Consider the following 115343-nt stretch of genomic DNA (forward strand, 5'->3'; position numbering starts at 1 on the left):
AACTTGGAGCTTAAGCTCAGAGTTCTTTTTGCCCAAATTTTCTATTGGATATTTCAGCAGGAAGAAAATGTTATTTCGGTAAATTGACATGAAAATCGGGGTTTGGCTAGCAAGCCCTAAGTATCAGGACAGCTGCACAATGTACGGGGAAATGTCTTCTATGCACCTTATGAACCGTGTTATGAATGATATCGTATAATACGCAAAATCAAAAACAGCCTTACAGATTAATTTCTTCAGAGCCGACTTTACTTAAATTTATTAATGGCCTGTTGTAATTCATAAGCTAAAGTAGAAAGACCTTGGCTTGCATTCGCAATTTCGATCATTGATGCTGTTTGCTCTTCAGAGGCTGCCGAAACTTGCTCTGTGCTGGCGGCATTTTCTTCGGCAATGCGATCTAATTTCTTTACCATTTCAATAAGTTGATTCTCCTTCTTTTTCATACTTTGACCAGAAACATTTAAGTTTTCAATGATTTGTTTGGTCTTTTCTACGGCTTTGGCGATTCCTTCAAAGCGCTCACTCGTAATCTTAACACTGCTTTCTTGCTTCTCCGCAATGACTGAACTTTTCCCAATGATTTCTACGGCACTTTGCGAATTCGATTGTAACTCATCTATTACGGAATTAATTTCGCTGGTCAAATTGCTAGATTGTTCCGCTAACTTTCGAATTTCTTCTGCCACAACGGAAAACCCTCTTCCCGCTTCACCAGCCCGGGCTGCTTCTATAGCCGCGTTTAGAGCTAATAAATTAGTTTGATCTGCGACATTCTGAATCTGTTTGCTTGCAGAATAAATTTTCTCAGCACTTACATTCGTTTTATTGATCCCTTCCTCGATCCGATCGGTATACTGTTCTCTTTCTCTTGTACGCTCTATTAGTTCTGTTATAGCGATTATACCTTCGTTTTTCATTCTTTCAACGGTTTCAGCTGAATTGTTTAAGTCATTTAAATATTGTTGATCCAGCTCAATAATCTTGCCCAACTCCGCAATCTCATTAACGCCGTTATCTGTCTCTAAGGCCTGAGTGGTTGCACTTGATGCAATTTGTTCGATTGTTTTAGAAATCTCTTCAACAGCTTTGGCTGACTCTTGTGATATGACTGTTAATTCTTTAGAAGTTTCCGTAACCTGGTTCGTTGTTTGCAACAAGCGATTCAGGATCTGTTTTTGACTGACATTTGTCGCTTTGATTGCTTGTCCGAGAATAGCAAACTCATCGTTTCTATCGATTAAACGTTTGACGATTGTTTCGGTCAGTGTATTCTCGAACCTATTTTTATACAATACGACATCCGATTGTATTTCTTCAATCTCGTTCAAGACAATGTCAGTGGGGATAACTCCCAGGAACTTACCCTTAAAAATAATCGGCATAACAACACTCGCCATTAAAATCTTTTTGCCTTTAATATTTTCCTCATAAGGCTCAGTTATTGTGATTTTATGGGTTTTCTTTGGCACACTGTACCATGGCTGATTATAGATATCCCCGAGAGTAATAACCTTAATGTCTTCATCCTCATCACGGTAAACATAGGCCGTAAAAGTACCTTTATCATAGTAATCTACATTCCGGAAACTGCTGTCTTTCTGGTCAAAAGCATTAGGTTCCCAAAAAGAACTTAATGCGATAAATTCGTGATTTTCCTTTAACAATTTCTTTTGAATATTTATTAGCATTTCACGGTCCAATCTATTACTTTGAAGAATTGCCGATATTTCGTCATTTAACTGCTCAACCAATTTGACTCCTTTTTCTAAAACCATGTAATCCCCTAGTGATCCCCGTTTTAGATATTCTATAGAGTAATCTAATAACTCGAATGTTTTTTTTATAAGCAATAAGCAAATAGTCATGAAGCCGACGACACTAACTAAAAGCAATAGAAAAGCAACATTGCTATTTCTAAATATGAGACCTAATAAAAGCATAACCCCTGCGAACACTATAGGTACAATGTAACGTTTTAACCAATTACTCACAATAACTCCCCCTCTTAATCTTCCCTATTATTAAAAAAGGGCTCTTCATATACACCCGGTAACCGGGGTTGAATGAAGAGCCCTTTTGCTCACTATTCCTTTTTATATTTGTGTATTGAGACGATCAAAAGTAACCTTTTCAGCTACGCTACTCGTATACCCATGAATACTCTCCCTTACTTATATACCCATATACTTATATAAGTTCTTTCGACATGTTTTACGAAATCCCTTCAAAGTTGAAGGGATTTTAACGAAATAAGACCCGCCTGCACCCATCTATTCCTCAGAGATCACGTTGAAAAAGCCAAACTATTTCAGTTCTTAAATTGAACCGGTGCTACGGTCATAGCCTTAACCGAACATTATATGATGGATCCCGTAGCCAGCGTTTGCGGTCGGTTTTCGCTGCCAAAGAGGCCAACTATTTTGATGTTCACAGAATTGCCAAGGATCATAAATGTTTGTTTTATTAATATCGTCAAGGTAACTCTGATTCAAATATTACTTTATTGGAAGCATCATACCCTTTAAGTTTTCCGAAATAGTTGTTATCAGTATTATCAGTCCAAGGAATTAAAAACATATTATCGTAAAACTTTGTTTGTGTCAGAACCTGACCATTGCTTAGAGTAAGTTCAATTCTTTTAACTCGAGCATTATTGATAATGCCGTAAGCAACGAAATGCTCATACGACGCCGACCAGGAAAAAGCAACAGCTTTAGTCTTATCGTTTTCTGTGCCAATCGAACCGCCACCAGTTCTCCAAAAGAAACCGAGGGTTCTTTCTACACTATTGCAAGAATACCATTTGTCATAATTGGCAAGGATGTATTTCCCACCGTCAAAATCCTCAACATGAACTACCTCCGACGGACCATAATGTAAACTTCGTTCAGAATGCTCGTGAGCTGATAAAGGCGTCAAATAAAGCGCTGTTTGTGTAATAAACAAAAAGCATAATCCTAAAAAAACCACTAGGTTTTTAACAATTTTTTGGGATCTACTCATTTTTAATCCCTCCCTTTAACGGGATTTCGACACGGTATTTCCGATTGTATTGGTCATAATCTATAATTAAAGTGTCCGCTTCATCGGAAAAATTCTCAACCGTTCTTCTGACAATAGGTCTTATTCCTCCGCCCGATCCTGCAAAATACTCGTTCCCTAAGTTGTCGGAGATGATCCCGATACCTCCTAGACTCCACCCAGTCCCCCAAAACTGGGTTTCATAATAATCATAAATAATATTCAAATTCCCATTTCCTTCGTATATAACATTCCGAAAGTTAATAACCGTATCATCCAAGTGAACCGTTTTATTAACCGTGATGTTATACACTATATTAGCTTTTGAAATATCCTCGATGGGATTATCATCCAACAAGGACGTGACGATCGGTAATCCCACAAAAAAAAGATCGACTATGACCAATAGCACCACTGCTAATCGCGTCAGCATCCATATCCAACCAACCAGAGGATTGTGCTGCTTGTTAAGTTCAAGCCCGATTTCCTGAGCATCCCCCATATCGGTGATAGCTGACTCTTCAGCGTCTTCTGCCTGACCCGCTTCAGTGTAATCCTCTATTTTGTCTAAGAGGTGGCTTTCCAATTCAGTCTTTATTGCGAATCTATCAAAGGAAAATTTAACATAGGATAAGATATCTTCAATAAACTTATCCCCCTTAGGCGAAAGCATGGGCGTCACCGCCTATTACTTTATTAACTGCCATCGAATAGATTTGCCATTGTTTCTTTTCCTCGACAAGCTGTTTTTTTCCTTTACTCGTAATTTGATAATATTTGCGCTCTTTGCCAGCGTCCCCTTTGGCCATATATGATTTGACATAGCCGTTATTTTCAAGTTTATGTAAAACCGGGTAAAGTGTCCCTTCCTTAAATTGAAAGGTACTGTCAGAACGCAGCTCAAGCTCTTTGATTATCTCATACCCATACCTATCATTTTCTGCCAGCAAGGACAATAATAGCAAAAGTGTGCTTCCTCCGAGCAGACCTTTATCAATTTTCACATCAACCCCTCCTCAAAATTAACACCTTGATCATCTATGTATAATATATATAGATGATCAAGGTATTTCAATTACAATTTTATAAATAAAGTAGATCGTGGTTTTAACCCAATCCATAATGGGGTGAAATTTACCTCTGACTCTTTCACCGAAGAAGAAAACCGCACCATACAGCTGGTTAACTATATCATTTACTGGTTAACTATATCATTTATAAGTTCACAGGCACAAAAAGGTGCGTACTTGTAAATTTACTCCTTGCTATTATAATGAAAGTGTCTATGATTAAGACAAGTATTAATTAAATTATAGGAGACGATTGCTAATGGTCAAAGTACTTTCTATCAACGGCGGTCCGCGGAAAAATTGGAATACGGATACCTTATTGCAAAAAGCCCTTGAAGGATCAAAATCCGTGGGAGCTCAAACAGAAGCTGTTCATTTGTACGACTTGAATTTTAAAGGCTGCACCAGCTGCTTTGCTTGTAAGAGGAAGAATTCCAAGTATGTCGGACACTGTGCTATGAAGGATGACTTAAGTGAGGTTCTGGAAAAAGTTCTGAAATCCGATGTCCTCTTCTTGGGATCACCCATCTATTTTAGCAATGTGACCGGTTTAATGCGTTCTTTCCTGGAGCGCTTGCTCTTTTCCAACCTTTCCTATAATGAGGGGCATCGCTCCGTTTATCCAGGGAAGTTGTCCTCGGGTTTTATCTATACCATGAATGTTCCTGAAGAGTTTCTGCAGCAAGTTAATTATGAAGCTCTATTTGAACAGACTAAAAATACCCTACAATTACTCAATGGAACCTCTGAATATCTAATTTCCGCCGATACCTACCAATTTGATGACTACTCCAAGTATGATGCAGCCATGTTCAATGAAAAACACAAATTCCAAGTGAAAACAGAGCAATTCCCACTGGATTGTCAAAAAGCCTTTGATATGGGAGCCAGACTGGCCCGGGACTAACGTCTTTTACTATACAAACTGCGTTTCAAAGTAAACAGCGGCTTGCTTCTACCACCCACCCCAAGTTTAGGTTAAACCCCAAAAAAACGGCGGCCGCGTTGCCGCCACTTCTCCACCTAACTTATGGCAAGACAAACTAAGCGCCATCAGGAACAGCCTCCTCTATCGTAACTCCACGAACGCAAGCAGCCTCCTTCTTGTTTAAGATGAGGCTGCTTTTTCCGTTCATTCCCTAAATACTTATGCCACTCAGGGCTTATCAAGACTTCAATGGGTTTAAAATATTGTTCTTACCGTTGGATTGTGCTCAATGCGATGAGTGAGCTTGTTATTAAATCGTTGCTTGAGGGGGATAAGCTATTTGAAGAGTTACTATTGTCAGCACCTTGTTTTTGCAACATTTGGTATCTTACCTCACTAAAAAACCAGTTCTCCTGGTCTATAGCCGGCAGGCAATTCCTCTTCACTCAAAAATTCGAATTTATCATCGCGCAGTATGGGTAAAAACACTTCGTAGGGTATCCTTAAAAACGCACAAGTATAATTACTGGATCCGACCCACCTGCCCTCATTGCCACTAAAATTCAAACCTCTGGCAAATTTCGTATAGTTTGAGCAATCATGAACGGCTAAATCCCAGCATTCTTCAACGGCTATTTTCATTAATTTCAGCGTTAATTCCCTACTCCAAATCGGAGATATATAGCCATGTCTGGAAATATACATGTTTTCCCCGTAATAATTGTCTATGTTATTGGCATTTAGGTGCAATTCTGCACAATTGATAAAATCGAGATTTGTCTCTAAGATCGCTTGCTTCTTCCGGAAAAAAGTTTCAAAGAACTCAGGAGTCATTGGCGTTTCAATACCGACATGTTTAATGTATTTTTTCGCTATTGCCATAATTTCAATCACTTTGTCCGAACAATTTGAGGCACCCAGGTTGAAACGCAGCTCGTCAAGACCGGCTTCACCTAAAGCCTTCAGCGTCTCTTCCGTTGCTAACGTGCCATTTGTATAAAGATGTTGATGAATCCCTGCATCACTGAATTTCTTGATAACCGGATAGTATTTTTCAATTTCCATAAATGGCTCTAAATAAACGTAGGAAATGCCCGTGGGCTTCTGTTGGATGGAAAGCAGTAAATCAATGTCCTTCTCATAAAATTTTGTGTCACCGATTTCCCACATGCCTTCGCCGACCGGAGCAATAGCATCCAGTTCTCCATAATGATAGCAGAACTTACACTCTAAGTTACATTTGTTCGTTTTCCGGATTGCACTCAAACCGGTTCCCATCAGACAGGAACGACATCCTTGGGGGAATTTGATTTCATTTCCCACAAAAAAAGTTCTATTCTCCAAAGTTTTTAAGCTTCTGATTTCCAACATTAAGATATCGTTTCTATGATCGATCGCAGCCTCAATCTGGGCAAAGACAGCGTAAATGATTTCTTGTTGTTTTGTCATAACGTCCTCATCCTCTGGTAATATTGAAAAGAATTCAAACCAAAACAACGCATCTTTCTTTGAAATTTTCATAACATGTCCTCCGTTAATTAATTTCTGCTACTTCTGCATAAAACTAAAGCCTAAACTGTTCCATCCTCCTAAAGCAATGATAATGGTATTTTCTTGATTCCAGTCCAGATAGTCCTGGTATCTGAACAAAGTTGGACTTTTTACTAATTTTACACCATATTTTAGATGAAATGGAATAATTGTTGCAAAATTATAATAATATTATATTTATATATAAGTATTCCATTATGATAAAGGAGGGATAAGAAGACAGATTTCAACCTTTAACATTCTAAACTCTGATTCTATAAAAGGGAGGAAGAACATTGGATAGTAAAAAAGGCATTATTTTTACAGGAGCAGTTATTGGGATACTGGCAGTTATCCTGGTTCGTTTTGGCAATCCTGTGAACATGGGGATCTGCATCGCCTGCTTTATTCGAGACACTACGGGAGCTTTAGGCTTACATCGCGCAGAAGTTGTTCAGTACATACGTCCTGAAATTATTGGGATTGTCTTAGGAGCTTTTCTGATATCATTTGCTAAAAAGGAATTTGATGTTCGAGGAGGCTCATCCCCCTTCATTCGATTTATGCTTGGTTTTGTGGTTATGATTGGTGCCTTAATGTTTTTAGGCTGTCCGCTCCGCATGGTCTTAAGACTGGGAGGCGGCGACCTTAATGCTCTGTTTGGCCTGGCCGGATTTACTGCCGGAATTATTGTGGGCATTATTTTCTTAAAAAATGGCTTTAGTCTTAAGAGAACTTACAAACTGTCCAAACTTGAAGGTTACCTTTTCCCCCTGTTTAATGTCGGGCTTTTTATCCTTCTCTTAACAGCACCTGCCTTTATCTTCTTTAGTACCAAAGGTCCGGGAGCCGGGCATGCGCCGGTCTGGATTGCTCTTGCTGCAGGACTGATTGTCGGTGCCTTAGTGCAAAGAACCAGGTTGTGCATGGTCGGTGGTATTCGAGATGCTATTCTCTTTAAAGATACTTATTTAATTTTAGGATTTATCTCCATCATTGTTTTTGCCAGCTTAGGAAATTTATACTTTGGCTTTTATAAGCTCAGTTTTGCCGGTCAATCCGTTGCCCATGCTGATGGATTATGGAATTTTCTAGGCATGGCTCTGGCAGGTTGGGGTTCTGTGCTTCTGGGGGGGTGTCCTTTAAGACAACTTATTCTGGCCGCCGAAGGAAATGTTGATTCTGTCATTACAGTTTTAGGGATGTCTGCCGGAGCGGCCTTTGCCCATAACTTTTCCCTGGCCGCCAGTGCTCAAGGACCTTCCCCTAACGGAAAAATCGCCGTATTCATTGGTTTTGCTCTCTTACTTCTGATTGCTTATTTCAACCAGGAACGAGATGCCAAATCGACTGTCCCAGGAGGTGTTAAGATTGGCACAAATTGATACAAGAGGAATGTCCTGTCCCCATCCGATACTGATGACTAAACAGGCACTTGAAGTTAACTCGACTGAAATCGCCGTCCTGGTTGACAGTAAAACAGCAAAATCAAATGTAGAAAGATACTTGAACTTATCCGGTTACACTGTTAATACTATTGAACTGGACGGTGAAACAAATACCTTTGAAATATCAGCGAAGAAGAAGTAATCCTATGACTTATATTGTGCTCTTCTACACGAACTTTTCAGCGATTAAATTCGCCAAGTTTATTCAAAGATTTAACTATCCGGGAGAATTGATCCCTTTACCCCGCAAGTTGACTTCCAGTTGCGGTATGGGGGTAAAATTCTACTTTACCAAGAGTCTGACCGAGATTATTTCTGAGGAAATCGAGAAGATTTATGCTGTTGAAGGAAATCAGTACCAATTAGTTTATCGTGCTAAGGAGTGAACTTAATATAGTAAGGGCTTCGTTAAATGACGAAGCCCTTACTAAAAGGAATGGTGTCATGAACGGATTATACTTAGATAATGCAGCCACCTCATTCCCTAAGGCACCCGGGGTAGCTGATGCTGTCGCCGGATTTCTGAGCAATAGTGGGTGTAATATTAACCGGGGGCTTTACACCGCATCCTATGAAGCTGCTAATATTGTCTATGAAACACGGGAACTTCTATCTAACCTGTTTAATTTTCCTAAACCGGAAAACGTGATTTTCACTAAAAATATTACAGAAAGTCTTAATGTTATCCTTAAAGGGTTGTTGAAATCGGGAGATCACGTGCTTATTTCTTCGATGGAACATAACGCGGTTATGCGCCCCCTGGCTTCACTGGCTGAAAAAGGGGTTGAAGTATCAACGGTTCTCTGTAATAACAAAGGGGAGCTTTCCACCGGTGATTTAGTCCTGCAAATTAAGTCTAATACAAAAGCGGTTATTATGACTCATGCCTCTAATGTCAGTGGTACGATCATGCCTTTAGAAGAAGTCGGCCAACTATGCAAAGAGCATAACTTGCTTTTCATTGTTGATAGTGCTCAAACAGCCGGTTTCTTAAGCATAGATTTTGTGGCGCTTAAGGCGGATGCTTTTGCCTTTACAGGCCATAAAGGTCTCCTTGGCCCTCAAGGAATAGGCGGCTTTTACCTGAATGATAAATTAGCCGCTCTGGTCGGACCCTTGATCGAAGGGGGAACCGGAAGTGCATCAGACAGTGTTCTCCAGCCCAGCTATCTGCCCGATCGTTTTGAAGCGGGGACCTTAAACTTGCCGGGGATTTACGGGCTCAATGCCGCACTTAAATATTTAAGTGCGGATAGAATTCCTGCCATAAGAGAAAAAGAGTTGAGTCTTGCGCAGAGGTTTATGGAAAATGTGCAAACCTTGCCGGGTATTCAGCTCCTTGGCCCCGCCCCCAAACAAGACCGAACCGGGATTGCTTCTCTTAACTTTTTGAATCGTGATAATGCGGAAGTCAGTTATCAATTGTTTAAGGACTTTGGAATTATGACCCGCTGCGGCCTGCATTGCGCTCCGGCAGCCCACCGGACACTTGGTACTTTTCCCCAGGGAACCATACGTTTTAGTTTCAGCCATTTTAACTCCCATCAGGATGTGGACTATGTGATTGATTTGCTAAAGGGGCTATTTCCCCCCAAAAATTAAGGTACCTTATCCAAAAACCACGTTTATGAAAATGATAACATGATTAATTGGCATTCACAATCATGTTATTTTCTCTTTATAATTTAATTACTACCTTAGGAGACCTTGATCGGCAATCATCTAAGAGATCTTGGCGGATGACCATATAAAGGAGGCTCAATAAGAAAATAGCATAGCCCCAGGCAACAAGGTGGTGAAGATTACGAACCTGATACTCGCCTCGAAAATTAACAACAACCCAACCAAACAGGGTTTGTACGATTCTATTAGGGTTACTGCCTCCGCGCATAGCAAAACCCGTAAGTATCATAAAAAGAGTGAAATCCAGCGATTCATCCGCTACTATATACCTATATCACTTCAAGAGTATTCGGCCTTTGGTGGGACTTGAGAATGTTTTGATGCAGATTGCTTGCAGGCCCTCGCAGGCCTTCGCTCTTTCGAAGGGACATCATCCTTATATTGACATCAGATAATTTACTTGATATACTAGCAAAACAAAAGCAAATTGTAACGCGATGATAAGGAGAAGTACATACTCCCGATATTCAAGAGAGAAGATGGTTGGTGCGAATCTTCATGGAGGAAGTATGGAAGTAGCCTTTGAGCAGTGAACCGAACGAGAGCAATCTTTAGTAGACTTCAACGGAGTTTTCCACCGTTATCTGGAAAGCGGTATCGATTACTGTATTCGTGCTGATTTATTCAGTACCCTATATTAGTTTTCCGTACTGACAGAGTGCAGAGGTCTTTCCTCTGAATTTAGGTGGTACCACGGAAGTAGATTCGCCCTAAGCTAAAGAAAATTTAGTTTAGGGCTTTTTTGTTTGCTCATATAAATTTTTAAGGAGGAAACATGACTATGAAACAAGTGAGAGGAACCAGTTTATTAGTAAAAGCGTTACGGGAAGAAGGAGTCGATACAGTATTTGGGTATCCGGGAGGACTGGTAACGGATATTTTCGACGAACTCTATCTGCAGGATGCCATTAAGGTTATCTTGCCGCGACATGAGCAGGCACTGGTTCATGAGGCAGACGGTTATGCACGTTCGACAGGCAAAGTGGGAGTATGCTTGGTGACAGGTGGGCCGGGTGCGACAAACATGGTCACCGGAATAGCAACTGCTTACTATGACAGTGTGCCGCTGGTTTGCTTGTCAGGACAGGTTACCTCTAACTTAATTGGAGATGACGCCTTTCAAGAGGCTGACATCATTGGTATCACGAGAAGTATTTGTAAATATGGAGTCATTGTTAACGAAAGGAAGAATCTAGGCAAAATTCTCAAGGAAGCTTTCTATATTGCCAGAACCGGGAAACCTGGCCCGGTATTAGTTGATTTACCGAAGAATATTATGGTTGAGTTAGGCAGTGATGACTATCCAGAGACGGTGAATCTCAGAGGGTACAAGCCAAGTACAAAAGTACACATCGGACAGCTTAAAAAAGCGGTGGATTTATTAAAAGCTTCACAAAAGCCGATTTTCCTGATTGGTGGAGGGGTAAATATCGCCGGAGCCTCCGCTGAACTTACGAAGCTTGTGGATCTAACCAAGATTCCCGTCGTAACCACCATGATGGGAAAAGGAAGTATTGACACTAAACATGCCTATTATCTCGGCAATGTTGGTATGCATGGAAGTTATGCGGCCAATATGGCCATTACGGAATGTGATCTGCTGTTTTCCATCGGAACAAGATTTAGTGATCGAGTTACGAGTAAAATCAGTGAATTTGCCCGCAAAGCTAAAATCGTTCATATTGATATTGATACAGCCTCCATCTCCAAGAATATCAAAGTGGATATACCCATTGTCGCTGACGCCAAAGAAGCTATTGAAGCAATGCTTAAATATGTCAAAGAACATGATACAACAGAATGGCTGAAGCAGCTTGAAACCTGGAAAGCATCGCACCCTCTTACTATGCAAAATAACCAAGGGCTAACCGCCAAAAAGATACTTGACCATATCAATGAAACCTTCAACGACGCAATCATAGTCACGGACGTAGGACAACACCAAATGTGGACAACTCAGTTTTTAGAGTTAAATGAGAATATGAAGCTGTTAACCTCAGGGGGGATGGGAACAATGGGCTATGGTTTCCCTGCCGCCATAGGTGCAAAAATAGGAAACCAAGAAAAACAGATTATTTGCATTTCCGGTGACGGAGGAATGCAGATGAACATTCAAGAGCTGGCTACTGCTGTAGCAGAGGAGCTTCCTGTAATTATTTGCCTATTTAACAACAGCTCTTTAGGAATGGTACGACAAGTTCAAACACTCTTCTACGAAAAGCATTATTCCAGTGTATGCACAAGACGCAGGAAAGCATGTGATTTAAGATGTAGTGGTTCAAGTGATCAATGTCCTGTCTATTCACCGGATTTTGTCGCCTTGGCTAAGTCTTACGGAGCAGAAGGTATCCGTGTGACAAGTGATAAGGAAATTGGGACCGCCTTCGAAGAGGCCTTAAAGAACACAAAAAGTCCTACCATCATCGAATTTATCATGGACAAAGATGAACTTGTTCTGCCTATGGTCCAAGGTGGAAAACCATTGTATAACATGATTTTAGAATATTAAGGGAGGAATAAACCATGGAGAAACGCTGGATTTCACTGTTTGTTGAAAATGATATCGGTGTATTGGCGAAGATTTCAGGCTTGTTTGCAGGAAAAGCCTATAATTTAGAAAGTCTGACGGTGGGAATGACAGAGGATGAAACCGTTTCAAGAATGACCATTCGATTAAAGAGTGATGACGAGACTTTTGAACAGATCAAGAAGCAATTAAATCGTTGTGTAGAAGTTATCAAAGTCATCGATTTTACGAATAGTCCGATTCATATGAAGGAATTGCTCTTTGTGAAAATAAGAAAATGCTCTAAAGGTGATATGGAAGAATTGTACAGAATTGCTGAGGTCTTTGGTGTTTCAATCATCGATTACGATCCAGAAAGTGTCTTGATGGAATGCGTTCAAACAGAAAGCAAGAACAACGATCTGATTAATCTCCTGAGCAGTGATTTCAAAACCATTGAAGTGGTTAGAGGCGGAAGTGTTGCCATAGAGTCTATAAGTAAGACAGAGTGGTAATTACGTACAATAACACAATATGATCGAGACATATAAAGAACAAGGTGCTCCGCATCAACCCGGCGGAACACCTTGTTCTTTAGGGGGTGTCAGGGGACGGTTCTTTGTCACATTCTGATACGCTGGACCATACCTCTATTTATCATAAGGAGCGATGCAATTTCTCTGACCGATAGGTCCGATTTTTGTCTCAATTCTAATATTATTTGATTTCGTATATCTTCAAATCCCTTTAGTCTTAGACTGTCAAGCTTTATGCAGTTATGATTCAGAATCTCTTCAGTATACTGTTTAGCTGCAATTTTGCCTCTTATTATGCTCTTCTTTTTCGTTTCGGATTCCTCAATATCCATAAATTCAATAGCCTTTGCTTCCTTCGAAAATTCAACAAAACACTTTTGGGCTAGAATTGGATCATGCGAAAATAGTTTTAGAATTGCGGCTTTATCAATATTTAGAACAGTATTGTTCAGGTCCTTTATGTAATGAGGGTAACTACTCCATTTATAATCATTTGGTGCCCTAGCAATTCCAGCTTTAACTGGGTTATTGTGTATATATCTTATGGCTTCAAGCAAATAGGCATCTGTTTCAACAGCTTGGCTTTTAAACCTGTCATGAAACAGATGCCCTATTCTTTCATATTTCTTATTAAAATAATAGACATAACTTGTATTGATCCTTTTGACCAGTTTTCCTAATTTCTCATGTTCACCGGAAAGAAGAAAATGTACGTGATTATCCATGAGGCAATAGGCATAAACAGAAAAATCTTCACACTCTGACTTTTCTTTAAATGTGGATAAGAATTTGTTTCTGTCCTCGTCATCAATAAAAATATCTCTCAGTTCGTTACCGCGAAACATAATGTGATATATTCTGCTGTTGCTTCTTTGTCTTGCACTTCTAGGCATTTCCTCTCACCACTTAAATTATCTTTTGTCCATATATTACCCTATTTTTTACCTTGTGTCACTTCCCTGTCACTCCTATCATTCTGTGTCGAAGAACCGTCCCTTATCACCCCTCTGTGTCGAAGAACCGTCCCTTATCACCCCTTCACCCTTTAGACTGCGCCCATGCCGGGCGCACTGTAGGTCAAATTCGTCACTAGTGACGAATTTGGGTTCTTTCCATAGTAAACGATGCCAATGTGCTTCAGCCACTCTCCAAAATGTGAGCTATATGATCTATCCAATCTTTCGATCCAATACTTAAATATCTCGTCCCCAAGATAAATAATTTTCACCTATATAAGGGTTAGCGGGATTATCCATCCTTCATGCCTGCAACTGATGATAACGCTTTTATGATGACGCCGTTGTGCTTGATGCCTGCAATGAATATCGTGGAAAAACAAACACTCTTCCTTTTTCAGCATAGTATAGACAGAGGGGTAATTATTAAAATGATTGCTTTAAACGATATAACCGCTATCAATAAATCAGAGTCAAATCTGAGCTTAGTTAAAGACGAACGTATAGGGGATATTCTTTTTCTTATTGCTTCAATTATAGCCTTAATCTCAACTTACCAAGCTGAGAAGGAGATAATTTCCAAGAAATTCAATAAAGAATCCCTACCGGATGATTCTGCATATTACGTTGCCGCCGCAAGCTGGACATTCTTTATATCAAGCATCATTTTAGCTTATGTAGCGATCGCCAGGTACTGCCAGTTTGCAACTGCTGATCCTGATGTTTCTCCTTTAACATTAAAGAGCAGGAAATATTCCGCAATAGGAAATATCATTAGTGTTATTGGCTTTTGCTTGACTGCCATTGGTGACCAATTAAAGGCAAAGGGTTCTTCTTCCGGTGGGCCAACGATATCTCGATAATTTTGGAATATTGGAGGGCGTACCTTAGGTCATAAAGCCAGGGCACCTTTAATTTGCAGCAGCAAGGAATGAATATATGCCTATTCCTTGCTGCTCGGGATACAGACGATTTATGGATCATAAAACGGTTTGGCCCGTCACTTTTTCAAAGCTGTTTCTTTTAAACTGCAAGCGCTAAACGTGCTGTGTGATGCTTGTGTTCTCCAGAAATGAATCAATATAACGCGACTGTTTAGGAGGTGCTGCTTGCTGTGAAACCTCAAGGTAAACACTTATAAACTATAAAATCTGCCGGTGGTTTCACTTTTGGGAATTCTATTATTCCTGGTGTGTGACATACTGGGGGAATCAAATAGTTTGAAAATTGTTTGCATCTTGATATTGACTGAAAAATACATCCCGTATATAATATAGTTGTCAAGACAACTAAGGTGAGGATTTAGATGGACTTTAAACTAGAGGATTCATTGGGATTTATCCTAAGTAAGACAAATACAAGGCTAAAAAATAAGTTATTACAACGATTCAATGAATATAATGTAACACCGGAACAATGGTCTGTCCTAAACTGTTTATGGACACAAGAAGGTCTTACCCCTAAAGAGTTAGCTGATATGATCTTTAAAGACAAACCAAATACTAATCGCATTCTTGAAAAATTACAAACAAAAGAACTAATTGTTCGCAAGCCTCATCCAGTCGATAGAAGAGCTTATCAAATTTTTCTAACTAATCGTGGGTGGGCATTAAAAGATGAATTGGTTCCTAAGGCTATACAATTATTAGAGGAAGCTACAAAAGGAATCGAAAAACAAAAAATCGCAGAAATAATAAAACTGTTAAATCAAATGTACGATAATATCAGCTAATAATTTTTTAGCGTTATAGTTGTTATGACAACTATAACTAGAGTTGAATAGGGTGGATTGAGAGATAAAAGGAGGCAACTAGTATGAAAAACTGTTTATAACTTATGTCTGGATTAACCACCGATAATTGTTAGTTGATAATCAAAGAAGAAGACCCCAAGAAATAATGCTATTTGAGATCCGTAAGCGAAAAGAAGAATAAGAGGTGTTAGTATGAAAAGCAAGATTGCCGATTCCATAAAACTTAAAAGCCAACCCGTTGCAGTATTCCGTACAGATGTCAAACCTGAAGGGGCCTTACAGTTTAAGGAAGGAAAATGGGGCTGTGTGATTTCAATGTTAAATGCTGCCGCCAAAGGCCGTGCCGCTGTTTTTGACGAGAAATCGACTTCATGTACAGGGGGCAAAGTTGGCCTTGGTTTTAACCGATTTCAACTTGGCTTTATTGAATATTTTTTGTCAACCGGCGGTGTCGGTAATCGAGAAGGGGAATACTATAAGAAAAATCCTGAGCTTGCAGCAACATTTGCTACCGGTTTACCCGAAGTTACCGCAAAAACTTATATTGTCTTTAAACCTTTAATAGAATTAGCTGTGGACGAAGCACCGGAAATCGTTATCTTCCTAGTTAATGCAGACCAACTATCCGGCCTGGTACAGTTCGCTAATTATGATAAATCGACCCAAGACAATGTCAAAATAGACTTTGGTGCCGGCTGTCATCAGTCCGTACTCTATGCTCTAGAGCAAGTAGAGCATGATAATTCCAAGTGCATTGTAGGGCTAACTGATCCCTCGGCACGTAAATTCATCGACAAAGACATCCTTTCATTCAGTATCCCCTATCAACGGTTTTTAGAGTTAGAAAATCAAGTGGATGAGAGCTTTCTGACCAAAGAAACCTGGCTGCCAATTGCATCTCGGATTGAGTAGGGATACAGGGACTTCCTCTTTAACGTCTTGACCTCCGCAGATTATATCTTAGAGGGTAAATTTTACATCTCCATGCTGAAAGATTTTAACAACAGCAAAATAGAAGAAGCGAGTGAAGTCGTTCAGCAAAAGCGGTCTCTTCCACTTCGACTGTGGAAACAGACCGCTTTTTATATAGAAATAACCACTTTGAATTTTTGGGCCAAGTTTTCACACGGTCCCCTTTTTTTGCGCGTAAGCAAGGTACCAGGAATATCCAGGCCACCGCTTTCATATCCGGAATAGTTGCTTGACTTACCTTCAGCAAGGTGGCCAGTTCTCACTGAGGACACCGGGGAGTTAATTTTCCTTCAAATAAGGAACTCCCAATTTAGCTGGCACACTAAAGGATTTTCTGGAAATTGTTAAAACAATGGTCATAATATAGGGCAAAGCAATAAATAATTCATTGGGAAATAAGGCACTGTTCCCTATGGACTGCATATAAATAGCAATGGCTTCAGCAAATCCGAAAGCTAGGGTACCAATAACTGCTCCTTTGGGATTCCAATTGCCTAAGAAGCAAATGGCAAAAGCAATCCAGCCACGGCCGCCAATAATATTCGTCGTAAACATGCCCAGAAAACCAATGGAATAAAAAGCACCGGCTACTCCGCCCATAACCCCTGCTAAAAGCACCGCAAGAAAGCGAACTTTAAGAACATTGATGCCTGCCACATCCACCGCCTCAGGATTTTCCCCGGCAGACCGGATGGTTAAACCAATAGAAGTTCTGTAGAGCATGAAATAGGAGAACGGCGCCAACAAATAGATAATGTAGGTCAATATATTTTGATTAAACAGTATTTCCCCAAGTAGCGGAATTTTTGAAAGCAGGGGAATTGGAATCGTTGCTAATGGATTAACGGTTAGCGGAGTTATAGGAACCCCAAAAATGACCCGGTGCAAAAACGAACAAAGGCCTACTACCAAAAGATTGATGGCCACCCCTGTAACCACTTGATGCTGATTTAAATAGATGCAAATCCAGCCGTATAAACCGGCCACCAATAAACCGGCCAGCATGGCCGCTAAAAATCCCACGGTCAAACTGCCGCTTAAATACCCTCCCACAAAACCGGCCCAGGCTCCCATTAAAAAAATCCCTTCAATAGCCGTTACCATCATCCCTGTTCGTTCGGCAATGACCTCCGCCAAAGCTCCAAAAAGCAATGGCGTCCCCATCATGATTGTTACACTTAACAAATAGATCATTTTGCCACCGCCTTTCGTAACTTGCGTTTTTCCCGGTTATTTTCCAACCAGGTCCGAACAAAATACGAGAGAATGACAAATACCATCACAAAGCCTTGCATCAATTCAATGATACTTGAGGGGATTCCTGACATCTGCCCCATAATAGTACCGCCAACCTTCAGGGCACCAAATAAAACAGCGGCAAAAATTATGCCTATGGGGTTGCCATTGGCTAAAATGGCAATGCCAATCCCAGCTGCTCCAAGGTCCGGATTAAAGCCCTGAACCAGCATATGCTGTACCCCGTTGACTTCCGTAAATCCGGCCATTCCGGCTAAGGCTCCACTGATAAAAAACGCCAGGATATAAAGTTTCTTGGCATTGATACCGGACATTTCCGCGGCTCCAGCATTATACCCTACGGCACGGATGCGATAACCCAGGGTCGTCTTGTAAAGCAGAACCCAAACCCCTACACAGGCCAGCACTGCCAAAACAAAACCAATGTGCAGCCTGGTACCGGGGATGATGCGAGGCAACCAGACAGAGGCTGCAAGCGCGTCCGTTTGAGGGTATTCAGCTTTCGTTTCCATGAGAAAGGTTCGCAGCGAATAATTCATAATGGCCAAAGCCACATAGGTGGACATCATACTAACCAAAAATTCATTGGAATTGTACTTGGCCTTGACAAAGCCGATAAATGCCCCCCAAAGGCCTCCGCCAACAATGGTTAGGAGCAAGGTAATAATTAGTACCAGCCAACCGGGCAGGATGTTCTGAAGCAACAAGGATCCGGCGGCTGCAATTACCGCACCGATGTAAAACTGCCCTTGGGCACCAATATTGTATAAATTGGCTTTGTAGGTAAAAGCAAAAGCTAAAGCAGTGAACATTAAGGGGGTTGCTTTCACGAAGATGTCAGCAAAGGTATAGCCATCACGCACCACCGAGGTGATTAATACACTATAGGCGTTAACAGGATTTTTACCTAGAAAAAGCAGCATTAACCCACTGGCAACGAGTCCTAAGACAATGGCCAGAATATTGGTGATCAGAAGATCTCTTAGCTTAGCCTGCATGGTTGCTCACCTCTCCTTTGCGAAATCCGGCCATTAACAGACCAATCTTTTCGGTGGTAAGCTCGGCACTCTTAAATACCCCTTGTATTTCCCCCTTATACAAGATCGCAATCCTGTCAGAAAGGGCAAAAATCTCCGCAAGCTCAGTAGAAACCAGTAAAACACTTTTTCCTTTGGCACGTTCCTTAAGAATAACTTGGTGAATGTGGTTAACCGCGCCCAAATCTAACCCTCTGGTCGGTTGATCGAAGACGATGACCTTCTCTCCATTACCCACTTCCCTGGCCAAAACCACTTTTTGTTGGTTGCCCCCTGATAAACCCCGGGCAATGGTCTCCGGAGAAGGGGCCTTAATGGAATAGTCCCGGATCTCCTGTAAGGCGTATTGATTAAGTTTCTCCTTGTCAATAAACCCGCGCTTTTGCCATTTTTTATCGTAACTACTCTTCAGCAGCATATTTTCGGCAATGGACATATCCATAATCATGCCATCACTGCTTCTGTCCGCAGGAACATAGCCAATTCCCAAGTCAATCCTGGCTCTGATTTTCCGTTCAGTAATATCCTCCCCATCCAGCAAGACTCTCCCCTTTGTCGGCAAAATAGCACCACACACTATTTCGCAGAGTTCCTGCTGTCCATTGCCACTAACCCCGGCAATCCCCAGGATTTCTCCTTTGTGCAAGGTCAAAGAAATATCCTTCAAGGCCGGAACCCCGGTTTTCTCCTGCACAGTAACATGTTGGATTTCCAAGCGCACTTCCTGATCAAGAGATTCCTGCCGATCATCTTTAGTTACCCAATTCAAATCTCGGCCGATCATCAATTTGGATAATTCCAGTTCGTTGGTCTCAGCCCGTTTTATGTCTCCATAGACCCTTCCCGCCCTCATGACAATAATCCGATCTGCAACACTCATGACCTCTTTTAACTTGTGGGTGATAAAAATAACCGAATTACCTTGGGCAGTAAAATCTCTGACAAAGCCCATGAGGTTTTCAGCCTCTTGAGGGGTGAGAACTGCCGTTGGTTCATCCATAATTAACAGATTGGTTTTTTGATACAGGGCCTTTAAAATTTCGACTTTTTGTTGAACACCTACTGCCAGGTCACGGATATAGTCATTAGGATTAAGCTCAAAGCCATAAAGCTCAGCCAGCCTTTTGATTTCTTCCCGGAACAATTTATAATCAATGACTCCCTTAACATTGCCTAAGATAATATTTTCTGTCACTGTGTGAGCAGGCACCAGAGAAAAATGCTGTTGGATCATGGAAATTCCCAGTTCCATGGCTTCCTTGGGCGAATCTATTTTTATCTCCTTGCCATCTTTCAATAATTCCCCTTCGTCAGCCTTGTATAGTCCGTAGAGGATCTTCATAATCGTACTTTTACCTGCTCCGTTTTCTCCCAACAAAGCTAAAACTTCCCCTCTTTGAATGGAAAAAGAAACATCTTTATTAGCAATAACCTTGGCAAAGTATTTACTGATCCCCCTAAGTTCAAAAAAAGCTGTCCCCACAATTTCACCACCTATTCAAAAAAATAGAGGCACCTCTCGGAACCGCTATTTTCTTGATTTATTTATTGATTTATCCTTAAGTACCTTTATAAAATTCAAACGAACTTCTACCCTAAAAAAAGCCTCCTGGGTTAGACAGGGAGTCGGTTCTTCTGTCTGACTCTGGGGCGGAGCGCTTTTCCGCTATGTTAACCCGGGCGAAGACGGTGTCTTCGGTCTGCACGCGTCTGCGAGTTCCGCCGCTGGCTCGCTGGACGGTTCGCGAGCGCGTCCGAACCTCCGGGTATTTCTGCATGTGAACCTGCGGCGCGCTACGGGGACGCGAACCGTCTGCGCTCACCTTAGCGCGGCTCCACTGACGCATCCGCTTAGCAGACAAGCGCTCCTTCAGCCAGTTTGTTGGGAATGTAAGCAGAACTTTGGGAGGGCTGGTAAGGCTTCGTGGAATCTTTTTCATCTTCTGATGGTGCTGCGGCAACGGCATGGGGGTCTACTCTGAAAAACCCCAGTCAGACCCCAAAGGGCAGCTTCTTCCACAGGAGTGAACGAATTGCATGGAGAGGCGATAAGGCCCACAAAGCCTGCGCGGGGAAGCGCAGCCACGGTTCACTTCAGGTACTACCCAGAGGTTTGGCACGAAAATGTCCGGTGGACATTTTCGCTGAAGCGGCTATCTCCAAAGAATACTTACCCGCTGAAGATCGCTCCCATGCGGGCGCGTGGGCTAGCCTCGGAGTGCCTGAGTGACACGAAGACACTGTCTTCGCACGAATTAGCTTTCTCGCAGGATGTGGGAGAGGCTGCCCGACCCGAACGACCCCATTTTCATCCTCTAATGGTGCCGTCTTGGTGGCATGACGGTCTATTTATTGACAAACATCCCGTTAAAATCAACTTCACCATTTTTAGCTTTCTCCATGCCTGCAGCTACTTTGTCTTGAACATCTTTACTAATGTTGGCTGTATAGACCGGCTTAAAGATATTCTCCGCAATTCCTGCTTCATGGACTTTGTTACCATCTAAACTGCCATCCAGGTATTTTTGAATAGCCCAGACGTAAAAGGTTTCAAAATCAAACACTACAGAACCGACAACCGTATTAGGATCAATCGTTGTCTGATCTCCGGAGAAACCGATGAACTTAACCCCTTTTTCCTTGGTGGCCTGGATAGAGCCTAAGCCAACCTGATTGGCATAAACAAACATCACATCGGCGCCATTATCAATCATTGTAGCGGCCATTTGTTTACCTAAAGCTACATCATCCCAGCTATTGGCATAGGCACGAACTGCTTTGGCACCTGAAATTCCGCGCACTTTGGCGAGATCCACAGCAACCTTTTCATAGACATCCAGCAAATTCTCCATAGCCTTATTAGGGAAACCGCCGATGGTAGCAAATTGACCGTTTTTGCTGACTTCTCCCGCCATTAAAGCAGCTATATAACTTGCCTCATATTCTTTGGGGAAAATTGGGGCGACATTTGAACCCTTGCTAACCATGCCATTGACGACGCAAAACGTTGTTTCAGGATAACTCTCCGCAACCTTATTGGCCGCTTCATCAAATTGAGTACCCGCTGCCATAATCAGGTTATAACCACGCTCAGCATAATTTCTAAAGGTAGACTCATAATCAGCCGCCTGTACGTTTTCCACGTATTCCATTTTTGTACCAAGAGTTGCATTGGACTTAACCAGCCCGGCGTAGTTTGTGGCATTCCAGCTTTGATCATTAATAGGACCGGGTAATACCAGAACCATTTTATAATCGCCTGCACCTTTTTTGCCTGAATCTACAGTCGTGGTGGTGCTGCCACATGCTGTCAGCAAGAACAGCATTAATACAGCCAAGACCGCCGCTGTCAATTTGGATCTTTTCTTCAACATTTCTCTTACCCCCCAATAAAATCTAGTTGTCTTGCCCAAGGATTAGGTCAACCCTTCAAATCTTAGCCCTATTGTAACAAAAATAAGCCGCTCTGATAGTAACGGTCATGTCGAGTTTCTAGCACTATCTTGCTACAGTACTCCAGCCCTTGTCACTTTCTTAACATTTTGTACTATTTTGCTTTAGGACTGTTTTTTCTCCGCACATCCTCCGGAGTAATTCCCATATACTTCTTGTAAAGTCTGGAGAAATAGCTTGGATTCTGATAGCCTACCCTATAGGCTATATCCGTAATTTTAAAATCTGTATTGATCAATAATTTTCTCGCTTGGGTCAGTCGATAATTGATTAGGTAAATACTAAAGTTTTCGCCGGTTACCTCCTTAAACAAGCGGCTGAAATACTCAGGAGACCGATACACCTGGCCGGCAACATCCGCCAGAGAAATGGATTTATCGAAATGTTCATGAATATAAATCAAGGCCTTTTCGATAAATTGGTTGTTGATATCAATATGATCCCCGGAATACTCTGCCAGGTTTTTTGGGGCCGCACGTTCCAACTGATCCGCGATTCTTGGTCTGGCATATTGGGTATGGCGATCTTCTTCAATTTTAGCCAGTATTTCAATTAATTCCGAGCTTCTTAATTCAGACTTTAAGATGTATTCCTTAGCACCGCAGCTAATGGCTTGTTTGGCGTAGGAAAAATCAGCGTAATTTGTCAAGATTACAAATTCCGTCTGAGGCAGTACTTTCTTAATATTTTTCATTGCCGTAATTCCATCCATTTTCGGCATCCTGATATCCATGATCACCACATCAGGCTTCTCTTTCACCGCCAGCTCTTGGGCCTGCAAACCATCAGAGGCAATTCCCACAATCTCCAGCTTGGTATTTTTATCTTTCAGACAATAGTTCAGCCACTCCCGAATGGGCAGTTCATCATCTGCAATGACAATTCTTAACATAATTCCTCCTAAGCATATCGTAATTTGAGGATTACTTTAGTTCCTTCCGGCTCATTCTGTTCAATGGTCAGACCGTAGGCGCCTCCGTAAAGAATTCTAATCCGTTCATGCACATTTAAAATTCCTACTCTGCTCATTTGAACCTCTTTATTGAAGATCTCGGTAATTTTCTCCTGGCTCATTCCGATTCCGTTGTCGGAAATCGTGATATATAAATCATGATCTGCTAATTCAGCTTCCACCTTAATTACCAGCAATCTATTGACCTGCAAGCCGTAAAAAATTGCATTTTCGATAATTGGCTGCAGGATAAAGGCGGGGATCTGAACATTTAAGGCGTTTTCATCCAGTAGAAATTCTACGAGAAAGGCGTTGGAATATCTCATCTTTTGCAGGGCTACGTAGTCCTCTAAATGCTTAACCTCATCCCTGATCAGTACGAATTCACCCCCTCGGGACAGCACCCTGCGCAACAGCTTAGAAAAATGATAAAGCATCTCCTCTGCTTCTTTGTTTTTCCCCATTTCCACATAGAAGCGAATGGAGCTTAAGGTGTTATAGATAAAATGGGGATTGATTTGAGCTCGCAAAAAATCAAGCTCCAGCAAGCGTTTTTGGCGTTCATTGTTGACGTTTTCCTTAAGCAAAAAATTCACCCGCTGAATCAGTTCATTAAAGGAAATGGAGATTTCCGAAAACTCCTTATAGGTACTATCCTGAATTTGAATAGAAAGATTACCATCATTGAATTCAGTCATTTTGTTTCTGAGTAAATTTAAGGGTTCCGCAATCTTTCTTGCGACAACGCCTAGTACCACACCCGTCAGTAAAGTGCATAAAATCCCAAAAGCAATTAAAAACAGCTCAATTTTTTCGAGAGGCAGCATGGCACTTGCTAAAGAAACAGACTCCACAATATACCAACCGTAATCGCTGATCGGCTGAAAAATAAAGAGCTTATCATCTTGCAAATAATAGTTATTCTGTTTGTTTTTGCTATTGGCTTCCCCAAAGCTATTCAGTTTTTCATTGATTCTGTCTTTATCCTGGTGCGAAATGATCAGTCCATCCTCATCAACAATAAAGAAATCTTTTTCTTCATTGGTCAAACGAATATAATTATCACCCAGTAGTTTCTCATTGACATTTAACAAGAGCACCCCATAGTCTTGTTTGGAAATATAGTCTTCAACTTTTCTGGCTACCTGGAAATAATAATTATATCCCCCTGTGACAGTAACGTAAGACTTGATGGGAAAAATTCCCCAATCCTTGCCAGTTTCCAGAGCTTTGTCAAAGGCTGCTAAGTCAACCTCCTGATTGGATGACATGGAATAGGAGGTGGAATAGGTATTGCCACGCTTATCGATTAAATGGGCGTCGATGAGCATGGCAGTACTTCGGTAAGACCAGATGTAACCCGACATAATTCCTTCAATTTTCAGAAGTTGTTCCTTGTTAGCACTCTCTCCACCTGAGCTTTTTTTCAGGGATTCAATAATATTTGTATCATAGGCAATGCGGCTGGCCAGAACTTCAACATCCTTCAATTCCTGATTGATCCTGATGGCAATCTGCTGAAGCATATTAGTGTTCAGCTGAATCACCTCTTTGAGAATCACTGATTCCGCATATTTATAGGTCGAAAAAGCCAAAAACCCAATGAGGCCTTGGAGAATGATAAACAGCATAATGAATAACTGCAGAATTAAACTTCTTTTTTTCATGTACAATTTTCCTTCACCATGGAATTCTTTGCGCCGTACTACTTAAGAAACAAATTCGACAGGGCTTAGAATTACCCTGCACCCCTTGGGGAAAAGCAGAAATTATTTACGACTCTTCGTCAGTTTAGTGTTTTTGCCCTTTTCACCCTCCAGAAACTTTTGGAGATCGGATTTTCCTAAATGCTCAAAATTGGCGCAGAAAAATACGGCACTGTTACTATAGGTTGCCGCAGTGCCTTCAGATCGTGCTGTTATACTACTGATTATTTTTCTTCAGGTTTATCTGGGTATGAGCCAGGGCGTCGTCCATAACCCATTCCGGGCCGAGGACCAAAATGAATCCAACTTAAAAAATCGATAATAGAGTTCCTTAAAAATATGACGTCCCCAAAGTATTTTGGCGACGTCATATTTTTAAGGGAGGGAGAGTTAAGTTATCTGCCGTAACCGGTTTTTGGACTGCTGCCGATGTGATACCTTATCCAAAAACAGCCGGATAATAAGTGACCCAACCTCCGCACAAATTCCTGACATTAGCAAATCCATGTTGAGTTAAAATTCGATAAGCAACATAGCCTCGCAGCCCAATCTCGCAGTAAACGACGATTTCCTTATCTTTGGGAAGCTCCGATAATTTGCTGCGCAGGTCATTGACCGGGATATGCAGCGAACCGGGGATAAATTTAGCTCTCCGTTCTTCTTCATCCCGTACATCGATGATACATATATCTTTTGCTTTAAGTTTACTAAGTTCCTGCCAATGGATCATTTGAACATCACCATTAATGATGTTTTCCGCCACATAGCCGGCCATGTTCACAGGATCTTTAGCCGATGAAAAGGGCGGGGCGTAGGCCAGTTCTAGTTCCTGCAAATCATAGATAGTCCCTTGGTTACGGATTACCCCGGCGATGTCATCGATCCGTTTATCGACACCCTGAGCTCCGACAGCTTGGGCACCCAAGACTCGGCCATCATTTTTGTCAAAGACAAGTTTTATGGATAATCTTGTGGCTCCAGGATAATACCCGGCGTGGGAATTAGAGTGAGTAAACAACACTTCATGAGGAATTCCTAGTTTCTTAAGCATTTTTTCATTCGCCCCGGTGGAGGCCGCAGCCAAATCAAAAACCTTGGCAATAGCAGTGCCTTGAGTTCCTTCATATTTCTTGTCCCGCCCGGCGATAATGTCAGCTACAATCCGGCCTTGTTTATTAGCAGGCCCGGCAAGGGGCAGAAGCACAGCTTGTCCTGTTACTAAGTGTTTTACCTCAATGACATCGCCAACAGCGTAAATATTAGGGTCTGAGGTCCGGAGTCGTTCATTAACTTTGATGCCGCCTAACTCTCCGATGGTCAGCCCGGCTTCCTTCGCTAATTTAATTTCCGGTTTGACACCAATAGCCAGGATGGTTAAATCAGCTTGTACTTCCTGGCCGCTTTGGAGTGTAATAAAAGCTCCATTTTCTTTTTTAGCAAAGGATTTCACCCCATCTTCCAAAATGAGGTTGATTCCTTTATTGAAAATGTGCTCATGAAGAATTGCAGCCATTTCATAATCCAAAGGAGCCATGACCTGATTGCTCATTTCGATAATCGTTGTATCTACTCCTCTGGCATGGAGATTTTCGGCCATTTCCAGGCCGATAAAGCCCCCTCCGACGACTGCTGCTGTTTGAGGTTTTTGCTCATCGATAAATTTCTTAATCTGATCAATATCTGTAACATTACGCACTACAAGAGCATCGATGTCATTGATCCCGGGAATCGGCGGACGAAGCGGAGCTGCCCCGGGAGAAAGAATCAATTGATCATAGGATTCCCGATAGACCTTGCCACTCTGTTCCTGGACTTCGACGGCTTTTTCCTCAGGAAAAATACGGGTAACCTCACTAAAGATTCTTACATCAATACGAAATCGATTTCTCATAGCTTCAGGCTTTGAGACCAAAAGGGCTTCCCGCTCATTAATAACTCCACTAACATAATAGGGTAAGCCGCAGTTAGCGTATGAAATATGTTCTCCCCGCTCAAAGATAATGATTTCCGCCTCTTCATCCAAACGGCGCAAGCGTGCTGCAGCACTGGCTCCCCCAGCGACTCCCCCAACAATGAGTACCTTTTTGCTCATCACAACTTCTCCTTTAGCAAATAGAATTATCCTTTTGTTTACAAGTTTATGAAAATTGTAACATGATTAATTGGCATTCACAACAACTTTACGGACTCTGCTCCTCACAGCAACGCACTCCATTCAAATCCGCTGGTCATGGCTGCTCAGAGATGTTCGATGATCGGATATAAACGGTGCCTGAGGTATGAACTAACTCTCTACCCGGGTTGTTAGGATAAACTCACTTGAGATCCACTGGCACCAGTAGTCCATAGGGTGTATTGTTCCGTTAAGTGCTTACCTCTATTACGTATTTTGTCAACTTATCTATTGACTCTCAGGCAATTAACACCGTTAATCTATAGACAGTCCCCTTTGGCGGAAAAGCGAATTGGGGACAAAAAATCACCCCACACTTCCATAGTGTAGGGGATAGCTTTTTCTGATTCGGCAGGCATCGGTGCTCCTAGGAATCCTCCGGAGGGAAGGACGTCAGAGCGGCTGGACAATTTGGCAGAGCTCAACCAATCCCTTTATGAATACGAGACCACGGAGAGGAAAACGGAGAAATTAATAACCTTTACAGGCAGTTGAGCAAAATTTCTATGCGTCATGTATCTATCCAATATGGTGGCACTTGCAAAGTTGAATTCCAGATGAATGCCATTTTTTCGGTCCCCCACCAATTATGATCAAATTTGCCATGCCTTTCACTTCCCCTTCCTAAATCGCCAGAATTGTTCCCCACACAATTCCTACTCGAGGATGTCGGCAATCCTTTCTTCGACTTGGTCCTCCTCAACTTTACCGGCTTGTTTACCGTGGTACTCACCGTCCTTAAAGTAGAGTAATTGGGGAACCCCTTTTAAGGAGAACCTTTGAAATAAGGCCTTATCTTCTTCTACGTCAACATAATAGAACCCAAACTTGTTTTCGTATTGCGGTTGTAATTCTTCTAAGACCGGTACAACTTCTTTACAGACATGGCAGTCTTTTCTGGAAAATATGACGACACATGGTTCTCCCTTATCATAGATAACTTCCTCAAAACCTGCAGCACTTAATTGTTTTAATGACATAGTCTCCAACTCCTTCATAAGAAACATTGAAAGCAACTGAGAAGTAGGTGTCCTCTTTTGTTACTTCTCAGTCGCTAATTTAGTTTGTCATGTAGCTCACTTATACTAATTCTCAAACCGCACTCTTAACCACGGTTTTGAACTGAGGGCAGAGGACGATCCTAATTGTCGGAATCGTTTCCCATTGTAGGGGACAGACCCCCACATAACTCCTATAACTCCTACTACTCCCCTAACTCTACGCGGAGATCGTCACGCCGGTTTCGTAAAGTTTTCCTTCGGCAACCAACTTGACTTGATATTTTCCGGATAGCCCGGTTTTGTTGATGAAAACGTCGACATCGCGAGGATCAGCCTTCTGAAAGGTACCTACACACATAGCTTGGAAATTCTGGGCGACGGTATTGATGGGATAACGTTTTACCTCGCCGACCTCGTCTACCAAGAGCAATTGGGCCATTTCACCGGTTTCAAAAATACCGTTAAAGGTCATACGGTCCTCTTCCTCGATGATGGCTGCTTCGTAATGATCCGGTACCAATTGACCGGTTTCTTGAGCTTTGATCTTCATCTTCGTAGTTTGAGTCTCAATTAAATTGCCGAGGATTTGTCCGGCGCCTAATTCAGCCGTCTCATTGGCATAGTAAAGGGGCAGCTTTTCTGCACGATAACAATTAGCAGGCACCTGTAATTCATACATTAAGACATCATCTTTAAGTTCACAGGTAATAGAGTTGAAGGTAATGCTATCCTTAAATTCCGGCTGCATTACTTTCATCACAGCCATTCCCTCGCAGGGTTCACCATTCTCATAGCCAATTCCCCCGGAATGAACCATGTAATGCCCTTCGTTATAATACTCAACGTTGCAAATATAAGGGGAGAAGAATTCAGCGCCGCGCTCTTTACCGTATTGCCAAATTTGTTCAACGGTCATCTTCTCGGTATCAATGCGGTAGCGGACTCCGCGGGAAAAGTTTTTGCTGTTAGCCAGGTAGTTTTCTTTATTCTTTGATCTAAAATGACCATTGTCAAAGAGCATAACATCCCCATCTGGGGAAATAACACTGGCATGCTGTTCATACTGCCAGTCAAACTCTCCATCTCCAACGGGAGTAAAGAAATAGTTATCCACCATTTCCTGGGGCCACCCCTCAGGATCACCAAGAATCCAGTTCAACTTTCCGGTTTCGAAATCAAGGTTAATCACAGCGTCCTGATGACGGCCGGAGAAGGTCAGGCTGTTGGTTTTCTTATCATACCAAACGGCATTGTTGTGGAACCAATCGTGCTCGTCTTGACTACCCGAACCCGCTACATCCTGAGGCAGAACAGTTTTATAATCCCAAGACTTTAATATTTCACCCGTGTTAGGATCTAACAGCAAGCACGTGTCTTCCACTGTCCCGGAATAGAAATCAAAGGACAGCACCAGGATATTGCCATCTTCCATGACGAATTGGTCGTGGTGATAACCGCTGGGTGTGCGGTATTCTTTAAAGATCTTACCGCTAAAGACCATTTCATAAAGTCCTGTTGTAAAATAAGGCATTTTAACCAAGCGCTCAGTTCCAATTAAAATATGTCCATTAGGCATACGCTTCATATCAAACGCAAAATTCTCATTGCAATACCAGCGAACATCCCCGGCATAGTCATAGCCAACAGGCATAGATCGCATAGCTGCCGTCAGGAACATCATATTATGTCCCATATACTCAGGCGTGGTCTTGATCGAGGTTGCCAAGGGTACATCGGGGTGGATAGAAGCCGTTTGGATGCGAATCGTGTTTTTCTGACCATTGGCCATGACAATTTCAACAGTATTTTCATAATCAGCATAAAGACCGTAAACAGGCAGAATATGCTTCATGCCGGCCGGAAAGGTGTGTCGGATATCCCCAGGATGCTCTTTCCCTTTAACAATGATGGTTGCTTCTGTCATGACCGGAGTTTCGAATAAAACCATAGCCGCCAAAGGGCAAACCCCATAAGGATTTAATTTAACCAGAGGATTATCAATGGTATAGGTGCCAGTTTCGAATTCTCCTAGCATTGCTTGCTCTAAATCATGTTGCTTTGTGATAATATGGGCAATCTGTTCATGTTTAATTTGATTTGTCATCATGAGTTAACCCCTTTCAAACATAAGTTAATACGCGGTTATACTTCCGCTTGATGTGCGGGAGTATAACAATTAGATTACCAAAGTCTAGGAAGGTCACAAAGTTTAGGAGGATTACAAGTTCCATAAGGATTAACCTATAAAAAACAGTGTACTTCTATTAGCTATTGTAATAGTAGCCCAAAACCACTCTCAGTGCGTAATATAGGTTTTGTAATAATTGATATGTGCAAAATACTATCTCCTTACAAGAAGAAATGGGGAAATAGCGGGTGTTGAATGCTTTGCAAGATCCTTTTAATAGAAGAAACCCATGAAGAAGTAGTTCACCGCTACAGCGATAACCGTGACCACAAGCACTGTAATCCCACCATATTGATAAATATCCTTCGCCCGAATCCATTGAGTATTTGGGAATAAGAGGACGGAGGCTGCAGAGGCGGCTGGGGTTAAAATCGCAATGGTACTAACCACCATAATTAAATAAGAAATTTGTTCCGGATGGATGCCAATAGTCGCAGACATACTGATTGCTACCGGTAAGAAGATGGCAACGATCACCATATTAATCATGAAGTTGGTCAGCACAAGGGTGATTGCCGTGATTGCAATAACAAACATAACTGGGGATAAGCTGGTGAGCAGCGGTGCCATGTTTTGTTGAAGGAAGGCATTGATCCCGGTGGAAGGGCTCATTAAGCAACCACCGATGGCCAATATTACCAAAACCATCACCATCATATTCCAAGGTATCGCATTACGAGCGAAGGCGGCAAAGTCGAAGATGTTCTTGCCATCGACTTTGATTAACGAAAGAACGACAAAGACGAATACCATAACCCCAACAATACCCATGTTATTAAGCATATACCAAAGGGGAGTACCTTTTGGTAATAGGCTTGGTAAAAGCAAGAGGACGATAAAGCATCCTAAAGCGGCTAAAGCAATTTTTTTCACTTTAGTTAATTGGAGATCCTTAGGGTCAATCATTTCACCCGTTAATTCTTTGAGGGGTGTGATATCTAATTTGAAGACAAACTTACAGAGGACAAGATAAGCAATTATGGAAAGGATACCTACGGGGATGGTGTATATAATATAACGAATCATGTTACCTGGTTCACCCATCAAGTTAGCATAAATCCCTAAGTTGACAATAGCATTATTACCCCAAGGCATTGCCGAAAGGCTCAAGGCCCCCATCATGGCAACCCCGAAGATCATTAGGGTTGGAAATTTGTCAAAAGGTTTTTGCTTGATAGTTTTAGTAATGGTGTAAACGATTTCCCATACTAAGAAAATACCGATAAAGGTGTTGACTAAGCTGCAAATGACATATGCAGTCACTAAGATCATAAAAATCAAACGCCAAGGATGCCCCTGTATAAACTTACGGCTCATGAGCCAAGAAGCTAAGAATTGACTAACCCCCGCTTCCTCTAAGAACTTAATAAGAGCAAATATAAGGATCATGAAATAAAAGGCATCGCTGCCCCAGCCCATGGCGATGAATTGCTTCATATTGACAACACCCGACAGTGGAAACATTAAACAAGCCAAGAAGCTAGGCCAAACGTGCTTGGTTACCGTCCAGCCATAAACAGTTGCCAGAAAGACCAAAAACACTTTCATTCCGATGGGTGTAATAGGGGCCGGAGCCGGCAAAATCCAGCCTAAGCCAGCAATCACAAAAAATCCAAACACTTTCAATAATTCTTTATCCATGCCTGGTTGTGCATCGAAACTCTTCAGTTGATGATTTATCAGTTGCCGGTTGCGTGGTTGCTCTTCTGATTTAACTGTCATTGTCTAAACCCTCCTCCAATCATTTTTCCGCAAGGGATCTAAGTCCTCATCAACAACCCTTCATATAATGAGCCTAGGGATTAGCTGCGCCCCAATCAGTGATTGTGCAAGATTTCGCATGATTTGGTATAGTCTAATCCGAATAAAACGATTACCTTTTTCTATTGTAGATTAGAAAAATTGATCTGCATAATATAGATTTTCTCATAAGTATTATGTCGAAAAAAATATACTCACTGGTTTTTTACCCCAGTGAGTATATTAAAAATACTTTAGCTATTTTAGTTTAGTTAAGTCTTGAGCTCTTCCGAATTATCATAACTTATCCGTAATCAACTCATTTACAATCGTCAGCAATTCCCTTTCGATAAACGACAAGGACTCTTTGCTGGAATAAAGTATATAAACGTTCGAGGGCTCACTTAACTCCTTAATAGGAATAACCTTGATCATACCACTTTCTACATATATATCTTCATAAGCCAAGATTTCAGGAAAAATAGCATAGCCGAAATCGTTACTGATTAGTTTCTTCAAAAGTTCAATATCTTCAACAATGACAGGTTTATGGAAGGACCGTTCTAAGTCTTTAGAATACTTGGAATAGACTTCTTTATATGAAATCATCCTCATATTCCTTAGTTCGGACTTACTGACCCATTCCTTAGCAGCCAAGGGATTCTTACTGCTTATAAAAAGAGACAATCTTAAACGCTCTCCACCTGGGATAAGCTCCCAGGCAATATCTTTTTCTTTGAGCTGTCTGATAAAATTGTATTCAAGATCTGCCCTGTAACTTATGATACCAATGGAATATATGCCTTTGTCCATCAGATCTACAATTTCGTAAAACGACGCCTCATGAATATGAAGATTAACCTCCGGATAAAGGTCTCGGAATTGCCTAAGAAGCCCCGGCACAATAGCCTTGGCAAAGGAAGCCGGCAGAGCCATCTGGAGATTTCGAATCGAGACCTTTGTCCCCTCCATAATTCCGATCATCCTGTCACTTAAGATCAGTATATTTTCAGCCAGCCTTAAAATTTCCTTCCCTTGCTCCGTAACAATAACTCCTGTATTGCTACGCTCGAATAATTTAAGACCCAGTTCCTCTTCAAGATTATTGACGGATACACTTAAAGAAGGTTGGCTGATAAACAAGTCGCTGGCCGCTTTGGAAATTGATTGTTGCTCTTGAATTTTAATAATTTGTTTTAACTGTTCTAGGCGCATTATAGGTTAGGCTCCTATGTATATTTTCTCGATTTGTCTCGATAATCATTTTAATCAGCTGCTTAGTTAACGGCGATAAGGGTTCAGTCCTGGAATATATTAGGTACATCGTCACTTTCATCTGATCCGTAACGTTTTCTATCCCTCGTACGTTAAGTAATCCTCGATCATAATAAATATCATTAAATAAGAAAAACCGTGGAAAAATCGCAATACCTTCATTGGCAGCGATAACTGATTTTAAAACCTCACGATTATAAACGACAATGGATTGATTCTTTGGTTTTATCCCAAACATTCTTAAAAAGCCTTCCGTTAAGCCGTAATAATCTATAAAGGTCATTTCTTCAAGATCCGCCAAGGTGACGACTTCTTTTTTTGCTAAATCATGCTGATTTCCAACGATTAAGCCAAAATAGTCCTTAATCACTTCTTGATAGGCAATATTGCGAGCATCAAGAAGCATCTTCATAGTATCATCCTGCTCATCAGGCCAGCCCGTAACGCCCAATAAGCAAGTCTTGTTGGCTACTTTCTCAATCACTTCTTGAGCTAAATCTTCTGTAATCATTAAGTTAACATTCGGGTAGATCTTATAAAAACCTTCAATGAGTTGGGACGCAAAGGCATTAAAAACAGCAGGTCCAAGGGTCAAACTCAAATTCCCCGCCAGATCCGACTCTCTGCTTCCAATTGTTTTCATTTCTTCAATATTATTGATAATTTCACGAGCCATCGCCAGAACTTCTCTGCCCTGACAGGTCGGGACGAGACCCGCTTTATTACGCCTAAAAATCTTATACCCCAATTCAGCTTCTAGATTCTTGATAGAATGACTAAGCTGCGGCTGGCCCATAAAGAAGGTTTTAGCCGCTTCAGATATTGATTTCTTATTGTAAATTTCAATAATATGCTGGAGCTGTTCTATGCGCATGTCCCACCTCAATCATCACCTAAACACAATTTCCTGTAATCCATAATAGCATTTAAAACTGATGATTGAAAGTTGAAAGACCCCACCCCTCTAATTAAGAAAGGCGGAGTCTTATTATTTTACTCCAACAGCATGATCGATTTCATTCATCCAATCAGCGAATGCTGTACAAGGAGTCGGGGGAGCAAGCTTAGTTTTCCTAAAAAGGGCATTATAGATTGTTTCAATCAGCGAAAAGGAATGCATTTGTTGATAAGCGCAATCCAAAATAGCACTCATAGATGGATGATCCTCCTTGATCGCTGGTGGTTGATAATTCACGGAAATCTGTCCTGCGTCATTTGTTGTAACTCTGATCGAATCCTTGATACGTTGGATCTCCTCTTTTGAATACTCGTACATACTAACTCCTCCTTCATCCGTTGTATTCGCTGCTGTTTCTTTGTGTCTCTATCATAATGCCTGGAATACCAGAAGTGAAATTGGAACTTGATATAAGTTGTATTAGTTTTTCCTATTTGTAAAGAATTGTTTCCCATTGCCTAGGGGAAGTTCCGCTAATTTGCTGCGCAGGTCATTACCCCTAACCTTATTGTAAATGGCATCATTATAGTAGAAAGCCAAGAATCCAAACGTTTTAGAAGAGCAGTTTACCACTTATGGGTAAGCTGCTCTTCTTTTTTTTGTTTATGTTTATACATTAACGCTCTTTTCTCAGCACAAAAGCCAGAGTCCCCCAGGTACGCTTTTGCTTCATCACCGATCCGGCAGCTCTCAACCGCTTTCCGGATATAAAAAAATATGTACCTGCAACATCAAATTTGCAGGTACATATTTAAATTTTCCAGGTCAATGATAAACCCTGCATTGTACACTATTTTATCAGTTTGGAGAGTTCCTTGAACAGAGGTGTACCTGATTGCTTCAGCAAATCAAAAACGACTGTTTCTGTGTTGGTAACGACTGCTCCCATAGATGACATCAGGGATAACCCATTAAGGTAATTCCCCTTGGTTCTTGAACACACCGCATCACCCACTACGAAAACCTGGTAACCATTGGCAAGTAAATCCCTGGCCGTTTGAAAAACACAAACATGGGTTTCCGTTCCTGTAATCATGATTTTCTTTCGTCCCAACCCCTTCAGTGCCGAAGTTACCTCACTTGTACAACCTGAAAAGAACGTCTTTTCGTAGGCCAACGATCCCTCGAGTTGGCTGCTTAGCTCTGAAACAGTCTTCCCCAGGCCTTTGGGGTATTGTTCTGTGGCGAGGATAGGAATACCTAATTTCTTGGCAGCGGAAATTAATGTGTTGGTGTTTTGAATAACCTGTTCTCCGTATTTCATCACAGGAACTAATTTTTCTTGAATATCGATGACCAATAGGACGACTTCAGCCTCATTTAGAACATATTTGTTCAAGGTTAACACTCCTCTCCAATATTATTCGGACATGATTCCTAAAGTATCCTCGTTGCTAATCACTTGTGCCAGTAACGTCAACACCTCCAAACCACTCCTTTGTTTTTCCACTCGGAATCCGGGTATGCTCACTATATTCAACACAAGGGCGATTTCTCCTTCAAGGGTTTATTTTTCCTTGCGATTTGGTCTTCCGTAGGTCCGCCTTCTCCTGAAGAATGTCCCAGAAACGATATTCAGTTGCATAAACTACGAATGAATAGATCAAATCCGAGAGGCTTACTCTAGCCACCTTAGATGTGATCTGATATACTCAATTTGGGCAGTATCATCAGAACTGCACCTTTTCATAGGAATCATTTAAGTATACTGCCTGTATCCATCGCGGACCGGGACAGAGGGATAAAACAGTCTATGTTTGAAAGGTCCCTTCTGCTAAAGGGACTTTTTTTGATGCCAAGCTTGTTTTGTCACCTCTCCTGAAAAAAGGAGGAAAAACAATGAAATCAACCAAAGACTTCTGGGAACTGAAAAATCAGAGCAAGAAAATTGTAATGGTTACAGCCTACGATTACCCCTCAGCCAAGCAGGTTGAGCAAGCTCAGGCGGACGTGATTCTTGTTGGCGACTCTCTGGGCAATGTTGTGCTGGGTTATGACTCAACAATTTATGTAACAATGGAAGATATGCTTCATCACGCTAAAGCGGTCAGACGCGGGGCTCCCAATACTTTCATCGTAGTAGACATGCCATTTATGAGCTATCACCTTTCAGTCAGAGATACACTTTTAAACGGTGCAAGGCTTATTCAGGAAACAGGAGCTAATGCAGTGAAAGTAGAAGGGGCTGATGAAGTACTCCCCCATATAAAAGCACTTGTCAAAGCAGGTATACCTGTGGTATCCCATCTGGGACTTACACCGCAATCCGTTGCTGTTCTCGGCGGATTTAAAGTGCAGGGCAAAGATGCCGAAGCCGCTAAGAAAATGTTAGAAGATGTAAAACGCTGCCAGGAAGCAGGAGCCTTTGCAATTGTTCTTGAATGTATTCCTCAACAGCTTGCCCAGGAAATATCAACGTCCTTATCAATTCCTACGATTGGAATCGGGGCAGGTGTCCATACCGACGGACAAGTTCTTGTTTACCATGACATTCTCACTTATGGCGTGAATCGAGTTCCCAAATTTGTCAAATCCTACGCAAATTCGGATGAACTAATGACTGAGGGCTTACGGACATATGTAAGTGAAGTAAGAAACAAGCTTTTTCCCGGCGACCAGCACAGTTATACGCTGAAAGAAGAAGAATTAAAAACTCTTTACGGAGGCAGGCAATAACATTTACCTCTCCCTAAATTAATTCAATTACTCCTTCATTTCTTTATATCTGCGAATATCTAAATGCCCATTCTTTTGTTATCTTCCTCCAGTCTCACCTATATGTGAGCCCGTTGCATATTAACAATCTTTGGGTATAATATAAGAAAAGGACTGACGTGTTGCAAGCACGCCAGCCCGGCAGATTGTCTAACCAAACGGTTAGCCCAAATTACAGGGTTCAGGCCGCCTCTAAAAACGAGGCGGCCTGATTTGTTTCTAGCCAAAGGTTAAACTTCAAGGGCTCTGTTCCTCACAGCGATGCGTATAGTTAAACAGAAACATTTTTGCTACCAATCCACTTTACCTTCTTCGGCTGCTTTTAAAGATAGTTCTATAGATGAGATTAGCGAAATAAGTTCCATCGAGTAGGAAAATCAGACCGTAAGAACTTTCGTAGTTTCATCTTTCAGGAAATCAGTCAATACCTGACCTGTATACATTACGTTTATGCCCATATTCTCTAAAACTTCCGACACCCCGTAACTATCGGCGCAAGCCTTGCAGGCCAAAACCTCCACCCCGGCCTGTTTTATTTTCGCCACGTATTCCTGCAATGGCTGATCTTCCGTAAGAAGTTTGGCCGAAGGCCCCCAAACAATCAGGGATACCTCATCCCACCATTCTTTAAGCTTTGAATTGAGGGTATACATTAAGGCCATTCGGATAGCAACTTCCCTATCCCCACTAGTCCAGATTACGACCAACTTATTGGGCAGATTCATACCGGCAACGCCTCCTTAACTTATTATGAGATTCAGGGATATTTCCATAAAGAACAGCAGCGACAGGCAGTAACTGCCACGGAAGGCTTTTTTCGCGTGATTGCGGGTGGTGATATTAGTCACTATTTCGTTTTAGTGCCCGATACTGCTGCTTGCTGCTGCTTGGTTTGTCATGAACGGTCATCTCGTCAAGCCAAGTTCCAAAGCGGGGCGCAAATAATTGCTGCTGAACCTCGGACGGTGCTTAAACCCAGCTTATACGTTATTATACTGTTCAAGTCGTTAGCATAAAAGATTTTTTTATTTCAAAAAATCAGCTTGGCAAAACTCGCCGGAAGGAGTTCCCACCTCAAAGGAGCATCAATCCCCACGATGGCTCCTTCCCGGGCATGTTCTGCTACGATATCCGCAATCATTTCGTCGCTGAAAACTTTGGACTCACAATAGACGATTTCTCCATTGTCAGCGATCACACAAATTCCCGATTCATTGGCATAGGTCCATGCTAAGTCGATTCCGATATAATGCATTTATTTACCTCCAAAAACCTTGGCATCAATTCAATCCTCACGCGAATCTGGTCTTATGGACAACGTTTGACATACCTTTCTTTTTCGCCGAACTTCCCGCTTTTCCTTCCACCAATCACCAAATATTTTAAAAACTATGCCAAGGAGCGTCCATTTGCGAACAAGCATGACTGCTCGATAAATTAGACTATAAAAGGGTACCCTATAGGTACCCCAAAAGCCAAAAACTAATCCTTACTTATGGATTCCAGCAACTTCTGAAGATAGTCGATTTGTTCCGGTGAAAGCTTTTTCGCGGTACTCAGTAATCGTTGGATCTCCGGTCCCAAGACCTGTTCTTCTTCTGTGAAGAATTCCGCAAGACTAATGCCGAGAGCAACACATATGCTTTCGAGGGAACCAAGTGAGGGTTTAGAATCGTTGGCTTCAATCTTATAAATTGTTGTCGGATCCAGTCCAACTTTCTTCGCTAAAACATTGGCTGAAATTCCAACTGTATTACGAAAGAACTTTATTCGCTGTCCGTAATTCATTTCATCACATCCTGAATATAATTCATGTTTAATTATATCTGAATCGCACAAATGTAAGTATCATGAGTTTAATTCAGTTTTCTGTATTGACATCATGAATATAATTCTATAGCCTTATAACCAGGGGTGGTCTTATTGGATACTATAAACAAGCAACTTAAAAAGATAAGAACGACACTCAAAATGACTCAAAAACAGCTTGCTGATTTAGTTCATATGGACGAAAGCATGATTAATAAAATCGAAAATGGTCATTCAACAGGCTCAATCCGAACCTTGACTAAACTCGCTGCCGCTCTCGGTGTTAGTATTGCCGAACTGATCGGAGAACAATCCCCTGAACAGCCGGAGGAAGACGATGTCCAGACAAGAACTCAGTGATTTTGAGATTGGCTATGAATATGTCCGTAAGCGCTATTCGTTTTTGTCCAACCATAGCTCCCAAGATTTATGGAAACTGGGAACCGCTTATCTGCAGACAAGGGGGGCTAATGCCGAGCTTTCCCGAGGCATGGGCTTCTATTTCTTGGAGTTAGGAATTAAAACCCGCCTTACTGAGATTACATCAGATCATTAGAAAATTAAGCATGTCCCAGAAACGACAACGTTGTCATTTCTGGGACATGCTTTGCTTCGTCATTTTTCAATTTCTCCTTAGTTGAATTTCCTTCCGGTGACCTAGTGAATTTGTAGCTAGAGGCTATTCTACCAAAATTCAACTTTTCATCCCAAGAAGGATGAGCACCTGATAAGGTCAAATTCGTCACCAGTGTCGAATTTGGATTACCGTCACTATTAATCCGGCAAAATCCTGCCAGTCGGGCTGGTTCAAAAATAGTTGGGAATTGAATCTATTGAACAATTCAAAAGTTCATTCCAGCTAACATCATTACAATATACCATGCAGACGCTTTTTTCATATCTTTGAAATTTCGAAGGCAATATTTTAAAGTTAAATCTTTTATAGAACTCAGGATTTATATCTGAAAATAAAAAAATAAACGAGTCTTCTTTTTCTTTTTGGAGGCAGTTTTTCAACAATTCCGTCGCATAACCTTGGCCGGCGTGAATTTTTGGTGTTAATACAGACCCAATACCATATGCTTTTTTCCCAGCAATATCCTTAAGCTTTAACATTATCAGAGAGCTGACAATTTCGCTATCCACATCTAGGACATACCTTGTACCATACACATCTTCCTTGGCATTATCGCTACAATATTGATCAAAGGTCCTGTTTTTGCTCCACTCTTTGTAACCTTCACTGAAGATAAAATTTCTCTCTTGGGGCAGCGCCTGTCTGAAAATCATCTTAATAGTCTCCTTTTTAGCATAGTACCGCAATAGAAATCACCATCATCTTCCCGGCGACATCCTGACCTCGCAAAACGGGATTAACATAGGTGTAATCTATCTATATTCACGAATTATTGTATTAACCTCTTCAGCTGAGCAGCTAAGTATATGCCAAGATCGATACAGATCGCGCTCTGCAGCAGGAACTCTATGGAAGGATCGTAAAGGATAGTAGCATTGGCCTTGACTTCGTCATCTCCCTCCCAAACAATAACACATAAAGGTACTTCCGGAAATGCTCTGAAAACTACGGAAGTATCGCCAAAGGGACCCGCTTGACCGCCCAAGGAGCGTGCTGCTGTCATTAATCGACCAGCCTGATGTCCGAACGCCTCGATCACCACTGAGATAGCCGTTTTATGAAACGCTGCATAAAATATCATTCCGCCCGGTATTTCTTTAACGCTCACCCATCTCGGAGAGGATTCCGGCAACGGCTGCGCATAAGCCAAGTAATTAAGGATAACAATCGTCGCCACCACATCAGGGACATGTCCGTCTGCTTTGCGGCAAATTGTCTCTTTAACGCTATCCGCGATATACTCCTCGTCAAAGAAGATTACATTGAACTGATGAGTGTCGCTACTGTATGAAACAGCCCGTACTGCGGTGATTTCGGCAGGGTCGCGTTTCTTAATATCCTGCCAATATTTTTCATAAACAACCCGGTAACCGGATTCAGTTTCCGTTTCCTTGTCGCCCATTTTTCGTTCACCATCCTCGCCGTCTTTTACACCAATTTTCACTATTCAAAGCCAAGAATCGTCTTCGAACCCCGAAGCTTCTTCTAAGACAGGGCGAAAAAACTCTAGTCTAAGCATCTAAACCCGCTTCCTATAAGACTCCTCCACTCTCTCATCACACCACCCAACAATCCAGGCCTTCTCTTCCTGTGTCATCCTCTTCCAAACATGCCGATTAAACTCCACATACTCAATATCCCGACACCGGCTCCTAAATCGCATATGGGTCTTCAACCCTTGGCTGTCCAGAACTCCTGAAGCTCTTCCCCTAACTTGGCGTTTAATAAGTCCAGGTACTCTGGGCCCGAAACCTTTTCGATAATGGCTTTCTTGCCGCTGTCTTCGATGATCTGGGGTATCCGAACTGGTCGGAGAACAATCCCCTGAACAGCAAGTACGGCTCCCCCTAAAGAAAGAACTAGACATTTAGGAAACACCCCATTATAATAAATGCAAATGAAATGCATTTGCATCAGGGACAAGGGTAGGAAGGACTGTTATTTATTCAACGTATACTAGCATATACTATATGTATTTTACTTATTTTAGCAGGATATCTATACAGCAATAACCTTAACCCTATTCCTCCGGTTCCGCCTGAAATTATGTCAAAAGGTTTAGTCCTGGATATGACGGAAATGGAAGTTACACAAGGAATAACCAGCCAGCCCGGGGAAAAACAATGGCTTGTTAACGTCGAGATAAAAGACGGACCCTACACAGGGCGTACTTTAGATACGATTCATTACTACGGAGCCAGTCCTGCTTATGATATCATGGTTTATCCGGGAGATGAAGTTATTCTGAGTCTGGTCGTAGAAGATAATCTTTTACAAGAAGCCCACATTGCCGACTTTGCCAGAGACAAATACCTCAAATGGGTGTTTCTAATATTTATTGCCTCAATCTTACTGATTGGTGCTCGTCAGGGCATTAAAACCATCTTTTCCCTTGGGATTACAGGGTGGGCCGTTGTTAAGATACTGCTGCCAGCGATCTTGACCGGCAAAGACCCTATAACGATTACGATCATTGTATGCTCAGGAATAACCGTCATAACCCATATGCTTATCACTGGATTCACAAAAAAATCTCTTGCCGCTATTTCTGGCACTACAATAGGTATTGTCATCGGAGGCCTATTGGCTAAATATGTTATATCCCTTACCCGGATCACCGGCCTAGCTACTGAGGAAAGTCGACTCCTTTTTTTCAGCTTTCAAGAGGGGCAGATAAATATTACAGGAATTCTCTTTGCTGGAATCGTGCTCGGTTCTCTTGGAGCAGTAATGGATGTGGCCATGTCCATTGCATCCAGCATATATGAAATCTACCTGGCTAACCCCAAACTCTCCTTTAAACAACTTGTAGGAAGTGGTCTTAACGTAGGTAGGGATGTTATTGGCACTATGTCTAATACTCTGATTCTTGCCTACACCGGCAGCGCTCTGCCCTTAATGCTGCTTGTCTTAGCAAACAATATTCCATACCTGAAATATATTAACCTCGATATGATCGCGACAGAAATATTACGAGCCCTTTCCGGCAGCATCGGTCTATTTATTGCAGTTCCTTTCACTGCCCTGATCAGCGCCGCTTTGTACAAACATAGCTTCCGAGGAAACTCTGGGAAGCAACCCATGAAGGGTTAGTCCGGCGGTAGCCCAGAGATCAAGCATAAATGCCAGAATGATGTGAAAGCTGATGCCACGGAAGGGATTGTCAAATTCTGAAGGTTTCTGAAGAATCTGCCTAGGGGATTGAATCTTTAGACAGCCTCGTTTATACTTAACCCAGCAAACTTGCTGCCGGTGCAACAACTGAATAATTGGGATGAGTTATTCCTTTCGTGAGCGAAAGGAATTGAAAAGGGAAGTCAGTCAAAGCTGACGCGGTGCCCGCCACTGTGAGAGGGAGTTGACTACATAATGTCACTGGATTTTTCCGGGAAGACGTGAGTTAACGATGAACTTGAGCCAGGAGACCTGCTTATACCAAACTTGAAACGACCTACGGGATGTTAGGAGGTGGATACTATCTTGCTGTATTTATCCGATACAGGCTAGTATTTTTTAACCCTTCCGTTTGAGAAGGGTTTTTCTATTTGTATGGGTATTTGAGGTTAGAAGTTGAAAATGATCATTATTATAGAGCCTATTTGGGTAGAGGAGGAGATCAAAATTATGATGTTTGCAAATCCCTCATTAGCGAAACTCGCTCTTCACCGGCTGGCAGCCCTGCTGCTGCCGCTTCTTTTAGTATTATCCGGATGCAGTTCCCCGGCCCAAACTCCCAATACCTCAGCGGCTGATCCAGCCACCAAGAATGAGCTGGTTCTGGCCGTGGGCAAAACCGATACAGGTGTCTTTGACCCTAAAAAGGGCTGGGGCACCCACGCCCAGATTCGCCTGACCCACAGCTCTCTGCTGAAAATCGACTCAGATCTAAATTTCATCGGCGACCTGGCCAAATCCTATCAAATCAGCGACGACGCCTTAATCTGGACTTTCCCCCTGCGGGAGGATGTTAAGTTTTCTAACGGCAATCCCGTCACTGCGGAGGATGTGAAATACACCTATGAAATGCTGCAAGAGGATGGCATTAAATATGATTTATCCTTCGTCAAATCAATTGCGGCCACTGACCCCCATACCATCGTTATCATATGGCCCAGGAATTGGGGATCAAAATCAATGCTATAGGCGCAACCTGGGATGAAATTTACGTCAAAGGCAAGGAAAATGCGGTCATGTGGGGCGGCGGACGCCACCATGCCCATCAATTGTACACCATGTATTCCTCTAAAGTCTTTAATCAGGGCTATAACAATATGACCCATTACACAAACCCGGCGGTAGATGAGTATTTGGATAAGGCCATGCATGCCTCCACCCAGGAAGAGGCCAATAAGTACTGGAAGCTGGCCCAGTGGGATGGCCAAACAGGCTTCAGCCCCCTTGGGGATATTCCCATCATCTGGCTGGCGCGAGTGGATCACCTCTATTTGGCCAACGAAAAACCGGATGTGGGCAAACAGCCTATTCATTCTCACAGTCACGAATGGGCTCTCTTTGGCAATATCTCAGAATGGACCTGGGGCAAGTAACGGACAGATGAAATGCCCATTTTCTCTGTTGAAAGGAGGAATTATCGTGGTCAAGAAAATTCTGATCCGCCTGCTTCGGGTTGCTACCCTGCTGATCGGACTATCCATTCTGACCTTTTCACTGATCCACATCTCCCCCATGTATCCCATCAACACCTATGTCGGCGGAGACAGCTCCACCTCACCTGAACAAATCGAAAAGCTCAGGGAATACTGGGGTTTGAACAAAAGTCCCGTGGAACAGTATTTTTCCTGGGCAGGCGCTCTGCTGCAAGGCAATTTCGGAGTATCCAAACTTTACCGTACTCCGGTCATGGACATCATCAAGAGCCGGGCCATGATGTCCTTTGCCCTAATGGGCACAGCCTGGATACTGTCGGGATTCTTCGGCTATCTCTTAGGCGCCCTTTCCGCCCTGCACCGGGGCAAAACCCTAGATAAAATCATTAAGTGGTACAGCTTTACCCTGGTTTCCACCCCCATCTTTTGGTTGGGGCTGATTTTGCTGATTGTTTTTTCAGTGCAACTCCAATGGTTTCCCGTGGGATTGGCGGCACCGGCGGGAGTTTTGGACAGTGAAGTGCAGTTCAGCGACCGGCTGCATCATTTTGTCTTGCCGGCCCTAACCCTTAGTATTTTGGGGGTTGCCAGTATTGCTCTGCATACCCGAGAAAAAATGATTGATATTTTGAATAGCGAATATGTGATTTTCGCCAAAGCCCGGGGGGAAAACAAGTGGCAGATTTTCAAGAACCACGGCTTTCGTAATTCAATTCTGCCGGCTATCTCCCTGCAATTCGCCTACTTCGGCGAGCTCTTCGGCGGTTCCGTCCTGGCCGAGCAAGTGTTTTCTTATCCGGGACTTGGCAGTACTTTGACCACCGCCGGCTTAAAGGGCGACTTGCCCTTGCTGATGGGGATTATTCTGGTCAGCTCCTTATTTGTCTTCACAGGGAATTTTATCGCGGATATTTTAAATACCGTTGTGGATCCGCGCATCAAGGGGGAAGTCTGAAATGATAATGACAAGGACAGAGCATAATGTGAGAAAGAAAATGCTTCAACTCCTTGTCTTTTCTTCCCTTCTTTTATTACTCCTCCTCCTACTCAGCTTTATCTTGAGCGATGAAAACCTGCGCCTGAGCTCCGCCGGAAAAAACCTGCCGCCTAGTCTTGAACACCTCTTTGGTACAGATTGGCTGGGTCGGGATATGTTTACGCGAACCCTCAAGGGGCTGCGCTTATCCTTGGCAGTGGGAGCCTTTGCTTCAATAATGAGTGTGATTGTGGCAACTGTCATGGGAATCTGCGCCGCGACCTTCGGCAAAGTAGTGGATAATACAGTCTCCTGGGTCATCGACCTGTTCATTGGCATGCCCCACCTGGTTTTTATGATTTTGATCTCCTTCATCGCCGGCGGCGGAATTAAGGGGATCGTACTGGGAGTTTCCTTAACCCATTGGATGTCCCTGGCTCGGGTCGTGCGCTCAGAGGTCCTGCAGATCAAGCATTCCGAATATATTCAGATTTCCCAAAGCTATGGAAAATCCCCCTGGTTTATTGCCAGAAAACATATACTACCCTTTGTACTTCCCCAAATTATGATTGGCTTTCTGCTGATGTTCCCTCATGTCATTTTACATGAAGCAGCCCTGACCTTTTTGGGCTTCGGCCTTTCTCCCCAGACTCCTGCCATCGGTATTATTCTCTCCGAGGCCATGAGCCATATTTCCACCGGGAAATGGTGGCTGGTTTTCTTCCCCGGAGTGCTGCTGGTGGTTGTGATTAAGAGCTTTGATAACATCGGAGAGCAGCTGCGTATTTTAATGGAGCCTTCCAGCTCCAATAAATAGGAGGATTAAAAATGAGAGCTGGGCAAAAAAAGCCGCTCTTGCAGGTGGATATCCATGAGGGAGAGATTGTGGCTGTGGTCGGCGCCAGCGGTTCGGGAAAGAGCTTGCTGGCCCATGCCGTGCTGGGGATCCTGCCCGGCAACGCTATTTGTGAAGGACGGATCATCTATCGGGGGGAAGAACTGACGGAAGAACGCAAGCTGAGGCTGCGGGGGCGGGAAATCTCCTTCATCCCTCAATCCGTCAATTATCTGGATCCCCTCCTGCGAGTGGGCAAACAGGTCCAGATCGGTTTGGAGAAAAGCACAGCCCAGCTAAAACAGCGGGAACTGTTCCGGCAGTATGATTTGCAGGAAAGGGACGGCCAGCTCTTTCCCTATGAACTTTCCGGCGGTATGCTGCGCCGGGTGCTCTTTGCCACCAGTGTTCGGGAAGGTGTCCGGCTGGTCATTGCCGATGAACCCACCCCCGGCATTCACCCCCAAGCCCTGGCGGAAATTTTAAAGCAGCTCAAAACCTTTGCCGAGGAAGGTGCCAGGGTCATGCTGATTACCCACGACATCATGTCAGCCTTGGAAATTGCCCACCGGGTGGCTGTCATTAAGGACGGGTGCACCGTGGAGATTGCTGAGGCCTCGGCCTTTGAGGGGAGAGGCGAAGGTCTTAAAACCGAATACACCCAACGACTGTGGAGTGCCTTGCCGCAAAATGACTTTGATGGGGAGTTTATAGAGAAAGGGGCGGTGGGCCATGGCTTTAGTGGGAAATAACCTGGGCTTCTATTATCAGAAAGACCGCTGGATCTTTAAGAATATCAGCCTTGCCGTCGCCCCCGGCGAAGTGCTGGGCCTGTCCGGCTACAGCGGCTGCGGCAAAACCACCCTGGCCCGGGTTTTGGCCGGATATGTTTCGTCCCGGGAAGGACGGGTCTCCTTGGATGGGGGCACATGGGGAAAAGGGAAATTTCGGCCGGTGCAGCTTATTTATCAGCATCCGGAAAAGGCCATTGACCCCAAATGGCGGATGGGGGAGGTGCTGACGGAAGCCTATAAGCCCGAGCCGGATATTCTGGAGGCTTTTGAGATTCGGGAGGAATGGCTAAAGCGCTGGCCCATTGAACTTTCCGGCGGTGAATTGCAGCGTTTTTGCATTGTGCGGGCCCTGCATCCCCAGACAAAGTATATCATTGCCGATGAGATGACCACCATGCTGGATGCCATTACCCAGGCCAAAATATGGCACAGCCTGCTTAACATCTGTCAAAGCAGAAAGCTCGGCTTGATTGTCGTAAGCCATGAAAAAAGCCTGCTGGGACGAGTCTGTGACCGGATGTATGAGGTGGGCCATGGCTAATTCCTGCCCAGGTTAAATTATCCTAATTTGCCAAGTCCTGTGCTTTGCAAGTTCTCCGCTGCTTCAAGGATATAATTGGAGATGCCAATAATCAGCTCTGATTCTCTGCCCGGATTTCAATGGTGATGGACAGGGAAAGAATCTGATACTCCACTCCGGAAGGATAACCTTTTTCCCTGCCAATGAGATAGTTCCGCTTTGAAAATCCATCGGTTTCTCAAGTATGGCCAAGGCAGCCTCGGCATCGGGCGCTTCCCGTACAATAAATCCTTCTCTGCTCAATAGAATATGAATGTTCTCCCTGATCTCCGGATCGTCATCCACGATGAGAATCCTTGTCCCCTCTGTGAGAGGGTGTCCCTCCTTGTTTTGAAAAATGCTCCGTAACAGCTTTGACTGCTGCGATAACCTGCAGATGGAGACGAAGGAACCCTCCTTAAATTTCAAACTTCATTCCCATTGAGAAAGCCTGTCCTATGCCAAGCGCATTGTCACGCGCACAAAAAATCACCCCCAACGTCTTCGCGAACGACGGGCAACGTCCCATCGCGAAGGCCGATCTTCTTGTCGATAAACGGTTCCTTCGTTAATCGCATAAAGGATTTAAACTCCTTTCGCACTTCACGTGGCGCATTAGGCAACACGTGCCAATTGTCCCTTTCATCAACAAAGAATTTGTTGTCTATAAAATTCGATCTTCTAGTGATCATCAAATTTAACTTGCTTTTACACAACTTCACGATGCTACCATAATATTTATGCTTTTTAAAGATAGTTGTTTCTCCTTATCAATACTTTTTTTATTCATGATTCTTGTCACACTCATTAGCGCAGGTCTAGCATCATCAGGCATAAATGGTAATATCAACTTTGTTGCGAAAAATCAATTCAATCGTTTTCATAATTATTATGTAGTTACTTTTTTAGAAGCCTCTCTTGGGTCTCTTCTTCCAGAGCATCCTTGCATATCATAAATTTGTAGCCGTTAACCATTGAAGATATGGTACCGTCATCATCCAAGAGATCTTGGCGGATGACCATATAAAGGTGGCTCAATAAGAAAATCGCGTATCCCCAGGCGACCAGGTGGTGAAGATTACGAACCTGATACTCGCCTCGAAAATTAACAACAACCCAGCCAAACAGGGTTTGCAGAATTCCATTCGGGTTACTGCCTCCGCGCATAGCAAAGCCCGTGAAAATCATAAAAAGACTGGAAATCCAAATGAAGATGAGATACATAAGTTGAGCAAGAGCATTATGACCCACTTTGACTGTATGTTCCGGTGCCAGAAATGTATAGTACTTAAAGGTCGCCACAACATCCTGCCAGAAATCCTTTTTCCAAAATCGGAATTTTGAGTACTCATTTCCTGCCCAATACCAATACAGCCGAAATAACATATTCGTTGTGAACGCATAGGCGAATACGCCATGCCAGTAACGCACATTTCCCATAAAAAAGTTCTGAACTGCCTCACCTGGTGACACAAAAATAGGGTATCCGATATACATTCCGGTTAGAAATAAAACTGTAATAGCCACAGCGTTAACCCAATGAAATAGACGTATTGGAAATTGCCAGACATAGACCTGACGTCTAAGAATACCCATCTTCAAACTCCTCCTTTCTTAAAGTATCCTAACCTTCAGAATTTCCTCCCCTGTAGGTGTCAATAGATGGGTAGCACAGGCTAAACAGGGATCAAAGGAATGAATGGTGCGAAGCACTTCCAAAGGCTGGTCTTCGTTGACTATGGGGGTGTCCAGTAACGAGGATTCGTAAGGCCCTTTCTGACCGGAGTCATCTCGTGGGGATGCATTCCAAGTCGTTGGAACCACGGCTTGATAGTCACTGACTTTGCCATTGTTAATCTTCACCCAATGTCCTAAGGCTCCCCGGGGTGCCTCTGCAAAGCCAACCCCCTGGGCTTGAGCAGGCCATTTCTCCGGCTCCCATTTTTCTCCGTTAAAGGTCTGACTGTCCCCTGCTTTAATGTTAGCCACTAAATCCGAATAAAATCCCGCTAATTGATTTACTAAGTATTTTGATTCTAAGGCCCGTGCTAGAGTTCGACCCAAGGTGGAGAAGAGAGCTGTCACCGGGAGATCCAAACGCTGAAGGGCATCATCTACCAGCCCTTTAATCTCTTTGTTTCCTCTGGCATAGGCAATGACAAATCGTGCTAAAGGACCAACTTCCATGGCATGCCCCTGCCAACGTGGTGCCTTAATCCAACTGTACCCTTTTTTCTCATCTACGTTAGTATAAGGCGGCCTCGGTCCATCATATGAGGCTTCCGTCTTTCCCTGCCAGGGATGTAATCCCGCTTTAGGATCGTCGTAACGATACCAAGAATGAGAGACAAATTCTTGGATTTGCTTAGGATCTTTGAGATCGATATCGTACACCTTGCTGAGGTCTCGGTCTAATACAACTCCACTGGGAAACAAGAAGCTCTCCGGTTCACGGATATCACCGATTGGTATTCCTCCATAAGCCAGGTAATTTCCGCCTCCCCCACCATAAAGATCCTGCTTGTAAAAACTCGCAATGGCAAAAATATCCGGGATGAGCACCTGATCCACAAAGACTTGAGCCTCATCGATTTTGGTCTTCACCAAATTCAAGCGTTCCATATTAATCACACTATTGTCATCCATGTTTAGGGTACTGGCCATCCCCCCTACTAAATAGTTGGGATGAGGATTTTTCCCACCGAAGATAGTGTGAATCTTGGCCACTTCTTTCTGCCAGCTTAAGGCTTCTATATAGTGAGCAACCCCCATCAAATTAGCCTCCGGAGGTAAGCGATAGGCAGGATGTCCCCAATAGGCATTGGCAAAAATTCCAAGTTGACCGCTTTCGACTAAGGTTTTTACTTTCGTCTGCACATCCCGAAAATAGCCATCCGAGGAGTTAGGCCAGTTAGAGATGGATCGGGCCAGCGCACTTGTCTGAACCGGATCAGCCTTAAGGGCACTGACGACATCAATCCAGTCAAAACCATGCAGATGATAAAAATGAATCACGTGGTCTTGGACAAATTGGGTTGCGGTCATGATATTGCGAATATAATTAGCGTTTTTAGGGATTCGTATATCCAGCGCATCTTCAACCGCTCGAATCGAGGCTAAAGCATGAATATGGGTACATACGCCACAGATCCTTTGGACAAAGGCCCATACATCTCGAGGATCCCTGTTTTCAACTATTTTTTCAATTCCTCTAAAGACAGTACCTGCACTAACCGCATCAATGATGCGATTTCCCTCGACGACTGCCTCAATACGCAAATGTCCTTCGATTCGGGTAATAGGGTCAATTACGATTCTTGTCATGGTTTGATTCCTTTCTGTTCTTTTCATGGTTTTTTACAACGGCCGTCATTCCCGCGTGGGCTGCAACTGCGATTCCTGTTAGTCCCAGAATCCCTGCCCCTATGGTATCCGCATCTTTGCCGATGGCATTGTTAGGGATCGATGCTAAGCGTGTATAAAAGGGAGTATTATCGAAGTAATTGTTTTCTGAACAGCCGATACAAGGATGACCTGATTTAATAGGGTAACTCACCCCGTCATTCCATTCTGTAATAGCACAAGCATTATAGGTCGTTGGACCTTTACATCCAATCTTATACAGACACCATCCTTGCTTTGCTCCGGCGTCATCGAAGGTCTCCACAAACTGACCGGCATCAAAGAAGGCCCGTCGTACACAATTATCATGAACACGATGTTGATAGAATGCCTTCGGTCTCCCCAAGTTCGTCAGCTCCGGTATTTTCCCATAGGTAAGATAGTGGACGATGGTCCCTGTAATTACTTCGGCAATGGGAGGACACCCCGGCACATCAATAACCGGCTTGTTTTTGACAACCTTCCGAATTGGAACAGCTTGGGTAGGATTAGGATAAGCACCTTGTACACAGGCATTTGTAGCACACGAACCATAGGCAATGACCGCCGCGGCACCATCCGCGACTTCTTTCAGAAGCTCTGTCGATGACTTACCGCCAATAGTACAATAAACTCCCCCATCACCTAGGGTTGCGCTTCCCTCTACTATTAATAAGTACGCTCCTGGGTATTCCTTCATCGTCTTTAAGCGAACCTCTTCAGCTTGTTTTCCTGCGGCCGCTTGTAATGGCTCCATGTAGTCCAAAGAAATCATATTAAAGATCAGATCTGAAATAAGCGGATGGGCAGAGCGCAACAAGGATTCCGTACAACACGTGCATTCCTGTAAATTAAGGTAAATCACAGGTAAGCGCGGTTTGCTTTCAAGGGCCTGAACAATCTTAGGGAATTCGGTGGCATCCAGTCCCAGCATAGCACCCGTTAAGGCGCAGAATTTGAGAAAATCCCTCCTGGTAACTCCTCTGCGACGGGCCAACTGATAATAACTCTCGGATTCTGACAATCTTAACCCTCCCTCAATTCTTGGTTATTCCTAATCAAAGCAAATTCATAGTTATTCTTTGAAATTTGATGGTCAATTATTCCAAACAGCAAATTCAGTCCTTTCGGAATCATCCCCCTGGAATCTCAAAGGCCTTCAGGACAATAAAATGGAGGATGTCTCAATCTATATGAGACATCCTCTGATGGGCTTCGCTGGTGTATACACCAGCTCTCTTAGGACTGCAGGTCGCCAGATATTAAGAGCTGTCATCTTAACGAAAAGAATCAGATTCCATTGCTTTCCAGGAAATCCCGCAGCAAATTCATACAGACAGCCTTGCGATACTCTGCGGAAATTCTCCCCCTGATGGGAAGGATCGCCTGATCATAGGCTCTCAGATATTCTTCCTTAACAGCTTTTTTGGCTTCTTCAATAGTCTTACCACTAAGCATCGCGTCCAGATCCGGTCGTCTGATCACAACCTCGCTGACTGCCCCGAAGGCAGTCTGACAGTTGAAGATCATGCCACCCTCTGTCTCAAGAATGCCGGCAAAGGATACCGGATAATAACTCTTTACCATAGTCCTTTCCCCTCCTCTGCCGCAATGCTGATTGCCTGGACAATGGCATTATAACCGGTACATCGGCAAAGATTCCCGGAAATACCGGCCCGAATCTCAGCTTCCGTAGGGTTAGGTTTTTTCACCAGTATGCATTCAGAGGCCAAAATCATACCGGGAATGCAAAACCCACACTGGACAGCACTGACTGAGGCATAGGCCTTGTCCAGCGCAGCAAAACGCTCAGTTTCACGGTAGCCTTCAATGGTGGTAACTGTACTCCCTTTAATACTGCCCAGAGCTACCAGACAAGAGTTGACCAGCTGTCCATCCAGAATGACTGAGCAAGCCCCGCATTCACCTTCTTTACAACCACACTTAACTCCGGTAATCCGGAATTCCTGGCGCAGGACATCAAGCAAACGCGCGTTTGCTTGGGCCTGCGAGACGACCTCTTGGCCGTTAAGCATAAACTTGACCATTACTTTCCCCCCCTTGTAAAACTCTCATGGTATCTTCCGGCGTGAAGGGCGCTTTATTCAAGTTAACGCCCAGGGCGTTTTCCATAGCTTCTACATAAGCCGGAGCCGCACCAACGAGAGGAAGTTCACCGGCACCCTTGGCTCCATAGGGACCGTGGGTATAGGGATTATTCATGATTTTGGTCACAAGATTGGGCACATCCAGGGCTGTCGGAATGATGTAATCGCTCAAACTGTTGTTGCGGATCATGCCTTGTTCGTTGCAACTCATCTCCTCCATGGAAGCATAGCCAATCCCCTGGAGAAAACCTCCCTGCATCTGGCCCAAAATAATATTCATATCCACAGGAACGCCTACATCGAAAGTACCCCAGGCACCCAGAATTTTGGATGTGGCGGTAAGGGTGTCAACTTCCACTTCGATGGCATTAACTGACCAGGAATAGGTGGGATAAGCATCACCCTTGAATTCTGTAATGCTAAAGGGAATGACAAAATCAGGCTCGACGAAATGTTCTTCAATCACTTGTTCTTCCCCTGCTTTCCATTCGTCCTTCAGCCTCTCTGCCGCCCGCCTGAGCAATCCCCCGACGGTCATCAGGGAACGGCTGGCTACTGTGGGACCTGAGTCAGGAACCCGATCCGTGTCAGGATTATCTATTAAAACCCTATCCAATCCAAGGAAATTCCCAAAGTATCGGCCACAATTTTGCTGAAGGTCGTTTTCAGGCCTTGCCCGATATCCGAATTACTGGCCAGGATCTCTACCGTCTCATCCGGGTTTTTTCTGATCCTAACAACGGCCTTAATGATGTCCCGTTCTCCGCTGCCGGTGAAGCCGCAGCCATGGAAGAACATAGACATCCCAATGCCTTTGCGATAGCGGCCTGTCTGATTTCTGTACTGTCGGCGTTTTTCACGGTAATTAGTCAGCTCATCAATCTGCTCAATCATTTCCGGCAAAGGTACGTGGAAATGATACTTACCGCCGGTAGACGTAGCATCACCCTGCTTAACCATATACTTTTGTTTTAGTTCCAGGGAATCCAGGCCCATTTCCCTGGCGATATGATCCATCATCATTTCTACAGCGAAAAAGGTCTGAGGAGCACCAAAACCCCGGTAGGCACCGCAAGGTACAGTACAATCCGGGTAATGCGGGCCCTTGGCCTTGGCAGAGTGCAGCAGCCTCCCCAAAAGCATACCCTCCGGGACGTGATCATCTACGTATAGAGCACGACCGCTGATTTTAGCATCATGATCCTTTTTCTTCACGGGTTTACTTATGGCCTCCATAAAGTCCCTCCTCTTTCCATTAATTCTGATCATCCAGGTAGCTTACCAGTTTGTGATAATCTTCCTTTGTGTCTGTATCGATCAGGCAGCCAAGGTCGTCGACAGGAACTGTTGCAGCCTGGATGGCAAGCTTTTTCCAGACTTCACGCAGCCCCCCTTTTCCTTCAAAATTGAGAATCAGCTCCCGGCATTGCCAGGCAATCAAGGGCGGATGTTTGCGCTGTCCTTCAATGGTCGGAAAGGCCACCAGGGCCTGAGCTCTGAGCATAGCCTCCTTTACTGCCCTGAATGTCCCTGTCTGAATGGCCGGCATATCTCCCGGCAGAAGATAAAAAGCAGTACAGGGCTTAAGGGCAGAGACCCCAATTTTTATTGAGGTCAACATATCAGTTTCGGCATAGTTGCGATTATAGGCAAATAGCAACCGGGAACCGACGTATTTATCAGCCAGGTAAGCTTCAACTTCTTGAGCCCGATAACCTAAAACGAGAACAACTTGATTTACGCCGGCACTAAGCATGCTGTCAATACTGCATTCAATCATTGTTTTGTCCTTCAATTTCAAAAGCGGCTTAAAGGCTGGCATACGGCTGGATAACCCTGCAGCTAGTATGATGCCATTAACTTTCATTCAAATCTCTCGCTTTCTAATGTTCAGTCCATTGATTTTATATGCTTTCGCTTGCTTCTTGCCTTCTCTTTGCTTATTTCTTACATATTTATTACTTACTTTTTACCTACTGCTTAGTTGGTGACTTTTTATAAAACGTATCCTTCAAAGGCAGCTGAGCGCGGAATATGCCATCGAATCGGTAATAAGCATGGGAGCAAGCCGGAGCTGTGGGAATCAGGCATAATTCTCCAACCCCTTTTGCTCCATAGGTTTCAGGGATTTTCCCTTGGCCTTGCACCAGAATAACCTCCAGGTCCGGAACGTCCGTGGCCCTCATCAGGCCTAAGGTACCTAGTTTGGTCTTGGGATAACCGCCCTCAACTTTGAACTCTTCGGTCACAGCATAGCCTAAGCCCATCACGATTCCCCCTTCAATCTGTCCTTCAACGGACTGGATATTCACAGGGGTTCCCACATCAAAGGCTGCCACAACTTTCTCGATTTTTCCTGCTTCATTAAGAATGACAACTTGAGCTCCGTAACTATAACTCACATGACTGATGGGATTCTCTTTCACAGCTCCCATGGGATCCGTTTGGGCAGAATAATCTCCATAAAACTCTTTACCTTCTAAATCAGCCAGGGTTAAGCCTTGATCCAATTCTGCTTTCAATTTTTCCGAGACTCGTCTTACGGCTTCCCCTGTTACCACCGTCTGCCGAGATGCAGTACTGGTCCCTGAATTAGGCGTACGCAGAGTATCCGCTCTTTCGTGGAGGATCAGAGCCGGGTCTATTCCCGTAGTCTGACAGAGCACAGTGGCACACATTGTGCCAATTCCCTGTCCCATGCAGGCTGCCGAGGTGCGAATATGAACTTTTCCCTCCTCAATGGATAAAATACAGCGGCCGATATCCTTCTTGCCCACACCTGTTCCACTGTTTTTAAAGCCTATGGCGATCCCGGCATAGGGATTGGACTCATAGACATCCTTAACGGCTGCCAAACATTCTGCCATGGCTACGCTTTCATCCGCTATCTGGCCGTTAGGCAGGATTTGCCCGGGACGGATGGCATTGCGATAACGCATTTCCCAAGGGGAAATACCCACCATTTCTGCCAGTAGGTTAATATTGTTTTCCGTGGCAAAGCAGCTTTGGGTTACCCCAAAACCCCGAAAAGCCCCGCCCACAACATTATTGGTATAGACCGACATGCCAAAAATATTAATATTCTGATAATTATAGGGTCCCGCAGCATGAGTGCAGGCCCGATGCAACACAGGGCCGCCCAGGGAGGCATAAGCCCCGGTATCCGCAATGATAACCCCTTTCATACCTGTCAAATAACCATTTTCGTCACAAGCTGTGGTGAACTCCAATTCCATGGCATGTCGTTTCGTATGATAATCCAGGCTTTCCTGCCTGGAAAATTTAACTTTGACCGGTTTTTTGGTATGCCAGGCCATTAAGGCTGCATGATGTTGAACACTCATATCTTCTTTGCCGCCAAATCCGCCGCCCACCAGTTGAGTACGACAATGGACTTTTTCCGGAGGTATCTCCAGCATCATGGAGATTTCACGCTGCTCGTCATACACGGACTGAGAACCGGAATACAAGAAAATACCATCCTCTCCCTCGGGCAGGGCAATGGCACATTCCGGTTCCAGGAAGCCATGCTCCTGAAAGGGGGTCTTATATTTTCTGGTTACGACATATTTGGAATGCTTAATGGCTTCCTCCGCATTACCCCGCTGCAGACTGGCGCGGCTCATGACATTCCCAACCGCGTGGATTAAAGGGGCATCTGCCTTTAAGGCATCGGTGGGGCAAGTTACGGGCTCCAGTTCGGTATAGTCTACTTCGACTAATTGGCAGACTTCCTCCAGTTTGTCTTTATGATAGGTTGCTACTAAGGCCAGGGAATCTCCCATATATCTGGTGGTACCGCCTTGGGCAATCATGACGTCCCAGTCCTGCTTGGCATGTCCAATCAAATTATTGGGGACATCTTGGGCCAGCAAAATTTTCACACAGTCCGGATGAGCTTCAGCTTTGCTGATATCAATTTTTTCCACAATAGCTCTGGGATATTTGGAACGAACTGCCTTAGCATAAATCATGCCCGGCAAGACAAGATCATCGACAAAAACCCCCGTTCCATTGACCTTTTCCGTTACATCGATACGTTTAAATTTCCGGGCCACTTTCAGCTCCCTTGGTGTACTGGGGATTTCCAGCTTATCCCTAAAATAGTCCGCAGCCCTTAAAATAGCTTCTTCTATTTTCTTATAACCGGTACAGCGGCAAATGTTGCCTTTGATGGCTTTCTTGACATCCCCTGGCGTCGGATTTAAATTAACATCCAACAAGGCTTTGGCGCATATGATCATTCCCGGAATACAAAAACCGCACTGAACCGCACCTGCTTCTCCAAAACAGTGTTCATAAACTGCCTTTTCTCTCTCACTCAAGCCTTCAACCGTAAGAATCCGTCTTCCTACGAACTTGGATACTTTCTGCACACAAGCCTTCAGCGCTTTGCCATCCACTAAAACCGTACACGTCCCGCAGACCCCTTCACTGCAGCCATCCTTTACCGAAGTAATCCTCAAATCATCTCTTAAAAAGAGTAAGAGAGGTTTGTCACTCATTGCAACAACATTTTCGCCATTGATATTTAAGGTAAACATAAATAACCTCCAGTCTTATAAAGATTCAACAGCCGGTGTTATGAATCATTATAAGCAGGAGGTTATGTTTCATCAAATTCTTTCTCAAAAGCACTTGCTTCATAAAAAGCCCTCTTCTAAAATAATCTGTCAAATTCATCCTTGGCGTATTGGCGCACCTTCAGCTCAAACTGCTGGTATTTTTCCATGAATTCAACCCCTTCTTTTGTCAAATAAGTCTTGCCGCCCTTACTGCCGCCATGTTTCCTTTCGACCACTGCATACCCTAACTCTTGTTCCAGCCCGTTGAGCATATTCCAGGCTTTGCTGTAAGACAAGGCAATATGCCTGCAGGCACTTCTGACAGAGTTTGTTTCTTGAATCAAAAGCAACAGCAACTTTGTTCTGGAATCGAAAAACAAGCATTCTTTTTCAATACTTATTCTCACAAAGGGATGCAAAATATGCTGGTTATGTTTTTTTAAGAGGAGATCCAAGCGATCAATGTCGTCCATATCCCGGAGAACACCCTCGTCATCCATATCCATCCATTCTCTTTCAATCCCCAGGCTGCGAATGGCTCCCCGCATTCCTAAACTTCCATTGTACCCCAGTATCTTAGGGATCAACTCTGAAGCCAGCAAAAGAGGATGACCCCCTTTCCCCTGATAGGATGGTGAAATTACCTTTGCCCTACATTCCATCATCTTGCGAAGAGTCTCTGGGGTAAACATGGGAATATTAACGGGGTTGAAGAGTACCTGATCACATTTATTCTGTAAAAATCTCAGCCCAATTTTGGCGGAATCAAACATCTGAGAGTTCTCATATTGTTTATTTGGCAAAAAGATGACTCCATAATCCGCTAAATCATGTTCGATTTCTCCAGTTTCGCTTCCGGTAATGACGACAATCGGGGAAATTTCAACTTGTTGAAAGGATAAAACAATTCTTTTCACTGCAGTAATAGAGCCAATTTTCCAGAGTGGTTGCCGTTGGTCTCTATCTGAAGTTTTTCCGGCAGCCACAATAATTCCGCCTGTTGTTTTCTTTGCTTTTATTTCCATACTCTTACCCCGTCCGGTAGTGGCCTGTTTAAAAGTCGGCTTTACCGATTTATTATCAATAGTACATATTAATGATAAACAATTCAGCCAAAGATGTCCATGGCTTTAACCTGGTTCCCATTTTAAAAGGATCTACATACTTATATTGGGTAATAATCTTTCCCCGTTGAATCCACTCTTAGTTGCAGTAGTTACATAAATGCCTAAAGACTTATAAGGAGATTTTAGAAAATGGAATCAAGCGAAGAATATTTTGCCGTGTTTTTTACCACTTCCGGAGCAATAAGATTTCATAGGTTTTTACGCAACAATACCATTCCGGCTGAAGTTAAGCCGGTACCCAGAAATCTGAGCACAAGTTGTGCCATAGGCATTGAGTTTTTCTATACAGGTAATTTAAGTCTGTTAATCATCCAGGATATTAAACAAATCTACATTAAGCAAGACGATCAGTACATTTTAAAGTACGCCAAAGGCCACTAACTGCCTGGTTTGAACGAAATATTTAAAAATCCCGCAATCACTTGCGGGATAAAGTAGTCTCTGGTGCGCCACCCCAGATTCGAACTGGGGACCTGCCGATTAAGAGTCGGATGCTCTACCAGCTGAGCTAGTGGCGCATTTGGTAGCCCCAACGGGATTCGAACCCGTGTTTCCGCCTTGAGAGGGCAGCGTCTTGGGCCTCTTGACTATGGGGCCATGAATTTTGGCTCCGGGACTAGGATTCGAACCTAGGCTATGTGATTCAGAGTCACACGTGCTACCACTACACAATCCCGGAAGACTAACTGCCTTCCAAATCAGCAGTCATCACTAAAGCAATATGAATGATCATTTGGTTTAGATTATGTCACGTCCTCTATTATAGTTTATTTATAACTTATATGCTAGTCATTTTATAATTTTTTTTAGAACTCCTTCATAAAGCACTCTTCTCAATTGGAGAGCCCGATCTCTGTCTGCTATACCCCTTCCCCTCAAGGTTTCTGAATATAGTCGATAGCCTTTTCTAAACGTTCCAAGCATTTCTTTTTCCCTAATAAAGCCATAACGTCAAACAAACCCGGGCTAACGGTCTGACCCGTCAAGGCTAGTCTGGTCGGGTGAATAAGGGTACCGCCTTTAATCTCAAGTTCCGACATCAATTGGCGATAGGCACTTTCCACCCTTTCCGTATCAAACCCCTCCAGGATTGCCAAACACGCTCTGCCCTTGGCAAGCAAATCAGCCACGTTTTCTTGTTTAACAAAGTATTTCTCGCGGCCTTTTTCATCATAGGCAACAATATCCTGAAAAAAGTAACGACTTGCTTCCACCAGTTCTCTTAGAGTTCTTACTCTTTCCCTGACCGTGTTTACGACGTCACGAATGTAATGTTGCTTATCTTCTGCTTCCCTAGGAGTGATTAGACCCGCCTGAATGAAAAAGGGTATGGCTTGCAGAGTAAGGCTATCTAAATCACAAGTGGTCATATATTGGCCATTAAGCCAGATTAATTTTTGAACATCATAGACCGCAGCGGTTTTCGATACCTTTTCGAGGGCAAAAGCCGGGATTGTTTGGTCTGGGGAGATGAGTTCACTCTGCTCCCCTGTGGGTGCCCAGCCCAGAAGGGTCAAATAATTGAGTAAAGCTTCAGGGAGACAACCCATCTCTTGGAATTCTCCCACGGAAGTTGCGCCGTGTCGTTTGCTTAATTTACTGCGGTCCGGTGCTAAAATCATGGATAAGTGGGCAAAAGAAGGTATTTCGTATCCCAAGGCATCATAGATAAGACGTTGCTTAGGGGTATTGGACAAATGTTCTTCAGCCCTAATAACATGACTAATCTCCATAGCATGGTCATCCACGACACAGGCAAAATTGTAGGCTGCCGTGCCATTGGATTTCATTATGATAAAATCATCAAATTGCTCTAACTCAAAGCGGACTGTTCCTCTAATAATATCTTGGACGATAACTTGACCTCTTTCCGGCACTTTAAGCCGGATCACCGAAGGCTGGCCTTGATCCAGGCGCTCTTTAACCTCCTCCGCCGATAAATTTCGGCATTTTCCTGAATAGCGAAAGGGTTTACCCTCCTGCCGCTGCTTTTGACGTTCTTCTTCTATTTCTTCTCCCCTGCAAAAACAATGATAGGCTTTTTTCTCTTGTATTAAGATTTGAGCCGCACTTGTGTAAAAACCTTGCCTTTGAGATTGAAAATAGGGGCCAAAATCCCCACCTTTTTCCGGGCCCTCATCCCAGTTAATCTTTAACCACTTCAGGCTGTCCAGAATTTGCTGAACAGAATCGTCGATAAGGCGTTCGGCATCCGTATCCTCAATTCGAAGGATTAATGTACCCTTATGTTTTTTGGCAAACAGCCAGTTGAACAAGGCTGTTCTTGCTCCCCCGATATGCAAATAGCCTGTAGGGCTGGGGGCAAATCTTACTCTGACCTTTTCCATAGTTAACTCTCCCATGCTTAATTGTCTCTCCTCATACTGCTTAAGGTATTTTCGTTATTTTATAAATGTTTAACACAATCGATCATCATTTTTATATTATCATTAGTTATTATTATTTAATTATATATCTGTGCGTGTCCATATATCAAGCTGCGAGACACATGAAGGAAAATTTCCTTGTCAACCACCTTTCCCCGCAAACCGAACTTGTTCATCTCAATTTTTACAAAATAAAAATCCCAGGCTGTAGAGCCTGGGGCTGATTTGCTAATCTGTCGTTGTTTGTTTCTATCTGAATTACTACTGACTAGATTGCTCAGGCTTTACTTCTGCTTGATTAAGGGCGTCAGTCAGTAATAAAACTAACTGGCACCCTGGATTTCTCAAACATTTGGTTTTGATTAAAATCAATTGAGGCATAATTCAAGTCAAATCGACTATTTTGCTGCTGCTTGTTCAGCTGGGATCTGAACCAATCTGCCCAACTTATTAGCACCAGCATAAACCACATAGGTATCGCCTAGGATATCAGACAATCCCTGCTTCACTGCCAGAATGATTGCTTTTATTTCCGGATTTTTAAAGGCGTTTTCGACTTCCTGTAAGAACACCTGATAATCAAAGGTATTGGTACCGGCTGACAAGGCATTGCCCGAGTCTTCAATTGTCCCGTCTACCTTAAAAATAGCAATGGTTTGGCCTAGTCCTTTTTGATAAGTCTCAGTACTAAATGGTGATTTTGAAGATAACAGTTATTGAAACCCAGCGTTTTTTATTCATAACTTTCCTCCTAGTTAATTTATCATCTTGCAGCGAGAAGACTCAGAGTTTCCGGGATGACACAATGGATTTTAGATTCCCTTCCGAAGAATTGCGAATCAAATTGACAATGTAGGCAAAGAAATCGAAAACACTGCAAGGCAACTAAAAAGCACCTTCGAATTGCGCGAGTGCTTTTTCTATATTTATAGATTTGCAGTTTTTTTCTCTAAAGCCTTAATTCTGCTCTCATAGTCGTTAAAACTATTATCTTCAGCAATAACGAATGACTTAATTATTTGTAAATCTGATTTTACTTTCTTCATATCAGATTCTAATACTTTCTGTCCTTCTTCTACTTTTCCCAACCTATTTTCAATAATCCGCTGTCCCTAAGCCAGGGTTTTGAACATATCCCGAACTTCTTCAAGTATTACACCCACCTGATTTTCATTCATAAGTTCACCGCCTTATATATGTTCAAGCCTTTATTATACCATAAGTGGGTTTTAAGGGTAATATATTTCGCCTCGATCTTTTCATGCTTTGCCGCCTCAACGCTGCACAATTCGACTTACTCCCATGCCATTATCCTCAAAAACCATTAGTAAACAAATTTAGGCAATATATTCCTTATTATAGGAAATTTAGCGATTGCCACTATTTTCATCGAATGTTATATTTGGGGTAGCCAAAATATCCGAAAGGGTGAAAAAATTATGGACTATCTGAACGAAGGTAAGATTAATGACTACCGTGTTAATTTCCATAATAACGGAAAAATCATCAGCGTTGAAGTAACCTGCTGCGGTGGACATATCGGAGAGATGCGCTTCAAACACGGTGAACATAAACAATGCTTGGCTTGCGGGAAGCTGCATACATTAAAGCTCCAGCACAATCACTTTCATATCCGCCAATCCAAATGAAGACAAAATATCGTAATATGGCTATATCATCGCCCAAATAATCCCAGCGGCATTGCTATGAAGGGTCTAAGGCATACTACTACCTTAGACCCTTTCGCTAAAAACCATTAATTATATTTGGCAAGGATGTATTAAAACAGGTCTTAAGACTTTCTTCGGCTGTTTCCTTCAAGGCTTCCTTGGTCGTTCCAAAAACAATGATTGTCACGAAGAGAGTGGCACTACCTAAAGACCACTCACTCCACCCCTGGGATTGTTTACTGCTAATGCTTCTGCCGGTAGAAGATAACCATAAATTTTCCTGACCCTCAACAAAAACTTTAATATGTCCAACAAAATAAGCCTTAGCACTTGTCCAATCCCTGATCTCTTCAATCCATTGAGTAAGAGCTTGTTTAACCCTTTCGGACTTTACCTTTTCTAAAAGCACCAGGCTGTAGGTCTCAGAAAAAATTGCCGGGTCAGAATCTTTAGTCGAGGACTTAAGTAAATGCTGATCACTCACCCTTCGTCACCGCTTTACGCCAGATTTGAGGATTGACTTCAGTGTGGGCGGATATTGCATAGAAAAGGCCTGAAGAATTGATCCTTTTAATATCTTCTGCGACTTGGCTAACTTGCTCAGGTTCTAAACAGTCGATTTTGTTCAAGAGAATGACGTTTGCCCTTGCGATTTGTTCTTCTATTAAACCCGGCATGATCGTTGAAAGATCATCCCATCGTTCTGCATCAGCCACAACAATAGTCTTCAGACTATCTATGCCCTTTCCATACTTAGTGATGGTTTCCGCAATTGTATGGGGGAAGGCCATACCCGTTGTCTCAATGATCACCCATTCCGGTGATAACTCCTCCTGAATTTTATTAAGACAGACGGTAAGCTCTGCGTTCAGGGTACAACAGATACAGCCGGCAATAAGTTCCCGAACATTTAGCCCTTCTGCTTTGAGAATCTTATCATCAATGCCCGTTTCCCCTACTTCATTTTCAACAATTACCAAAGAAGGTTTGCCACTATCCAGCTGTTGTACCGAAAGTTCGGCTGTCAGATATCGAGCAACTTGCAAGATAATTGAAGTTTTGCCTGAACCCAGAAATCCGCCAAAAAGTAAAATATTCATTGCCTATAACTCCTTACGCTGACATTCCGCACTCTTAGTAAAAAATCCTTGATTGAGGGGATAATTATGCTTTCTATCCAATAGAAGAACAAAGTTCTATTTCACCTTAAATTGAGAGCACTCTATAAATAATCGTTCATAACCTTGGGTCACGCTCAATTCCAGATAGTTAAAGTCTCGGGCCAGCTTTATCATTTCTCGGCGGGTTTCCAGGGACATCAGGGCAAGATAAGCTCCGGTTTTGGAGGAATTACCGATGTAGGTGATTTTATCTCGGACAGCCTTCGGTAAAATATCCGTCCCCACCAAACTTTCGACGGATAGATGAGCGCCGAACTGACCAGCTACAATCACCTCATCCAGATCCGAAAATGTGAGATCCATAGCCTTTACCAGTGCCACAAATCCGGATAAAATCGCACTCTTGGCCAGTTGTACCTGGCGCACATCCCCCTGAGTAATGAGGACTTTATGGGGACCCTCTCCGATACGGATTCGTCGTTTCTTCCCATCGAGGTCAATATAGGGCAGTCTGGGGTCCCCCGCCTCTAGCTCTTCAGGCTTAACAATATTGCCACGGGCTGTGACAAACCCATGTTTTAACAATTCTCGTATGGCGGCCATTATCCCACTGCCACATAAACCCAGGGAAGCTTTATTGCCGATAACTTTCAGATCAAAACCCTGCTCCTTTTCGAAATAAACTTCCTCGATGGCCCCATGGGCAGCACGCATACCACAGCTGATATTCATCCCTTCCAGGGCCGGTCCCGCTGCACAAGAGCAAGAGACTAATCTTTCTCCGTCGGAGAGAACGATTTCTCCATTGGTACCGATATCGATAAAGAGTACTTTATCCTTCCTGTTGTGGAGCCCGGCCACATAAGCCCCTGCCACGATATCTGCTCCTATATAGGAAGAAACGGCGGGCAGACAATAGACCCGACCAAAGGAGGAAAGGGCAGTTAAACCCACATCCCTTGCTTTAACATCTTTAGCACCGACAAAGATAGGGGCATAAGGAGCTTTCCCAATGGAGAGGGGATCAACTCCCAAAATCATATGCATCATGGTGCAATTAGCCGCAATAGCAATTTCATAGATCAAAGAAGGAGAGATCTGCTGCCTTTCACATATGGTGTGGAGCATCTCATTTAAGGAATCGACAATGGCAGTCTGCAACTGATCCCGCCCCTCCTTACCATGTTCGAGAACATAGGTGATGCGGGTAAGCACATCCTGACCATAATTTTTCTGGGCATTGATGGCCGCTTCGCTATCAATTTCGTCTCCTGTCCTTAAGTCGATGAGGGCGGCTACAACAGTGGTCGTTCCGATATCAACGGCGACTCCGTAAAGTCTTTCCCTGGTATCCCCTTTTTCAATCCCAATAAGTTGATCTTTATTGAATATCCCAGTATAGGTTCCCTCCCCCATGGTAATTTGGCGGAGCACATCCCAGGGCAGCTGATCCATACCCAGGGCTTTTGCAAACAATAGTTCATAGGGGGTTTGGTCTTCCAGAGTAGGCTTGATAATCTCAAGGGTCTTTTTCCGGATTGCCGGATTGGGTTCATACTCTGGTACATAGCCCCCGGTCAGAACCCGGTGATTTTCCTCCTGATCAACGATGTCGATCTCCAAATCCCCTGTGGGGTAGATAAGGCAGGCTAAACGGATACCATCTGCGATCTCCTTTGGGGTAAGGCATTCTTTCTCGTCGTCAGATAGAGGCAGGAGATCTCCTCCTAAATGTTTAATCTTACACTTGCCACAGCTTCCTCGTCCTCCACAGGGACTTTCAATGAAAATCTGCTGGCCGACAAGAATATTTAAGAGATTCTTCCCTTCCCTTATATCATAGGAAAACTTTATATTTTGTCTTGGTAAGGCAATTGTATGCATGCTAAAACCTCGTTTTCCGGTACACAGCCCTCTAAATCCTATACTTCATAAGTTACATAAGCTTCATGTGCTTCCTATATCATGAGCTTCCTAACTATTTTCCTTGAACGGCATTTAACATGGCCTGAATATTTTCCAGGGATGACTTAGTTCCCAGACCACAAGCAGGCGCAATAATATCTGACCCCTCTGCCATCACCTTCTGAGTCATAAGGCGAATGCGGTCTGCATCAGCAAACTCCAAAGCAAAGGTACTTACATTACCCATCATAGTCTTACCTGGCAACATTTTTTTCGATTCTTTGATGCTGACAATCGAGTCAAAGCTGTGGGCATCAGCTCGAAGTTTATTCAGTGGTTCATAAACTTTATGCATCCGTCCGCAGATGTGCACAATCATCGGGATTTCTGGATTTCCCTCCCGGAGTCCATCGATTAATTGATTAATATAGGTCACTACGTATTCCTCAAATAAACGCGGGCCTAAGATTTCCCCTGTGCCACTGGGGTCAGAGATGGCAATCACATCGGCTCCAGCTTCGATCTGAGCCCGGCCAAAACTAATCAGACCTTCCGTGACAAACTTCATGAAAGCATGAGCCTCTTCTTTACGGCGTCTTAAAGCCTTATAGTAAACCACCGGTTCAATTAGGGAAGTGGCAACACTGACAGGTCCGGAAAGATTTCCAATAATAGGAATCTTATCAGCCTGTTCTTTCAGAATTTTAATGGCATCCAGCACTACGTTTGCCCGGTTGCTATAGGGATCTAGGTGAGGCAATTTGTTCCATTGAGAAAGATCCTCTAAGGCATACCCAGTGACATGGGGTTCATAAACGGTGGAACCCAAATCCACAACAGCACCCAGCTGTTCTGCTTCAATGGTCATACAGAAGGGTACGCCGTAATTTTCGAAACAGCCATAATCATACACTGCCTTGGCTAGTCCCGCCATTTTTATAGGATCAGTATGGGCTTCCGGCCAATGAATGTCGGCCTTTTCCATCAAGGCAGTGACTACCATATTCATCATCCCACCCGGGCAAATACAGGGTGAGCGATCCGTCTTTACACCCTTTAAAGCGTTGAGAAGTCTTTCTTTTGAATCCATAAGGACGTCCTTTCTGATCCTGTATCTATTCCGGTCCTATATCCTAAGCCATTCCCACTAATTGTTTGGCCACAGTTACCGCCCCGGTGGCGTTAACGGCATAACCATCAGCGTTAATTTGATTACAATAGGCCTGAGAAAGTGGTCCGCCGCCGATCATAACTTTTACTTTATCTCTGATTCCTTCTTTGACGAGGATATCCACCACCTCTTTCATACCGGGCATAGTGGTAGTCATCAGAGTGGAAAGACAAATTAGCTGGGCATCCACATCCTTTGCTTTTTCCACGAAACTCTGGAGGGGGACATCTCTCCCCAAATCATACATTTCAAATCCGGCGGTTTCGAGCATGATGCGCACCAGGTTTTTGCCAATATCATGGGTATCCCCTTCTACAACGCCGATAACACATTTGTAGTTGACAGCACCTTCGGCGGTCTCTTGAGGCAGATGCTCTCTTAAAACATCCAGACCATTATACATAGCATCGGAGCACACCAAAAGGTCGGTAACAAAATACTCTTCTTCTTCATACATTTGACCGGCTCGGTTCATGCCATCAACAAGCCCTTTAAGAACCCCGTCAAGGGCTTCGTAACCTGCCGCAATATAGTCTTTGGCTACATCGGCAGCATTTTCATCGTCCATTTCAAAGACGCAATCGGATAATTGTTGTAATAATTCTTCTTTTGACTTAACCATTATGTTCACCTTCACCTTCTAATTTGTTGATTAATGGTTCGTTGCGGGTTCATTTAATAACCCTTCATCAATAGGATAGCGTCCATATTTGCGAACTGCTTCCATCATATGGTCTATATTCTCAACAGGCACATTTTGCGTAATATCACAACCGGAAGCGATAATATAGCCCATAGGGCTGTCTTTTCCCTTGAGGATACAGGTCTTAACCGATTCAAAAATGTCTGATCTGGAGCCCAGCATCAGCACATCGACGGGCGGAACATTACCCAAGATGGGTAAGCGTTTGCCCACTTGTTCTTTCACATATTCCAGATCCACCAGGTTATCAATACTCAGCATATCCGGCCCTGTATCCACCATTTCCATGACAATACTCGTCGTATTGCCACAGATATGATAGCAACACATTCCCCCTAATTGATGAATATAGTTCATCAATTCCGTTGCATAGGGCTTGACGAAGTCTACATATTGGCTCTTTTTCAAGAGGGTGCCTGAGGCAATGGGATCACACATGAGAATAATAATGCCGCGCTCAATATATTCCTTATAAATATCCTTAAGTGCGTCGGTACACAGGCGAAGCAGACGATGGATGGAGGCCGGGTCTTTACGGGTAGCTCTTAAAAGATGTTCAGTGGGAAAGATACTGGAAACGGCTGTGAAAGGTCCCGTAATCAATACCCCTGTGGGGACCTCCTGACCCATCTTTTCCTGACAGATTTCACAAGCCTCTAAAGTTCTGGCAAACCAAGGATCATTTTCTTTTTTGGTTTTGTTGAAATCCAGTTGATCGATATCTTGAAGATTATGTAAAACATGATTGACGATTGCAGGCAGACTATCCTCAGGATCATTCATTTCTGACCCCAGGGCGGTTCCTATCCCGTGAAGACCATATTCAATGATCATCATATCGTTCCCATAACGTTGATAACAATCGATTTGAGACTGAGCCTGCTTGAGTGCCGAAGCACGTTTTTCTCGATGGGTCATCCCTGAAACTCTGTGGGAGATGGAAACTAAGATAGGCATGGCCAGAATGCGATCCATTTTTTCTCCTTTCATAAAAGCTTGAAGCCGTTCATTGGGTGTCATTTGGTCTTGTTCGTGCATAGCAGTTCCTCCTTTTTATTTCTGTTAATTAATTCCGAGACTTTCCTTTATGCTAAGTGGATGTTCCGATTTCCCTGCTGCAAGCGGTAGTCTCCTGTGACGTAACTCTCTGGTGGAGACTTGCGCCGAAGGCGCAGTGCTGCATATTGAATACTATCGCGTCGTAGGATGAGTATGCCGAGCCCTTTACCCGATAGAAATACTTAGCGGCGAAGGAGGTTGAATCCTCTACCGAAACCCCGATGTTCGGCTTTAGCTGAACGAGTTCACCGGAAATTACGCTGTCAAAAGCTTTAAGATCTTGATTTGGGCATCTTGGAGTATGTGATTACGATTATGGATACAGACATTGCCGACCAGGTTAACTTTACCGCGGAGTTCCAAACAGGCTTGGGCATAGGACATGGGTTCAGGTAAAGGGTAACTCTCCCACTCAGCCATTCCCAGGGCCGTTAACTGCAGAGCAGTCTTAGGACAGAGATGCATTACCGATTGTCCGCCAATTATCTTCAAGGCGTCTTCCACAAAAGGTTTAGAAAAATGTCGACCCTGCAATTCAAAGTATTTGGGCCCGAGGATATTCAGCCCCCCCACCGGATCTTCAAAGGCAATGAAGTCCACTCCAGCTGCGAGGGATTTTTCAATATACCGTAACAGCTGAAGGCGTATCTTCTCTACTACTTTTTCAATGACTTCAGGATTTTTTCTCCAGATCTTGAAGACTCTGCTAATATCACTTAAATTGTTTAAGATCGTCATTGGGCCGCAGATCTCAACCCCAACCGCTTCCTTTGCTGCTTTAAGAAGTTTCACAGCTTTTAGGGTCTCTTTTAAGCGACCTTTCTCAAAATCCAAATCGGGGAGCCCCAACAAAGCTTCTTCATCTTTGCACACCGGTTCCCGGCAGCGTGGCCCAATGGTTGCCGTTCCCAGCTTGATATTGCCGCCTAAATTCTCCGCTTCAACGGTATGACAAAAAGGCACCATACAAAGGGCGCCTCCTTCAACTTCTCGCAGGGTGCAAGCAATCCTAGCCATTCCTTCTCCATAAGTGTAAGCCTCGGGAAAAGGCAAACCTACCTTTTCCACCACACTCTCTGTGAAACCGCTGGTATCCGACCCTTCAGGGCATTTAAAATTTGTAAATTGGATCATAGAGTTCCTCCTGACTATATCTAGACGTTATTATCAAACTAAAGTTTCATAACTATTTAATGATGCTTTGATCTAACCAAAAAATTATATCATAACTCATAAAAATTTTAAATAATTGTATTGAATTATGCTTATATTTTAAAATAATTCAATTTTTTCCCTTCCACCAAGGATTAGCAGCTGGGTGTAGGTTAAATTCGTCAGTACTGACGAATTTAACCTAGCCGCCTCATTCGTTAATTTCACCTAATTGTTTCCTGAATAAGTTTCGGAAGTTAGGGAAATTTAAGATTAACCCCTAGTCAAAACCTTAGAACCAACTTAATTTGTTGCAAACTTATCTTAATCTCAAGGAGGTACCTCATTATGGCAAAATACAATTTACCTGTCGACAAAAATCAAGTTGCTGCTCAATCGGGTGTTACTCTTGGCCCTAACACTACATCTCGTCAGAACGGCAGTGTCGGTGGCGAAATGGTTAAACAAACCTTCGAAAGTTTCGGAAAGAAAAAATAATCTGCCCCTTAGGACATATTAGATGGTAATCCCCCTGTGTTGTTCTCTGTCATAATCACAAAAGAGGTTAAAGTTAGACAATAAAATAACGCCCCCAGTCGGGGCGTTATTTTGGTGTTAGTTCAGAATGTGAATGACTGGTGTGGGGCATAGCGGTTATTAGTATCATTAATCTTCTTATTCAACCTTCGACAATAACCTTACCATTAGCTAAAGGAAACACAAAATCCAAACCCCTTTCATCTTTGTACTTATCATAAGTTTTTCGCCATTCAATAGTGTTATCATGCTTATATTTGCTTACTACAAGCTCAGTATCATACCAAATAGAAGAGACATAGGCAGGTTGAGGTATACATTTTATTTCCCTGACAGCAGTAACTATGTAACCGCCGTCCGACGTGGTCCTGATCTTTCCTGCCGCATAGTTTATATCTTCCATTCTTTTCTCTTCCTGACCATTATAATCAACAACCAAGATACTGCCTTGATTTTGTTGTCCTGCCGCAATAATAATATTGTTATTTGGAAGCAAAGATAAGACACGCCCCCACAACCCCTTGTGAAGGTCTGATTTCAACCATACTCTGTTTCCATTTTCATCAAGCTTCATTAGAAATCCGCTGACAAGAGTACCTTCAACGGCGCTGCTCCCCTTGTCGCCGAGAACATAGACATAACCGTCAGCAAGGCCAAGTTGATTGTAGACAAAGTGTTCATTTTCGTTAGTCTTGACTACCCATTCCAAGGAAAGGTTTACAGCGATCCTAGCAACAAAATCAGCAAACTTTTGTCCTTCAGGCAGTCCGAAATCTCCATTTTGTGATGTCGTGTGGCCATTGATGATCATTCCCAGATCCTTGTCATATTTTGCACCGTCAAGATTTTCAAAGCCCCTGCCCCCAAACCCTTTTTGCTGTATGACCTGACCATCTTTAGCCAGTTTCGTAACGACAATATCGGATTCTCCGCCCCTCGTCTGTTTCCCGTTTTCACCCGACCACTTTCCTACCGCCAGGATTTCTTCCTTCTCTGTGATAAAAAGATACCGCAGCATATCCCCTAGATCATCGTCAAACTTCTGTTGCCAAAGTTCTTCTCCATTCTTATCACATTTTACAAGGATACTTTTTTCGCAAATCATACCCTGATCACTGTAACGGGGGGATGTCTGAACTGAAAAGATATAACTTCCATCAGGAAAAACCTGCAGATTATTGATCTCTCCCGAGATTGTCGGATACATGTAAACTTTGTCCCAGACAACGCTGCCTTCAAGATCCAGCTTCAATATTTTAGGCCAGCTTTTAGAATTATTTTCATTAACCAAACTTGTTGCAAGATTTACTTTATAACCGCAGAGTAGCCCGTCCTTTGTTTCTCTGACAATCAAATCGCCCAAAGAATCAATGTTTAAATCCATCTTTATCTCAGGAACCATGCTAGGGTTTATATCTTCCAACTTGACATAATTTGTTGATATTCCGCTGATGGTAAGCCAATTATTTTCGTTATTAAAATCATTATGCAAATGCAGCCCTGCCACCGGTAAGCCTTCATCAGTATTCTCCGGATCATTCTTACCTGTACTAAGTCCAGGCTTGCTGAACCCTAACGATGACCATAACAAGGCACAAAGCAAGCCAAGCATAAGAACTAATTGTATCTTCCTTTTCAAACTGTCATCTCCCTCACAATCCATATTAAGTTCGATGTTTTTCAAGAAAACAACCCCAGACTATTGCAATAGTTTTGGTTTATACTACTGCAATAGTCTCGAGTTGTCAAGGAAAATCTACATTGCTTAACTGTTCTCTTGGCAGGGGCGGTTATTTCTTCTTCGTGATCATAACAATAAGGAAATCACTATCGACAACACGCAAGGCAACCCAAATACAAATAAATCCAATCCAATAACTAGTAAGGCATAGATAATCTTGTCAGTTTCGTCCTGTACTCTTCGCAGAGCTGCATTAACCTATAGATTCCTTCAATATAGTGGATAAAACATTAATTGCATATAATGGCACATTCGTTAACCATTCTTCATGTCTGTAATCTGACATTGATGTGCGGATCGCATACTTCGGCTGATACTTTTGACAGAAAGTTTTTAGGCTTTTAGCCTGGAGGTTTTCTGCGGCTTTGACCTCAAGAGGCACAATATTCATTTCACTTTGGAATATGAAATCGATTTCTGCACTAGCCTTTTCTGCGGACCAGTAATATGGCGTTATTTCTCGACTGGCTATAAGCTGCTGTAGTACGTATTGCTCGGTTAAGGCACCTATAAACTCTTCAAATAGTTTGTCACCCTCAAGCAACGATTTAAGATCAAGTTCACTCATTGCACCAAGCAATCCAACGTCAAGAACAAATAATTTAAACGCATTGAAGTCTTGATAAGCCCTGAGGGGCATATCTGGCTTTGTGACTCTACTTATCTTATAGATTAATCCGCAGTCGATTAGCCAAGTCATGGCGAGCTCATACTCTCTGGCTCTTGCGCCTTGCCGTATAAGTCCGTATATAAATTTGCGGTTTTCCTTAGCAAGCTGAGCAGGCGTCGAACTCCATAACATTCGGATTCGAGGCACCGCTTCGTTGGGAGCATGCTTTGAAAAATCCTGTTCATAGGCCATTAGTATTTCCTTTTGCAGCTGACGTACTTTGCCATAATCAGAGGCTTCAATGAACGACGCAACAACTGCTGGCATGCCACCGATGTAATAATACTGTTTTAACAAATCTATGTACTTACCCTTAAAGCTTGTTATCAGATTAAAATCTTTGCTAAGGAGCAATTTTACTAATTCGTCGTTGCCCATAGCGCTTAGGAATTCCAAAAAATCCAAGGGATATAAGTCTAAAAATTCCACTTTCCCTACAGGAAACGATGTACCGGGATGGAGTGCCACGCCAAGCAATGACCCTGCAGCAATAATGTGATATTCAGGAGAATTTTCGCAAAAATATTTAAGTGAGGTCAATGCGCTCGGCACTTCTTGAACCTCATCGAAAATAATCAAGGTGTTTTGTGCCTCAATTTTAACACCAGTCTCAATTTGCAGAGCTGTGATAATTCGTTCTATGTCAAGATTGCCATTGAATAAGCTTTTCATGCGCTCATTGTTGTCAAAATTTACGTAGGCACATTTCTCATAATTAGTTTTGCCAAATTCCTGCATCAGCCATGTCTTACCAACTTGTCGAGCTCCCCTAATAATTAGTGGTTTTCTATCCTTTGAATTTTTCCAGGTGACCAAATTATCCATCGATCTCCTAAACATAAAATCACCTCTCACTCCTAACATATCCATATAATACCATGCATAAGCACAATTGTCGAACGACTATTGTGATATATTCACATTCTTTCAACTGACTTCTGAGTATCTTTGCAGCAGCATGCCTTCATCAGCATCAATTTTATTCATGCAATAACCTCCTACTGTCTCAAGAAATATATGCACTTCAAGTGGGAGTGGTACCCTTATTCGTAAACATTTCAAAGGTTTCTTCTACAGTAACACCTATGATTACCTTTTGATAATCCTCAGCATCTACTAAAGCATATACATCTTAATAAGCCCTGCGTTATCTTTTAAAGACATGAAATAGGTTAGCTTTCCGTTGATATTTAAAAGAAGAGGAGGTGCCTTTCGAACTGCACTCAGTTCTTTAGGCACCTCCTTCTTTGTTTTCATGTACCACCCTTGCGAACTTCGCGCTTAACGGCTGTTTGTTGCTGATAACTATTGTGGGTGATTGGGTGTTTTTCACAAGAGGATTATCTGTCATGTCAATGGATCCATCGGTATATATGATGAAACAAGATGGATCTGAGCTTCAAAAGATATCGCCACTTAAACTATTCAAGCCACCGTCCATGAACGGTGGCTTGTTGTCCTATGTAGCATTCTCTTACAAAATTTCATTAAGTTTGGGATAAACCGTAAGTACATTTCGATAAAATACAGCTTCGTGATACTCTTCCGGTATAACATGCTTGATAAATTCTACATAAGGTTTAATAGGTACAAGTGGCCAATCTGATCCAAACAAAACTTTATTATAGCAATTCGAAATGACTAAGGCTTGTTGAATATACTCGACGTAAAGCCTTTTATCTTTGATTTTCATCACGTGCTCTTTATTCCCTGCGATGAGTCCGGATAAGTCTGTGTAAACATTATGATTCTTGGCGGTGACCTCTGCTGCATCAATCATCCACGGGACGCCCATATGACAGATCACAAACGTAACGTCCTCTTGTTTTACAGCTAACTCATCAATCGTTAACGGATGGGAATATTTTAAAAGCCCTTTTGGGGATTGTGTATCCCCACAATGAATCGCCACGGGAACTTGGTATTTGCGAGCAAGCTCATAGATGGGATCATAAATCGAATCATACACGTAATATGGAAAATAACCGGGATAGAGTTTAATCCCTGTCACTAACCTTTTTTTAAGTTCTCCTTCAATATAATCAAGTTCTTTATGATCTTCCTTAAGCCTTTCAGGATTGACGCCTACACAAGAAAGTAAACCTTCTACAGTCCCATCTGCCAAAACAAATTCTTCCGGACTTCCCGAAGGTTGGTTGGGCTCCCGACTGGGCGTTGACATGATGATTCCAGCTACAACACCGGCTTCTTCAAACTCTTGTCTTAGCCCTTGAGCACTAAATTCCACTTGTGATATATTTTTCGCCATTTCATTAAATCCAGGGCGACAGGAAAAATGCAAATGCGCATCAATGATTTTCAAAATACCATCCCCCTTCATCGCAATGTTTCAATTGCCTGTTTCGCCCATTGAGAATCCTGTAGTACCGCGCGACCGACGCCGATGAGGCCTTGCACCACCGTCCGCTTCGGACTTGGCAGTGGCCATGGGAGGCATAATCAGACGATTATGCAGGGTCAACGAGCCCGCTTGCAATGTATCTAGTAAATGAGCCGTAAAAGGAACCCTCCTTAAATTTTAAACGTTATTCCCACTGAGAAAGCCTGTCCTATCTGACCTCGTATACGATAATAGGATTGATACATTTTTTAATATTCCCGACTGCAACGGGAATTAATGCAAATGAGTAGTGTTCATTAATTCAGTATGAACCGTTGTTAAAGCACCTAGTTCTTGAGTTTACCGGTCTGCTTTGCTTACCTTCCGAAGCCGGCCCTTAATCGGAGTGTTCTGCAGATTCTGCAGCACCAACTCACCTTTATTGTTTAAGATTTCAACAAAGGTTGATACATCCAGGATATTGATGATTCCGATATCTGCCGGGGTTATGCCCTCAATACCGCAAAGCGTGCCCACAATGTCTACGGGTCTCATCTTTGTTTTCTTCCCGGCATTCACGTGGATCTTCATGATTTCGGTACTCAACTGCACGCCTTTTGTTTCCTTGATTTCTGGCAAGGTATTGTTTTTCGCCATAAAATCTTGTTTCGACTCATGCACCCTTGCTTCTTCCGGTCTTTCCTTTAGAAGAATCTCTTTGCCGATGTAGTCGTGGATTTCCTTTAAAAACTTATCTTCGTTTTTAGTAACAAAGGTTATGGCTTTACCCAGTTTGTTGACTCGGCCTGTTCTTCCGATCCGATGAACATAGCTTTCTCGGTCGTAGGGGATGTCATAATTGATGACCAAGGTAATGTCCTCGATATCCAGACCTCTTGAGGCAACATCTGTCGCACATAGATATCTGAAATATCCTTGTTTAAAATCCTTCATGACATTCAATCGATCTCGTTGTTCCATTCCGCCATGAAGTTTATCACAAGAATAGTCCAGCTTCACGAGTTCAGTGTAAACTTCATCGACGGTTTGCTTAGTATTGCAAAAGATCATACAACTGTCCGGGTTTTCAACCATCGTTAGATCTCGAAGAAGCTTCATCTTGTCTGTCTGATCGACAAGATATCGTTCCTGAGCGATCCGATCCGCCGCCGGATTCTGTTCTTCGATTTCCACGCGGATGGGATTTCTCATAATCTTACTGCATAAAACATTGATGTCTTGGGGCATCGTCGCTGACAATAAAAGGGTCACCCGTTCGTGGGGCAAGTTGGCAATGATCCTTTCGATTTGCTCGATAAAGCCCATATTCAGCATTTCATCTGCTTCATCAATGACCAGGTATTTTATATTTGATAGATCTAAGGTCCCTCTTTCGATATGATCGATCAAGCGACCCGGAGTTCCAACCACAACATGGGTTTTTTGTTTAAGTTCCTTTTCTTGAACATGAAAAGGGTACTTACCAAAAATTGCTGCTACTTTTGTTCTTCTAAATCTGCCGATATGAAACAGATCTTCTTTGACCTGAACTGCGAGTTCTCTGGTGGGGGTAAGCACTAATGCCTGCGGTTTATTCTGTTCCCAATCCACTAGTTCACAAATAGGGATAGCAAAGGCCGCCGTCTTTCCGCTTCCGGTCTGGGACTTGACGATGATATCCTTTTGGGCCAAGACTGCCGGGATCACTTGCTCCTGGACTTTGCTGGGACTGATGAACTTTAGTAAGCTGATTGCTTTTAATAATTCACTACTTAATTGAAAGTCGTTAAAATTACCCTTGTTCATTTAGAGGTCTCTCTTTCATTATTACAATTCCTAATTCAGGCCGCCTCAAGTACGCCGAACCATAGTGCCTTTGAAAATCCTCAATAATCATTGGAACTGCAGGAGAATGAGGTAATTCCTCGACAACTTGTATTTTATCGAATATGCGCCCGAAAACTCCAAATTCAACAAAATCGTCAGCTAGAAGCACTGAAATTCCCTCTCTAGATCCACGAATCTCAGGTTGTAACAGCCTATCTTCTAAAAGGCCAAAACCTCCACCCCGGCCTGTTTTATTTTCGCCGCGTATTCCTGCAATGGCTGATCTTCGGTGAGAAGTTTGGCCGAAGGCCCCCAAATGATCAGGGATACCTTTACAGCCTTGTTTATCAATTGAACGATATCATTATACCATGAACAGGTAAATATTTTCGTAAGTAAGAAGACCCGAACTACACACGGCTGTCGGCATATTTTACCACAATGGCAGCTAACAGCAATACACACCCGTTGCATTGAAGAATCAACTCTTCTTAAGAGTCAGAAACCCATTAATATATTCCCTTAATTTTTCCAATTTAGGAGGATTCTTTATGATCCTGAGGAATATATTCATAATAAATAATATGGGGGGAAAATAAATGGCTAATATTTTAATTGTTTCCTGTTCTAAGATTCGTGATGTAAGTTGTATCGCTTGCCTGAAATGTTTTAAAGCCGCTCAGCTTAAAGAGGGTGAATTTGCTAAGTATGACTCCGTTCAGATTGTGGGTCTCAGTGGTTGTGGCGATTGCCCTGGCCTAGTTATGCCTAAAGTTGGCTTAGTTATGGAAATGGCTGATTATTTGATGCAGGATATAGATGCCATTCATATCGGCACCTGTGTAGTTAGGGCCAAAAATACTGCCGCTTGTCCGATCGACATTGACGGTATTAAAGCAAAACTGAAAGGAAAATTTGGTAAGCCAGTAGTTATAGGAACACATAATTATTAATAATTATCTGGGTAACTGTTATAATTTCTGCGGTATCGATGTGTGAATAATGGATTTAAGGGTGATGATCCCGATTCCGCAGTAAAGATCCCAACCATAATTACAAGCCACTGTTGCACTATGAACGGTGGCTTGCGTTTTCGTCCCTTATTAATTGGCTTTTGCCAATCATCGTTAAAATATCCGACAGCATTTTGTTATCTTCGATTTTTACTTTATATGTACCCAAAATACATTATATGAATGGGAGTTTAGCGAAGTTTATTATCAAAGCCATATGAGTGGAAATTAATAGAACCCACTTTGTGGTAGTCTGTGTCTAAAATGCGCAGTAAGACGCTGTTAGCCTGTTTTTATCATTGGACCCTCGCCCTAAACGGCATTTCTTTTACACCTAGTTCAATATATACATGAATGGTTAATGGAAAATCGAAATTTTTTTTGACCAAATTCGCCCTTTGGCTCAAGAAAAAGAGTTAATGACTCCCATCCATTGGGAAACATCCTTCGCACATCAGGTAGTAAATGAATATTTTTTCCCTCAGATGTTATGACTACTCTTGCTTTTGAATGATTGACAGATAAATCAGAAGGAGTTACTATCCCAATACTGAACTCACCTTTGTATATGTGTTTACTTGGATTGTGAACATCTACCTGAAGTTTGACCGTAAAATTAGGACTATGATTGGTTGAATAATCCCAGTTAAGGTTCACTTCAGGATTATCTTCTATTTTAGTCCCACTAACATAAAACTCTAAACTAAACTCCGAATTTCTTAATTGTTCTTTCGAGTGATCCATTCCCCATCTAATACGTTTCTCAAGTAGGTGTTTCAGTTTGTGTAATTTACCTTCGTAAACTATATGAGGATAATGCCTTAGATCAAATGGAATATCTTCAACCTTCTGGTAAGTAATATGACTCTTTTGCCGAGTGCATGAGAGTAACCAGTTTCATAAAAAACATTAGGATTTTTACCAGTCATATCTGCTACGACGAAGTCTGCTTTCGTTATTTGGTTATATATCCTATCAAGGATACTCCCATCAAAATACTGCTCATCAACTCTTTCACAATAAGCCCCAGCATCATAGCAGGCTGGCTTAATTGCTACTTTATATACATCATCAAAAACTGTCGTAAACGGCATTAAAACAAACACAAAAGGTTTTGGTTGACAGTTTTGCACGCTATCTCTCTCTTAATCTTTTAAACTACTTGCATGGCTAATTGCGTCTAACGCTAGGATAACTATGCTGTTAGTATTTCCCTCTAAGACTTAGTGATCTGTTACACGGTGTCTCTAATATTCTTCTATCACACAGTCATATAGACAACTTACTATCTATTTCAACAAAGTTACAGGCATTCCTTCATTAGGGTAAATATATGACCATAAATACTTATAGGCGTCTAAGTTATGGAACGAGGCACATAAATCTCTCGCAAAAGACTGCAAATCCATTAACACAAAAAGAAGAATAGAAACAACGAACCCGCAGGGTTGGCAGTATGCTGACTTTGCGAGGTTTTTGTGTATTTAATAAACGATATTTCATTGTATAATAATTTTAAATACAGAATTGAAAGATTGTCCGGAATAATTTTTTCATTGATATGCATCACGATTCCCCCCCAAATTTATGAGGAAGTGAGTAACATGTTAACAATCGATGAGTATATTGCCAAAATGAAAAAATCAGACAAAACTGGACGAATTTGATTATACAAAACAGTCGGAAAACATGAGCGCTGTCATGAAATATATTTTTTTTGTTAATTAGGCTACAAAGTGGATTTAATCAATGCTGTTCTATTGTTATAACATTTTTTATCTGGTCATTGGATCAGTACAACGACACCCTTAAACTTCTTTTTATAGTGGGGGTTAGTTCTCATTTCCAGCGCAAGTTGTAGGTGCGCCCCATAAAGTACAGGAAGCCTCAGAAAGCGAAGAGGGTCGATTAACTCTAGCGAAGGAATATGAACCCATAAAAACTGGGGCGAGCGAGGAATCGACCTTGCGGCGAGGAATTAGATAAAACTACATAATTCAAACCTGTCATCAGGGCGCATTTAAAGACAGGAAAAATAAGTAGAAAACATTTAATATATAAATAGAGGAGGGGCTTTATGGATTGGCTTGACGCAATGAACAGGCAGTAGAATATCTAGAGGCTAACATTACTGAAAAGTTGGATATTGAGAAGGTGGCGAAAATTGCCTTATCATCCACGTTTCACTTTCAGCGTATGTATCATATGATAACCGGTGTTACTATAGCCGAATATATGCGCAGAAGAAGGCTTACCCTCGCTGCGCAGGATATTTTATCCGGTAAAAAGATCATCGATGTAGCTTATAGGTATGGCTATGAAACGCCCGAAGCCTTCACAAAAGCTTTTGGAAAAATGCATGGAATAAGCCCTTCGGCTGCGCGCGAGCTGGGAGCAAATCTCAAGGCATATCCAAAACTCTCCTTTCACATTTCAATAAAAGGAGATAAAGATATGAATTATAAGATTGTTGATAAAGGAATCTTCACTGTAGTAGGTAAACAAAGAAGGATAACCATGGTGGACGGAGAAAACTTTATACAGGTACCAGCATTCTGGGACGATTGCATAAAGGATGGTTCATACGAGTGGATCAGCTCAAAGGCAGGCAAGCTTGGTCTCCTAGGTATAAGTAAGGATTTCGGTAAAGATGAATTTAATTATATAGTAGGAGTTGAGGAAATCAAAGACACCCTTCCGAAAGGATATGTTTCGGCAAATATACCGGCTGCAACCTGGGCTGTATTTGAATCAGTTGGAGCACTTCCTGAAACTCTCACGGATATAATTCGAAGGATATATTCAGAGTGGTTCCCAGCTACAGGATATCAGCATGATTTGTGCACACCAGTGCTTGAGGTTTATCCTGAAGGTGATAAATTCTCTCCAGATTACAGATGTGAGTATTGGGTTCCGCTTAAGAAGTAAAAGAGATGAGTATTCAACACGCTCTTGGAGATGGATGATTAAAAAGCAGAAAACCTTGCCGATTAAAAAGCCCCCTCACCAAGGGGGCTTTACGTGATCTTTATTATCAGACTTTATGAGTTCAATAAGAATAAAGTACGTTAAGGTTTAATTTTGAATCTAAATAGAAGGAGAGATTTTATGCGGAAATATCTTGTAGTCTTATTAATAATTTGCAGCGTCCTTTTTACGACTAATGTATTTGCTGCTCAAAGTACTAAAAGTGATCCTCAAATAACTAAGAGGTTATATTATTAATTGGTCCTTGATTACAAGTGAAGTCTTGTTAGAGGCGATGATTACTGCGGTTAATAAAAGTATTGAACCATTAATAAGTTGTATCTTTGAATCCATAGAAAACAAGTAACTGCACAAAGCAATAAAACGCACCTAGGGCCAGGTGCGTTTTAAATCGGCGTAACTTGTCGATCCGCCGAGTATTGATAAAATACAAATAAAATAGGCAGCCTGTTCCCAGACAACCTGCTTATCCGAATCTTGAGATATTTTCCTACAGCGTGTCAAGAAAATTCTCTTTCATATTATCAGGAATATCCATCTGATTTATAATAAAGTAATATTTGCCGTCTATATAACCTACATAATTTCTAACCCTCCTGGAATTATCATATATTATTGTTACCTCATATAATTTATCATTTATCTTATAAAACTCATCAATTTTATAAGCTTTCAGAGGCTCTCTACCCGGTATATTCTTGTAAAACTCATGTTCTTCTTTATAATAGCAGTATTCCAAAGCTTTGGGAAAATCGCCTTCTTTACATAAAGAAAGATATGTCTTAGTAACAGTCTTCACTTCTTTTGGTATAAAGATTTTGTTTTGATTGTCATAAAGATAATATGCTGCTATAACAAGTACCGATAATAGTAATACGCAGTATATTATCTTTTTTTTATCATTTACAAAAGTCATCTAATTTTCCCTTCCTTTCCGCTTTAGCCGAAAGATACTTTTTCGTGAGAAATATAACAACAATGCCTGGAGTACGTGGTGGAAAAGGCGGCACGGAAGAGCTTTTGAGGGCACATTTTTGTAGCTGTGCTGAGGGACGGCCGCTACACGTATGTGGAGGCATTCCCGGATGAGAAGGCAGAAAGCTGGAGGTGCCGTTTTTTTTCAGTCTAAATCAGCTGCTCTCACCAGCCTCGTATCGGAGCTTGTAAAAGACGAAGATATCGATGATGAAACGCTGGATAGGCTGGAAGCTATACTGCGCGAGAAGAGGCGCGGAGGTTAATAGGATATGATGATTACGGCCTATTCAGTTCTTATGGCTATCCTATGGTGCAACGTATTTATTTGCATTGTAGCGCTGATAAGGCGACGTGACAGTTTTATTATTCATTTCAGTATTTTTCCGTTGTTTTTTTTGGTATTCGCCAGTATTTTTCGGCTGCTGTGCTCTATAGAACTTCCGATCACAACTGTCATCCGATCTGAAGTGATCTTACCGGCTGTGATAGATTCTTTTACAAAACCACTGGTCATTATGGGTAGCAGCGATAGTGCAGTAAATATCGCTACTATGCTGATTGTTATTTGGGCAGGGGGATGTTTCTACCACATTCAAAAATACATAAGGTCATTAATACGGTTCAATAAAAGGATAGCCAATGTTCCAGGAACAAGTGAGCCGCAGATACTCACAGCAGTCAATGAAATAGTTACCGAAAGCGGGAAAAGCCACCTAGTAAAAATTATTAAGTCTACGGAAGTCATATCCCCAATGGTAACCGGTTTCTTTCAACCTGTGATTTTCCTTCCGGATATTGAACTTTCCGATAGTGAACTTAAGAACATCCTGCTGCACGAATGGACACATTTTTTACATAAAGACGCCTGGGTTAAACTGATGATGCATGTGATACTATCAGTATTCTGGTGGAATCCGTTGATTCATCTCCTGAACAAAGATTTGGATCATATACTCGAGATTCGATGTGATTTAAAACTTAGTGCTCAATGGGATATGGAAAAGCGGTTTTATTATCTGGAAAATATCACAAAAATCATTAAATGGGCACGTTGTAAGAAATCCCTCCTTGATACACCGTTCCACGCTACTGCCTTAATCAGCACAAAAAGATCTTCGAAGATTGAACAGAGGTTTAATTTAGTCTTAAATACAGAATTACCGAAACAATATCCTTTACCAAGCCTGTTGATCTGCGGTCTGACGCTGTTAGTTTTAGGGTTTTCGTATATATTTGTGCTCCAGCCAGCGGGGTTTCCTACGACTGAACCGGGATACGAGGATTTTTATATGGTCACGCCTGAAAACGCCTATTTGATAATCAATGAAGACAGCACCTATTCCTTATATGTGGATGGCCAATACAAATTAAAGTTAAAGACAATAGATAGTGAGCCGTATTTGACATTGCCAATAAAATAAACAAACTATACGGAAAGGGGACTCTATTACGATGAAGAGAGTTTTAACTGGTTTTTCTATTTTTGCCTTAACGGTGATCTTTCTAGGAGGTGGTTTTTCTTCTGTGGGTGAAGTCTATGCAGCTGAAATAAACAGCAAACTGAACATTTCAGGCTATGAAGAGACTTCGGTGGCTCGCGCCGAAGAAACTGTTTGGTATTACAGGATGCAAAATGGTTTAACGGAAAAACGCCTGTGGTCTATTACCAGAAGAGTATGGCTCACCGATTGGATGCCCGCGTAACCAAGTGATGTAATTATAGAAACTTAGAAATGATGTCACATTTGATTGCAGAGAAAACCAAGCAAAAGGTTGATCTCTGCTTTTTGTCGTGGCCTCTAGTATAAAAATGAAATTATGATAAGATTTAGAGATGCATGACCTGCTGACTATTCACAGGGTTCAGGCCGCCTCATAACACGAGGCGGTCTATTTGTTCAACACCTAGGCAATTTCTCCTTCAAAGATTAATTCTCCCTGCCCACACGGAAAAGGAGAGTTCCATGCCGCATCAAATCAAACGTTTTTTTAACAGGTACCTTTCAAATAACCCGAAGCAGTGTACCTCATCTAAAAATCACCTTCAAAGGCCCGACCACATATTCTATCTATATATGGATAAAGGATGGAAAACCGAGATGAATAATGTGGTCAACGAACGTACGCCCCTTGTGATTGCTTCTGAGATTAACATGCTTAAAGAACACACCCATAAAACCGTGCTTATCAACTCCGTTGAGATCGGCCGGCGTCTGACAGAAGCCAAGGCAATGCTTAAGCATGGGGAATGGGGCCAGTGGCTGAAAGAATCAGTCAGTTACTCCCAAAGCACCGCCACCAGACTCATGCAAATGTATAAGGAGTACGGCCCCAAACTCCTCGACGTTTCCGAAGGAAACAACAGCTCAAATTGTGCAGCGCTGCACAATTTGACTTACACCCAAGCCCTTATCCTCTTAGGTGTCCCGGAAGAAGAGCGGGAGAAATTCGTTGAAGACAATGCAATTGATAATATGTCCACCCGGGAGCTGCAGCAAACAGTCAACGAAAAGAACCAGGCGATTGAGGACAGAGATCAGGCCCAAGCAGAAAAAGCTCAGGCCATTGAGGAGAAAGAAAGCCTTAAAAAAGAGCTGGACGGCAAAGACAGGGAAATTGCCCGCTTAAGCAACCAGACCCAAGATCTGGCGAAACAGGTGGATGACTTTAAACTAAAGTATTAAAAGGAGCTTGCTAAAGTCGCTGAAAAGCAGCCGGAACTGAAGGAAGTTACAGAAGCGGCTCCCTCAGCCGAGAAAATCAGCGAGCTGGAAGAACAGCTCAAAACGGCACAGGCCAAAAACTCCAGCATACCCTACGACGCCCAATTTTCCATTCACCGCGAAAACATCCGCAAGACCTTTGAAGAGCTGCTAAGAAGTCTTACCGCCTTAGCCAAAATAGACCCGAAACAAAAAGAAATAAACCGGGCGGCTGCCCAGGAAATGTTGCAAAACATGGCTAATATGCTAAAAGAATGGCCTCCCGCTATCAAGACAAATTTACGGATTAATAATTAAGATCTTGCAATGTTCATGGTAAGACATTCAGAAATCATCAGAAATAAACCCTATGTGACCTGGTTGCATATTTTACAATCTATGGATATAATATTAAATAAGGACTGACATGTTGCTAGCACGCCAGCCCGGCAGATTGTCTAACCGAAGGGTTAGCCAGAATCAGAGGTTATAAGAAATAACCGCAGTCCTTGGAAGGGGCGGTTATTTCTTTTTCATGATCATAACAACGAGTGTAGCAAATGCAATCATTAGATACATCGCCTCAACCATTGAGATCATCCTACCACCCCCTTTCTGAAGGGTGTGGCTAACCGTCCCTCGACAACCTGTTACAGATATTATAGCATAATCTTCCAGACAAAATGATGAAACTTATCCCAGACTATTCTAGGGCTCAGGCCGCCTCATAACACGAGGCGGCTTATTGTTTCTTTATAAACAACAAATTTACATTCCACTTCCTAACCACAAATTCTGAATTCCTCAAAAGGCATCAGGATATACGGTAGAGAACTCATTTTCCTTATTACTACTTCTTTTTCATTATCGACGAGAATTCTTCAATATTACAATATTATACAATACTCGACTCGCTTGATAAAATGTTTATGTCGTCGTCGCTAAAACAAAAAAATAGGCCATCCTTTTAAAAAGGTCTCTAGCCTATTCTCAAACTTCTAGTTCGCCCTATGTTTATAGTCTTATACTGCACCTATAGATAATTTTATGCTTCCATGAACTCTAATAATCAGTCAGAACGGATCGTTTCCTTATTGGTATAGACAGTATTCACACCGCCTTGTTCTTCATTTTGAGTAACTGTGATTTCAAAATCATGGATTTTTCGCACCTTATTTTCTAAGAAACCGCCTTCTACTGAATCCTCAGTTTGAGTCCATAAATCCAAAGACAGCAACACTACATTTTTAGATAACTTCAAACCATCCTCACTACGGTAGGTAGCATTTAATCCTGCAGCCAATACCACCCGTCCAATACCGTTGTTGTCCACAATGAACAGAGTAGATGAAGTGTCATCTTTAAGGTTTTTTCCTACTCCAACTAGCATAATCGGAGCATTTTCACTACTGCCTTTCACATAGTCCAATAGTTCAAAATCCGGAAATTCCTGCGAGAAATTTGCCAGAAAAATATCCGCTCGGTTAGAATCAATGTTATTTTTTGATTTAGTTTGCTCTGAGATATTTTCTTGAACACTGTTTGCAGATGGCGGCGCACCCTTGGAAGCACAACCGCTTAACAGACACAATAATGAAATTAGTAGCAACAAATCCAACTTTATAAACCGTTTCATCTCTCTTCAAGTAGGGTCCTGTAACTTCCCTTTGGAGTATATACCTTTATTCCTGCCGGAAGCTCGCTTGCTTTATTTATTACAGAAGCTACTTTGTAATGAACACCACTTTTTATTGGTGCATAAGATCCCTTAAGTGTTTCATATTCATAGAAAAAATCGTTCGGATAGCCATCCATATAAACCTTGTATTTGAGTACTCCAGCAGTTTTTATAGCAGGAATATACACTTTTAACACCTCAAATCTTCCTGGGGGAACATCATATGATGAGCCAGCTGATCTTCCTTTATACCATTTACGTGTCCCAGTCACTTCAACACCAACTTCTGCTGCTACTTTGGCAAAGATAACTCCCTCTTCTGTTGATCCGTTAGCATGGCCGGAAATCGCAGCTGATATCTCTCCAGTGGTTTCGTATTCATATATAAGCCTTAGAGGACTATGACCATCTCTATTATCTCCCGATACTTGCCCTAAAGACTTGTTGGTCCAGTCGGTAGTTGTATAATTGGGTTCATAACCAACGCATTCTCTTAAGTATATTCCTGTGGGTACAAATTTATTATCCGTATTTTCAGCAGCAAAAGCTCCATTCGTCATTCCAAGCAAACACATTCCAACAGCCAAGCACGCAAAAAGTAATTTTTTCATTGTAATTCCTCCTTCTTCTTAATATTAATAGGGTTAAACGTCAATTCCGCTATAAATTTATATGAGGTTGGCGAAAGCACTTCCTGTGACAGAATTTTGTAGTCTGCAAGTTGTTCTGATTGCTTGTTAAGTATTTCAGTATAAAATTCAACAATAGAAGCGTCGGGACTTACCCGTGAATCATTGGATAGAGCAACCATTTGCTTAATATCACCTTTTTGAGTAGCCAGCAAATATGAAGATAATACACTATTGGCTTCTTTAGTGCCACTATTGACTTCGGCAGTACCATTAGCTAAGGCATTCATTGGCAATAAAGACATTAACAGCATAACGATTACCAATACGACACTTGCTTTTATTTCCATAAAAATTCCCTCCACTTTTCTTTTTTGTGTATCAGATTTTTGTTGTGCTATTCTCCTCCTTTCCACAGATTTTATAATTCCCTTACCTGACACGTAAATTATGTCTAGTAAGTGACTTATTAATTGTCACTCTCTGTAAATTATGCTATTTGTTCTTTAGAATTTTTTGACGATATGAAAGCTGACATCAATATTTGAGGACCCAAGCACATAATAAAAATAATTGCTAAGGCTTTAGGAACATTCTCAAACCCACCATAGCTGCCATTCACTCCGTGGTTGTACATGTAACAATTAATTTGGGTGCCTACCACGAATAGAAAAAGTCCAGCAAAACTCGTTATAGTAGACACTAGACCAGTTTTAACACTTCTACTGATTCGGTATACGACAAGGAAGCTAATGATATTGACAACAACCAAGAGCAGAGCAAACCTAATACGAGGGAATACCTCCATAAAGTAAATAGCTGTCAGGATAAAACCTTGACACCAAATTATGACTTTACTTATATTCCTTGGAGCAAAAATAGCTGCAAGTGAAGATATGATTACCAACACTCCAACTAAGTAAATTAGTTCTGCTAGAATTGGGATATTTACCCCAAGCACTATTTGGTCTCCCACCCCAATAATTCGTAATAGACTGTTGCCCATATCCGCTGTTCCCAAAATACCTAGAACTAAAAGTATTCCTATACCCATGCCAACAAGCCTAGGTCTATGAACACGGTCAAGCTGCTCCCCGACAACAATGGGATCGCCCATCTCAGCAATTGCCTTGTCTGTTGCCTCTTCTTCATTAAGTCCGTCATTAATGAAGGCGTTCTTTTGATCAATTATATGGTTTTCAATTTCCTCTAAAACAGAAGCCTGAGCCTTTTTCCAACGTATCTGTCGGCACACGACTTCCAAATAATCGGTAATTTTGCTAGGTTGTTGCAAAACCCGCACCTCCCAAAACAGCATTTACAGCAGCAGTAAATGTTTCCCATTCTTCTTTTTTCTCGTTCAAATGCTTGCGACCTTTTTTTGTGATACTGTAATACTTTCGTACCCTCGCATTATCAACGGTCTCTTCGTAAGAAGTGAGCATATCCTTTTGCTCTAAGGTGTGGAGCAATGGATATAATGTTCCTGCTTTTAACTCAAAAGTATTGTTTGACTTTTTTCTGAGTTCTTCAATCATCTGGTAGCCGTACATATTTTTTTCGTCAAGTAGCTTTAAGATAAGTATGGTGGTACTTCCAGTTAAAAGACTTTTATTGATTGCCATATTCGGGCCTCCATATGTAGATAATCTATATAACTATAATATATAGAACATCTACCTATGTCAATACAAAAAATACAGGAATGGGAAACACTTCCTCCACCGTAACCCCTTGTCGTCCAGAAGGACTGTTGTTAACCCAACGTATCTCTTTCCGTTTACTGTGTTTGTAGCACAGTAGATAATACCATTGAACTCTTTCGAAATATAAACCCACACACGCTTTCGTTCTGAAAGTCATGTAGGAATAGGAAGTCAGGCCGTTTCGTGACATAAAAAAAAGAGCATAGACTTCGCTAGTCCCGCTCCCTGTGTTAAATACGAATTACTCTTCAATTATCTGGATGTCGCCAAGAAATGATTGGTCAGAGTATCTCTCGATTGTACCTACTAAACCACTGAAAAATCCTGTCTTCTCACAACCTTTCTTACCCATTATGCTGCTATTGCTCATAGGATTAAATCCTCATCCGAGTTTTCCAGTTCATCCCACTTAGAGGTAGCAGTCTTAGCTTTCTCTGTAGCTGTAAATACTTCTAATGCTGGTGTTGCCATCCAACCACACATCGCAGGAATAGTCGGTGCTGGATACATTGGTTTTGACCAGCGTTTTTTGTACTGGGTTATTATAGTATGAATAATGTTCCTGACCTCTTCGTCTGAGTAAGTCTTCATCAGGTTCTTGATTTGTGTCGTATCTTTTGCCCACTGCACCTTTTAGGCATAGCCGAACTCTTTCTCATACTCTTCACAGAAAAGCATAATCATGTTCTTTGGAGTAGACCGCACTTCCAGCGTTTCCTCGTCAATAACAGGATTGTCGGTATCAATGGCAAAATTATACCGTAACTTCTTCCTTGCCCCCGTGCCTGTGACTTTCCGTGTCACCACTGGCAGACCGTCAATCCTAAGTTCAAGCAACCCCTTTACCGCAGTATTCACAGTGTTCTAGACTACCCCTGTGACCTCTGAGATATATCGCATGGAGGGGAAAGCTACTCCGTCATCATCAATATGGCTGGCAATCGCCAAGAGGACTTTCAATTGGGCAGGAGTTAGCTTGGCAAGGATACCCTTTTTCTGATCAACTCGGTATCTAGGGAAAGCATTACAATAACATCACCATTGGAGTCGAATTTTTTGTCTAAGGATAAAAACATTTTAATCATCAATCCCATCCTCACTTTGTTTTTGTTTTTGTTTTACAGTAATTATGTAGGTGAGGATTTTGTTCTGTGACTTTCCCTTGTATCAATTTTTGCAACAACTATCAAAAATCGACGGAACTTGTCGTTCCGTGCAGGTTCCTGCAGGTTCCTGGACCCGACGCGGAACGACAAAAAGTGACTGCCCGTAAGCATGTTCCGCCGAGTAATAACCCCCGTGTTTTTCAGGAGGGACTTTGATCCGGCATGCAGGGTGCATGCAATGTTTAGGTTTAGGTGCAGGAATTTCTGTACCTAAATGAATATATTCTTCAGGAGTCAAGTCAGTAAAATAAATGAGCTGCAAGACAATCACTCTCCTTGCAACTCATTGTGTCCAATTTATCTTTACTAAAATAATGTACAAATGTTTCTTATATTAAAATGGTATGAATATCAATCTCAGATTCTTTAATCTGAAAATAGGCAAGCTTATCTTACTACTTTAAATTGAAAACCTACACTATCCCGCTATTAAGTCCTTGCTGCCGCTTATTTCATCATTCTGTGCATGGTTTTGACCAGCTCATCGATGACTTGCTCGTTGCCCTCCTGAAGTTGCTCAAGCACACAGGATTTCATGTGTTTTTCCCGAAGAAGCTTGGAGACTCCGTTAAGAGCAGCTTGAGCCGAAGCAATCTGGTTTAATACATCGTCACAGTAGGCATGATTTTCAATCATTCCTTTGATACCCCGAATCTGGCCTTCGATGCGATTCATCCGGTTGGCCAATTCACGAATGGTCTTTTCATTATGATGGCTTAGTCTTTCACTTTTCTGAGAATTTGAGTCATGACAAGCTGGACAGTGTTCCATTTTTTTGTCCATAAGTGTCCACCTCCTGAAATTAGTATACCCCCCTATCTATTTGTCAAATATAATTTAATAAATAAAATGCTCCTCCAACCCAGTCCGGTTAGTAAAACCCACTGCAGTCAGAGGAGCACATCTCTATCAGTTAGCAAATTAAATCAAGCGAAGGGGCTTCCCAGGTGTTGCAGAGTCCTAGCTCCTGGAAATAAAAATAACGCCGGCAATAACCAACACCGTTCCCAGCACCCGGTAAAAGGAAATATTCTCTTTAAAGACCATAACCGAAAACGCCATGATAAAAATATAGCCCAGGCTAACAAAAGGGTACGCATAGCTTAATTCCGTCTTAGTCAACACTTTAATCCATAATATGAAGCTTACCCCGTAGAAAAACAGCCCCGACATCACCGGGAAGTTTTGCATAATTGCACCGAGGCTTCTCAGTAAATGCTCAGGAGCAAAATCCAGTTCAAGATTTTTTGCTCCGATTTTTACGAGGATCTGGCCAAATGCTCCCAGAATCACCGAGATGATAATTTGCCCTAACATCTTATTCCCCCATCTCATCTTGCCATTGATACACCCGCCAAAGGGCGAAATAGATTAACATCATCACCGTTGGGAAAGCGTAACGACTCTGCCCCTCTGTGATAAAATAGATGCCGGCAAACATCAAGAATGTTATCAAGAGGGTAAGTTTCTCTTTATTGATTCTTCTTGGCCCCTCTCCACCCCAGCGGAAAAAGCCTCTCAGAACCCGCCAGGAATAACTTAGTATGCCGATGCAGCCCAGCCAGAAGACGGGGGCCCGCACCAGCTCGGAGGTCAGGAATAAGAAAAACAATAGCCAATTACTCCCTGGAGCAGTAAGGAACACTTGAATACCTGGCACCGTGAGCGCCGTCCCTCGCAAGGCATAATTAATATCTCCGAAGAACAGAAAGGTGCGGGCAAGCCGCTTTATTCCCAAGCCGACAAATTCAACAGGATGGCCTGCGATCCACTCTTTGGCTGCCGCGCTAAGCATCTTATTCTTTTCAAGGGCATTGGCCTCCTGATAGGCCGATGTCTTAACCAGAGAATCAGCAACGTCCTCGGCAGGCATCCAGCCTCCCACTTTATTCTGAGAGTTGTTGTTGATGTAGAGAACAATTCCGCTGTTGTTGGAAATATAGCAAGACTCCCCAAATATCTTAGAATTTCGGTAGAGCCAGGGGGATAGCACGACAAGAGCAACGAGAAGCACGATTCCAGACCGCTTAAGGCTCTGCCAGAAATTCCTCTCGCTTAAAACTTCGACCAGGAAGACGGCCAGAACGAAGGCCAGAAAAAAGGGCTTCACCATGGCATTGAGTCCCGTCAACAGGCCAATCCCAACATACTTCCAACGAAGATTGGAAAAGTAGAGCAATAATACCGAGAGCAGCCCTGTGGTAAAAAGAATTTCCGAAGCCACTAAGCTATTGTAGTAAACATTCATCGGGAATAAAACAAAGAGCAAAAGGAAGGTATTCCGCAGCCTCCCCGGGATGGAGATCTTTTTAAGCAGAAAATAGACAAGGATATTATTTGCTGTGCTCAGGGCAATATTTAAACATTTGGCAACCCAGAGCGAACTCCCGAACAGCTTATAAAAGAATCCCAGGAAAATAGGGTAACCGACAGATGTATAGGTATCGCCCCATGGGCCGCCAGCGGCAATTTGGGTTGCTAAGTGGTGATAATATGAGAAATCCGAAAAAGGCACTGTGGGTACCAGCATGACCCACAGTACATCAGCCAGCAAACCAATGAGCAGAATCCAGAACATCACAACACCCCTAATACTAAATCATGAAGCTTAAGAGTCCACAAAACATAGAGAACCCAAAGCATAACGACCGCGATGAGATGCCTGTCTTTAGTGACAAGTTTGGATGGATCTCCCGCCTCACCTTTATGAATAAGATAAAGATAGCGGAAAATACCATAGATTACAAAGGGCACTGAATAAATGATATTGGTGGTATGATGAAGAGCCACCGTTGCCGAATCGAGAGTATATAGACTGTAGGTAAAGATAACCCCTCCAGCCGTAATCCCCAGCAATTGATTCAGCAACCCGGGGCTGTATCGTTCTAAAACAGGCCGATGCAATCCGGCATCCACGCTTAATTCGTTCAACTCAGAACACCGCTTTCCGAAGCCCATAAAAAGAGCTACCATAAAGCCACATAATAAGAGCCACTCTGAAGGGGGAATTCCCACTCCCCAGGTTCCCATGAGAATCCTCATCATAAAGCCCAGGGCAATAATAAATACATCGATGAGAACAATCCGCTTAAGCCCCTTTGTATAAGCCAAATTCTGGGCAACATACAAAACAAGAATTCCGGCAGCAATTTTTGACACATGCCAGCCCAAGAGAAGTCCCCCCAGCAGAAACAGTACGAAAATCAAGCCTGCCGCAGAAAGGGTCACCCGATTTGAAGCAAGGGGACGCTTACGTTTAATCGGATGATTCCGATCATAATCTCGATCGACAAAATCATTCATCACATAGACGGCGCTGGAAACAAGACAAAAGGCCACCGCAGCAATGATGACCTTTAGAATCAGGTGTTGGTTAAGGTTTTGAGTAAAAAGCAGACCGATGAAGACAAAGGAATTCTTAACCCATTGCCGTGGACGGACTAATTGAGCAATTGCCTGCATAGTATTCTTCTTTTGCGGGTCGAAATCAGGTTTTTTATCCTTTAAAGTTTCCAACCGGGCAATCAATGACATACACACCCTATCTATTAATCTCAAACAATAATTGTAGATAGTCGTTGCTATTCAGATTAGATATTCGACCAATCCTTCTCACTTCCTCTATTTCTTAATAATGTTCCAGAAATTGTTTTTTGCGTTTTACAACCCCAAGCTTGTCTTATATGATTATCTGGAGAGCAAATTAGAGCGGGATGCCCAGTTGATAAGGAGGGTTGATAAGTTGGATAACGGCCAATTTCAGGAGCTGAGCCATTTCCCCGGTCTCTAAGATGGCTTAAAGAGAACCCGATCCTCTTCTTCTGTGATGGATGCCTCATAATGATCCGGCACTTTTTCACCTGTCTCCACAGCCTTGATCTTCATCTTTGTTTCCTGGGTCTCAACTAAATTGCCCAGTATTTTTCTTCGCTCTGAAGTGGCCGTTATCAAAGAGCATGATATCCCCATCAGGTAAAACGACGCAAGCATGCTGCTCATACTGCCAGTCAAATTCCCCTTCCCCAACCGGGGTAAAGAAATATTTGTCCACCATGTCCTGGGGCCATCCTTCAGGATCCCCAATGATCCAGTTTAACTCACCTGTATCATAATCAAGGTTGATCACCACATCCTGGTGACGACCGGAGAAGCTTAAGCTGTGTGTCTTCTTATCATACCAAACGGCGTTATTATGAAACCAGTCGTGGGCATCCTGGCTTCCGGAACCGGCTACATCCTGGGGCAGGACCTTTTTATAATCCTATGACTTGAGAATTACTCCCGTTTTGGCATCCAGGAGCACGCACATATCTTCAACCGTACCTGAGTAGAAATCAAACGTAAGCACCAGAATATTGCCATCTTCCATGACAAATTGATCATGGTGGTATCCGCCGGATAGACGGTATTCTTTGAATATCTTCCCACTAAAGGCCATTTCATAAAGACCTGTGGTGAAATAAGGTAATTTGACCAAACGCTCCGTACCCATGAGAATATGTCCATTGGGCAACGCTTGAGATCAAAGGCAAAGTTCCTTGTGGCATACCAGCGAACTTCTCCGGCATAGTCATAGCCTACAGGCATAGCCTTCATCGCCGCGTCAGAAACATCAGATTGCTGCCCATGTATTCAGGGGTGGTCTTAATCGAGATGGCCACCGGGACATCGGGATGAAGAGGCTCGGTCTTAAGGGTTACTGAAATTCAATACTTCTTTGCCTTGATAGCGAATGATGCAAAAAAAGATAATCCAGACAATAGTCACGCCCAAAGGCCCTAAAGTTGCCAAAAGGTTTACCACCGGATTGCTTTTATCCAGGAAGCTCGGTATCAGCAGCATGATGAGATACAACGGTATCATAATCAGCATAATCTTCTGGGGCCAAACCATCGGGGGCAGCGGCTGTTCTCTGGCCAGCTGATCAGCATCGACACCCTTAAGCTTGTTGACATCCGGACGCAGGATAGATTTCAAATTGGATATTGGATAAGAATTTTCTTTTTCACACATATACGCTTTAATCTATTTGATGGTCTATATCAAGGTATTTTTGAGGAAAATTGAGCTGTTGGTATATAATGAGAGGATTTCATACGGCAAAAAGAGTCCGAGAGCATTTATAAACAGGCAGTGATTCAGACGGTAATTAAATTTGCGCATGGCAAACAGAGCGGGAAGCAACAAATACAAATTCCTCCATATCAAATATCCCAGTTCTCATAGGGTGACTGCTGTGAAAAATCATCTTCATAAGGCTTCTGCATGCTGTCATCCACCATACTCGAGGTCTGATACTTGGTTAACAGCTTCCCACCACTCAAAGCTTCTGTGCGGTTGAACTTGAAGCATAATGCTGCCAGGTGGAGGGTCATGGTTGTCCGGCAGCCAGAGATTAAGATGAATCAATATCTTTTTTATGGCAGCTTCATCCTCAATAAACGATATTATCCTCATTTCGCCGTTGCACTTCGGACATAATAGAGGATTAACATGGTAGATTTTCTGAATAAGCCGTGCCCAGTTTTTACGGAATTTCTTCCTTCCAATATTGGAATCAACTATTACTTGAACAGAATCAGGATTATTGCCGTCTTGCTTCTCCTGTTCTTCCTTCTTCCGCATACCCCGCGATTTGTTGGAGTAAAAGCCATAGTACCTGACCATCTGTTCACCCCTGCCGGGAATGTGGGTTACAAGCCTGGCCAGAAAATCGAGAGCTGTGAAGGTTTCGCTTAACTTGCTGGTCTTGCCTTCATAGATAACCCTGGCTTTTCGGTCGGCGGAATCATGTTCCGGGATGTATATCATCCTTTCCTGGAAAAAGGGTGCCCGTACGATATATTGCGAAAGCTTTATGCAACGCTAATGATATTATCTAAATCGATACGTATTGCCTCTCCGGTTTTTTCAATTGAATTGATACGAATATCTACATCATATGATTTAATTTTTACTCCAATTCACACCAATTCACGAGCAATTTAGATGCAATTTGTCATATTCCAGCTGCTGCCGGAGGATTTTTGCAATTCAGCAGTTACCACCGTTGAGTAGGAGTCAAAATAGCCGGCGGCAGCTCCTACACAGGTGGCCAGGCCCGATGAGCTTATAGCTAATCCCGGATTTAAATAGGAAATGTACGTAAATTGAGGAGAAATAATTCCTTGTGGATTGACGTTTGCTGCCTCATTATCCGCGTAAACCGGAACTGCTGAGACAAGGGTCATAAGGAGCACAAGAAATCATACAGAAAAATTGTTTCATAAACTAAAAACCTCCCTTAATGTCTTTCATTATATAAAGACAAGCAAGGAGGTTTTTTGCAACACATTTTTTAAATTTTAATTTATATATTTTACTCCTTCAGAGATTTTCATTGCCACATCCTGGTTTATCTGAGCCCGAATCATAAATATACGGCTATTCATTTCCCATATGATTGTCACCACTGAGTTCTTTTCCACCAGTGTTCCCTCATGACCGTTTATATCGACGGTTTTAGTGACTGAAGCATTCTCCGTATCCAGCGCAGGCCTGTTGCCCTCAGTTAACTCCGTATAAGTAATAAACTCTCCCCGTTCGTTCTTAAATTGGATTTCGTTATAAATTTTACTTCTGGATATATCAGTGGCTTTATAGCCATCCGGTATATAAGTCGGAACATAGTCTTTGGTCCAGTTTACGACCGGATTTTCTCCGTTCAAACTATTCTCGTTCTCTTTTAGTTCAAAAGACGTATATTGCTGCTGGATATCCTTTAAGTAATTGAGTACCTTTACTCTCAAGGCCTGCACACTCGTAACTGTGGTAAACATAATGACAAGCATGATCAGTATTGCTACTGCCGCTTTGTTTAAAATCTTCAACATCTGTTGTCTTGTAGCATAAGTTTGTGACTTTTTTAACCGAGTATCCAGTTGCCGGCTAAATTTTTGAATTGCCTCTTTTGAAGGAGCAAATTCGGGATCATTTTTGAGTTTTTCCTTTTCCTCCAGGAAAAGCTTCCCTTCCCTTTCGGCAGCATCGTGCATAACCAGCTTAAACAAACTGTCCTCATATTCTTCAAAAAGTTTTTTTCGAATTTGATCCGGACGGTTATTTGGCATAATTATCCATATCCTTGCCAATCATTTTTTTAGCGTTTTTACGGGCTATGCTTCTCGCGATATCAATAGCCTCAGACTGTCTATCTGTCTTTATTGTTGCTTTTGTATTTCCAGCACCCTTAACTTGCCAACCACCATCCGAAAGTCGCGAGGGATATGCTTTTAAGGGAGTAAGATCACACTTAATCTTACTCCCTTGTAAGAGCTTCGTAACGGTCAGATGATGAGTTCAATAATACTACAAACAATAATAGCAAATTAAAGCGTAAAACTAAATGACTACTTAAACATTAGAAGTTGGCTCGGATCGACGTCAAGGGCTTTAGCGATTCTGTAAATGGCAATAATAGATAAACCATAGACAGATGTACTTTCAAGATGGCTGATGGTAGCATAACTCAATTCCGATTTTTCGGCAAGCTCACTCTGACTGAGGCCTCGCTGCTTCCGAAGAAATTGAATTTTAAAACCTATATTCTTCAAAAATTGATTCTCTTCCCTGCTATACGACTTGCTGCTGATAGGGGACATATGATTCCTCCATTAGATACAACAATATTATATCTAATTTTATCTAAAATGGAATTGCAAGAATACGCATCATGGAGGTATAATATTGTAGTTATACTACAATATTAATTCATTTTCGTCCAAGAAATAGTAGAGGAAGGAGAATTACATTGTTAAACATTTGTATATGTGACGACAAGCTTATCCAGCGTAAATATCTGATGATGCTAATTCAAGAATATGAAACTGAAAATGACGTCAAATTCAAACTTTATCAATTTGATAGCGGAGAAACACTTATTGAAAAGTTCAACGAGGATAAGGAATTTTTTGATCTTTTCTTCCTTGATAACTATATGAAAGGAATGACCGGACTGGAAACGGCTTTACATATTCGGCGCGACAACACTGCCTGCCATATAATTTTTGCAACGGCTTCCGATGAGGCTAATGCTTTTATGGCCGCTTCTCCACTTCAAATACTGTCCAAGCCTGTCCAAAAAGAAGATGTTAAGTCCATACTAAATAAAGTATTAGCTTGGAAAGCCGGCGATAGTTACAGATTGTGAGCTTCTTATGTGTATATGTAAGCATTAAAGCGCAGCGCATTCCCTGTCTATCACCTCGCTACGAAGACCACAAAATAAACCTGACCCGGTAATTGAGTTGCCACTGGTTGGAAGTGATTACTTGCATCTTTAATTTTGAGTAAACGCATGTTAATAATTGTCTATTATCATGGATTTGCGTATAATAACTTAAGAGGTGAATCGCTTTGAAAACGAGTGTTATAAAGGGTAAAAGAAATCATAAAAGAGTAATCTCCAGTGTCAGAGCTTCAATGGCGATGGAAGGATTGCCACCAAGTTTACATGCTCAAGCACTTGGCAAACTGTACCTTGAAGATAAAATTACCGGCAAAGAAGCAATTGCGAGGATAAAGGAAAGACACTCTGCTAAATTCGGACTATAAAATGGGTAACGGCTTTTCAACTTATGACCCTTTAGAAAATCGACAGTCAATCTACTGTTATAAAGGAACGGATATATTAATTAACAAGGAAAACATCCGTGATGCAAAAGCTCTGGCTGAGTACGAAGCAGATATTACAATGATTCGGCAATATGAACTTGAAAATGAGCAGACTGTAAAAGCCGAAAGGTAAATTTGGCATTACCCATTTAATACGGATTCATAAATATATTTTTCAGGATGTTTATCCTTTTGCAGTGGAATGGCAAAAGTATCAGGGAATTCATACGGCAGTTGGCTTTTGAAAATGTTACATCATTTAATTGTTCCTTGATTACAAGTGAAGTCTTGTTAGAGACGATGATTACTGCGGTTAATAAAAGTATTGAACCATTCAAGTTGTATCTTTGAATCCATAGAAAACAAGTAACTACACAAAGCAATCAAACGCACCTAGGGCTAGGTGCGTTTTAAATCGGCGTAACTTTTTGTTTCGCGAAGGGTCATGGACAACCAGAGATTGTCTTAAACGTTAGCCAATAATCCTGAATGGTACTTGGGTTCGAACCGTACTCCGGAACTTCAACACCTACTTAAATAGTTCCTGCTAGATTACCTTTCATTCAACTTAATTCGAAGTCAATCAATCAACAACTGCATTTAATCAGATTAAGCTTGACAGTTAATAATTCAGACGTATAATTCAAGTATCTAGACTTCCATTTCAATTACATAGACTTCCAAAATTAAATCTAAATCGAGAGGATTTATAAGTATGAATGAAGCAGCTTATAGATTTCCGGCAGTAAAAGGGGTTCAGGCGGGCACCGAATACTATATTTCTATGGTTCCTCTGGCTACTTTGTCTCGGTTATTTATGTTCAGTGAAGAAGAACTGCCGATCGAAATACGAGCGCAGAGAATATTAAATAAAGGACGCATCCCTGAATTGCGGGACTATATTTTAAACAATCCCAGGTCTTATGTTTTTTCTGCTCTTACAGTATCCATTGATGGAGAGGTACAATTTGAGTCAATGGATGAGAGCGATAAGGATTGCAAGATTGGCAGGATCAATATCCCTATGTCCTCTCGTTTCCTTGTAAACGATGGGCAACACAGAAAGGCAGCCATCGAAGCCGCCATTAAACAAAACCCATTATTGAAACATGAAGATATTTCTGTCGTCTTTTTTAGTGATATGGGACTAAATCGCTCGCAGCAGATTTTTTCTGATCTTAATCGTTATGCTATTCGTCCCACTAAATCACTTAATATACTTTTTGATACTCGGAATGATTTCTGCACAATGATCTGTGAAATGATAGATGAACTAAAGGTTTTTAACGGCTGGGTTGAGAAGGAGCGCTCGTCTATTCCGAACCGTTCAAGAGCATTGTTTACCTTGAGTGGGATTTATCATGGGACAGAGGCTCTCCTCAATAACTTTACTAACCTTTCAATTGAGCAACAAAAGGAAATAGCGTGCAAATTTTGGACTTGTGTCTTTGAATATATGCCAGAATGGCAAAACGTTATATTCCAAAGAAAGAAATCTGCCGAGTTACGTAAAGAATCTGTTTCGGCTCATGCTATAACTTTGATTGCCTTAGGTAGAGTTGGTAACACTTTGCTTAAGAATCATTATGCATTTGACGTACAACTTCCCCGTCTCATGGAGATTGATTGGCAAAAGAGCAACCCCGAATGGATTGGCAAAGTTGTTGTTGAGGGTCATATCTCAGGTACTAGGAGCAGTACAAATGCACTTACTGAAGCCTTGAATAAAATTCTTTTAGATAGACGGTGATGAACGTGGCAAAAGAATCTTTAACAAAACAAGATATTAAAAATATCACCGAACTCATTCAGCAATTATACTTGGAAGATTCAATTCCTTGGGTATGCGGATATAGTGGTGGTAAAGACTCTACAGCAACAGTACAACTTGTCTGGAATGCTATTTCTCAGTTACCTGAAGAACAGCGCAATCATAAAAGTATACACGTTATTAGTACGGATACTTTAGTCGAATCCCCAGTAGTTGCAGCATGGGTCAAACGATCTTTGAATACAATGCGTATGGAAGCTGAGACAAACGGAATACCCATTCAGGTACACCGCTTAACCCCTTCAATTGACAATACTTATTGGGTAAATCTATTAGGCCGTGGTTATCCATATCCACGACGTAATTTTCGTTGGTGTACTTCCCGTTTAAAAATTGATCCTGCTAACCATTTCATAGAGAATATGATTTCAGCAGCAGGTGAAGCGATATTAGTGCTTGGAACACGCAAAGCTGAAAGCACGGCTCGTAAATCCGTCATGGATAGCTATGAACGCCGCCGTATACGAGAGCATTTGAGTCCGAATGGCTCAATGCTTAACTCTTATGTATTCTCACCTATCCAAGAATGGACAAATGATAATGTATGGCAGTATTTAATGCAATATCCTAATCCATGGGGTCACTCCAATAAAGAATTGTTGGCCATGTATCGCGGTGCAACGGCTGATGGTGAATGTCCATTGGTGTTGGATACAGCAACACCCAGCTGTGGTAATAGTCGCTTTGGTTGCTGGGTATGTACTTTGGTAGCTGAAGATAAATCAATGGCAGCTATGATACATAATGACGAAGAAAAAGCATGGATGCTCCCTTTGCTGGACTTTAGAAATGAAATTGCAGCTAATTTTGCGACAGACCGCCAGCGACGTGACTTTCGTCGCATGCACGGTAATCTTACGTATCATAAAGGTAGACTGGTTCATGGTCCATACACCAAGAAAACACGAGAACATTTGCTTTATAGCCTACTTGAGGTTGAAAAGTATATTAAGAACGAAGGCCCAAAAGAATTAGAAGAACATCCTTTGATCACAATAGATGAGCTTCGTGCAATCCGCAGACTATGGCTCGATGAGAAACATGAGTTTGAGGATACGCTACCCCGAATATATAAAGAAGTAACCGGTCAAGAGTTTATTGATCCAACTATACCGGGCAATAAGTATTATAGTAAAGCAGAATGGGATATTCTATCAGAAACATGTGTAGAGTTGTATCCTGAACATGAACTACTTCTGGAAATGCAAAGTACTTTGCTGGATATAGAAACAAGATATACTATGCAAGCAACTCGCAGGGGAATTAATACGAGCTTGGAAGGAGCAATTAAACGAGCGTTTTTTAAAAACGAAGAAGATGCTTTAGCCTTCTTCGTAAAGCATAAAGACCTGAATGATGAACCCTCCTATGAGGATGATGAAGAGATTGGAGGGTAATCATATGATACTTAAAAAAATAGAGCTCCAAAACTACGGCATATATAAAGGAACCCATGTAATCGACTTTCCTGATTGTACGGATCATCAAGCAGTAACTCTGATTGGCGGTCTAAACGGACGAGGGAAAACTACTCTTCTTGAAGCAATATCTTTAGTTTTATATGGTAATCGTGCATTGCGATTTTTACAGGATGAACGCATCAGTTATTCTGAGTATCTACGCAGTCATGTGAATAAAAGCGCCCAAGATCAACAGACTTCTATCACATTGACAATTTTACAGGACGAGAAGAATTCTGAAGCTATTACAATTCGACGTTATTGGTCTATAGGAAAAGGTAAAATAACCGATAACTTAGTAGCCCACAAGAACATGGCAATAGACCAATATCTTTCGGAAAACTGGGATTATTATGTTGAAGAAATACTCCCGCTTAACATTTCGCGCTTCTTCTTCTTTGACAATGAGAAAATATCTCAAATCGCAGATGACGATAGCTATGAAAGCGTAAAAGATTCTATCAAATCTTTATTAGGGCTAACAACAATCGATCAATTAATTGTAGATATGAAGAAGCTAATAAAGCGGATAAGTAACAGCAAACATACCTCGATACAATCTGAAGTTCACCAAAAGGTTATTGATACTCAACAAGAAATTGATCAATGTGAGATAGAGATTAATCATTCCGTTACTGTTATGGCGCGATTTAACCGCGAGGCTGGCCAAGCCCGTAAACAGCTAGCAGGTCTTGAAAATGACTTCTGGCGCCATGGAGGTAATCTTGGTCTTAATCGTAAAGAAACCGAGTTAGACAAGAATCGATTAAATGAATTATTATCCAAGAAAAAAGAAGAAGTCATGGAAATGCTCACTCACTCGATGACTCCTTTACTACTTTGCAAACCGTTACTTGAGCGAACATATAACCAGGTTCAGCAGGATGAACGCGCACGATCAGCAAATTATTCTACAACGATTATTGAGCAACTGAAGAAGATTCTACCGGCTTCCGTTAATGAGAAGCATACCCAACAGATCATATTGGATTTTTTGTTAAAGGCTCAGAGCGAGCTGCTTAAAAGTTATTCTGGTGGGAAACTAGCAGAATTATCACCTGTTACACAAAGTATGTTTTCTACAGTCGTCGGTCGCTCTGCTCTTCAGTTAAATGATATTTCAAAGCTTATTACGAGTATTCAAGACCTTGATAATCAAATAAATCAAATGGAAATACACATGAGCCTAGAAGTAGAGTCAAATGATGTTAAAGCAATTTGGAAGGAAATGCGCCGCTTGACCCAAGAGGTTTCCAAATTGGATATGCAAATTAAGTTTGAGGAAGAAAAGCAACAAATGCTTCTAAGACGTCAGGAGATGCTCGAAAATCGGCGCAAGACTGCTCTAAAAATTGGCAAATTCGAAGAACAAGGTCAAGATGAATCTATGCGCATGATAAAATATGCGTCTATGACTACTGAAGTTATGGAAGTCTTCAAGGTTCGCATACAGAATAAACGAATTAAGGAACTTGAAGAGCAGATATTTGATTGTTTTTCCTTCATTGCTCAAAAAGACAGCATGATTCAGCGAATTGAGATTAACTCCGAAACTCTGGATATTCGGCTCGTCGATTACCGTGGTGGTGAATTGCTAAAAAGTCAACTTTCTGCCGGCGAGAAGCAATTATTTGCAGTATCGATACTATGGGGACTGGCTAAGTGTTCTGGATATCAAATGCCAGTCATTGTCGATACCCCATTAGGTAGGCTGGATTCAAGCCATCGCACTAATTTCGTGAAGCGCTATCTACCCCATGCAAGCAGGCAGGTCATTGTTCTTTCAACTGATGAAGAAGTCAATGGCCAATACTATGATCTTATCAAGCCGCATATAAATGGACTATTTTTGCTGGATTACGATGAACAGGATAAAAGCACATCCATCCGTCCGGGATATTTTGGAGGACAAAAACAATGATCGTCAAACAACTGAAGCTATCTCAGCAGGAAAAAGAAAGACTTATCCGTCTTAAGGCTAAAACAGGCATCTCTCAATGGAATGTCCTTTGTAGATGTGCATTGTGTTGGTCATTGGATAATCCAGCCATACCTATGGGGCCAGAAATACCTTCCGACAGTAATGTCGAAATGAGTTGGCATACATTCGGTGGTGAGTGCCATGAAATATACGATGCCATAGTTAGGCAGCGTTGCAAAGAAGATGGTTATGATAAGGATCAGGCTACTATAGCCAGGCATTTTAGATTACACCTAAATAGAGGCATCAATTTTCTTGCCTCGAAAAACGGACCCAAGAACAGCCAAGAGCTTCTTGCATTAGTACTCCCGCAGAAATGGAGTTGATAATATGCCGATCTATCTTGATTATTGTGCTTCTGCTCCAATTGACCCCCGCGTACTGGAAGAAGTCACTCGGATATTTAAAGATGTCTATGGAAATGCAGATAGCCGTACCCACTTGTATGGAACAAGAGCAAAGGAAGTTGTGGAAAAGTCACGAAAGACGCTGGCTGATCTTCTTGCCGTCGATAAGTCTGAAGTTATTTTTACCAGCGGTGCAACCGAAAGTGATAATATGGCTATTCTCGGTTTAATGGATTATGGTATCGAAACTGGCAAGAAACATTTGATTACCACAGCCATAGAACACAAGGCAGTACTGGAATCGATGCACCATTTGGCAAACAAGGGCTTTGTACTCGATATTGTATATCCAGATGCTTCCGGGCGCATTAAGGCTTTTGATATATTAACGAAAGTAAGGCCGGATACATTACTCGTTTCAGTAATGCATGTTAACAACGAAACTGGGATTATTCAGCCTATTGTGGAGATTGGTTCGGAGCTTGCTAAAAAAGAAGTACTTTTTCATATTGATGCAGCACAATCCTTCGGAAAACTCAATGATGAGCTGCGTGCGACTAAATATGACATGCTCAGTCTTAGTAGCCATAAAATACAAGGACCACAGGGTGTCGGCGCAATAATTCTCAAAAGGAAGAAATATAAAAGGCCCCCCATAAAACCATTGTTTTATGGGGGGAAGCAAGAATATGGATTTCGTCCAGGTACAACGCCGGTACCACTTGTCTCAGGATTCGCCCTTGCAGCAGAGTTGTGTGAAAAAGAGCATTTCTCGTGGATTGAAGGCTGCCAGCTTGTAAAAGAACAGTTTTTAGATGCCATTCATAATTTGAACTATGTCATAAATGGCGACCAAGATTACTGCCTACCAAATGTAATCAATATCAGTTTCCTTGGAGTAGATTCCGAAAGTGTATTTGCTACACTGAAAGATCATTACGCTTTTTCTAATGGCTCTGCATGTAATTCTGGAAATTATAGCTCCAGCCATGTATTGACTGCAATGGGATTGAATGAAAATCAAATAAGTTGTGCGTTACGTATATCATGGAATAGAGAAGGTTTTTCTTTCATTAACTTAATTGAATTTGTAAAAAACCAGATTTCCTAATAACTTGATATTATATTATTATCCAATAAATCTACTTTCCATATAATAAGGAAAGTATCTATATAACTCCATATATTTCTGAAGATCTTCTTCATTAAGCCCAAATAAATCTATATCAGCCCAATTTTCACAAGGCATTTTAGAATTTATTTTTTGAAGTTCTTTATATGTTAAATTAGGCAAATAAATGTCATATGGTTGCGTAATATCCTGATTAAAAAGGAATTCATAAAATTTTGCTTCAGTGAAGACAGTTTCATTCTCTTTTCTTATTATAATACCCCCAGTTGTAATCATAGGGGCACCATCTTTATATGTAAAATACACCAATTGCTTAAATATCAACTTCTTTTCCTCTTCTGCAATGTTTCTATTCTTCTCAATCAGTGCTTCATTTATTTTGTTATTAATCATTTTGTTTATTAAGTTATGGAATATCTTGCTTCTTATATCAGTTTTTTTTGCATCAATAGGTACATCTTCCATAAACTCTTCCTTAAATTTCACAAATCTATTTTCAATATGCTCATCTATGCTATAGCACCTATTGCAAGTAACTAGAATTACGCTATTAGGCAACATACTTAGCACTACATTCTTTATATCATTAAGCATAGACTTAGAGAATATTTTATCATAATCTAACCAAACGATCGACTCCGAATCCCATGTAATTTGATTTATTGCCTCTGACGAATTTTTAAATATCATTTCTATACATTTAAATGGTTTGTTAAATTCAAATCTTTCTTGCTCCTTTTCTTCTGTTGCATTCTCTTCTATACTTATCATTTTTTCTATTCCTAATTCTTTATGAAATAAATTAAAGTCAATAAAATACCTAGCACCAAACCCTATATATTTATAATTATTAATTGGAGAGAATAAACATAGTTTTCTAAATATATCACAGAAAAATTTTCTTTCAATACTTTTCGCAGGCCTGAGGTAATAGTTAATACTTTGTCTTTCCACATTGCCCATTAATCTATTTCCTCCATATCGTAAAAATATTCGAAGGTATATCTTCCAACATCTGCATTTGAAATAAGTTTTGCAGCTTTTTTGACTTTCTCCACTCTTTCTCTTTCCTTATAATATGTAATAGTAACATAATCACTAATCTTCTTCTGAATGACTTGACTAACCATAATTTTATCCGTTAAACCTGATACGTTTATATCCTTAATATCTATGTTTTTTGCATTTTTCAATAGTTCTTTGTTAGCTTCTACTGCAATTTCGTCGGACATTTTTTCATCAACACTTTCCTCTTTCAGAACTGCTAACTTTCTAATTGATTCGAAAACAAGTTGCATAAGCTTTTTCATAGAAGTTTTTGCTGCGATGTATACATTTGACTCTGTATCTACCCCTGTCTTAGTTGTGTTCCAAGGTAGCTTATCAGAATCAATAGATTCAAAATAAACAAAGCCTCTAAAACGAGCATAAGATGTATGAAATGCTGGTATTCCATCTTCGCTCCAACCTGTTAAACTTGTTTGATCAGCAAAAACTACTAAGCGATTATTACAGTATAAATACCAGCCTGCTAGCTTAGGAGATCCAGCTTCACCAATACCCGTATATATTTTTATTGAAACATCTTCAATTTCTAATTCCTTATATGCAGGTCTAAAATTATCATCAAAATATAGTCCGTTAAAATAATACTCAAGTTTTGTATTATTAAGGACTTATTTATCTGATCTATATATTCTTGATATTGCTGATAATTATCAGGAAAAATTTCTAAGCTCATTTTGACTAAATCGAAGATTTGGTCATTACTAATTAATTCTAGATTGGAATAGGCATCCAAATTCTATTTATTTCATCCCAATCAATAGACAAATTATAATAGCCAACATTTTCGCTTATGAATGGGCAGCCCAAGGAATCTACAACCCAACATTCAGGTTTATTCTCTAATCGATTATAGAGAAACACAAACGTCACAAGTTGATATCTCTGTTTTATACAAGTTTGAATAATAGAATCAAAATCTTCGAATATATATTCTTTATATAGAGATATTCTTTCTTCATCAACCTCCAATATGACTTCAATTGGTACATCCATTAATTTATCATATGTCAGTCTAATAAGTTCATGGTTATCATAATAGTCATCTTCATCAATATCATATTCAAATCGATCTTTATATCGAGATAGAAATTCATTACAAAACATAATAATGCCTCTATTCGTTTTTCAATATTATAAATTCAAAAAAATATTATTTTAATTCGCTTTGGAATATCATGCTTATATATCCACTCTTGAACTTTCGGTGTTATATCTTCAAGCGTCGCTTGTAGATCACGCACTTTTCCAATGAATATTTTAATGTCATCATCCGCTCCAATCTGATCCGCCATTTCACGGCCTTTCTGAAGTTTTGCTTTGAAGGTAATTACATCACTTGGGTTGATCGGAAACGAAGTAATACCATTCTCCAACGTTGTTGCAATGCTGATCGCTTCGCTTTCATTAGTCATAAACTGACTAAATGTATTGAGTAATGATATGACCTGTTCCGTTGAGTTTTTTAAACTGTTTACCCATAGCGAATCCAAATGCCTTTTGAAAGCAGAAACGTTCTTACTAACACTCGAAACCGTTGTTGCCTCCAAATAACCTTCAAGTGTTTCTGAAAGTACCATTTGAAGTGAAGCTATAATGTCATTTCGCATGATTGAATCAACAGAAACATCCATCAGCCGGTTTGCTTCGGCTGTAGCTACTGTTTTCAGATATAAATCCATGGTCATAAGGGATTGCAGCACTTTGGTCATATTAGTAGTAAAGCGCTCAGTATCCCTTACACGGGTTTGTGCAATTTTCGTTGTTTCTAACTTTCTACTCGCATTATCCAATATATCTTCAAGCATTATTGTCACCACCAAACTTCTTCATCTGTTCTATAAGTTCTATCAAGCCATCCTTGAGTTTATCGAGTAAAGTATTATCGGTGGTTGTCGTGCTGCGAAGATTCTCTAAATCCCTTTCCGCTTTTTCAACCGCACTGTTAGCTATCTTTTCAACTTCTCGTATAGTGTCCAATGCCTCTTTCATCATTTGACATGGGTTTGATGAAAAAAAGGCCAACTCCAATGAAAATTTCTCATCATTAACTAAGTCAGCTGCCCTCTTACATATACGGGCGAGTAAAGTTGCATTTTCCTCAATTTTAACAACATGCTCACGTAAAGGAGCTGGATAATACCCGCCATAATTGATGTTAAACGCATTGAGAAAATCAGCCATTTTTCTTGAGGCATTCACTATAATATCTCGACCAAGATCTTCCCCAAGCTCGTTCTTTAATTGTTCCAACATCTCTGTAGCTTTGCGCCTTTCATCGACTAACACGTCCTTGACGCCCGGTAATAGGGCTTGAAGTTGTCTGGCTGCACTAGTAAACAACTCATCTTTTTCAATTATTTTTTCAGGAAGCAAAGATGCTGGATCCCAATCAAGTCTCTTTAAGACCTTGAACGCATCATCAATTTGATCTCGATGATAAAGGTATTTACGTATCTCGCCCTGCCTGCTAACACTGCCCATATGCGTATTGGGTAAAGCAATCAACATATCCTTGTTTTTAGTTAGTGAATCAGAACGGTGCTTTTGATTTATATTCTTAAGCAGCCGCCCCCAAGCATCTTCAGAGTCGTTCCGAGAAACATTCGATGATACTGAACGCATAAATAGTTTTTTCAAAACAGTTTCGTCTTTTTCTGTATAGGTTAGACATCCTGTAATACCAAGCCGCAAAAATTCTAATGCCATTGAATGTTGAAGAATTATCATAGGTGATGTATCTGGTTCACCTTTTAGTCGTGAAATAATAGTTGCTTTATGGCTTTCAAGCCACAGTATCAGCTTGTATTGCATAAAAGCGGAATCCTTAAAATCCCACTTGGGACTATTATTATGACCCCAATGAGTAAGTGCAAGTAAAAGCCAATATCCTTCTTGGTTACGTTCAATCACAATCAAGGCTTGTTCTTTATCGCCGCTCCGCTGTCGTTGTCCTTCAATGAAGATGCTTCGCGTATTCAACCTTATGCCAACCAAATAGGCTGGAACACCTTCCATCTGCCAGTTAATTGCATCAATTACAAAATCGTAGATACGCTTACGAGCATCTGCAGAGTTAGCAAGAACCATATTATTCTGGTACCAGTTTTCTACATCATTTAGGTCATTCTGATACATTCTGGTGCGCTCTGATACTTCAGCAGTAACCTGCGGATCTTTCTGTTCCTTTCTCGGGCTGGTTTGATCACCATGTAGTGTGTTTCCTTGTGACTGGATACCAGACAGGTCATTAAAACCGAATAATTGTAAATATTTTACTGGTAATGTCCCTATAACTCTGTTTTCATCATTGCCAACTTCATGTAAAGTGCCATCACCCCAAATACATAGTAAAACCCTTAAGCGATTTTTTTCTTCATTTGAAAAATTCAGCATATCAAAACGTGCGGTGTGCTGCATTTCTAAGAACTGAACAGGACTTTCCCCAAGAGCACTCAATGAGATATTTGGAAATGTAGCATTACCTAATTGGAAATTAGCCCATGCACTCATCTGTATACGTATAACATCACGAATGAAAAAACGAGGAGCCTTTTCTGGTAACCGGTTATACAGCCCAAAGAGCGCCTTTTTAGTTAGAGGAAAAATTGAAAATAAAGCACCCTCAACATCCACACTTTCCCATGTGAAATCTGGCTGCCATGTTCGATATGGCAACTTCGCTGCTTCAGCTCCTTGGTTATACCAATTAATAGTTTCCTGCTGTGTCAAGTAAGCAGCATTGATATAGCGAGCTGCCATTTGAGCTAAAGTTTCTTCACTTTCAAAGGTAGCACTGTCAACAGTTATCTGATGTGTAACACGATCTTGAAAATTATCCCTAAAATGAGCACTGTAATACTCATCTGTAATACCTATAAGGGAAGTGACTCGGCATAAGTCCTGATATTCACCACCATGCTGAATCGATAATACTTTGATCAACTCTGAATCCATACCAGTAAAGGTAGTCATATCTTCTATTAACACCGTTAGAGCTTTACCTTCTCGTTTTAGGTCAAGCCTTAGTTGGTGAATCATTCCTTCGGCATCTCCCAAAGATAAATTGGCACAGGTCTGTATAACGGCTCGCGCAAAACGATTGAGATACGCGACCAGCTTTGCCGCACCATTTGCTTCTTTAACTTCCGCAAAAAACCGCTTAGTATTAGGATTACCTTTGCGCTGTATATCCTGCATTATTGAACGCATAGCGGTAAAATCATCCGCTTTAAATGTAGCTTCCATACCTTGAATACGCCCACTAGGTCGGGCGATAAGCTCATAAAAACGTGTGACGGGACCATCTTCACGCATCAAGAAATTCATTATTGTATCATCACGCAGGAAGGAAGCTAGCCGTTTTCTTTCCGCTGTCTTATAGCTGCTTTCTTCTTCCTCATTCTCAATCTTAATGATGAAATTATAGTAGATAGAAGATTTAAGTTCCCCTTCGTTTTTCATATCGCAGCTTTGAATAAAACTCTGAAGACGCTCTTTTAGTGCTGGGTCACTTACAACACCTTGATCAATCAGCTGACGCATTGCACCGCGCACGCTATTATCAATCCGTCTTATAAAAACAACCTTTTCGGCTTTGAGTGTCTCATCACGTCGATTACTGTGCAAGCGGGAGCGAATCCAACGAATCAGATGTGATTTACCAGCACCATTACGCCCACGCACAATTATCATACGGTGTTCATCGTTAGGGTTATATACCAACTGTTGGTAAATCTCCTCTTCGCTCATTTCTTTGGCAGTCGCAGTAGTACGCCCGGAGAATTGAACAGCAAGTCGGTTGAACGGCATATGAGTAGCCATAAAATCCCATTTCTCATTTACCATAACATCAACTTGAATAATTTCTTTTAATCTTTCACTTACACTATTCCATTCCATCTTTATCACCTCAAGATCCTTACATGAGACAGATCATTAATTATTTCTGACTCAAACTTATACATTTTCCACTTATAGGCATCAGGCTCAGACCTGAGCTCAATGACTTTCTGAGCATCAAGGGTTCGTAAACCATTTGATACCGCCAGTCCAATCTTATTTCCATCACGACTCTCTTTTATTTCTGGACACTGAGCTTCAAGCCAAAGCATGAATTCTTCGATAGGTATAGATTCGCTTAATCTTAAACTTTCTTGTATTTCTAGTACATCCAAAAATCTAATATAACAATTGGGAATCAACATTTGTTGATGCAAATAACCAACGCCCAAAAATGATGTCCAAAATCTCCACCCGAGCATGTCGTTGTCTGAAAGCTCCATTCCATTTTGATTGAACAAGACTGCAACAGATCCCCAGTTCGGACATTTCATCACGTCCTCAGCCAATTTAAGATATAGAGAAGTTGTTTTGAAATAGATCGAGTCTGCACGCGAGAAGGCAATCTTGGCTGAATAACACCTAAACGAAATGTGTTCTTCCAACTCCTTCGCAGCGTCAGTTACAGAATATCTACCTTCTATTTCTTTTACTAATTCAAGTTCCTGAGCTACGGTTAACGTATAACCAAAAATGTCTTTGCTACCATCTCCAAAAACTGAGCCAAGACATAGCTCCTGATACAAATCCTCACGATTACAAGGATTCCTTCTTACATAACGGCATAAGGCGAATACACGCTCTGGGGTAGGAAATTCACGCATTGTGTCTTTTCCTGACTTGAACATATTACACCTCCATAATTTCGGGCACTGCCAGAGTATTACAGTTTAACAAATGACGAATTGGTCTGTTAGCCTGTGTTATAATCATGTTCTCACGGCAATAATAGACAACGGTTATTCCGTATCGCTCTAAAGTATTAGCCCATCGATACTGAATTTGATTTGTTCGGCTGTTATCATCAAATGCACAAATTAAACCTCTGGAAAAAATTGCGGGATGCTGCTTTGCCAACAACTCAAATTCCTGTACGTCTAGAACAAGACCCTTGAATACCGTTGCATCAATAGTGTCTGTATTAGGCATGACAACGGCCCCAAGGCCCAGTTCGTTGAATTTGACTGCCAACTGCAATGCTTTTGAAGCAATCCATGGTTCATTTTCGTGTCTGACAACAAGCAAGCTATTTAAACCAATTAATAGTTTGTTTAATGTATCTGAAATGCTCGGTGCTTTTGCATACCATGGTACTTTGTTATGAAATGAAAAAGGGCCATCGTTGCAATAAGCATCACTATGATTAGGGCAACCACCACAAGCAAGTGGGGCATTAGGAAACAGCTGGGTAAAGTAATAAGACCAACACATTTTGTCTGCCTTTGAAACCATTTCTTTAATCGCTTCATACCCGCTAGTAACGCTTTTCACTTCTTGTTCACGAAAAGGCTCTAAAGCTTCTCTCAACTTTACAATATCTTGCATGAGCTGGACATCTCGCATGGTTACTCTGATGAAGTAGCATTTTTTTTGATGTATATATACCATCTCGGTGAAGTCCAAGAATCCATATCGCATCAAAAATAGTAATAAGTTTATATTCCAACGCATGTTTTTAATTCCACTATGTTCTTTTTCAGACTCGGTAAATCTAGCAGGGGGCGTTGACGTATCCAATAAAACGGTATCTCCATCTCTCTCAACATCTTCTTGAAGGAGCATAGAAAACCAACGGTCAATCATTTTCTCTACCGTCATAACACGTGAATTAGCGATATACCGCTGTATGCTCACATCATCATGGGGAGAATAACATAACATACTTAGAGATGGCAGCCCATCGCGCCCACCACGCCCTACTTCCTGGTAAAAACGGTTGATATTTTCAGGCAATGTTGTGTGCATGACAGTACGTACATCTGGTTTATCAACACCTAAGCCAAAGGCCGATGTTGCTACTACAATATCTAGTTTGTCTTCACTCCACAATTTAATAATTTCTATACGTCTATCATCATCTGTATCTCCTGTAAAGGTCACTACATTACTAAAGCCCGCCTGTCTAAGCATCCCTTTCCATTGTTCAGCTTTCTCGGGCTTTATTTCGTAAATTATCATGGGTTTAGGCAAAATACAGCAATAATGCAATACTTTATTTTGTAGCATTTGCTGATTATTCGCTTTTTCAATGCAAAATCTTGGTTCAGTTCTCAATGAATCACAACGCAACTCGATCCATTGTTCATTGTTGGAGAACAATATTTTTAAGTTTTCCACAGTATCTTCTGTTAAGGTAGCAGAAAGCAAAATAGTTTTGAGCTTTCCATCACACAGAGCAAATAATTCTTTTCGGATGACTGATAGCATCTGAAAATCCGGGCGAAAAAGTGCACCCCAATCTTGAACAATATGAGCTTCATCTATGACAAGATCGGTCAGGGGCTGTTTATTTGCCGCAGAATAAAGAGAACTTTTCAACTTTTCATTTCTGACTATGGCTTCCGGCGAAGTTATAAGCAACCTCAATGAGCCATTCTCAAGGCCGCTATAGATTTTGTGAAGTTCTTGAGTATCAACCTCACCACAATAGCATGCCATCTGGTCGCTTAATAATGAGTTTCTCAAAATGAATTTGGCAGCTCGATACTGGTCTAAACCTAATGCTACGGTGGGTACTATAACAATGGTTAACCCATCACCATTAGCCGCCAACATCTGGGTAATCAAGCTCTTGCCTGCGCCAGTAGGCAGAGATAAAAGGAGGGAATACCCATCCGGCATCTGCAATGCTGTCTGAACTGAAATTTTTTGTTCAAAGGAACGATAATTACTAAAGCCAGTAGCTTTATATAATAACTCATCTCCACATACTGGTTGCTTCTTAAATAAATCAGCCTGAAGCTTTCCATATACTTGTCGAACAAAGGTATCGTTGGTAAACCACCCCGGTCGACTTACAAAGGCATTTATATACACGTTGCCTTCCATATAGAGTCCAAATGGTTCTCCATGTAATGATACCAGAGTGCATATGTCTATAGGTGTAGATAAGCGACCAACAAAAAGAACAAAATCACGAAGCGCCGACAAAAAATCCATTTTCTGTATCTGTCCACAGCGATATTGAGAATAGCGCTGTAGAAAACGGGAGCCGCAACGGAGTTCTTGCAGAGTTTGACTATCATTCTGCCATTCCACATTTACGGCATCTTCTTGAATTCTTTCAATTTTTGGCAAAATACTGTTGGGATCTCGCAAGGCATCTTCAACATATTCAACGATATTCATTTTTATGCACCCTCATAAAAGCAGCAGAATCCATAGTTACATGATAATTCTTCAATGCTAACAGTACCGCCTTATACATAGTTCTAATTTTCTCATTCTGTTCTTCGTCGTATCCAAAGTACCTATTAGATGCTTGATGTGCGCTTACAATCCTACGTGCTTCTTCTAAGGCTATATCATAATCCCAGCGCTCTGTTACAATCCGACGAGCTTCTTTCTGGCATTTACTACGCCCTTCCTTTACAAATGGTATCCAAAAAGATGGCGGATACTTAGCCATGAACATTCGAATAGAAGCGGCACCTTTTTCGGAGTTACTACGTCGTCCAAGATGCTCAGCTTTTCTGATTATGTGTCGCTCAGCTAAAAGCGCAATCATATCGTCAGTAGAAACAAGGGGCATTTCGTCATCGAGGGGGTAAAGTGTAACAATCTGTTCCATCGGCAGGAATGATCTAAATTGAGCTAATATAACTGGGTCAAGATTATTATCAATTATAGGCTTCATGTTTGGTTCAACATTCCAAATGAACACCAGACCCGTAAAATCGAAAGGTGCATTTTTAATCTCTGCAGCACATGCACGACCGCGATAGGAAGTCATTGCATTTGAGATAATGCTATCAAAAACCGGATCATTAGGCGCGTAAAAGTGTAAATCTTCCCGATTTATCGCGTAAGAACGATTAAAAGTCCCATTTATTTTTTGCTGGTTATTTGCAGTCGCTATCTTTTCGCACTGAAATCCATAATATTTCCTCCAGTCAGGCGGTACAAGCAATGCGTTCATTGATGAAGCTGGACTAAAATTACGGGCTGAAAACTCCGTTACTGGCTTCCCGTTTCGGTCTATGTAAGACGTAGGCTGCAGACCAGCTTGTTTTGACCAGCTAATCATGGCTTCAGAGAAGATTTCATCTTCCTTCCCTTGATACATAGATAGCATGCGTTCTACACCAACAGTAAGGGGCCTATAAAGCATAGATGCCATATCATAAAATTGTTCTTCTTCTACGGCTTCACGCATGCGTATTGTTTCCGACTGGATTTCAGATATTGTGTGAGTTAAGCCATCGCTTGCATTTTCTTTTAACGCATCTAAAATATGCTTTGCTACTTCGCCTGTAATAATTTCTAGCCCACTTAGGGACTGTGTATAGATTCCCATGCCATCCTTCCACAAGGATACAAGTTGTTCTTCAATTGTGCCTTCTGCGAAGAAAACTATCGAAGTAACTGGTTTTGTAATATCGCGGCCGAGTCTGTCTAAACGGCCAATTCG

General features: G+C 41.9%; 119 protein-coding genes, 3 tRNA genes, 4 pseudogenes, 1 riboswitch and 1 other annotated feature (1 of these 128 running past the window's edge). Of the genes and pseudogenes, 37 read left to right on the forward strand and 89 right to left on the reverse strand.

Features of this window, described 5'->3' with window-relative positions; all coding sequences use genetic code 11:
- Positions 1 to 248: 248 nt before the first annotated feature.
- The 4 genes from LJE72_RS03445 to LJE72_RS03460 all read right to left on the reverse strand — a co-directional run bounded on the left by LJE72_RS03445 (position 249) and on the right by LJE72_RS03460 (position 4028).
- On the reverse strand, positions 249 to 1994 hold the full coding sequence (locus tag LJE72_RS03445) for a methyl-accepting chemotaxis protein (protein ID WP_229246237.1): 1746 nt from the start codon (positions 1992 to 1994) through the stop codon (positions 249 to 251).
- 481 nt (positions 1995 to 2475) lie between these two features.
- Entirely contained in the window at positions 2476 to 3006 is a 531-nt protein-coding gene (locus LJE72_RS03450; protein WP_229246238.1) for a hypothetical protein, read from the reverse strand.
- Positions 2999 to 3697 (reverse strand): permease prefix domain 1-containing protein, encoded by a 699-nt coding sequence (locus LJE72_RS03455; protein WP_229246239.1) that lies wholly within the window; start codon positions 3695 to 3697, stop codon positions 2999 to 3001. The genes LJE72_RS03450 and LJE72_RS03455 overlap by 8 nt, the downstream gene beginning before the upstream one ends.
- A complete protein-coding gene (locus LJE72_RS03460) occupies positions 3684 to 4028 on the reverse strand; it encodes a PadR family transcriptional regulator (RefSeq protein ID WP_229246240.1) in 345 nt (114 codons plus the stop codon). Before LJE72_RS03460 ends, LJE72_RS03455 begins: the two co-directional genes overlap by 14 nt.
- Positions 4029 to 4353: 325 nt before the next feature.
- Between LJE72_RS03460 and LJE72_RS03465 the strand changes: the two genes are divergently transcribed.
- On the forward strand, positions 4354 to 5001 hold the full coding sequence (locus LJE72_RS03465; RefSeq protein ID WP_229246241.1) for a flavodoxin family protein: 648 nt from the start codon (positions 4354 to 4356) through the stop codon (positions 4999 to 5001).
- A 417-nt stretch (positions 5002 to 5418) separates the two neighbouring features.
- Here the strand turns inward: LJE72_RS03465 and LJE72_RS03470 are convergent, their stop codons facing one another.
- Complete coding sequence (locus tag LJE72_RS03470) at positions 5419 to 6543, reverse strand: radical SAM protein (RefSeq protein WP_229246242.1); 1125 nt, start codon at positions 6541 to 6543, stop codon at positions 5419 to 5421.
- Between the two features lie 305 nt (positions 6544 to 6848).
- Here LJE72_RS03470 and yedE point away from each other — a divergent pair, with 305 nt between their 5' ends.
- The 6 genes from yedE (at position 6849) to ilvN (ending at position 12704) form a co-directional block, all read left to right on the forward strand.
- Complete coding sequence (gene yedE, locus LJE72_RS03475) at positions 6849 to 7937, forward strand: YedE family putative selenium transporter (RefSeq protein ID WP_229246243.1); 1089 nt, start codon at positions 6849 to 6851, stop codon at positions 7935 to 7937.
- Complete coding sequence (locus LJE72_RS03480; protein WP_229246492.1) at positions 7915 to 8142, forward strand: sulfurtransferase TusA family protein; 228 nt, start codon at positions 7915 to 7917, stop codon at positions 8140 to 8142. Before yedE ends, LJE72_RS03480 begins: the two co-directional genes overlap by 23 nt.
- A 4-nt stretch (positions 8143 to 8146) precedes the next feature.
- Entirely contained in the window at positions 8147 to 8386 is a 240-nt protein-coding gene (locus LJE72_RS03485) for a DUF3343 domain-containing protein (protein ID WP_229246244.1), read from the forward strand.
- Between the two features lie 58 nt (positions 8387 to 8444).
- A complete protein-coding gene (locus LJE72_RS03490) occupies positions 8445 to 9602 on the forward strand; it encodes an aminotransferase class V-fold PLP-dependent enzyme (protein ID WP_229246245.1) in 1158 nt (385 codons plus the stop codon).
- Between the two features lie 509 nt (positions 9603 to 10111).
- Positions 10112 to 10399 (forward strand) — a binding site (T-box leader).
- Between the two features lie 65 nt (positions 10400 to 10464).
- Positions 10465 to 12192 carry a biosynthetic-type acetolactate synthase large subunit gene (ilvB, locus tag LJE72_RS03500; protein ID WP_229246246.1) on the forward strand — a complete coding sequence of 576 codons (1728 nt, stop codon included), beginning with the start codon at positions 10465 to 10467 and terminating at the stop codon, positions 12190 to 12192.
- A 14-nt stretch (positions 12193 to 12206) separates the two neighbouring features.
- Positions 12207 to 12704 (forward strand): acetolactate synthase small subunit, encoded by a 498-nt coding sequence (gene ilvN, locus LJE72_RS03505; RefSeq protein WP_229246247.1) that lies wholly within the window; start codon positions 12207 to 12209, stop codon positions 12702 to 12704.
- Between the two features lie 107 nt (positions 12705 to 12811).
- Here ilvN and LJE72_RS03510 read toward each other — a convergent pair whose 3' ends face one another.
- Positions 12812 to 13618: a transposase gene (locus LJE72_RS03510; RefSeq protein WP_229246248.1), complete on the reverse strand. Its 807-nt coding sequence runs from the start codon at positions 13616 to 13618 to the stop codon at positions 12812 to 12814.
- Positions 13619 to 13986: 368 nt separating this feature from the next.
- Between LJE72_RS03510 and LJE72_RS03515 the strand changes: the two genes are divergently transcribed.
- The 3 genes from LJE72_RS03515 (at position 13987) to LJE72_RS03525 (ending at position 16346) form a co-directional block, all read left to right on the forward strand.
- Positions 13987 to 14544, forward strand: a complete 558-nt coding sequence (locus tag LJE72_RS03515) for a hypothetical protein (RefSeq protein WP_229246249.1) — start codon at positions 13987 to 13989, stop codon at positions 14542 to 14544.
- Positions 14545 to 14987: 443 nt separating this feature from the next.
- Positions 14988 to 15413, forward strand: a complete 426-nt coding sequence (locus LJE72_RS03520; protein WP_229246250.1) for a MarR family winged helix-turn-helix transcriptional regulator — start codon at positions 14988 to 14990, stop codon at positions 15411 to 15413.
- A gap of 213 nt (positions 15414 to 15626) precedes the next feature.
- Complete coding sequence (locus tag LJE72_RS03525) at positions 15627 to 16346, forward strand: DUF169 domain-containing protein (RefSeq protein ID WP_229246251.1); 720 nt, start codon at positions 15627 to 15629, stop codon at positions 16344 to 16346.
- Positions 16347 to 16685: 339 nt separating this feature from the next.
- Here the strand turns inward: LJE72_RS03525 and LJE72_RS03530 are convergent, their stop codons facing one another.
- Genes LJE72_RS03530 through LJE72_RS03540 form a run of 3 tightly spaced genes read right to left on the reverse strand, consistent with a single transcriptional unit; the run spans position 16686 to position 20183 of the window.
- Complete coding sequence (locus tag LJE72_RS03530) at positions 16686 to 17600, reverse strand: ABC transporter permease (RefSeq protein ID WP_229246252.1); 915 nt, start codon at positions 17598 to 17600, stop codon at positions 16686 to 16688.
- Complete coding sequence (locus LJE72_RS03535) at positions 17597 to 18661, reverse strand: ABC transporter permease (RefSeq protein WP_229246253.1); 1065 nt, start codon at positions 18659 to 18661, stop codon at positions 17597 to 17599. Before LJE72_RS03535 ends, LJE72_RS03530 begins: the two co-directional genes overlap by 4 nt.
- Complete coding sequence (locus tag LJE72_RS03540) at positions 18651 to 20183, reverse strand: ABC transporter ATP-binding protein (RefSeq protein WP_229246254.1); 1533 nt, start codon at positions 20181 to 20183, stop codon at positions 18651 to 18653. The genes LJE72_RS03535 and LJE72_RS03540 overlap by 11 nt, the downstream gene beginning before the upstream one ends.
- 441 nt (positions 20184 to 20624) lie before the next feature.
- Here LJE72_RS03540 and LJE72_RS03545 point away from each other — a divergent pair, with 441 nt between their 5' ends.
- Entirely contained in the window at positions 20625 to 20930 is a 306-nt protein-coding gene (locus tag LJE72_RS03545) for a hypothetical protein (RefSeq protein ID WP_229246255.1), read from the forward strand.
- A 115-nt stretch (positions 20931 to 21045) separates the two neighbouring features.
- On the opposite strand, the gene LJE72_RS03550 is transcribed toward LJE72_RS03545, so the two are convergent.
- The 12 genes from LJE72_RS03550 to LJE72_RS26145 form a co-directional block, all read right to left on the reverse strand.
- Positions 21046 to 22074: a BMP family protein gene (locus tag LJE72_RS03550; RefSeq protein WP_229246256.1), complete on the reverse strand. Its 1029-nt coding sequence runs from the start codon at positions 22072 to 22074 to the stop codon at positions 21046 to 21048.
- Positions 22075 to 22247: 173 nt separating this feature from the next.
- Positions 22248 to 23045, reverse strand: coding sequence for a response regulator transcription factor (locus LJE72_RS03555; RefSeq protein ID WP_229246257.1), 798 nt, complete (start codon positions 23043 to 23045; stop codon positions 22248 to 22250).
- Positions 23046 to 23053: 8 nt separating this feature from the next.
- Positions 23054 to 24772, reverse strand: a complete 1719-nt coding sequence (locus LJE72_RS03560) for a sensor histidine kinase (protein ID WP_229246258.1) — start codon at positions 24770 to 24772, stop codon at positions 23054 to 23056.
- A gap of 478 nt (positions 24773 to 25250) precedes the next feature.
- A complete protein-coding gene (locus LJE72_RS03565) occupies positions 25251 to 26903 on the reverse strand; it encodes an FAD-dependent oxidoreductase (protein WP_229246259.1) in 1653 nt (550 codons plus the stop codon).
- Positions 26904 to 27640: 737 nt separating this feature from the next.
- The gene (locus LJE72_RS03570) at positions 27641 to 27964 is read right to left on the reverse strand and encodes a thioredoxin family protein (RefSeq protein ID WP_229246260.1); all 324 of its coding nucleotides are present in this window, start codon (positions 27962 to 27964) and stop codon (positions 27641 to 27643) included.
- A 238-nt stretch (positions 27965 to 28202) separates the two neighbouring features.
- Positions 28203 to 30089, reverse strand: a complete 1887-nt coding sequence (locus LJE72_RS03575; protein ID WP_229246493.1) for an aryl-sulfate sulfotransferase — start codon at positions 30087 to 30089, stop codon at positions 28203 to 28205.
- A 297-nt stretch (positions 30090 to 30386) separates the two neighbouring features.
- Positions 30387 to 31895, reverse strand: a complete 1509-nt coding sequence (locus tag LJE72_RS03580; RefSeq protein ID WP_229246261.1) for an SLC13 family permease — start codon at positions 31893 to 31895, stop codon at positions 30387 to 30389.
- Between the two features lie 315 nt (positions 31896 to 32210).
- Complete coding sequence (locus LJE72_RS03585) at positions 32211 to 33128, reverse strand: LysR family transcriptional regulator (protein WP_229246262.1); 918 nt, start codon at positions 33126 to 33128, stop codon at positions 32211 to 32213.
- Positions 33097 to 34062 carry a LysR family transcriptional regulator gene (locus tag LJE72_RS03590; RefSeq protein ID WP_229246263.1) on the reverse strand — a complete coding sequence of 322 codons (966 nt, stop codon included), beginning with the start codon at positions 34060 to 34062 and terminating at the stop codon, positions 33097 to 33099. Before LJE72_RS03590 ends, LJE72_RS03585 begins: the two co-directional genes overlap by 32 nt.
- A 114-nt stretch (positions 34063 to 34176) precedes the next feature.
- The gene (locus LJE72_RS03595) at positions 34177 to 34464 is read right to left on the reverse strand and encodes a hypothetical protein (RefSeq protein WP_229246264.1); all 288 of its coding nucleotides are present in this window, start codon (positions 34462 to 34464) and stop codon (positions 34177 to 34179) included.
- Between the two features lie 472 nt (positions 34465 to 34936).
- Entirely contained in the window at positions 34937 to 35485 is a 549-nt protein-coding gene (locus LJE72_RS03600) for a hydrolase (RefSeq protein WP_229246265.1), read from the reverse strand.
- A 21-nt stretch (positions 35486 to 35506) separates the two neighbouring features.
- The gene (locus LJE72_RS26145; protein WP_282437825.1) at positions 35507 to 35629 is read right to left on the reverse strand and encodes a hypothetical protein; all 123 of its coding nucleotides are present in this window, start codon (positions 35627 to 35629) and stop codon (positions 35507 to 35509) included.
- A 356-nt stretch (positions 35630 to 35985) separates the two neighbouring features.
- Between LJE72_RS26145 and panB the strand changes: the two genes are divergently transcribed.
- On the forward strand, positions 35986 to 36822 hold the full coding sequence (gene panB, locus LJE72_RS03605; RefSeq protein ID WP_229246266.1) for a 3-methyl-2-oxobutanoate hydroxymethyltransferase: 837 nt from the start codon (positions 35986 to 35988) through the stop codon (positions 36820 to 36822).
- Between the two features lie 416 nt (positions 36823 to 37238).
- On the opposite strand, the gene LJE72_RS03610 is transcribed toward panB, so the two are convergent.
- The 4 genes and pseudogenes from LJE72_RS03610 to LJE72_RS03620 all read right to left on the reverse strand — a co-directional run bounded on the left by LJE72_RS03610 (position 37239) and on the right by LJE72_RS03620 (position 38649).
- A complete protein-coding gene (locus LJE72_RS03610; protein ID WP_229246267.1) occupies positions 37239 to 37586 on the reverse strand; it encodes a DsrE family protein in 348 nt (115 codons plus the stop codon).
- A gap of 180 nt (positions 37587 to 37766) precedes the next feature.
- Positions 37767 to 37811: pseudogene (locus tag LJE72_RS26675) on the reverse strand (hypothetical protein); the annotation flags it as partial.
- Positions 37812 to 37891: 80 nt separating this feature from the next.
- On the reverse strand, positions 37892 to 38116 hold the full coding sequence (locus tag LJE72_RS03615; RefSeq protein WP_229246268.1) for a DUF429 domain-containing protein: 225 nt from the start codon (positions 38114 to 38116) through the stop codon (positions 37892 to 37894).
- Between the two features lie 227 nt (positions 38117 to 38343).
- Complete coding sequence (locus LJE72_RS03620; RefSeq protein ID WP_229246269.1) at positions 38344 to 38649, reverse strand: helix-turn-helix domain-containing protein; 306 nt, start codon at positions 38647 to 38649, stop codon at positions 38344 to 38346.
- Between the two features lie 126 nt (positions 38650 to 38775).
- Between LJE72_RS03620 and LJE72_RS03625 the strand changes: the two genes are divergently transcribed.
- Both LJE72_RS03625 and LJE72_RS03630 read left to right on the forward strand, forming a co-directional pair.
- Positions 38776 to 39030 (forward strand): helix-turn-helix domain-containing protein, encoded by a 255-nt coding sequence (locus LJE72_RS03625; RefSeq protein WP_229246270.1) that lies wholly within the window; start codon positions 38776 to 38778, stop codon positions 39028 to 39030.
- The gene (locus LJE72_RS03630) at positions 39008 to 39226 is read left to right on the forward strand and encodes a hypothetical protein (RefSeq protein ID WP_229246271.1); all 219 of its coding nucleotides are present in this window, start codon (positions 39008 to 39010) and stop codon (positions 39224 to 39226) included. Before LJE72_RS03625 ends, LJE72_RS03630 begins: the two co-directional genes overlap by 23 nt.
- Before the next feature lie 251 nt (positions 39227 to 39477).
- On the opposite strand, the gene LJE72_RS03635 is transcribed toward LJE72_RS03630, so the two are convergent.
- The 3 genes from LJE72_RS03635 to LJE72_RS03645 form a co-directional block, all read right to left on the reverse strand.
- Positions 39478 to 39960 carry a GNAT family N-acetyltransferase gene (locus tag LJE72_RS03635; protein ID WP_229246272.1) on the reverse strand — a complete coding sequence of 161 codons (483 nt, stop codon included), beginning with the start codon at positions 39958 to 39960 and terminating at the stop codon, positions 39478 to 39480.
- A gap of 116 nt (positions 39961 to 40076) precedes the next feature.
- Positions 40077 to 40709: a DUF3786 domain-containing protein gene (locus tag LJE72_RS03640; protein ID WP_229246273.1), complete on the reverse strand. Its 633-nt coding sequence runs from the start codon at positions 40707 to 40709 to the stop codon at positions 40077 to 40079.
- Positions 40710 to 40978: 269 nt separating this feature from the next.
- The gene (locus LJE72_RS03645) at positions 40979 to 41185 is read right to left on the reverse strand and encodes a nucleoside triphosphate pyrophosphohydrolase family protein (RefSeq protein ID WP_229246274.1); all 207 of its coding nucleotides are present in this window, start codon (positions 41183 to 41185) and stop codon (positions 40979 to 40981) included.
- A gap of 201 nt (positions 41186 to 41386) precedes the next feature.
- On the opposite strand from LJE72_RS03645, the gene LJE72_RS03650 reads away from it, so the two are divergent.
- The 7 genes from LJE72_RS03650 to LJE72_RS03680 all read left to right on the forward strand — a co-directional run bounded on the left by LJE72_RS03650 (position 41387) and on the right by LJE72_RS03680 (position 47060).
- Positions 41387 to 42400, forward strand: a complete 1014-nt coding sequence (locus tag LJE72_RS03650; RefSeq protein WP_229246275.1) for a YibE/F family protein — start codon at positions 41387 to 41389, stop codon at positions 42398 to 42400.
- Between the two features lie 166 nt (positions 42401 to 42566).
- A riboswitch (cobalamin riboswitch) is annotated at positions 42567 to 42755 on the forward strand.
- 128 nt (positions 42756 to 42883) lie between these two features.
- On the forward strand, positions 42884 to 43450 hold the full coding sequence (locus LJE72_RS03655) for an ABC transporter substrate-binding protein (protein ID WP_229246276.1): 567 nt from the start codon (positions 42884 to 42886) through the stop codon (positions 43448 to 43450).
- Positions 43426 to 43854 carry a periplasmic substrate-binding domain-containing protein gene (locus tag LJE72_RS03660; protein WP_229246277.1) on the forward strand — a complete coding sequence of 143 codons (429 nt, stop codon included), beginning with the start codon at positions 43426 to 43428 and terminating at the stop codon, positions 43852 to 43854. The genes LJE72_RS03655 and LJE72_RS03660 overlap by 25 nt, the downstream gene beginning before the upstream one ends.
- Before the next feature lie 46 nt (positions 43855 to 43900).
- The gene (locus LJE72_RS03665; RefSeq protein ID WP_229246278.1) at positions 43901 to 44869 is read left to right on the forward strand and encodes an ABC transporter permease; all 969 of its coding nucleotides are present in this window, start codon (positions 43901 to 43903) and stop codon (positions 44867 to 44869) included.
- Position 44870: 1 nt separating this feature from the next.
- The gene (locus tag LJE72_RS03670) at positions 44871 to 45707 is read left to right on the forward strand and encodes an ABC transporter permease (protein ID WP_229246279.1); all 837 of its coding nucleotides are present in this window, start codon (positions 44871 to 44873) and stop codon (positions 45705 to 45707) included.
- 11 nt (positions 45708 to 45718) lie between these two features.
- Entirely contained in the window at positions 45719 to 46477 is a 759-nt protein-coding gene (locus LJE72_RS03675) for an ATP-binding cassette domain-containing protein (protein WP_229246280.1), read from the forward strand.
- A complete protein-coding gene (locus tag LJE72_RS03680; protein ID WP_229246281.1) occupies positions 46458 to 47060 on the forward strand; it encodes an ABC transporter ATP-binding protein in 603 nt (200 codons plus the stop codon). The genes LJE72_RS03675 and LJE72_RS03680 overlap by 20 nt, the downstream gene beginning before the upstream one ends.
- 63 nt (positions 47061 to 47123) lie before the next feature.
- Here the strand turns inward: LJE72_RS03680 and LJE72_RS03685 are convergent, their stop codons facing one another.
- From LJE72_RS03685 to LJE72_RS03730, 10 genes and pseudogenes are all read right to left on the reverse strand, one after another.
- Complete coding sequence (locus tag LJE72_RS03685; RefSeq protein ID WP_229246282.1) at positions 47124 to 47507, reverse strand: response regulator; 384 nt, start codon at positions 47505 to 47507, stop codon at positions 47124 to 47126.
- 468 nt (positions 47508 to 47975) lie between these two features.
- The gene (gene cybH, locus LJE72_RS03690) at positions 47976 to 48674 is read right to left on the reverse strand and encodes a Ni/Fe-hydrogenase, b-type cytochrome subunit (RefSeq protein ID WP_229246283.1); all 699 of its coding nucleotides are present in this window, start codon (positions 48672 to 48674) and stop codon (positions 47976 to 47978) included.
- 18 nt (positions 48675 to 48692) lie between these two features.
- Positions 48693 to 50402, reverse strand: a complete 1710-nt coding sequence (locus tag LJE72_RS03695; RefSeq protein WP_229246284.1) for a nickel-dependent hydrogenase large subunit — start codon at positions 50400 to 50402, stop codon at positions 48693 to 48695.
- The gene (locus LJE72_RS03700; RefSeq protein WP_229246285.1) at positions 50383 to 51483 is read right to left on the reverse strand and encodes a hydrogenase small subunit; all 1101 of its coding nucleotides are present in this window, start codon (positions 51481 to 51483) and stop codon (positions 50383 to 50385) included. Before LJE72_RS03700 ends, LJE72_RS03695 begins: the two co-directional genes overlap by 20 nt.
- Positions 51484 to 51749: 266 nt before the next feature.
- Positions 51750 to 52046 carry an FAD binding domain-containing protein gene (locus LJE72_RS03705; RefSeq protein WP_229246286.1) on the reverse strand — a complete coding sequence of 99 codons (297 nt, stop codon included), beginning with the start codon at positions 52044 to 52046 and terminating at the stop codon, positions 51750 to 51752.
- The gene (locus LJE72_RS03710) at positions 52040 to 52507 is read right to left on the reverse strand and encodes a (2Fe-2S)-binding protein (protein ID WP_229246287.1); all 468 of its coding nucleotides are present in this window, start codon (positions 52505 to 52507) and stop codon (positions 52040 to 52042) included. The genes LJE72_RS03705 and LJE72_RS03710 overlap by 7 nt, the downstream gene beginning before the upstream one ends.
- Positions 52488 to 53650 (reverse strand): annotated as a pseudogene (locus LJE72_RS03715) (xanthine dehydrogenase family protein molybdopterin-binding subunit); the annotation flags it as partial. The gene LJE72_RS03710 and the pseudogene LJE72_RS03715, both read right to left, overlap by 20 nt.
- Before the next feature lie 172 nt (positions 53651 to 53822).
- Positions 53823 to 54434: a nucleotidyltransferase family protein gene (locus LJE72_RS03720; RefSeq protein ID WP_229246288.1), complete on the reverse strand. Its 612-nt coding sequence runs from the start codon at positions 54432 to 54434 to the stop codon at positions 53823 to 53825.
- A gap of 106 nt (positions 54435 to 54540) precedes the next feature.
- On the reverse strand, positions 54541 to 57111 hold the full coding sequence (gene xdh, locus LJE72_RS03725; protein WP_229246289.1) for a selenium-dependent xanthine dehydrogenase: 2571 nt from the start codon (positions 57109 to 57111) through the stop codon (positions 54541 to 54543).
- A gap of 116 nt (positions 57112 to 57227) precedes the next feature.
- The gene (locus LJE72_RS03730) at positions 57228 to 58157 is read right to left on the reverse strand and encodes an NTP transferase domain-containing protein (RefSeq protein WP_229246290.1); all 930 of its coding nucleotides are present in this window, start codon (positions 58155 to 58157) and stop codon (positions 57228 to 57230) included.
- 231 nt (positions 58158 to 58388) lie between these two features.
- Between LJE72_RS03730 and LJE72_RS03735 the strand changes: the two genes are divergently transcribed.
- Complete coding sequence (locus LJE72_RS03735) at positions 58389 to 58640, forward strand: DUF3343 domain-containing protein (RefSeq protein WP_229246291.1); 252 nt, start codon at positions 58389 to 58391, stop codon at positions 58638 to 58640.
- A 61-nt stretch (positions 58641 to 58701) separates the two neighbouring features.
- Here the strand turns inward: LJE72_RS03735 and LJE72_RS03740 are convergent.
- The 13 genes from LJE72_RS03740 to LJE72_RS03800 form a co-directional block, all read right to left on the reverse strand.
- Positions 58702 to 58777 (reverse strand) — tRNA-Lys (locus LJE72_RS03740).
- A gap of 3 nt (positions 58778 to 58780) precedes the next feature.
- Positions 58781 to 58856 (reverse strand) — tRNA-Glu (locus LJE72_RS03745).
- Positions 58857 to 58864: 8 nt separating this feature from the next.
- Positions 58865 to 58938, reverse strand: a tRNA-Gln gene (locus tag LJE72_RS03750).
- 196 nt (positions 58939 to 59134) lie between these two features.
- Positions 59135 to 60607 (reverse strand): glutamate--tRNA ligase, encoded by a 1473-nt coding sequence (gltX, locus tag LJE72_RS03755; RefSeq protein ID WP_229246292.1) that lies wholly within the window; start codon positions 60605 to 60607, stop codon positions 59135 to 59137.
- Between the two features lie 437 nt (positions 60608 to 61044).
- Entirely contained in the window at positions 61045 to 61251 is a 207-nt protein-coding gene (locus LJE72_RS03760) for a hypothetical protein (RefSeq protein ID WP_229246293.1), read from the reverse strand.
- Positions 61252 to 62013: 762 nt separating this feature from the next.
- The gene (locus tag LJE72_RS26465) at positions 62014 to 62247 is read right to left on the reverse strand and encodes a hypothetical protein (RefSeq protein ID WP_312038888.1); all 234 of its coding nucleotides are present in this window, start codon (positions 62245 to 62247) and stop codon (positions 62014 to 62016) included.
- A gap of 145 nt (positions 62248 to 62392) precedes the next feature.
- Positions 62393 to 62800: a hypothetical protein gene (locus LJE72_RS03770; protein WP_229246295.1), complete on the reverse strand. Its 408-nt coding sequence runs from the start codon at positions 62798 to 62800 to the stop codon at positions 62393 to 62395.
- A complete protein-coding gene (locus LJE72_RS03775) occupies positions 62793 to 63416 on the reverse strand; it encodes a CobW-like GTP-binding protein (RefSeq protein WP_229246296.1) in 624 nt (207 codons plus the stop codon). The genes LJE72_RS03770 and LJE72_RS03775 overlap by 8 nt, the downstream gene beginning before the upstream one ends.
- Before the next feature lie 96 nt (positions 63417 to 63512).
- Positions 63513 to 65321, reverse strand: coding sequence for an ASKHA domain-containing protein (locus LJE72_RS03780; RefSeq protein WP_229246297.1), 1809 nt, complete (start codon positions 65319 to 65321; stop codon positions 63513 to 63515).
- Between the two features lie 94 nt (positions 65322 to 65415).
- Positions 65416 to 66432 carry a uroporphyrinogen decarboxylase family protein gene (locus LJE72_RS03785; protein WP_229246298.1) on the reverse strand — a complete coding sequence of 339 codons (1017 nt, stop codon included), beginning with the start codon at positions 66430 to 66432 and terminating at the stop codon, positions 65416 to 65418.
- 43 nt (positions 66433 to 66475) lie between these two features.
- Entirely contained in the window at positions 66476 to 67135 is a 660-nt protein-coding gene (locus LJE72_RS03790; RefSeq protein WP_229246299.1) for a corrinoid protein, read from the reverse strand.
- A gap of 30 nt (positions 67136 to 67165) precedes the next feature.
- Entirely contained in the window at positions 67166 to 68254 is a 1089-nt protein-coding gene (locus LJE72_RS03795) for a uroporphyrinogen decarboxylase family protein (protein ID WP_229246300.1), read from the reverse strand.
- Between the two features lie 276 nt (positions 68255 to 68530).
- The gene (locus LJE72_RS03800; RefSeq protein ID WP_229246301.1) at positions 68531 to 69409 is read right to left on the reverse strand and encodes a uroporphyrinogen decarboxylase family protein; all 879 of its coding nucleotides are present in this window, start codon (positions 69407 to 69409) and stop codon (positions 68531 to 68533) included.
- Between the two features lie 366 nt (positions 69410 to 69775).
- On the opposite strand from LJE72_RS03800, the gene LJE72_RS03805 reads away from it, so the two are divergent.
- On the forward strand, positions 69776 to 69925 hold the full coding sequence (locus LJE72_RS03805) for a small, acid-soluble spore protein, alpha/beta type (protein WP_229246302.1): 150 nt from the start codon (positions 69776 to 69778) through the stop codon (positions 69923 to 69925).
- A 181-nt stretch (positions 69926 to 70106) separates the two neighbouring features.
- On the opposite strand, the gene LJE72_RS03810 is transcribed toward LJE72_RS03805, so the two are convergent.
- The 7 genes from LJE72_RS03810 to LJE72_RS03840 all read right to left on the reverse strand — a co-directional run bounded on the left by LJE72_RS03810 (position 70107) and on the right by LJE72_RS03840 (position 77017).
- Complete coding sequence (locus tag LJE72_RS03810) at positions 70107 to 71603, reverse strand: hypothetical protein (RefSeq protein ID WP_229246303.1); 1497 nt, start codon at positions 71601 to 71603, stop codon at positions 70107 to 70109.
- 295 nt (positions 71604 to 71898) lie between these two features.
- On the reverse strand, positions 71899 to 73215 hold the full coding sequence (locus LJE72_RS03815; RefSeq protein WP_229246304.1) for an ATP-binding protein: 1317 nt from the start codon (positions 73213 to 73215) through the stop codon (positions 71899 to 71901).
- Positions 73216 to 73491: 276 nt separating this feature from the next.
- Complete coding sequence (locus tag LJE72_RS03820; RefSeq protein WP_229246503.1) at positions 73492 to 73632, reverse strand: hypothetical protein; 141 nt, start codon at positions 73630 to 73632, stop codon at positions 73492 to 73494.
- A gap of 217 nt (positions 73633 to 73849) precedes the next feature.
- Positions 73850 to 74698 (reverse strand): amidohydrolase family protein, encoded by an 849-nt coding sequence (locus tag LJE72_RS03825; protein ID WP_229246305.1) that lies wholly within the window; start codon positions 74696 to 74698, stop codon positions 73850 to 73852.
- 378 nt (positions 74699 to 75076) lie between these two features.
- A complete protein-coding gene (locus LJE72_RS03830; protein ID WP_229246306.1) occupies positions 75077 to 76522 on the reverse strand; it encodes a DEAD/DEAH box helicase in 1446 nt (481 codons plus the stop codon).
- The gene (locus tag LJE72_RS03835) at positions 76509 to 76712 is read right to left on the reverse strand and encodes a hypothetical protein (protein ID WP_229246307.1); all 204 of its coding nucleotides are present in this window, start codon (positions 76710 to 76712) and stop codon (positions 76509 to 76511) included. Before LJE72_RS03835 ends, LJE72_RS03830 begins: the two co-directional genes overlap by 14 nt.
- 50 nt (positions 76713 to 76762) lie before the next feature.
- The gene (locus LJE72_RS03840) at positions 76763 to 77017 is read right to left on the reverse strand and encodes a hypothetical protein (protein ID WP_229246308.1); all 255 of its coding nucleotides are present in this window, start codon (positions 77015 to 77017) and stop codon (positions 76763 to 76765) included.
- Between the two features lie 125 nt (positions 77018 to 77142).
- On the opposite strand from LJE72_RS03840, the gene LJE72_RS03845 reads away from it, so the two are divergent.
- A complete protein-coding gene (locus tag LJE72_RS03845; RefSeq protein ID WP_229246309.1) occupies positions 77143 to 77496 on the forward strand; it encodes a CGGC domain-containing protein in 354 nt (117 codons plus the stop codon).
- A 399-nt stretch (positions 77497 to 77895) separates the two neighbouring features.
- Here the strand turns inward: LJE72_RS03845 and LJE72_RS03850 are convergent, their stop codons facing one another.
- Complete coding sequence (locus tag LJE72_RS03850; RefSeq protein ID WP_229246310.1) at positions 77896 to 78300, reverse strand: hypothetical protein; 405 nt, start codon at positions 78298 to 78300, stop codon at positions 77896 to 77898.
- A 77-nt stretch (positions 78301 to 78377) separates the two neighbouring features.
- Positions 78378 to 78689 carry a hypothetical protein gene (locus LJE72_RS03855; protein WP_229246311.1) on the reverse strand — a complete coding sequence of 104 codons (312 nt, stop codon included), beginning with the start codon at positions 78687 to 78689 and terminating at the stop codon, positions 78378 to 78380.
- Between the two features lie 944 nt (positions 78690 to 79633).
- Here LJE72_RS03855 and LJE72_RS03860 point away from each other — a divergent pair.
- Positions 79634 to 80484 (forward strand): annotated as a pseudogene (locus tag LJE72_RS03860) (AraC family transcriptional regulator).
- 550 nt (positions 80485 to 81034) lie between these two features.
- Here LJE72_RS03860 and LJE72_RS03865 read toward each other — a convergent pair.
- The gene (locus LJE72_RS03865; RefSeq protein ID WP_229246313.1) at positions 81035 to 81460 is read right to left on the reverse strand and encodes a hypothetical protein; all 426 of its coding nucleotides are present in this window, start codon (positions 81458 to 81460) and stop codon (positions 81035 to 81037) included.
- A 169-nt stretch (positions 81461 to 81629) separates the two neighbouring features.
- Here LJE72_RS03865 and LJE72_RS03870 point away from each other — a divergent pair, with 169 nt between their 5' ends.
- From LJE72_RS03870 to LJE72_RS26470, 4 genes are all read left to right on the forward strand, one after another.
- Complete coding sequence (locus LJE72_RS03870) at positions 81630 to 81785, forward strand: hypothetical protein (protein ID WP_229246314.1); 156 nt, start codon at positions 81630 to 81632, stop codon at positions 81783 to 81785.
- A gap of 6 nt (positions 81786 to 81791) precedes the next feature.
- Positions 81792 to 82943 (forward strand): M56 family metallopeptidase, encoded by a 1152-nt coding sequence (locus tag LJE72_RS03875; protein WP_229246315.1) that lies wholly within the window; start codon positions 81792 to 81794, stop codon positions 82941 to 82943.
- 31 nt (positions 82944 to 82974) lie between these two features.
- A complete protein-coding gene (locus LJE72_RS03880; RefSeq protein WP_229246316.1) occupies positions 82975 to 83226 on the forward strand; it encodes a hypothetical protein in 252 nt (83 codons plus the stop codon).
- A 395-nt stretch (positions 83227 to 83621) separates the two neighbouring features.
- Positions 83622 to 84206, forward strand: a complete 585-nt coding sequence (locus tag LJE72_RS26470; protein ID WP_312038889.1) for a DUF3102 domain-containing protein — start codon at positions 83622 to 83624, stop codon at positions 84204 to 84206.
- 1087 nt (positions 84207 to 85293) lie between these two features.
- On the opposite strand, the gene LJE72_RS03890 is transcribed toward LJE72_RS26470, so the two are convergent.
- From LJE72_RS03890 to LJE72_RS03980, 20 genes and pseudogenes are all read right to left on the reverse strand, one after another.
- Entirely contained in the window at positions 85294 to 85860 is a 567-nt protein-coding gene (locus LJE72_RS03890) for a hypothetical protein (RefSeq protein ID WP_229246317.1), read from the reverse strand.
- Entirely contained in the window at positions 85857 to 86513 is a 657-nt protein-coding gene (locus tag LJE72_RS03895; RefSeq protein WP_229246318.1) for a hypothetical protein, read from the reverse strand. The genes LJE72_RS03890 and LJE72_RS03895 overlap by 4 nt, the downstream gene beginning before the upstream one ends.
- Positions 86510 to 86881 (reverse strand): hypothetical protein, encoded by a 372-nt coding sequence (locus LJE72_RS03900; RefSeq protein WP_229246319.1) that lies wholly within the window; start codon positions 86879 to 86881, stop codon positions 86510 to 86512. Before LJE72_RS03900 ends, LJE72_RS03895 begins: the two co-directional genes overlap by 4 nt.
- Before the next feature lie 140 nt (positions 86882 to 87021).
- The gene (locus LJE72_RS03905) at positions 87022 to 87825 is read right to left on the reverse strand and encodes a permease prefix domain 1-containing protein (protein ID WP_229246320.1); all 804 of its coding nucleotides are present in this window, start codon (positions 87823 to 87825) and stop codon (positions 87022 to 87024) included.
- On the reverse strand, positions 87812 to 88156 hold the full coding sequence (locus LJE72_RS03910) for a PadR family transcriptional regulator (RefSeq protein WP_014904158.1): 345 nt from the start codon (positions 88154 to 88156) through the stop codon (positions 87812 to 87814). Before LJE72_RS03910 ends, LJE72_RS03905 begins: the two co-directional genes overlap by 14 nt.
- Positions 88157 to 88603: 447 nt before the next feature.
- Complete coding sequence (locus LJE72_RS03915; protein WP_229246321.1) at positions 88604 to 88867, reverse strand: hypothetical protein; 264 nt, start codon at positions 88865 to 88867, stop codon at positions 88604 to 88606.
- Positions 88868 to 88870: 3 nt separating this feature from the next.
- Positions 88871 to 89095 carry a hypothetical protein gene (locus tag LJE72_RS03920; protein WP_229246322.1) on the reverse strand — a complete coding sequence of 75 codons (225 nt, stop codon included), beginning with the start codon at positions 89093 to 89095 and terminating at the stop codon, positions 88871 to 88873.
- A 6-nt stretch (positions 89096 to 89101) separates the two neighbouring features.
- On the reverse strand, positions 89102 to 89224 hold the full coding sequence (locus tag LJE72_RS26680) for a helix-turn-helix domain-containing protein (protein WP_396390392.1): 123 nt from the start codon (positions 89222 to 89224) through the stop codon (positions 89102 to 89104).
- Between the two features lie 180 nt (positions 89225 to 89404).
- A complete protein-coding gene (locus LJE72_RS03925) occupies positions 89405 to 89665 on the reverse strand; it encodes a hypothetical protein (RefSeq protein ID WP_229246323.1) in 261 nt (86 codons plus the stop codon).
- 185 nt (positions 89666 to 89850) lie between these two features.
- Positions 89851 to 90186, reverse strand: coding sequence for a metal-sensitive transcriptional regulator (locus LJE72_RS03930; protein ID WP_229246324.1), 336 nt, complete (start codon positions 90184 to 90186; stop codon positions 89851 to 89853).
- Positions 90187 to 90363: 177 nt separating this feature from the next.
- Positions 90364 to 90720 carry an SMR family transporter gene (locus LJE72_RS03935; protein WP_229246325.1) on the reverse strand — a complete coding sequence of 119 codons (357 nt, stop codon included), beginning with the start codon at positions 90718 to 90720 and terminating at the stop codon, positions 90364 to 90366.
- Position 90721: 1 nt separating this feature from the next.
- Positions 90722 to 91981, reverse strand: coding sequence for a glycosyltransferase family 39 protein (locus LJE72_RS03940; protein ID WP_229246326.1), 1260 nt, complete (start codon positions 91979 to 91981; stop codon positions 90722 to 90724).
- Positions 91981 to 92928 carry a decaprenyl-phosphate phosphoribosyltransferase gene (locus LJE72_RS03945; protein ID WP_312038890.1) on the reverse strand — a complete coding sequence of 316 codons (948 nt, stop codon included), beginning with the start codon at positions 92926 to 92928 and terminating at the stop codon, positions 91981 to 91983. Before LJE72_RS03945 ends, LJE72_RS03940 begins: the two co-directional genes overlap by 1 nt.
- A gap of 235 nt (positions 92929 to 93163) precedes the next feature.
- Positions 93164 to 94106, reverse strand: a pseudogene (locus LJE72_RS03950) (aryl-sulfate sulfotransferase); the annotation flags it as partial.
- Positions 94093 to 94416 carry a hypothetical protein gene (locus LJE72_RS03955; protein ID WP_229246328.1) on the reverse strand — a complete coding sequence of 108 codons (324 nt, stop codon included), beginning with the start codon at positions 94414 to 94416 and terminating at the stop codon, positions 94093 to 94095. The gene LJE72_RS03955 and the pseudogene LJE72_RS03950, both read right to left, overlap by 14 nt.
- Positions 94417 to 94674: 258 nt before the next feature.
- Positions 94675 to 95262 (reverse strand): transposase, encoded by a 588-nt coding sequence (locus LJE72_RS03960; RefSeq protein ID WP_312038891.1) that lies wholly within the window; start codon positions 95260 to 95262, stop codon positions 94675 to 94677.
- 125 nt (positions 95263 to 95387) lie between these two features.
- Positions 95388 to 95633, reverse strand: a complete 246-nt coding sequence (locus LJE72_RS03965) for a hypothetical protein (RefSeq protein ID WP_229246330.1) — start codon at positions 95631 to 95633, stop codon at positions 95388 to 95390.
- Positions 95634 to 95747: 114 nt separating this feature from the next.
- A complete protein-coding gene (locus tag LJE72_RS03970) occupies positions 95748 to 96512 on the reverse strand; it encodes a DUF4367 domain-containing protein (RefSeq protein WP_229246331.1) in 765 nt (254 codons plus the stop codon).
- Positions 96502 to 96732, reverse strand: coding sequence for a DUF2188 domain-containing protein (locus LJE72_RS26000; RefSeq protein WP_248286208.1), 231 nt, complete (start codon positions 96730 to 96732; stop codon positions 96502 to 96504). Before LJE72_RS26000 ends, LJE72_RS03970 begins: the two co-directional genes overlap by 11 nt.
- A gap of 59 nt (positions 96733 to 96791) precedes the next feature.
- The gene (locus tag LJE72_RS03980; RefSeq protein WP_229246332.1) at positions 96792 to 97043 is read right to left on the reverse strand and encodes a helix-turn-helix domain-containing protein; all 252 of its coding nucleotides are present in this window, start codon (positions 97041 to 97043) and stop codon (positions 96792 to 96794) included.
- A gap of 149 nt (positions 97044 to 97192) precedes the next feature.
- On the opposite strand from LJE72_RS03980, the gene LJE72_RS03985 reads away from it, so the two are divergent.
- The 8 genes from LJE72_RS03985 (at position 97193) to LJE72_RS04020 (ending at position 104785) form a co-directional block, all read left to right on the forward strand.
- Positions 97193 to 97591 carry a LytR/AlgR family response regulator transcription factor gene (locus LJE72_RS03985; protein ID WP_229246333.1) on the forward strand — a complete coding sequence of 133 codons (399 nt, stop codon included), beginning with the start codon at positions 97193 to 97195 and terminating at the stop codon, positions 97589 to 97591.
- Between the two features lie 206 nt (positions 97592 to 97797).
- Positions 97798 to 97995 (forward strand): antitoxin VbhA family protein, encoded by a 198-nt coding sequence (locus LJE72_RS03990; RefSeq protein ID WP_229246334.1) that lies wholly within the window; start codon positions 97798 to 97800, stop codon positions 97993 to 97995.
- Between the two features lies 1 nt (position 97996).
- On the forward strand, positions 97997 to 98188 hold the full coding sequence (locus LJE72_RS03995) for a hypothetical protein (protein ID WP_229246335.1): 192 nt from the start codon (positions 97997 to 97999) through the stop codon (positions 98186 to 98188).
- Positions 98189 to 98770: 582 nt separating this feature from the next.
- Positions 98771 to 99805, forward strand: coding sequence for a DNA sulfur modification protein DndB (gene dndB / locus LJE72_RS04000; RefSeq protein ID WP_229246336.1), 1035 nt, complete (start codon positions 98771 to 98773; stop codon positions 99803 to 99805).
- A 5-nt stretch (positions 99806 to 99810) separates the two neighbouring features.
- A complete protein-coding gene (dndC, locus tag LJE72_RS04005; RefSeq protein ID WP_229246337.1) occupies positions 99811 to 101283 on the forward strand; it encodes a DNA phosphorothioation system sulfurtransferase DndC in 1473 nt (490 codons plus the stop codon).
- 4 nt (positions 101284 to 101287) lie between these two features.
- A complete protein-coding gene (dndD, locus tag LJE72_RS04010; protein ID WP_229246338.1) occupies positions 101288 to 103267 on the forward strand; it encodes a DNA sulfur modification protein DndD in 1980 nt (659 codons plus the stop codon).
- Entirely contained in the window at positions 103264 to 103653 is a 390-nt protein-coding gene (dndE, locus tag LJE72_RS04015) for a DNA sulfur modification protein DndE (protein ID WP_229246339.1), read from the forward strand. The genes dndD and dndE overlap by 4 nt, the downstream gene beginning before the upstream one ends.
- A gap of 4 nt (positions 103654 to 103657) precedes the next feature.
- Positions 103658 to 104785: an aminotransferase class V-fold PLP-dependent enzyme gene (locus tag LJE72_RS04020; protein ID WP_229246340.1), complete on the forward strand. Its 1128-nt coding sequence runs from the start codon at positions 103658 to 103660 to the stop codon at positions 104783 to 104785.
- A gap of 18 nt (positions 104786 to 104803) precedes the next feature.
- Here LJE72_RS04020 and LJE72_RS04025 read toward each other — a convergent pair whose 3' ends face one another.
- From LJE72_RS04025 to LJE72_RS04060, 8 genes are all read right to left on the reverse strand, one after another.
- Positions 104804 to 105769, reverse strand: a complete 966-nt coding sequence (locus tag LJE72_RS04025) for an O-methyltransferase (protein WP_229246341.1) — start codon at positions 105767 to 105769, stop codon at positions 104804 to 104806.
- On the reverse strand, positions 105769 to 106116 hold the full coding sequence (locus tag LJE72_RS04030) for a hypothetical protein (protein WP_229246342.1): 348 nt from the start codon (positions 106114 to 106116) through the stop codon (positions 105769 to 105771). Before LJE72_RS04030 ends, LJE72_RS04025 begins: the two co-directional genes overlap by 1 nt.
- 469 nt (positions 106117 to 106585) lie before the next feature.
- Positions 106586 to 106978: a hypothetical protein gene (locus LJE72_RS04035; RefSeq protein ID WP_229246343.1), complete on the reverse strand. Its 393-nt coding sequence runs from the start codon at positions 106976 to 106978 to the stop codon at positions 106586 to 106588.
- A gap of 35 nt (positions 106979 to 107013) precedes the next feature.
- Positions 107014 to 107679: a hypothetical protein gene (locus LJE72_RS04040; RefSeq protein WP_229246344.1), complete on the reverse strand. Its 666-nt coding sequence runs from the start codon at positions 107677 to 107679 to the stop codon at positions 107014 to 107016.
- Positions 107672 to 110773 carry a hypothetical protein gene (locus LJE72_RS04045; protein WP_229246345.1) on the reverse strand — a complete coding sequence of 1034 codons (3102 nt, stop codon included), beginning with the start codon at positions 110771 to 110773 and terminating at the stop codon, positions 107672 to 107674. The genes LJE72_RS04040 and LJE72_RS04045 overlap by 8 nt, the downstream gene beginning before the upstream one ends.
- Positions 110774 to 110778: 5 nt before the next feature.
- Entirely contained in the window at positions 110779 to 111561 is a 783-nt protein-coding gene (locus tag LJE72_RS04050; RefSeq protein ID WP_229246346.1) for a hypothetical protein, read from the reverse strand.
- Between the two features lies 1 nt (position 111562).
- Positions 111563 to 114061 carry a DEAD/DEAH box helicase gene (locus LJE72_RS04055; protein WP_229246347.1) on the reverse strand — a complete coding sequence of 833 codons (2499 nt, stop codon included), beginning with the start codon at positions 114059 to 114061 and terminating at the stop codon, positions 111563 to 111565.
- Positions 114048 to 115343: the 3' end of an SNF2-related protein gene (locus tag LJE72_RS04060; RefSeq protein WP_229246348.1), read on the reverse strand. The gene runs 1962 nt beyond the window's last position; the window shows 1296 of its 3258 coding nt (coding positions 1963-3258); its start codon lies beyond the right edge, outside the window; its stop codon occupies positions 114048 to 114050. The genes LJE72_RS04055 and LJE72_RS04060 overlap by 14 nt, the downstream gene beginning before the upstream one ends.

Origin of the sequence: Desulfosporosinus shakirovi (genome assembly GCF_020595055.1) — a bacterium.
GTDB classification, from domain to species: Bacteria; Bacillota; Desulfitobacteriia; order Desulfitobacteriales; family Desulfitobacteriaceae; genus Desulfosporosinus; species Desulfosporosinus shakirovi.

What these genes read in the sequence shown, in the direction of transcription:
- LJE72_RS03590 (WP_229246263.1), bottom strand. Translation starts at nt 34,062, where the DNA reads ATGCGCATAGAACAGCTCCAGCATATTATTGAAATTTACAATAAGAAA.
- LJE72_RS03570 (WP_229246260.1), bottom strand. Translation starts at nt 27,964, where the DNA reads ATGTCATTAAAACAATTAAGTGCTGCAGGTTTTGAGGAAGTTATCTAT.
- LJE72_RS03620 (WP_229246269.1), bottom strand. Translation starts at nt 38,649, where the DNA reads ATGAATTACGGACAGCGAATAAAGTTCTTTCGTAATACAGTTGGAATT.
- LJE72_RS03635 (WP_229246272.1), bottom strand. Translation starts at nt 39,960, where the DNA reads ATGATTTTCAGACAGGCGCTGCCCCAAGAGAGAAATTTTATCTTCAGT.
- LJE72_RS04035 (WP_229246343.1), bottom strand. Translation starts at nt 106,978, where the DNA reads ATGTTTTGTAATGAATTTCTATCTCGATATAAAGATCGATTTGAATAT.
- LJE72_RS03870 (WP_229246314.1), top strand. Translation starts at nt 81,630, where the DNA reads ATGAGAAGGCAGAAAGCTGGAGGTGCCGTTTTTTTTCAGTCTAAATCA.
- LJE72_RS03800 (WP_229246301.1), bottom strand. Translation starts at nt 69,409, where the DNA reads ATGATCCAATTTACAAATTTTAAATGCCCTGAAGGGTCGGATACCAGC.
- xdh (WP_229246289.1), bottom strand. Translation starts at nt 57,111, where the DNA reads ATGTTTACCTTAAATATCAATGGCGAAAATGTTGTTGCAATGAGTGAC.
- LJE72_RS03840 (WP_229246308.1), bottom strand. Translation starts at nt 77,017, where the DNA reads ATGCAACGGGTGTGTATTGCTGTTAGCTGCCATTGTGGTAAAATATGC.
- ilvN (WP_229246247.1), top strand. Translation starts at nt 12,207, where the DNA reads ATGGAGAAACGCTGGATTTCACTGTTTGTTGAAAATGATATCGGTGTA.
- LJE72_RS03995 (WP_229246335.1), top strand. Translation starts at nt 97,997, where the DNA reads ATGGGTAACGGCTTTTCAACTTATGACCCTTTAGAAAATCGACAGTCA.
- LJE72_RS03510 (WP_229246248.1), bottom strand. Translation starts at nt 13,618, where the DNA reads ATGCCTAGAAGTGCAAGACAAAGAAGCAACAGCAGAATATATCACATT.
- LJE72_RS03785 (WP_229246298.1), bottom strand. Translation starts at nt 66,432, where the DNA reads ATGGATTCAAAAGAAAGACTTCTCAACGCTTTAAAGGGTGTAAAGACG.
- LJE72_RS03780 (WP_229246297.1), bottom strand. Translation starts at nt 65,321, where the DNA reads ATGCATACAATTGCCTTACCAAGACAAAATATAAAGTTTTCCTATGAT.
- LJE72_RS03615 (WP_229246268.1), bottom strand. Translation starts at nt 38,116, where the DNA reads ATGCATTATATCGGAATCGACTTAGCATGGACCTATGCCAATGAATCG.
- LJE72_RS03490 (WP_229246245.1), top strand. Translation starts at nt 8,445, where the DNA reads ATGAACGGATTATACTTAGATAATGCAGCCACCTCATTCCCTAAGGCA.
- LJE72_RS04055 (WP_229246347.1), bottom strand. Translation starts at nt 114,061, where the DNA reads ATGAATATCGTTGAATATGTTGAAGATGCCTTGCGAGATCCCAACAGT.
- LJE72_RS04025 (WP_229246341.1), bottom strand. Translation starts at nt 105,769, where the DNA reads ATGGGCAATGTGGAAAGACAAAGTATTAACTATTACCTCAGGCCTGCG.
- LJE72_RS03735 (WP_229246291.1), top strand. Translation starts at nt 58,389, where the DNA reads ATGGAATCAAGCGAAGAATATTTTGCCGTGTTTTTTACCACTTCCGGA.
- LJE72_RS03520 (WP_229246250.1), top strand. Translation starts at nt 14,988, where the DNA reads ATGGACTTTAAACTAGAGGATTCATTGGGATTTATCCTAAGTAAGACA.
- LJE72_RS03940 (WP_229246326.1), bottom strand. Translation starts at nt 91,981, where the DNA reads ATGTTCTGGATTCTGCTCATTGGTTTGCTGGCTGATGTACTGTGGGTC.
- LJE72_RS03830 (WP_229246306.1), bottom strand. Translation starts at nt 76,522, where the DNA reads ATGAACAAGGGTAATTTTAACGACTTTCAATTAAGTAGTGAATTATTA.
- LJE72_RS03595 (WP_229246264.1), bottom strand. Translation starts at nt 34,464, where the DNA reads ATGTACGAGTATTCAAAAGAGGAGATCCAACGTATCAAGGATTCGATC.
- LJE72_RS03450 (WP_229246238.1), bottom strand. Translation starts at nt 3,006, where the DNA reads ATGAGTAGATCCCAAAAAATTGTTAAAAACCTAGTGGTTTTTTTAGGA.
- LJE72_RS03560 (WP_229246258.1), bottom strand. Translation starts at nt 24,772, where the DNA reads ATGAAAAAAAGAAGTTTAATTCTGCAGTTATTCATTATGCTGTTTATC.
- LJE72_RS03900 (WP_229246319.1), bottom strand. Translation starts at nt 86,881, where the DNA reads ATGGAAATAAAAGCAAGTGTCGTATTGGTAATCGTTATGCTGTTAATG.
- LJE72_RS03575 (WP_229246493.1), bottom strand. Translation starts at nt 30,089, where the DNA reads ATGACAAATCAAATTAAACATGAACAGATTGCCCATATTATCACAAAG.
- LJE72_RS03470 (WP_229246242.1), bottom strand. Translation starts at nt 6,543, where the DNA reads ATGAAAATTTCAAAGAAAGATGCGTTGTTTTGGTTTGAATTCTTTTCA.
- LJE72_RS03720 (WP_229246288.1), bottom strand. Translation starts at nt 54,434, where the DNA reads ATGAAAGTTAATGGCATCATACTAGCTGCAGGGTTATCCAGCCGTATG.
- LJE72_RS03880 (WP_229246316.1), top strand. Translation starts at nt 82,975, where the DNA reads ATGAAGAGAGTTTTAACTGGTTTTTCTATTTTTGCCTTAACGGTGATC.
- LJE72_RS03555 (WP_229246257.1), bottom strand. Translation starts at nt 23,045, where the DNA reads ATGTTAAGAATTGTCATTGCAGATGATGAACTGCCCATTCGGGAGTGG.
- LJE72_RS03610 (WP_229246267.1), bottom strand. Translation starts at nt 37,586, where the DNA reads ATGAATCTGCCCAATAAGTTGGTCGTAATCTGGACTAGTGGGGATAGG.
- LJE72_RS03775 (WP_229246296.1), bottom strand. Translation starts at nt 63,416, where the DNA reads ATGAATATTTTACTTTTTGGCGGATTTCTGGGTTCAGGCAAAACTTCA.
- LJE72_RS04050 (WP_229246346.1), bottom strand. Translation starts at nt 111,561, where the DNA reads ATGTTCAAGTCAGGAAAAGACACAATGCGTGAATTTCCTACCCCAGAG.
- LJE72_RS03680 (WP_229246281.1), top strand. Translation starts at nt 46,458, where the DNA reads ATGGCTTTAGTGGGAAATAACCTGGGCTTCTATTATCAGAAAGACCGC.
- LJE72_RS03815 (WP_229246304.1), bottom strand. Translation starts at nt 73,215, where the DNA reads ATGTTTAGGAGATCGATGGATAATTTGGTCACCTGGAAAAATTCAAAG.
- LJE72_RS03650 (WP_229246275.1), top strand. Translation starts at nt 41,387, where the DNA reads ATGGAAGTTACACAAGGAATAACCAGCCAGCCCGGGGAAAAACAATGG.
- LJE72_RS03705 (WP_229246286.1), bottom strand. Translation starts at nt 52,046, where the DNA reads ATGGTAAAGAGTTATTATCCGGTATCCTTTGCCGGCATTCTTGAGACA.
- LJE72_RS03970 (WP_229246331.1), bottom strand. Translation starts at nt 96,512, where the DNA reads ATGCCAAATAACCGTCCGGATCAAATTCGAAAAAAACTTTTTGAAGAA.
- LJE72_RS03530 (WP_229246252.1), bottom strand. Translation starts at nt 17,600, where the DNA reads ATGATCTATTTGTTAAGTGTAACAATCATGATGGGGACGCCATTGCTT.
- LJE72_RS03550 (WP_229246256.1), bottom strand. Translation starts at nt 22,074, where the DNA reads ATGTTGAAGAAAAGATCCAAATTGACAGCGGCGGTCTTGGCTGTATTA.
- dndD (WP_229246338.1), top strand. Translation starts at nt 101,288, where the DNA reads ATGATACTTAAAAAAATAGAGCTCCAAAACTACGGCATATATAAAGGA.
- LJE72_RS03805 (WP_229246302.1), top strand. Translation starts at nt 69,776, where the DNA reads ATGGCAAAATACAATTTACCTGTCGACAAAAATCAAGTTGCTGCTCAA.
- LJE72_RS03895 (WP_229246318.1), bottom strand. Translation starts at nt 86,513, where the DNA reads ATGAAAAAATTACTTTTTGCGTGCTTGGCTGTTGGAATGTGTTTGCTT.
- LJE72_RS03515 (WP_229246249.1), top strand. Translation starts at nt 13,987, where the DNA reads ATGCCTGCAACTGATGATAACGCTTTTATGATGACGCCGTTGTGCTTG.
- LJE72_RS04020 (WP_229246340.1), top strand. Translation starts at nt 103,658, where the DNA reads ATGCCGATCTATCTTGATTATTGTGCTTCTGCTCCAATTGACCCCCGC.
- dndE (WP_229246339.1), top strand. Translation starts at nt 103,264, where the DNA reads ATGATCGTCAAACAACTGAAGCTATCTCAGCAGGAAAAAGAAAGACTT.
- LJE72_RS03525 (WP_229246251.1), top strand. Translation starts at nt 15,627, where the DNA reads ATGAAAAGCAAGATTGCCGATTCCATAAAACTTAAAAGCCAACCCGTT.
- LJE72_RS03565 (WP_229246259.1), bottom strand. Translation starts at nt 26,903, where the DNA reads ATGAGCAAAAAGGTACTCATTGTTGGGGGAGTCGCTGGGGGAGCCAGT.
- LJE72_RS04040 (WP_229246344.1), bottom strand. Translation starts at nt 107,679, where the DNA reads ATGCTTGAAGATATATTGGATAATGCGAGTAGAAAGTTAGAAACAACG.
- gltX (WP_229246292.1), bottom strand. Translation starts at nt 60,607, where the DNA reads ATGGAAAAGGTCAGAGTAAGATTTGCCCCCAGCCCTACAGGCTATTTG.
- LJE72_RS04045 (WP_229246345.1), bottom strand. Translation starts at nt 110,773, where the DNA reads ATGGAATGGAATAGTGTAAGTGAAAGATTAAAAGAAATTATTCAAGTT.
- dndB (WP_229246336.1), top strand. Translation starts at nt 98,771, where the DNA reads ATGAATGAAGCAGCTTATAGATTTCCGGCAGTAAAAGGGGTTCAGGCG.
- LJE72_RS03585 (WP_229246262.1), bottom strand. Translation starts at nt 33,128, where the DNA reads ATGCGCCTAGAACAGTTAAAACAAATTATTAAAATTCAAGAGCAACAA.
- LJE72_RS03890 (WP_229246317.1), bottom strand. Translation starts at nt 85,860, where the DNA reads ATGAAACGGTTTATAAAGTTGGATTTGTTGCTACTAATTTCATTATTG.
- LJE72_RS03935 (WP_229246325.1), bottom strand. Translation starts at nt 90,720, where the DNA reads ATGTTAGGGCAAATTATCATCTCGGTGATTCTGGGAGCATTTGGCCAG.
- LJE72_RS03795 (WP_229246300.1), bottom strand. Translation starts at nt 68,254, where the DNA reads ATGCACGAACAAGACCAAATGACACCCAATGAACGGCTTCAAGCTTTT.
- LJE72_RS03485 (WP_229246244.1), top strand. Translation starts at nt 8,147, where the DNA reads ATGACTTATATTGTGCTCTTCTACACGAACTTTTCAGCGATTAAATTC.
- LJE72_RS03655 (WP_229246276.1), top strand. Translation starts at nt 42,884, where the DNA reads ATGATCATTATTATAGAGCCTATTTGGGTAGAGGAGGAGATCAAAATT.
- LJE72_RS03630 (WP_229246271.1), top strand. Translation starts at nt 39,008, where the DNA reads ATGTCCAGACAAGAACTCAGTGATTTTGAGATTGGCTATGAATATGTC.
- LJE72_RS26465 (WP_312038888.1), bottom strand. Translation starts at nt 62,247, where the DNA reads ATGCAGCTTCCCGCAAGCCAAGCATTGTTTATGTTCACCGTGTTTGAA.
- ilvB (WP_229246246.1), top strand. Translation starts at nt 10,465, where the DNA reads ATGAAACAAGTGAGAGGAACCAGTTTATTAGTAAAAGCGTTACGGGAA.
- LJE72_RS03910 (WP_014904158.1), bottom strand. Translation starts at nt 88,156, where the DNA reads ATGGCAATCAATAAAAGTCTTTTAACTGGAAGTACCACCATACTTATC.
- LJE72_RS03875 (WP_229246315.1), top strand. Translation starts at nt 81,792, where the DNA reads ATGATGATTACGGCCTATTCAGTTCTTATGGCTATCCTATGGTGCAAC.
- LJE72_RS03965 (WP_229246330.1), bottom strand. Translation starts at nt 95,633, where the DNA reads ATGACCCTTGTCTCAGCAGTTCCGGTTTACGCGGATAATGAGGCAGCA.
- LJE72_RS03955 (WP_229246328.1), bottom strand. Translation starts at nt 94,416, where the DNA reads ATGTGTGAAAAAGAAAATTCTTATCCAATATCCAATTTGAAATCTATC.
- LJE72_RS03865 (WP_229246313.1), bottom strand. Translation starts at nt 81,460, where the DNA reads ATGACTTTTGTAAATGATAAAAAAAAGATAATATACTGCGTATTACTA.
- LJE72_RS03710 (WP_229246287.1), bottom strand. Translation starts at nt 52,507, where the DNA reads ATGGTCAAGTTTATGCTTAACGGCCAAGAGGTCGTCTCGCAGGCCCAA.
- LJE72_RS03980 (WP_229246332.1), bottom strand. Translation starts at nt 97,043, where the DNA reads ATGTCCCCTATCAGCAGCAAGTCGTATAGCAGGGAAGAGAATCAATTT.
- LJE72_RS03580 (WP_229246261.1), bottom strand. Translation starts at nt 31,895, where the DNA reads ATGACAGTTAAATCAGAAGAGCAACCACGCAACCGGCAACTGATAAAT.
- LJE72_RS03640 (WP_229246273.1), bottom strand. Translation starts at nt 40,709, where the DNA reads ATGGGCGACAAGGAAACGGAAACTGAATCCGGTTACCGGGTTGTTTAT.
- LJE72_RS03730 (WP_229246290.1), bottom strand. Translation starts at nt 58,157, where the DNA reads ATGGAAATAAAAGCAAAGAAAACAACAGGCGGAATTATTGTGGCTGCC.
- LJE72_RS03695 (WP_229246284.1), bottom strand. Translation starts at nt 50,402, where the DNA reads ATGACAAGAATCGTAATTGACCCTATTACCCGAATCGAAGGACATTTG.
- LJE72_RS03845 (WP_229246309.1), top strand. Translation starts at nt 77,143, where the DNA reads ATGGCTAATATTTTAATTGTTTCCTGTTCTAAGATTCGTGATGTAAGT.
- LJE72_RS03820 (WP_229246503.1), bottom strand. Translation starts at nt 73,632, where the DNA reads ATGAAAACAAAGAAGGAGGTGCCTAAAGAACTGAGTGCAGTTCGAAAG.
- LJE72_RS26470 (WP_312038889.1), top strand. Translation starts at nt 83,622, where the DNA reads ATGAATAATGTGGTCAACGAACGTACGCCCCTTGTGATTGCTTCTGAG.
- LJE72_RS03675 (WP_229246280.1), top strand. Translation starts at nt 45,719, where the DNA reads ATGAGAGCTGGGCAAAAAAAGCCGCTCTTGCAGGTGGATATCCATGAG.
- LJE72_RS03850 (WP_229246310.1), bottom strand. Translation starts at nt 78,300, where the DNA reads ATGGATCACTCGAAAGAACAATTAAGAAATTCGGAGTTTAGTTTAGAG.
- LJE72_RS03930 (WP_229246324.1), bottom strand. Translation starts at nt 90,186, where the DNA reads ATGGACAAAAAAATGGAACACTGTCCAGCTTGTCATGACTCAAATTCT.
- cybH (WP_229246283.1), bottom strand. Translation starts at nt 48,674, where the DNA reads ATGGGTATTCTTAGACGTCAGGTCTATGTCTGGCAATTTCCAATACGT.
- LJE72_RS03455 (WP_229246239.1), bottom strand. Translation starts at nt 3,697, where the DNA reads ATGCTTTCGCCTAAGGGGGATAAGTTTATTGAAGATATCTTATCCTAT.
- LJE72_RS04030 (WP_229246342.1), bottom strand. Translation starts at nt 106,116, where the DNA reads ATGAAAAAGCTTATGCAACTTGTTTTCGAATCAATTAGAAAGTTAGCA.
- LJE72_RS03465 (WP_229246241.1), top strand. Translation starts at nt 4,354, where the DNA reads ATGGTCAAAGTACTTTCTATCAACGGCGGTCCGCGGAAAAATTGGAAT.
- LJE72_RS03790 (WP_229246299.1), bottom strand. Translation starts at nt 67,135, where the DNA reads ATGGTTAAGTCAAAAGAAGAATTATTACAACAATTATCCGATTGCGTC.
- LJE72_RS03670 (WP_229246279.1), top strand. Translation starts at nt 44,871, where the DNA reads ATGATAATGACAAGGACAGAGCATAATGTGAGAAAGAAAATGCTTCAA.
- LJE72_RS03535 (WP_229246253.1), bottom strand. Translation starts at nt 18,661, where the DNA reads ATGCAGGCTAAGCTAAGAGATCTTCTGATCACCAATATTCTGGCCATT.
- panB (WP_229246266.1), top strand. Translation starts at nt 35,986, where the DNA reads ATGAAATCAACCAAAGACTTCTGGGAACTGAAAAATCAGAGCAAGAAA.